The 110,413-nt window shown below is 67.4% G+C and carries 113 protein-coding genes and 1 pseudogene (1 of these 114 cut by a window edge); 62 read left to right on the top strand and 52 right to left on the bottom strand.

What is annotated here, in order from left to right; translation table 11 throughout:
- The 14 genes from MXC11_RS01515 to hemF form a co-directional block, all read right to left on the bottom strand.
- Positions 1–199 carry the 5' portion of a DUF4870 family protein gene (locus MXC11_RS01515; RefSeq protein ID WP_250004219.1) on the bottom strand. The gene continues 113 nt to the left of window position 1, outside the view, so 199 of the gene's 312 nt are visible here — the first part of the coding sequence; it begins with the start codon at positions 197–199; the stop codon falls past the left edge of the window.
- A gap of 4 nt (positions 200–203) precedes the next feature.
- A complete protein-coding gene (locus MXC11_RS01510; protein WP_250004218.1) occupies positions 204–599 on the bottom strand; it encodes a DUF3301 domain-containing protein in 396 nt (131 codons plus the stop codon).
- A gap of 59 nt (positions 600–658) precedes the next feature.
- Positions 659–1,141, bottom strand: coding sequence for an acyl-CoA thioesterase (locus MXC11_RS01505; RefSeq protein WP_250004217.1), 483 nt, complete (start codon positions 1,139–1,141; stop codon positions 659–661).
- Between the two features lie 97 nt (positions 1,142–1,238).
- On the bottom strand, positions 1,239–2,078 hold the full coding sequence (locus MXC11_RS01500; protein ID WP_250004216.1) for a F0F1 ATP synthase subunit gamma: 840 nt from the start codon (positions 2,076–2,078) through the stop codon (positions 1,239–1,241).
- Positions 2,075–3,610 (bottom strand): F0F1 ATP synthase subunit alpha, encoded by a 1,536-nt coding sequence (locus tag MXC11_RS01495; RefSeq protein ID WP_250004215.1) that lies wholly within the window; start codon positions 3,608–3,610, stop codon positions 2,075–2,077. The genes MXC11_RS01500 and MXC11_RS01495 overlap by 4 nt, the downstream gene beginning before the upstream one ends.
- Positions 3,591–4,340, bottom strand: coding sequence for a F0F1 ATP synthase subunit delta (locus tag MXC11_RS01490; RefSeq protein WP_250004214.1), 750 nt, complete (start codon positions 4,338–4,340; stop codon positions 3,591–3,593). Before MXC11_RS01490 ends, MXC11_RS01495 begins: the two co-directional genes overlap by 20 nt.
- A gap of 10 nt (positions 4,341–4,350) precedes the next feature.
- The gene (locus tag MXC11_RS01485; protein ID WP_250004213.1) at positions 4,351–4,599 is read right to left on the bottom strand and encodes a F0F1 ATP synthase subunit C; all 249 of its coding nucleotides are present in this window, start codon (positions 4,597–4,599) and stop codon (positions 4,351–4,353) included.
- A complete protein-coding gene (locus MXC11_RS01480; protein ID WP_250004212.1) occupies positions 4,592–5,290 on the bottom strand; it encodes a F0F1 ATP synthase subunit A in 699 nt (232 codons plus the stop codon). The genes MXC11_RS01485 and MXC11_RS01480 overlap by 8 nt, the downstream gene beginning before the upstream one ends.
- Positions 5,287–5,565 carry an N-ATPase subunit AtpR gene (locus tag MXC11_RS01475; RefSeq protein WP_250004211.1) on the bottom strand — a complete coding sequence of 93 codons (279 nt, stop codon included), beginning with the start codon at positions 5,563–5,565 and terminating at the stop codon, positions 5,287–5,289. The genes MXC11_RS01480 and MXC11_RS01475 overlap by 4 nt, the downstream gene beginning before the upstream one ends.
- The gene (locus tag MXC11_RS01470; RefSeq protein ID WP_250004210.1) at positions 5,562–5,846 is read right to left on the bottom strand and encodes an AtpZ/AtpI family protein; all 285 of its coding nucleotides are present in this window, start codon (positions 5,844–5,846) and stop codon (positions 5,562–5,564) included. The genes MXC11_RS01475 and MXC11_RS01470 overlap by 4 nt, the downstream gene beginning before the upstream one ends.
- A complete protein-coding gene (locus tag MXC11_RS01465; protein ID WP_250004209.1) occupies positions 5,843–6,283 on the bottom strand; it encodes a F0F1 ATP synthase subunit epsilon in 441 nt (146 codons plus the stop codon). Before MXC11_RS01465 ends, MXC11_RS01470 begins: the two co-directional genes overlap by 4 nt.
- Positions 6,276–7,685: a F0F1 ATP synthase subunit beta gene (gene atpD, locus MXC11_RS01460; RefSeq protein ID WP_250004346.1), complete on the bottom strand. Its 1,410-nt coding sequence runs from the start codon at positions 7,683–7,685 to the stop codon at positions 6,276–6,278. The genes MXC11_RS01465 and atpD overlap by 8 nt, the downstream gene beginning before the upstream one ends.
- A gap of 23 nt (positions 7,686–7,708) precedes the next feature.
- Complete coding sequence (gene aroE / locus MXC11_RS01455) at positions 7,709–8,536, bottom strand: shikimate dehydrogenase (protein WP_250004208.1); 828 nt, start codon at positions 8,534–8,536, stop codon at positions 7,709–7,711.
- Positions 8,533–9,453, bottom strand: a complete 921-nt coding sequence (gene hemF, locus MXC11_RS01450) for an oxygen-dependent coproporphyrinogen oxidase (protein WP_250004207.1) — start codon at positions 9,451–9,453, stop codon at positions 8,533–8,535. Before hemF ends, aroE begins: the two co-directional genes overlap by 4 nt.
- Before the next feature lie 138 nt (positions 9,454–9,591).
- Here hemF and MXC11_RS01445 point away from each other — a divergent pair, with 138 nt between their 5' ends.
- The gene (locus MXC11_RS01445) at positions 9,592–10,569 is read left to right on the top strand and encodes a quinone oxidoreductase family protein (protein WP_250004205.1); all 978 of its coding nucleotides are present in this window, start codon (positions 9,592–9,594) and stop codon (positions 10,567–10,569) included.
- 212 nt (positions 10,570–10,781) lie between these two features.
- On the opposite strand, the gene MXC11_RS01440 is transcribed toward MXC11_RS01445, so the two are convergent.
- Entirely contained in the window at positions 10,782–11,750 is a 969-nt protein-coding gene (locus MXC11_RS01440) for a CobW family GTP-binding protein (RefSeq protein WP_250004203.1), read from the bottom strand.
- 203 nt (positions 11,751–11,953) lie between these two features.
- A complete protein-coding gene (gene zigA, locus MXC11_RS01435) occupies positions 11,954–13,174 on the bottom strand; it encodes a zinc metallochaperone GTPase ZigA (RefSeq protein WP_250004201.1) in 1,221 nt (406 codons plus the stop codon).
- Positions 13,175–13,283: 109 nt separating this feature from the next.
- Here zigA and folE2 point away from each other — a divergent pair, with 109 nt between their 5' ends.
- The 6 genes from folE2 (at position 13,284) to MXC11_RS01405 (ending at position 17,643) form a co-directional block, all read left to right on the top strand.
- Positions 13,284–14,183: a GTP cyclohydrolase FolE2 gene (gene folE2 / locus MXC11_RS01430; RefSeq protein ID WP_250004199.1), complete on the top strand. Its 900-nt coding sequence runs from the start codon at positions 13,284–13,286 to the stop codon at positions 14,181–14,183.
- Positions 14,180–14,845 carry a metal ABC transporter ATP-binding protein gene (locus MXC11_RS01425; protein ID WP_250004197.1) on the top strand — a complete coding sequence of 222 codons (666 nt, stop codon included), beginning with the start codon at positions 14,180–14,182 and terminating at the stop codon, positions 14,843–14,845. The genes folE2 and MXC11_RS01425 overlap by 4 nt, the downstream gene beginning before the upstream one ends.
- On the top strand, positions 14,845–15,705 hold the full coding sequence (locus MXC11_RS01420; protein WP_250004195.1) for a metal ABC transporter permease: 861 nt from the start codon (positions 14,845–14,847) through the stop codon (positions 15,703–15,705). Before MXC11_RS01425 ends, MXC11_RS01420 begins: the two co-directional genes overlap by 1 nt.
- A 10-nt stretch (positions 15,706–15,715) precedes the next feature.
- On the top strand, positions 15,716–16,588 hold the full coding sequence (locus MXC11_RS01415) for a metal ABC transporter solute-binding protein, Zn/Mn family (protein WP_250004193.1): 873 nt from the start codon (positions 15,716–15,718) through the stop codon (positions 16,586–16,588).
- Between the two features lie 160 nt (positions 16,589–16,748).
- Complete coding sequence (gene yidD / locus MXC11_RS01410) at positions 16,749–16,994, top strand: membrane protein insertion efficiency factor YidD (protein WP_250004191.1); 246 nt, start codon at positions 16,749–16,751, stop codon at positions 16,992–16,994.
- A gap of 64 nt (positions 16,995–17,058) precedes the next feature.
- Positions 17,059–17,643 (top strand): 6-pyruvoyl trahydropterin synthase family protein, encoded by a 585-nt coding sequence (locus tag MXC11_RS01405; RefSeq protein ID WP_250004189.1) that lies wholly within the window; start codon positions 17,059–17,061, stop codon positions 17,641–17,643.
- Positions 17,644–17,646: 3 nt separating this feature from the next.
- On the opposite strand, the gene MXC11_RS01400 is transcribed toward MXC11_RS01405, so the two are convergent.
- The gene (locus MXC11_RS01400) at positions 17,647–18,360 is read right to left on the bottom strand and encodes a carbonic anhydrase (protein ID WP_250004187.1); all 714 of its coding nucleotides are present in this window, start codon (positions 18,358–18,360) and stop codon (positions 17,647–17,649) included.
- A 151-nt stretch (positions 18,361–18,511) separates the two neighbouring features.
- Here MXC11_RS01400 and MXC11_RS01395 point away from each other — a divergent pair, with 151 nt between their 5' ends.
- The 8 genes from MXC11_RS01395 (at position 18,512) to MXC11_RS01360 (ending at position 28,189) form a co-directional block, all read left to right on the top strand.
- Entirely contained in the window at positions 18,512–19,561 is a 1,050-nt protein-coding gene (locus MXC11_RS01395; protein WP_250004185.1) for an AI-2E family transporter, read from the top strand.
- 110 nt (positions 19,562–19,671) lie between these two features.
- Positions 19,672–20,580 carry a D-hexose-6-phosphate mutarotase gene (locus MXC11_RS01390; protein ID WP_250004183.1) on the top strand — a complete coding sequence of 303 codons (909 nt, stop codon included), beginning with the start codon at positions 19,672–19,674 and terminating at the stop codon, positions 20,578–20,580.
- 56 nt (positions 20,581–20,636) lie between these two features.
- Complete coding sequence (locus MXC11_RS01385) at positions 20,637–22,031, top strand: aspartate aminotransferase family protein (RefSeq protein ID WP_250004181.1); 1,395 nt, start codon at positions 20,637–20,639, stop codon at positions 22,029–22,031.
- A 117-nt stretch (positions 22,032–22,148) separates the two neighbouring features.
- Positions 22,149–23,540 (top strand): glutamine synthetase family protein, encoded by a 1,392-nt coding sequence (locus MXC11_RS01380; protein ID WP_250004179.1) that lies wholly within the window; start codon positions 22,149–22,151, stop codon positions 23,538–23,540.
- 71 nt (positions 23,541–23,611) lie between these two features.
- Complete coding sequence (locus tag MXC11_RS01375) at positions 23,612–24,019, top strand: hypothetical protein (RefSeq protein ID WP_250004177.1); 408 nt, start codon at positions 23,612–23,614, stop codon at positions 24,017–24,019.
- A gap of 108 nt (positions 24,020–24,127) precedes the next feature.
- Positions 24,128–25,960 (top strand): sulfatase-like hydrolase/transferase, encoded by a 1,833-nt coding sequence (locus MXC11_RS01370; protein ID WP_250004175.1) that lies wholly within the window; start codon positions 24,128–24,130, stop codon positions 25,958–25,960.
- Between the two features lie 105 nt (positions 25,961–26,065).
- Complete coding sequence (locus MXC11_RS01365; protein ID WP_250004173.1) at positions 26,066–26,836, top strand: FRG domain-containing protein; 771 nt, start codon at positions 26,066–26,068, stop codon at positions 26,834–26,836.
- Positions 26,837–26,953: 117 nt separating this feature from the next.
- Positions 26,954–28,189 (top strand): HD-GYP domain-containing protein, encoded by a 1,236-nt coding sequence (locus MXC11_RS01360; RefSeq protein ID WP_250004171.1) that lies wholly within the window; start codon positions 26,954–26,956, stop codon positions 28,187–28,189.
- Here the strand turns inward: MXC11_RS01360 and MXC11_RS01355 are convergent, their stop codons facing one another.
- The 4 genes and pseudogenes from MXC11_RS01355 to MXC11_RS01345 form a co-directional block, all read right to left on the bottom strand.
- Positions 28,190–29,509, bottom strand: coding sequence for a chemotaxis protein CheW (locus MXC11_RS01355; protein WP_250004169.1), 1,320 nt, complete (start codon positions 29,507–29,509; stop codon positions 28,190–28,192).
- 1 nt (position 29,510) lies between these two features.
- On the bottom strand, positions 29,511–30,269 hold the full coding sequence (locus MXC11_RS12230) for a methyl-accepting chemotaxis protein (RefSeq protein ID WP_462938089.1): 759 nt from the start codon (positions 30,267–30,269) through the stop codon (positions 29,511–29,513).
- Between the two features lie 9 nt (positions 30,270–30,278).
- Positions 30,279–30,650 (bottom strand): annotated as a pseudogene (locus tag MXC11_RS12225) (PAS domain-containing protein); the annotation flags it as partial.
- A 260-nt stretch (positions 30,651–30,910) separates the two neighbouring features.
- Positions 30,911–32,407 (bottom strand): acetyl-CoA hydrolase/transferase family protein, encoded by a 1,497-nt coding sequence (locus MXC11_RS01345; protein ID WP_250004167.1) that lies wholly within the window; start codon positions 32,405–32,407, stop codon positions 30,911–30,913.
- A 312-nt stretch (positions 32,408–32,719) separates the two neighbouring features.
- Here MXC11_RS01345 and MXC11_RS01340 point away from each other — a divergent pair, with 312 nt between their 5' ends.
- The 4 genes from MXC11_RS01340 to MXC11_RS01325 all read left to right on the top strand — a co-directional run bounded on the left by MXC11_RS01340 (position 32,720) and on the right by MXC11_RS01325 (position 34,443).
- Positions 32,720–33,040: an ArsR/SmtB family transcription factor gene (locus MXC11_RS01340; protein ID WP_250004157.1), complete on the top strand. Its 321-nt coding sequence runs from the start codon at positions 32,720–32,722 to the stop codon at positions 33,038–33,040.
- A complete protein-coding gene (locus MXC11_RS01335) occupies positions 33,037–33,471 on the top strand; it encodes a YeeE/YedE family protein (RefSeq protein ID WP_250004155.1) in 435 nt (144 codons plus the stop codon). Before MXC11_RS01340 ends, MXC11_RS01335 begins: the two co-directional genes overlap by 4 nt.
- 4 nt (positions 33,472–33,475) lie before the next feature.
- Positions 33,476–33,892, top strand: coding sequence for a YeeE/YedE family protein (locus tag MXC11_RS01330; RefSeq protein WP_250004153.1), 417 nt, complete (start codon positions 33,476–33,478; stop codon positions 33,890–33,892).
- A gap of 80 nt (positions 33,893–33,972) precedes the next feature.
- On the top strand, positions 33,973–34,443 hold the full coding sequence (locus MXC11_RS01325; protein WP_250004151.1) for a c-type cytochrome: 471 nt from the start codon (positions 33,973–33,975) through the stop codon (positions 34,441–34,443).
- Positions 34,444–34,523: 80 nt separating this feature from the next.
- On the opposite strand, the gene MXC11_RS01320 is transcribed toward MXC11_RS01325, so the two are convergent.
- The 8 genes from MXC11_RS01320 to MXC11_RS01285 form a co-directional block, all read right to left on the bottom strand.
- Positions 34,524–35,213 (bottom strand): cytochrome b/b6 domain-containing protein, encoded by a 690-nt coding sequence (locus MXC11_RS01320; protein WP_250004149.1) that lies wholly within the window; start codon positions 35,211–35,213, stop codon positions 34,524–34,526.
- 100 nt (positions 35,214–35,313) lie between these two features.
- Positions 35,314–37,881, bottom strand: coding sequence for a TRAP transporter permease (locus MXC11_RS01315; RefSeq protein ID WP_250004147.1), 2,568 nt, complete (start codon positions 37,879–37,881; stop codon positions 35,314–35,316).
- 102 nt (positions 37,882–37,983) lie between these two features.
- A complete protein-coding gene (locus tag MXC11_RS01310) occupies positions 37,984–38,958 on the bottom strand; it encodes a TAXI family TRAP transporter solute-binding subunit (RefSeq protein ID WP_250004145.1) in 975 nt (324 codons plus the stop codon).
- A gap of 96 nt (positions 38,959–39,054) precedes the next feature.
- Entirely contained in the window at positions 39,055–39,831 is a 777-nt protein-coding gene (locus MXC11_RS01305) for an N-acetylmuramoyl-L-alanine amidase (RefSeq protein ID WP_250004143.1), read from the bottom strand.
- Positions 39,832–39,876: 45 nt separating this feature from the next.
- A complete protein-coding gene (locus MXC11_RS01300; RefSeq protein WP_250004141.1) occupies positions 39,877–40,722 on the bottom strand; it encodes an endonuclease/exonuclease/phosphatase family protein in 846 nt (281 codons plus the stop codon).
- A gap of 12 nt (positions 40,723–40,734) precedes the next feature.
- A complete protein-coding gene (locus tag MXC11_RS01295) occupies positions 40,735–41,367 on the bottom strand; it encodes a thiol:disulfide interchange protein DsbA/DsbL (RefSeq protein ID WP_250004138.1) in 633 nt (210 codons plus the stop codon).
- 133 nt (positions 41,368–41,500) lie between these two features.
- On the bottom strand, positions 41,501–42,106 hold the full coding sequence (locus MXC11_RS01290) for a c-type cytochrome (protein ID WP_250004136.1): 606 nt from the start codon (positions 42,104–42,106) through the stop codon (positions 41,501–41,503).
- Between the two features lie 43 nt (positions 42,107–42,149).
- Positions 42,150–42,440, bottom strand: a complete 291-nt coding sequence (locus MXC11_RS01285) for a c-type cytochrome (RefSeq protein WP_250004135.1) — start codon at positions 42,438–42,440, stop codon at positions 42,150–42,152.
- Between the two features lie 220 nt (positions 42,441–42,660).
- Here MXC11_RS01285 and yihA point away from each other — a divergent pair, with 220 nt between their 5' ends.
- Positions 42,661–43,314, top strand: coding sequence for a ribosome biogenesis GTP-binding protein YihA/YsxC (gene yihA / locus MXC11_RS01280; RefSeq protein WP_250004132.1), 654 nt, complete (start codon positions 42,661–42,663; stop codon positions 43,312–43,314).
- 76 nt (positions 43,315–43,390) lie between these two features.
- Here yihA and polA read toward each other — a convergent pair whose 3' ends face one another.
- On the bottom strand, positions 43,391–46,177 hold the full coding sequence (gene polA, locus MXC11_RS01275; RefSeq protein ID WP_250004123.1) for a DNA polymerase I: 2,787 nt from the start codon (positions 46,175–46,177) through the stop codon (positions 43,391–43,393).
- A gap of 79 nt (positions 46,178–46,256) precedes the next feature.
- On the opposite strand from polA, the gene MXC11_RS01270 reads away from it, so the two are divergent.
- From MXC11_RS01270 to cydB, 27 genes are all read left to right on the top strand, one after another.
- Positions 46,257–46,544, top strand: coding sequence for a DUF2782 domain-containing protein (locus MXC11_RS01270; RefSeq protein WP_250004121.1), 288 nt, complete (start codon positions 46,257–46,259; stop codon positions 46,542–46,544).
- A 39-nt stretch (positions 46,545–46,583) separates the two neighbouring features.
- Positions 46,584–47,537 (top strand): homoserine kinase, encoded by a 954-nt coding sequence (locus MXC11_RS01265; protein WP_250004119.1) that lies wholly within the window; start codon positions 46,584–46,586, stop codon positions 47,535–47,537.
- 66 nt (positions 47,538–47,603) lie between these two features.
- On the top strand, positions 47,604–48,776 hold the full coding sequence (locus MXC11_RS01260; RefSeq protein ID WP_250004117.1) for a YbfB/YjiJ family MFS transporter: 1,173 nt from the start codon (positions 47,604–47,606) through the stop codon (positions 48,774–48,776).
- A 311-nt stretch (positions 48,777–49,087) separates the two neighbouring features.
- The gene (locus MXC11_RS01255) at positions 49,088–49,927 is read left to right on the top strand and encodes an IclR family transcriptional regulator (protein WP_250004115.1); all 840 of its coding nucleotides are present in this window, start codon (positions 49,088–49,090) and stop codon (positions 49,925–49,927) included.
- Between the two features lie 298 nt (positions 49,928–50,225).
- A complete protein-coding gene (locus tag MXC11_RS01250) occupies positions 50,226–51,179 on the top strand; it encodes an AraC family transcriptional regulator (RefSeq protein ID WP_250004113.1) in 954 nt (317 codons plus the stop codon).
- Positions 51,180–51,406: 227 nt separating this feature from the next.
- Positions 51,407–52,771 carry a benzoate 1,2-dioxygenase large subunit gene (benA, locus tag MXC11_RS01245; RefSeq protein ID WP_250004111.1) on the top strand — a complete coding sequence of 455 codons (1,365 nt, stop codon included), beginning with the start codon at positions 51,407–51,409 and terminating at the stop codon, positions 52,769–52,771.
- A complete protein-coding gene (benB, locus tag MXC11_RS01240; protein ID WP_250004109.1) occupies positions 52,768–53,256 on the top strand; it encodes a benzoate 1,2-dioxygenase small subunit in 489 nt (162 codons plus the stop codon). Before benA ends, benB begins: the two co-directional genes overlap by 4 nt.
- Positions 53,257–53,382: 126 nt before the next feature.
- A complete protein-coding gene (gene benC, locus MXC11_RS01235; protein WP_250004107.1) occupies positions 53,383–54,393 on the top strand; it encodes a benzoate 1,2-dioxygenase electron transfer component BenC in 1,011 nt (336 codons plus the stop codon).
- Positions 54,394–54,492: 99 nt separating this feature from the next.
- Positions 54,493–55,269, top strand: a complete 777-nt coding sequence (locus MXC11_RS01230) for a 1,6-dihydroxycyclohexa-2,4-diene-1-carboxylate dehydrogenase (protein WP_250004105.1) — start codon at positions 54,493–54,495, stop codon at positions 55,267–55,269.
- A 72-nt stretch (positions 55,270–55,341) separates the two neighbouring features.
- On the top strand, positions 55,342–56,661 hold the full coding sequence (locus tag MXC11_RS01225) for an MFS transporter (protein WP_250004103.1): 1,320 nt from the start codon (positions 55,342–55,344) through the stop codon (positions 56,659–56,661).
- A gap of 38 nt (positions 56,662–56,699) precedes the next feature.
- The gene (locus MXC11_RS01220) at positions 56,700–57,821 is read left to right on the top strand and encodes a muconate cycloisomerase family protein (protein WP_250004101.1); all 1,122 of its coding nucleotides are present in this window, start codon (positions 56,700–56,702) and stop codon (positions 57,819–57,821) included.
- A gap of 18 nt (positions 57,822–57,839) precedes the next feature.
- Positions 57,840–58,130 carry a muconolactone Delta-isomerase gene (catC, locus tag MXC11_RS01215; RefSeq protein ID WP_250004099.1) on the top strand — a complete coding sequence of 97 codons (291 nt, stop codon included), beginning with the start codon at positions 57,840–57,842 and terminating at the stop codon, positions 58,128–58,130.
- A gap of 35 nt (positions 58,131–58,165) precedes the next feature.
- Entirely contained in the window at positions 58,166–59,113 is a 948-nt protein-coding gene (gene catA, locus MXC11_RS01210; protein ID WP_250004097.1) for a catechol 1,2-dioxygenase, read from the top strand.
- A 416-nt stretch (positions 59,114–59,529) separates the two neighbouring features.
- The gene (locus MXC11_RS01205; RefSeq protein WP_250004095.1) at positions 59,530–60,723 is read left to right on the top strand and encodes an ABC transporter substrate-binding protein; all 1,194 of its coding nucleotides are present in this window, start codon (positions 59,530–59,532) and stop codon (positions 60,721–60,723) included.
- Between the two features lie 125 nt (positions 60,724–60,848).
- A complete protein-coding gene (locus MXC11_RS01200) occupies positions 60,849–61,709 on the top strand; it encodes a branched-chain amino acid ABC transporter permease (protein ID WP_250004093.1) in 861 nt (286 codons plus the stop codon).
- A gap of 21 nt (positions 61,710–61,730) precedes the next feature.
- On the top strand, positions 61,731–62,777 hold the full coding sequence (locus tag MXC11_RS01195; protein ID WP_250004091.1) for a branched-chain amino acid ABC transporter permease: 1,047 nt from the start codon (positions 61,731–61,733) through the stop codon (positions 62,775–62,777).
- Entirely contained in the window at positions 62,774–63,532 is a 759-nt protein-coding gene (locus MXC11_RS01190) for an ABC transporter ATP-binding protein (protein ID WP_250004089.1), read from the top strand. Before MXC11_RS01195 ends, MXC11_RS01190 begins: the two co-directional genes overlap by 4 nt.
- On the top strand, positions 63,532–64,275 hold the full coding sequence (locus MXC11_RS01185; protein WP_250004087.1) for an ABC transporter ATP-binding protein: 744 nt from the start codon (positions 63,532–63,534) through the stop codon (positions 64,273–64,275). Before MXC11_RS01190 ends, MXC11_RS01185 begins: the two co-directional genes overlap by 1 nt.
- Positions 64,276–64,323: 48 nt before the next feature.
- Entirely contained in the window at positions 64,324–65,298 is a 975-nt protein-coding gene (locus MXC11_RS12130) for a methyl-accepting chemotaxis protein (RefSeq protein ID WP_462938086.1), read from the top strand.
- A gap of 185 nt (positions 65,299–65,483) precedes the next feature.
- Positions 65,484–66,341: a CoA transferase subunit A gene (locus MXC11_RS01175; protein WP_250004085.1), complete on the top strand. Its 858-nt coding sequence runs from the start codon at positions 65,484–65,486 to the stop codon at positions 66,339–66,341.
- Complete coding sequence (locus MXC11_RS01170) at positions 66,338–67,120, top strand: CoA-transferase subunit beta (RefSeq protein ID WP_250004083.1); 783 nt, start codon at positions 66,338–66,340, stop codon at positions 67,118–67,120. The genes MXC11_RS01175 and MXC11_RS01170 overlap by 4 nt, the downstream gene beginning before the upstream one ends.
- On the top strand, positions 67,117–68,322 hold the full coding sequence (gene pcaF / locus MXC11_RS01165; RefSeq protein ID WP_250004081.1) for a 3-oxoadipyl-CoA thiolase: 1,206 nt from the start codon (positions 67,117–67,119) through the stop codon (positions 68,320–68,322). Before MXC11_RS01170 ends, pcaF (MXC11_RS01165) begins: the two co-directional genes overlap by 4 nt.
- A gap of 104 nt (positions 68,323–68,426) precedes the next feature.
- Positions 68,427–69,215: a 3-oxoadipate enol-lactonase gene (gene pcaD, locus MXC11_RS01160; protein WP_250004079.1), complete on the top strand. Its 789-nt coding sequence runs from the start codon at positions 68,427–68,429 to the stop codon at positions 69,213–69,215.
- 87 nt (positions 69,216–69,302) lie between these two features.
- Positions 69,303–70,169 (top strand): DMT family transporter, encoded by an 867-nt coding sequence (locus MXC11_RS01155; protein ID WP_250004077.1) that lies wholly within the window; start codon positions 69,303–69,305, stop codon positions 70,167–70,169.
- Between the two features lie 93 nt (positions 70,170–70,262).
- Positions 70,263–72,644: a penicillin acylase family protein gene (locus tag MXC11_RS01150; RefSeq protein ID WP_462938088.1), complete on the top strand. Its 2,382-nt coding sequence runs from the start codon at positions 70,263–70,265 to the stop codon at positions 72,642–72,644.
- A gap of 97 nt (positions 72,645–72,741) precedes the next feature.
- Positions 72,742–74,139: a cytochrome ubiquinol oxidase subunit I gene (locus MXC11_RS01145; protein ID WP_250004073.1), complete on the top strand. Its 1,398-nt coding sequence runs from the start codon at positions 72,742–72,744 to the stop codon at positions 74,137–74,139.
- Positions 74,140–74,149: 10 nt separating this feature from the next.
- Positions 74,150–75,154, top strand: a complete 1,005-nt coding sequence (cydB, locus tag MXC11_RS01140; protein WP_250004071.1) for a cytochrome d ubiquinol oxidase subunit II — start codon at positions 74,150–74,152, stop codon at positions 75,152–75,154.
- 97 nt (positions 75,155–75,251) lie between these two features.
- Here the strand turns inward: cydB and MXC11_RS01135 are convergent, their stop codons facing one another.
- The gene (locus MXC11_RS01135) at positions 75,252–76,169 is read right to left on the bottom strand and encodes a LysR family transcriptional regulator (protein ID WP_250004069.1); all 918 of its coding nucleotides are present in this window, start codon (positions 76,167–76,169) and stop codon (positions 75,252–75,254) included.
- A gap of 109 nt (positions 76,170–76,278) precedes the next feature.
- Here MXC11_RS01135 and MXC11_RS01130 point away from each other — a divergent pair, with 109 nt between their 5' ends.
- The 6 genes from MXC11_RS01130 (at position 76,279) to MXC11_RS01105 (ending at position 80,818) form a co-directional block, all read left to right on the top strand.
- Positions 76,279–76,587, top strand: a complete 309-nt coding sequence (locus tag MXC11_RS01130; protein WP_250004067.1) for a hypothetical protein — start codon at positions 76,279–76,281, stop codon at positions 76,585–76,587.
- 67 nt (positions 76,588–76,654) lie between these two features.
- A complete protein-coding gene (locus MXC11_RS01125) occupies positions 76,655–77,374 on the top strand; it encodes a pirin family protein (protein ID WP_250004339.1) in 720 nt (239 codons plus the stop codon).
- 27 nt (positions 77,375–77,401) lie between these two features.
- Entirely contained in the window at positions 77,402–78,001 is a 600-nt protein-coding gene (locus MXC11_RS01120; protein WP_250004065.1) for an FMN-dependent NADH-azoreductase, read from the top strand.
- A gap of 74 nt (positions 78,002–78,075) precedes the next feature.
- Entirely contained in the window at positions 78,076–79,035 is a 960-nt protein-coding gene (locus tag MXC11_RS01115) for a quinone oxidoreductase family protein (protein WP_250004063.1), read from the top strand.
- A gap of 62 nt (positions 79,036–79,097) precedes the next feature.
- On the top strand, positions 79,098–80,327 hold the full coding sequence (locus MXC11_RS01110; protein ID WP_250004061.1) for a nucleoside recognition domain-containing protein: 1,230 nt from the start codon (positions 79,098–79,100) through the stop codon (positions 80,325–80,327).
- A 149-nt stretch (positions 80,328–80,476) separates the two neighbouring features.
- The gene (locus MXC11_RS01105; protein WP_250004059.1) at positions 80,477–80,818 is read left to right on the top strand and encodes a PA4575 family protein; all 342 of its coding nucleotides are present in this window, start codon (positions 80,477–80,479) and stop codon (positions 80,816–80,818) included.
- Positions 80,819–80,824: 6 nt separating this feature from the next.
- On the opposite strand, the gene MXC11_RS01100 is transcribed toward MXC11_RS01105, so the two are convergent.
- Genes MXC11_RS01100 through MXC11_RS01085 form a run of 4 tightly spaced genes read right to left on the bottom strand, consistent with a single transcriptional unit; the run spans position 80,825 to position 83,347 of the window.
- On the bottom strand, positions 80,825–81,250 hold the full coding sequence (locus MXC11_RS01100) for a hypothetical protein (protein ID WP_250004057.1): 426 nt from the start codon (positions 81,248–81,250) through the stop codon (positions 80,825–80,827).
- Positions 81,251–81,286: 36 nt separating this feature from the next.
- On the bottom strand, positions 81,287–82,075 hold the full coding sequence (gene znuB, locus MXC11_RS01095; RefSeq protein WP_250004055.1) for a zinc ABC transporter permease subunit ZnuB: 789 nt from the start codon (positions 82,073–82,075) through the stop codon (positions 81,287–81,289).
- A gap of 2 nt (positions 82,076–82,077) precedes the next feature.
- Entirely contained in the window at positions 82,078–82,860 is a 783-nt protein-coding gene (gene znuC / locus MXC11_RS01090) for a zinc ABC transporter ATP-binding protein ZnuC (protein ID WP_250004053.1), read from the bottom strand.
- Positions 82,844–83,347: a Fur family transcriptional regulator gene (locus MXC11_RS01085; RefSeq protein WP_250004051.1), complete on the bottom strand. Its 504-nt coding sequence runs from the start codon at positions 83,345–83,347 to the stop codon at positions 82,844–82,846. Before MXC11_RS01085 ends, znuC begins: the two co-directional genes overlap by 17 nt.
- 63 nt (positions 83,348–83,410) lie before the next feature.
- On the opposite strand from MXC11_RS01085, the gene MXC11_RS01080 reads away from it, so the two are divergent.
- Entirely contained in the window at positions 83,411–84,493 is a 1,083-nt protein-coding gene (locus MXC11_RS01080) for a zinc ABC transporter substrate-binding protein (RefSeq protein WP_250004049.1), read from the top strand.
- 152 nt (positions 84,494–84,645) lie between these two features.
- Positions 84,646–85,068 carry a hypothetical protein gene (locus MXC11_RS01075; protein WP_250004047.1) on the top strand — a complete coding sequence of 141 codons (423 nt, stop codon included), beginning with the start codon at positions 84,646–84,648 and terminating at the stop codon, positions 85,066–85,068.
- A gap of 54 nt (positions 85,069–85,122) precedes the next feature.
- On the opposite strand, the gene MXC11_RS01070 is transcribed toward MXC11_RS01075, so the two are convergent.
- Positions 85,123–85,734 (bottom strand): DUF6436 domain-containing protein, encoded by a 612-nt coding sequence (locus MXC11_RS01070; protein ID WP_250004045.1) that lies wholly within the window; start codon positions 85,732–85,734, stop codon positions 85,123–85,125.
- A gap of 65 nt (positions 85,735–85,799) precedes the next feature.
- Between MXC11_RS01070 and bipL the strand changes: the two genes are divergently transcribed.
- Positions 85,800–86,744: a phospholipase BipL gene (gene bipL, locus MXC11_RS01065; RefSeq protein ID WP_250004043.1), complete on the top strand. Its 945-nt coding sequence runs from the start codon at positions 85,800–85,802 to the stop codon at positions 86,742–86,744.
- Between the two features lie 53 nt (positions 86,745–86,797).
- Here bipL and MXC11_RS01060 read toward each other — a convergent pair whose 3' ends face one another.
- The 4 genes from MXC11_RS01060 to MXC11_RS01045 form a co-directional block, all read right to left on the bottom strand.
- Complete coding sequence (locus MXC11_RS01060) at positions 86,798–87,130, bottom strand: cupin domain-containing protein (protein WP_250004042.1); 333 nt, start codon at positions 87,128–87,130, stop codon at positions 86,798–86,800.
- A gap of 4 nt (positions 87,131–87,134) precedes the next feature.
- On the bottom strand, positions 87,135–88,064 hold the full coding sequence (locus MXC11_RS01055) for a ZIP family metal transporter (protein WP_250004040.1): 930 nt from the start codon (positions 88,062–88,064) through the stop codon (positions 87,135–87,137).
- A 105-nt stretch (positions 88,065–88,169) separates the two neighbouring features.
- On the bottom strand, positions 88,170–90,026 hold the full coding sequence (locus MXC11_RS01050; protein WP_250004038.1) for an Lnb N-terminal periplasmic domain-containing protein: 1,857 nt from the start codon (positions 90,024–90,026) through the stop codon (positions 88,170–88,172).
- Positions 90,027–90,100: 74 nt separating this feature from the next.
- Positions 90,101–90,589 (bottom strand): DUF3015 domain-containing protein, encoded by a 489-nt coding sequence (locus MXC11_RS01045; RefSeq protein WP_250004037.1) that lies wholly within the window; start codon positions 90,587–90,589, stop codon positions 90,101–90,103.
- 209 nt (positions 90,590–90,798) lie between these two features.
- Between MXC11_RS01045 and MXC11_RS01040 the strand changes: the two genes are divergently transcribed.
- Both MXC11_RS01040 and MXC11_RS01035 read left to right on the top strand, forming a co-directional pair.
- On the top strand, positions 90,799–91,332 hold the full coding sequence (locus tag MXC11_RS01040; RefSeq protein ID WP_250004035.1) for an anti-virulence regulator CigR family protein: 534 nt from the start codon (positions 90,799–90,801) through the stop codon (positions 91,330–91,332).
- Positions 91,333–91,393: 61 nt separating this feature from the next.
- On the top strand, positions 91,394–92,344 hold the full coding sequence (locus MXC11_RS01035) for a class I SAM-dependent methyltransferase (RefSeq protein ID WP_250004033.1): 951 nt from the start codon (positions 91,394–91,396) through the stop codon (positions 92,342–92,344).
- Here MXC11_RS01035 and paaZ read toward each other — a convergent pair.
- The 12 genes from paaZ to paaF form a co-directional block, all read right to left on the bottom strand.
- Positions 92,319–94,355: a phenylacetic acid degradation bifunctional protein PaaZ gene (gene paaZ / locus MXC11_RS01030; RefSeq protein WP_250004031.1), complete on the bottom strand. Its 2,037-nt coding sequence runs from the start codon at positions 94,353–94,355 to the stop codon at positions 92,319–92,321. The two genes, MXC11_RS01035 and paaZ, sit on opposite strands and share 26 nt — an antisense overlap.
- 98 nt (positions 94,356–94,453) lie before the next feature.
- Positions 94,454–95,533, bottom strand: a complete 1,080-nt coding sequence (gene paaE / locus MXC11_RS01025) for a 1,2-phenylacetyl-CoA epoxidase subunit PaaE (protein ID WP_250004029.1) — start codon at positions 95,531–95,533, stop codon at positions 94,454–94,456.
- A gap of 42 nt (positions 95,534–95,575) precedes the next feature.
- Positions 95,576–96,172, bottom strand: coding sequence for a 1,2-phenylacetyl-CoA epoxidase subunit PaaD (gene paaD / locus MXC11_RS01020; RefSeq protein WP_250004027.1), 597 nt, complete (start codon positions 96,170–96,172; stop codon positions 95,576–95,578).
- A gap of 34 nt (positions 96,173–96,206) precedes the next feature.
- Entirely contained in the window at positions 96,207–96,971 is a 765-nt protein-coding gene (paaC, locus tag MXC11_RS01015) for a 1,2-phenylacetyl-CoA epoxidase subunit PaaC (RefSeq protein ID WP_250004025.1), read from the bottom strand.
- Positions 96,972–96,981: 10 nt separating this feature from the next.
- Positions 96,982–97,263, bottom strand: coding sequence for a 1,2-phenylacetyl-CoA epoxidase subunit PaaB (paaB, locus tag MXC11_RS01010; protein ID WP_250004023.1), 282 nt, complete (start codon positions 97,261–97,263; stop codon positions 96,982–96,984).
- Positions 97,264–97,289: 26 nt separating this feature from the next.
- Entirely contained in the window at positions 97,290–98,282 is a 993-nt protein-coding gene (paaA, locus tag MXC11_RS01005; protein WP_250004021.1) for a 1,2-phenylacetyl-CoA epoxidase subunit PaaA, read from the bottom strand.
- A gap of 204 nt (positions 98,283–98,486) precedes the next feature.
- The gene (gene paaK / locus MXC11_RS01000) at positions 98,487–99,803 is read right to left on the bottom strand and encodes a phenylacetate--CoA ligase PaaK (RefSeq protein ID WP_462938087.1); all 1,317 of its coding nucleotides are present in this window, start codon (positions 99,801–99,803) and stop codon (positions 98,487–98,489) included.
- Between the two features lie 80 nt (positions 99,804–99,883).
- On the bottom strand, positions 99,884–101,089 hold the full coding sequence (gene pcaF / locus MXC11_RS00995) for a 3-oxoadipyl-CoA thiolase (protein WP_250004017.1): 1,206 nt from the start codon (positions 101,087–101,089) through the stop codon (positions 99,884–99,886).
- Positions 101,086–101,544, bottom strand: a complete 459-nt coding sequence (paaI, locus tag MXC11_RS00990) for a hydroxyphenylacetyl-CoA thioesterase PaaI (RefSeq protein ID WP_250004014.1) — start codon at positions 101,542–101,544, stop codon at positions 101,086–101,088. The genes pcaF (MXC11_RS00995) and paaI overlap by 4 nt, the downstream gene beginning before the upstream one ends.
- Positions 101,537–103,054, bottom strand: a complete 1,518-nt coding sequence (gene paaH, locus MXC11_RS00985; RefSeq protein WP_250004013.1) for a 3-hydroxyacyl-CoA dehydrogenase PaaH — start codon at positions 103,052–103,054, stop codon at positions 101,537–101,539. The genes paaI and paaH overlap by 8 nt, the downstream gene beginning before the upstream one ends.
- Before the next feature lies 1 nt (position 103,055).
- Positions 103,056–103,847 (bottom strand): 2-(1,2-epoxy-1,2-dihydrophenyl)acetyl-CoA isomerase PaaG, encoded by a 792-nt coding sequence (gene paaG, locus MXC11_RS00980; protein ID WP_250004011.1) that lies wholly within the window; start codon positions 103,845–103,847, stop codon positions 103,056–103,058.
- Between the two features lie 120 nt (positions 103,848–103,967).
- Entirely contained in the window at positions 103,968–104,741 is a 774-nt protein-coding gene (gene paaF / locus MXC11_RS00975) for a 2,3-dehydroadipyl-CoA hydratase PaaF (RefSeq protein ID WP_250004009.1), read from the bottom strand.
- Between the two features lie 449 nt (positions 104,742–105,190).
- On the opposite strand from paaF, the gene paaN reads away from it, so the two are divergent.
- The 4 genes from paaN (at position 105,191) to MXC11_RS00955 (ending at position 110,177) form a co-directional block, all read left to right on the top strand.
- A complete protein-coding gene (gene paaN / locus MXC11_RS00970) occupies positions 105,191–106,873 on the top strand; it encodes a phenylacetic acid degradation protein PaaN (protein WP_250004007.1) in 1,683 nt (560 codons plus the stop codon).
- Between the two features lie 106 nt (positions 106,874–106,979).
- A complete protein-coding gene (gene paaY, locus MXC11_RS00965; protein ID WP_250004005.1) occupies positions 106,980–107,573 on the top strand; it encodes a phenylacetic acid degradation protein PaaY in 594 nt (197 codons plus the stop codon).
- Between the two features lie 47 nt (positions 107,574–107,620).
- Positions 107,621–108,544 (top strand): transcriptional regulator FeaR, encoded by a 924-nt coding sequence (gene feaR, locus MXC11_RS00960; RefSeq protein WP_250004003.1) that lies wholly within the window; start codon positions 107,621–107,623, stop codon positions 108,542–108,544.
- 142 nt (positions 108,545–108,686) lie between these two features.
- A complete protein-coding gene (locus tag MXC11_RS00955; RefSeq protein ID WP_090212443.1) occupies positions 108,687–110,177 on the top strand; it encodes an aldehyde dehydrogenase family protein in 1,491 nt (496 codons plus the stop codon).
- The last annotated feature ends 236 nt before the right edge of the window (positions 110,178–110,413 follow it).

Below are 110,413 nucleotides of genomic sequence, written 5' to 3'. Positions count from 1 at the left end.
GCGTCCCCAGCACGACCCACAACAGGCTCCACCAGAACCAGCGGATCTGCTGGCGCAGGTGCGAGCCGAGCAGCGGGCTGCTGCCATCCAGATTCAGGTAGGCGAGGATCACCCCGATCAGCGCCGTCACGCCGCCGGTGAAGTAGCTGCTCGCCTGCAGCAGGTAGATCAGCCAGACGATCTGCAGCGGGGTGAGCATGGCATCAGCCCTGGGGCGGCTGGCGCTGGCGCCAAGCGTCGAGCTGGATCACCCGGTCGAGCACCGGGTCTTCCGGGGCCTGATCGCGCATCGGGTGCGGGGCCAGTTCGATCAGCAGCGGCTGGCGCCCCATCAGCAGCAGGCGGCCGGGGTGGCGCTGCTCGCCGGTGACGGTGAACTCGAAGGTGAACTCGCGGACCAGACGGCGGCGTCCCTGCCGGTCGCGCTGCAGGCGCAGGCCGCGAAAGGCGACATTGTCATCCAGGAGCAGCACATCCTCGCGCAGGCAGGCCTGGCGCACCAGCGCCAGCGCCAGTTCCCGCCGGCCATGGGCATGCCATAACCAGGCACCGCATCCGAACAGCAGCAGGAAAACCGTCAGCTCACCCAGTGTCAGCATGCTGTGCTCCGTTCACGGCCGGGGATGGAGGGATGGCAGCAGACCCGCATGGCTGGCGCTCAGAGGGTGCCGCGAATCGACTGGTAGCGGGCTTCCAGTTCCTGACGGATCTGCCGGCGCTGCTGGGCCTGGGCAAAGCGGCGCTTTTCGTCAGGGGTCTGTGGCTCCAGAGGCGGCACGGCGGTCGGCTGCCCGTCCCCGTCCACGGCGACCATGGTGAAGAAGCAGCTGTTGGTGTGGCGCACGCTTCTGGAGCGGATGTCCTCGGTGATCACCTTGATGCCGACCTCCATCGAGGTGGTGCCGGTGTAGTTCACTGAGGCGAGGAAGGTCACCAGCTCGCCGACATGCACCGGCTGGCGGAAGGTCACCTGATCGACCGACAGGGTCACCACGTACTGGCCGGCATAGCGGCTGGCGCAGGCGTAGGCGACTTCATCGAGGTACTTGAGCAGGGTGCCGCCGTGGACATTCCCGGAAAAGTTGGCCTTGTCCGGCGTCATCAGGACTGTCATGGACAGTTGGGCGGTACCAGGCAGCATGCAAAGTTCCTGCATCAATGGGGATAAGTTCGCTACTTTAGTCGAATAGCCCGCTTTTTTGTGCAGGAAATTTCACCGCCCTGCCCGTCTGCTGCCGCTATGGCTTCAGGCGTGAAGCCGACAGCTCGATGATTTCTTCGGTGATTTCATCCTGACGCACCCGGCGAAACTCGGCGAGCAGCTCGTCGCGGCGCGCCTCGACATTGCTTTGCGCGGCGACCATCGCCTGCAGGCGCGCCTCGTTTTCCGCGCTGAACGACAGCACCAGCGCCTCACACAGCTCGGCATACAGGTACTCGCCGGCCAGCGCGCTGATCAGCTGCGTCGGCGGCAGGGTCAGGTGCGGCGCTTGGCGCGGGGGCGCTACGGCAAAGCGCGAATAGTCGAACGGCAGGAGCACCCGGGCGCACACTTCGCCACGTCCGGGCTGGGCATGCACCAGCAACACCCGCTGCAGCGTGCCCGCGCCGAGGCTGGCATACAGCGCCTCGCTCAGCCGGCTGGCCAGCATCGGCACCTCATCCAGGCGCACCGCCATCGGGGCGGTCCAGTCCAGCGCCAGACCGCGCTCGCGCGCGCCCAGCACGCCCCGCTCACCGAGCAGCCAGAGTGCGGCACCGGTGCCCAGTAGCTCTTGCGCCACATCCAGCACCCGCTCGTTGAACGGGCCGACAAAGCCCTGCTCGGCACACAGCGCCAGTACCAGCAGCGGCGCGCCCTCGCCCGCCGGCGTGTGGGCGGGCGGTGGCTCCGGGAGCAGTGCCAGCGCCTCGCCCAGTGCGGTATTGAGGGTCTGGGCGTAGGCGCGCACGCCGTCGAGCTGCTGGCGGGCCTCTTGCGAGCGCGCCGCGGCGATGCCGCGCATGGCGGCGACGATCATCCCCAGCTCACGGGTGGTCGCCAGATGCTGGCTGACCTCCCCCAGCCGGCCGCTCATGCGTGACTCCCGGCCAGCGCACGGCACAGCGCGGCCACCTGCTCGACCAGCACGGCCTGGGCCTGTGCATCCAGTTCGCCGCCTTGCTGCAGCGCCTGCAGCGGCGCGGCGGCGTGCAGGTCCAGCCAGGCCGGCAGGCGGGCACGCAGCCGCTCGAGCAGCGTGGGCGGATGTGGATCGAACACCCCGGCATTCAAGGCGGCCAGCAAGGCCACCTGATCGACCGGACGCAGGGCGGCGAAGCGCGGCTGACCGAGCAGCGCCCGGCTGCGCTCGCCGCGGGTGATCTGCTCGCGCACCCGCGCATCGCTCAGGCCGCCAAAGCGGGTGAACATCTCCAGCTCGAGAAACTGCGCGTATTCCAGACGCAGACGCCCGGCCACCGTGCGCAGCACCCGCGGCTGGGCCTTGCCGCCGACCCGGCTGACCGACAGGCCGACATCCACCGCCGGGCGCTGGCTGGCGGCGAACAGGTGGCTGTCGAGGACGATCTGCCCGTCGGTGATCGAAATCAGGTTGGTGGGGATGTAGGCGGAGAGATTGCCGGCTTCGGTCTGGGCGATCGGCAGCGCGGTCAGCGAGCCGCCGCCGAGCTCGTCGGAGAGCCGTGCGGCGCGCTCCAGCAGGCGGGCATGCAGGTAGAAGATGTCGCCGGGGTAGGCCTCGCGGCCTGGCGGCTCGTGGGTCAGCAGCGACAGCTGGCGATGGGTGGCGGCGTGTTTGCTGAGGTCATCGATCACCACCAGCGCATGCTGGCCGCGGTCGCGGAAGTATTCGGCGATGCTGAAGCCGGCGAACGGCGCCGCCCACTGCAGCCCTGCCGGTGCCGAGGCCTGGGCGACCACGAACACGCAGCGCTCGGCGGCGCCGTGGGCGCGCACCGCCTCGATGGCCTGCTGCACGGCGGTGGCGCGCTGGCCGACGGCGACATACACGCAGATCAGCTCGGAGTGCTTCTGGTTGACGATGACATCCAGCGCCAGTGCGGTCTTGCCGGTGGCGCGGTCACCGATGATCAGCTCGCGCTGACCGCGGCCGATGGCGAACAGCGCATCGACGATCAGCACGCCGGTTTCCACCGGCTCATGGACCGCAGCGCGCTCGATGATCGCCGGCGCCGGGCGCTCGATCGGCAGGCAGAGGTCGGTGTGGATCGGCTCGTCACCGTCCAGCGGGCGGCCCAGCGGGTCCACCACCCGGCCGAGCAAGGCCGGGCCGACCGGCACCTGCAGCACCTCGCCGGTGCCATACACCTCGCTGCCCGCCGCCAGGGTGCTCCCCTCATCGAGCAGCACCACGCTGATCTGCTCATGGTCCAGGCTGATGGCAAAACCCAGGCTACCGTCGGCAAAGCGCAGCAGCTCGTCGAGACGCACACCGGGCAGGCCGCTGACCCGGGCGATGCCGTCGGCGACCTGCAGTACCCGGCCGATCTCGCCGGCCTCGGCGCACAGCGGGGTGCGCGCCAGCGCGGCGCGGCTGCGGGTCAGCCAGTCGCTGGCGGGCCAGGCATCAGGTGTTGGCAAGGTCATGCTGACTCAGCTCCCGCTGCACGCGCGCCAGATCGGCGCGCAAACTGTTGCGCACCACCACACTGGAGCCTTCCAGCTCAAGGCCGGCGATCAGCCCCGGCTCGACCTCCAGGCGCAGCTGAGGTGCCTTGCCGAGCGCGGGGGCCAAGGCCGCCTGACAGTGCTGCACGTCTGCCGCACTGAGCGGCTGCGCGCTGCGCAGGATCAGCGAGTCGCACTCCAGGCACAGGGTCTGCCGGGCGGTCGGCGCGAGCTGCGCCAGCCCCTCGATCAGCCCGTCGAGAAAGGCGGTGTGGCGCAGGCTGTCTGGCAGGCGAGTCAGCAGGTGGGCGGCGATATCCAGCGCCAGTTCACCGGCTTGGCGTTCCAGCTGCAACTGCAGGCGCTGGCGCTGCTCGCTGAGCGCGAGCTCGGCCTCGGCGCGTTGCCGCTCGGCGGTGTGCTGCACCTCGGCGAGCAGCCGCGCGCGGGTTTCGGCGATCTCGTGCTGCAGGGCCTTGAGTGCGGTTTCGCGCTGGGCGAGCAGCGCCTCGCGATCGGCTTCAGCCTGCAGGCGTTCCTGCTCGGCTGCCGTCCGGGCGGCCGTCGCCTCATCAAGCAACTGCTCAGCCTGCTGCTGGCGCTCGGCGACGATGCGCGCCACCGGGCGGAACAAAAAGCGTGACAGCAGCCAGATCAGGATGACGACGTTGATCGTCTGCAGGCCGAGGGTCCACCAGTCGAAGGTCATGGCAGCGCACTCAGCGCACGAAGGGATTGGCGAACAGCAGCAGCACCGCGACCACCAGACAGTAGATGGCCATGGTTTCGATCATCGCGAGGCCAACGAACAGGGTGCGCGACAGGCTGCCGGCGGCTTCCGGCTGACGGGCGATGGCGTCCATCGCCGCAGCCACGGCCCGGCCCTCGGCCAGCGCCGGGCCAATCGCGCCGAAGCTCACCGCGATGGCCGCGGCGATGATGCTGACCACTTCGATCAGGTTATCCATGGGATGACTCCTTGCTTGAGGGGGGCGGGGTGTGGCCGTGAATCGCGGCGGCGACAAACACCATGGCCAGCACGCTAAAGATGTAGGCCTGGATCGCCCCGGTGAGCAGGTCCAGCGCCATGAACGGGATCGGCACCAGCAGGCCGGCCAGCGACAGGGCCAGGCCCACCACGAACACGCCGCTCATGATGTTGCCGAACAGGCGCACGATCAGCGAGAAAGTGCGGGTCAGCTGCTCGACGATGTTCAGCGGGATCATCACCCAGCTTGGTTCTGCGAAGGTGCGCAGGTAACCGCGCAGACCCTGACTGGCGATCCCGTAACCGATGCTGGCGACCAGTACGATCAGCGCCAGAGCGGTGTCGGTCTCCAGAGTGGCGGTCGGCGGCTCCAGCCCCGGCAGCAGCGAGGCCCAGTTGGCTGCGAGGATGAACAGGAACAGGCTGCCGAACAGCGGCCGGTAGCGCGCAGGCTCGGTCTGCAGGGTGCTGCGAATCTGCTCGTCTAGGGTGCCGACCAGCAGCTCCAGTGCCGCCTGGCGGCGTGAGGGGCGCAGGCGCAGGCGACGGGTCAGCAGGGCGCTGCCACCGGCCAGCAGCAGCATCAGCAGCCAGGTCGTCGCCACCGCATGGCTGATCGGCAGTGGGCCGAGGTGGAACAGGGTCTGACTGACCAGCGGTGAGGTCATCATGGGCGCATTCTCCGTACTTTCAGTTGCCTCGCCAGCAGCAGGCCGAGCGCGGCGGCGAGCAGCGCTGCCAGGCCGAAACGGCTCACTACGACCAGCGCCGCCACGCTTGAGGCCACCCGCACGAGCTGCAGGGCCAGTGCCGGCAGCAGGCGCCCGCTACTGAACAGGCGCAGGTTGAGCGCCAGCGAGGCGAAATGCACGGCACCGATCAGGCCGCCGGCCAGCAGGCCTACCCCTAGCTGGGCGAACAGGGGCAGCGCGATCCATACCGTCATTGACGCTGCACCCAGCGCCAGGCCGCCCACAGGCCGACGCCGACGCCGACGCACAGCAGCGCGGCGGAGAAGGTCACGCCGGTGTCCAGCCAGCGGTCCAGCTCGCGGCCGACGAACAGGCCCAGCAGCAGCGGCCCGACGATGACCCAGCCAAGCACGCCGACCTGCCCCAGACGCCGGCCGAGAGACGGCTCCGGGTCATCGCGGGCCTGTGTCTCGCGCGCCACGGCCCGCCGGGCGGCGTCATCCAGGTGGCGATCGGGCTGCTCATCCGGCTTCATGGCAGATCTCCTTCTGGGCTGAACGGTGTCTCGCCCTCGGTGCGCAGGTAGCGCACCAGCTGGCGCACCGCCTGGGTGTGCAGGCGCAGGTGCTCGACCCGCGCCTGACGCAGACGCTCTTCCTGCGCCTCGCGGGACTCGCGCACCCGTGCTTCCAGCTCGTCGAGGCGTGTACCGAGGATACCCTCGCGACAGGCCACGCGCAGCTGGCCCGCGGTGAGGCTCAGCACTCCGCCACGCACCGCGCAGAAACCCAGTTCGCCACCGGCGCGGCGCCAGCGCAGCACGCTGGGCTGCAGCACGGTGAGGTAGTCGACATGCCCGGGCAGCAGGCCGAAGGCGCCGCTGGCATCCTCGCCGCGCAGCGCCACCACGTCGCTCAATTCGACCAGAATGCGCTGCGGGGTGGTGATCAGTAGGCGCAGCGGCTCAGTCATGGGTGCCTGCCTGGCGCGCGGCCTGCTCGCGAGCGCGCGCCTCGTCGAGGGTGCCGACCATGTACAGCGAGCGCTCCTGCCAGTCATCGCACTCGCCGGCGAGGATCGCCTGACAGCCGGCCAGGGTATCGGCCAGCGCCACTGAGCGGCCGGGGATGCCGGTAAAGGCCTCGGTCACGATGAACGGCTGGGTCAGGAAGCGCTGCAGGCGCCGGGCGCGGCCGACGATGCGCCGATCCTCGACCCCCAGCTCCTCGATGCCAAGCAGGGCAATCACGTCCTGCAGGCTGCGGTAATGCTCGATCACCCGGCGCACCTCGGTCGCCACCGCCAGATGCACCTCGCCGACCACCTGCGCATCGAGCAGTGGTGAGGAGGAGGCAATCGGGTCAATCGCTGGGTACATGCCCTGCGCGGCCATCTGCCGCGAGAGCACCACCATGCTGTCGACGTGGGCGGCCAGCGCGGTCACCGCCGGATCGGTGAAGTCATCGGCCGGTACGTAGACCGCCTCGATGGCGGTCACCGCCACGCCGCCGACCGAGACGATGCGCTCCTGCAGCGCCGCCACTTCGTCGGCCAGAGTCGGCTGGTAGCCGACTCGCGACGGCAGGCGGCCTAGCAGGCCAGACACCTCGGCCCCGGCCTGGACAAAACGGAATACGTTGTCGATCAGCAGCAGCACGTTCTGCCGGCGCTCATCGCGAAAATATTCGGCGATGCTCAGGGCGCTGAACGGCACCCGCCAGCGCGCGCCGGGCGGCTCGTTCATCTGCCCATAGACCAGCACACTGTTTGCCAGGACCCCGGAGTCGCGCATCTCGTTGAGCATTTCGTGGCCTTCGCGGGAGCGCTCGCCGACCCCGGCGAACACCGAAATGCCGCGGTAGCGCTCGACCATCGCCTGGATCAGCTCCATCACCAGCACGGTCTTGCCGACCCCGGCGCCGCCGAACATCGCCGCCTTGCCACCCTGCACCAGCGGGGTGAGCAGGTCGATGACCTTGATCCCGGTGGAAAACAGCTCGCGCGTCACCCCCTGTGCGGCCAGGGGCGGGGCCGGGCGGTTGATCGGCCGGCACGGCACATCGGCGGGCAAGGCCGGGCCACGATCACGCGGCGCGCCGCTGACATCGACCAGACGCCCGAGCAGCGCTTCGCCGACCGGCACCTCCAGGGGGCCACCCAGGGCCTGCACCGCCACCCCGCGTGCCAGGCCTGCGGTGCTGGCCAGAGCAATGGCGCGCACCTGATGGGGGTCCAGATGCGCCTGGACCTCGGCGAGCAGGCGGCTGCCATCCTCGCACTGCACGCGCAAAGCCTCGCCGAGTGCCGGCAAGGCCTCGGGAAAGTACACATCGAGCACCGCGCCACGCACGGCGCTGACACGTCCTTCGGCAATCCCCGGCACGGGCGTCTCCTCTGTCAGCCCTCGGCCAGCTGGCGGCGCAGTTCGGCCAGCACCGGCGCGCTGTCCGGGCGCACCCCGCGCCAGAGGTAGAAGGCCTCGGCGGCCTGTTCGACCAGCATGCCCAGCCCGTCGAGGGTGCGGGCTGCGCCCTGCTCAGCCGCCCAGTGGTTAAAGGCGGTGGGCGTTTTGGCATACATCATGTCGTAGCAGATGGTGTGACCCGGCTGGATCAGGCTGGCGGCGATCGGTGGCCGCTCGCCCGCGAGGCTGGCCGAGGTGCCGTTGATGATCAGATCGACCGGGGCATCGATCCAGTCGAAGCCGCTGGCGGCCACCGGGCCCAGATCCGCGAACAACCGCGCCAGCGCCTCGGCCTTCTCCACGGTGCGGTTGGCGATCACCAGCTCGGCCGGCTGTTCGGCCAGCAGCGGCTCCAGCACGCCCCGCACGGCACCGCCGGCACCGAGCAGCAGGATACGCTGGCCACGCAGGGACAGGCCGGCATTGACGGTCAGATCACGCACCAGCCCGGCGCCGTCGGTGTTGTCGCCAAGCAGGCGGCCATCTGCCTGCTTCTTCAGGGTATTGACCGCCCCGGCGCGCCGCGCGCGCTCGGTCAGTGCATCGGCGAGGCGGAAGGCCTCTTCCTTGAACGGCACGGTGACGTTGGCGCCCAGGCCCTCGGCGAAGAAGGCGCGGGCGAAGGCGGGGAAATCGTCCAGCGGCGCCAGCAGGGCCTCATAGGTGAGCGCCTCGCCAGTCTGCGCGGCAAACAGGCGGTGGATCAGCGGCGACTTGCTGTGGGCGATGGGATTGCCGAACACGGCATAGCGGTCGGTCACAGGCCGGCCTCCCCGAGCCAGTCACGATCCTTGAGCACGTACTCGGTCAGATGCGCCTCGGGGCTGCCCGGCTCCGGCTGCCAGTCATAGCCCCAGCGCACCAGCGGCGGCAGCGACATAAGGATCGATTCGGTGCGCCCGCCCGACTGCAGACCGAACAGGGTGCCGCGGTCGAACACCAGGTTGAACTCGACGTAACGGCCACGGCGGAACGCCTGGAACTCACGCTCGCGCGCGCCAAACGGGGTGGCCTTGCGGCGCTGGATGATCGGCAGGTAGGCCTCGAGATAGGCATCGCCCACCGCACGCATGAAGGCGAAGCAGGTGTCGAAGTCCCACTCGTTCAGGTCATCGAAGAACAGCCCGCCGATGCCGCGCGGCTCGCCACGGTGCTTGAGGTGGAAGTAGCGGTCGCACCAGGCCTTGTAGCGCGGATAGACGTCGGCGCCGAACGGCTCGCAGGCCGCGCGGGCGATGCGGTGCCACTCGATGCAGTCTTCCTCGCTGGCGTAATAGGGAGTCAGATCGAAACCGCCGCCGAACCACCAGACCGGCTCCTCACCCTCTTTCTCGGCGCTGAAGAAGCGCACGTTGGCGTGGGAGGTGGGGATGTAGGGGTTTTCCGGGTGGATGACCAGCGACACGCCAAGCGCCTGGAAACTGCGCCCGGCCAGTTCCGGGCGGTGGGCGCTGGCCGATGGCGGCAGGGCATCGCCGAACACGTGGGAGAAGTTCACCCCGCCCTTCTCGATCAGCGCGCCGTTCTCGAGCACCCGGGTCCGCCCGCCACCGCCGCCCGGGCGATCCCAGGCATCCTCGCGAAAGCGTGTGCTGCCATCCTCGGCTTCCAGGGCGGCGCAGATGCGGTCTTGCAGGTCGAGCAGGTAGGCCTTCACGGCGGCGATACGGTCGGTCACGGTTCACCTCGGCAGCGGATCGGGCGCCCGTTGGGCGCGGCAAGGCGGCAAGCATAGCACTGCCCCGCGCCACCAAGGCTTGACGCGCTGCCGTGCGGGCGTTTGCATGGCGGGGCTATTTTTCCGGGAGAGCAAGGCATGGCCAAACGTATCCAGATCAGCCGCCACGGCGGCGCCGAGGTGCTCGAGTACGCCGATTTCACCCCGCCCGAACCCGGCCCGCGCGAGGTGCGGGTGCGCAACCGGGCGATCGGCCTGAACTTCATCGACACCTATTTTCGCAGCGGCCTCTACCCGCTGCCGGCCTTGCCCGGCGGGCTGGGCAGCGAGGCAGCCGGGGTGGTCGAGGCGATCGGCAGTGAAGTGCATGAGTTTTGCGTCGGGGATCGGGTGGCCTATGCCACCGGGCCGCAAGGCGCCTGTGCCGAGGTACATGTAGTCCCGGCGGATTGCCTGGTGACGCTGCCTGCGATGATCAGTTTCGAGGAAGCCGCCGCGGTGCTGCTCAAGGGCATGACCGTGCAGTACCTGCTGCGCCAGATCGGTCATCTGCAGGGCGGTGAGACGGTGCTGTTCCATGCCGCGGCCGGCGGGGTCGGCAGCCTGGCCTGCCAGTGGGCCCGGCACCTGGGACTGCGTTTGATCGGGGTGGTCGGCTCGCCAGAAAAGGCCGAACGCGCCCGCGAGCTGGGCGCCTGGGCGGTGATTGATCGCAGCCGCGAGGATGTGGTGGAGCGGGTGCTGGCGCTGACCGAGGGGCAGAAATGCCCGGTGGTCTACGATTCGGTCGGCCGCGACACCTGGGAGCAGTCGCTGGACTGCGTGGCGCAGCGCGGGCTCCTGGTCAGCTACGGCAATGCCTCGGGGCCGGTCAGCGGTGTCAACCTCGGCATCCTCGCCCAGAAGGGCTCGCTGTTCGTCACCCGCCCGACCCTGTTCGGCTATGCCGACACCCCCGAGCGTTTGCGGGCGATGGCCGCCGAGGTCTTCGCGCTGCTGGAGCGCAATGTGCTGCAGGTCGAGATCGGCCAGCGCTGGCCGCTGGCGGAAACCGCAGCGGCGCACCGTGCGCTGGAGGCGCGTCAAACCGTTGGGGCAACGGTGCTGCTGCCGTGAGGTCGTGAGGGAAGAGAGTGAAATTTTTCTCAAAAGGCTTTACATCTCATTTGAGAATCAATATCGTTAATTCAGCTGATCATCGCATCAGCGGTGATAGACAAGGGTCTGGCAGTCACCCCTTGGTTATCTCCTCATCAGGCTAATCACGGATTCGACCCGGCAGCGATGCCGGGTCTTTTTTTGTCTGAACTATTACTTTTGCTGATGGCTCAGGCCCTGCAGGCCGCCAGCGCGGACTGCAGAGCGTCCACGTCCTGTGGCTCGGCGAAGATCAGCTCAAGGCGCGAATCGCGGCGCCATTCGCTGGTGCGCCAGTCGAGGGGGGCGCCGTCCAGGGCGTTGGCGCTGTACCAGGCGCCGTCTTCGCCGTGGATCACCAGCTTGGCGCGCCGCCAGTCGAGGCTGGCCAGCCAATCGGTGAGGCGCTGACGGTCGAGGCACTGGCTTGGATGCCAGCGCCAGCCGATGCTCCAGCCGCCCTCGCCGGCCTGATGCTGGCAGATCGGCTGGGCCGGATCGCTCCACAGCGTGCCGAGCACGGCGCGCGACTCACTGGGCAGCGTCGCGGGCGCGCTGCTGGCCTGCGCCTGAGCGGCGATGCCCGGAAGTAGGCCCAGCGGCAACTGGCCCTGCTCGGTCCAGTGCAGCGGACGGGCCGGCAGCTGGGCGGCGAGCAGCGCCTTGGCCGTGCCATCAAGCGTGGCACTCTTGTTGAGCACCAGCAGACCCGCCTCGCCGAGCGCCGCCTGCTGGCTGGCCGGCAGCGGCTGGCCGCGGGCCAGCGCGGCGGCATCCAGCACCACCACGCTGGGCTGTACCGCCAGCACGTCCTGCCAAGGGTCAGCGCGCAGCTGCTGCAGCAGCTCGGCCGGATGCCCAAGGCCCGAGGGTTCGATGAACAGCCGATCCTGCCGGCCCTGACGCAGCAGGCGACTCAGCCCGACCTGAAAGGGTGCCCCGTTGACGCAGCACAGACAGCCACCCGCCACCTCGCCCAGCGCGATGCCATCCTCGTCGGTGCTTAGCAGCGCGGCATCCAGGCCGATCTGCCCGAATTCGTTGATCAGGATGGCCCAGCGCTCCGTAGTCGGGCGCTGCGCCAGCAGCTGCTGCAACAGGGTGGTCTTGCCAGCGCCGAGGGGGCCGGCGATCAGGTGGGTCGGGATTTGCGAAAGCATGGCCTGCCTGTGGATAAGTTGGTGAACAATCTGTGTGGCGGGTGTGTCCAGACGGTGGAAAATGCTCCGTGACCGTCCGGATACACAGCATGGATGCGGTCTGTTCGCCTGTCACCCCACTGCGCAGCGGGGTATCGCCCAGAGACCTATCCTGTGGATAAGTTTGTGATGATACCGGCCACCACCCGCCCGCGCGGCCCGGCTCAGGCGGCGTCCTCGCCCTCGAGGCTTTCGGTCCATACCTCGAAGGGGTCTTCCAGCTGCAGCCAGGCGGCCTCGCCCAGGGCCATTTCCGCCTCGCTGAGCAGGCAGGCTTCCAGCTCGGCCTGCAGGCGCGCGAAGTCGATGTGCTGGCCGATGAACACCAACTCCTGGCGGCGATCGCCGTGCTCGCCCTGCCACTTGGCCTCGATGGCGGCGCGGCTTTCGTCATCCGCCGGCCACTGCGCGCGCTGCACCGCGTGCCACCAGCGCCCGGCATAGCCGTAGCGCATCAGGCCACCGGCCTGCGACCAGCTGCCGGCCTCCTCCGGGCGGCTGGCCAGCCAGAAGTAGCCCTTGGAGCGCAGCAGGCGGCCGTTGTCCCATTCGCGGTGCAGGAAGTCATGGAAGCGCTGCGGATGCAGCGGCCGGCGCGCCCGCCAGGCGATGGAGGCGATGCCGTACTCCTCGGTTTCCGGCACATGCTCGCCGCGCAGCTCGGCCAGCCAGCCCGGCGCCTGGGCGGCGCGCTCGAAGTCGAAACGCCCGGTATTGAGGATCCGCTCTAGCGGAACCTGCCCCATCACCATCGGCAGCACCTCGGCCTGCGGATTGAGGCGGCGCAGGATGGCCAGCAGCTCCTCGCGCTCGGCGCTGGAGATCAGGTCGATCTTGCTGACCAGGATCACATCGGCAAACTCCACCTGATCGGTGAGCAGGTCGGTGATCGAGCGCTCATCGTCCTCGCCCAGGCTCTCACCGCGCTCGCTGAGCGCCTCGGCCTCGTGCAGATCACGCAGGAAGTTCACCCCGTCCACCACGGTGACCATGGTATCCAGGCGCGCCAGATCGGCGAGGCTCTGCCCGGTTTCGTCGCGGAAGGTGAAGGTTTCGGCCACCGGCAGCGGCTCGGAAATGCCGGTGGACTCGATCAGCAGGTAATCGAAGCGCCCCTCGCCGGCCAGGCGGGCCACCTCCTCCAGCAGATCCTCGCGCAGGGTGCAGCAGATGCAGCCGTTGCTCATCTCCACCAGTTTTTCCTCGCCGCGGGTCAGGCTGACGCCCTGCTGCACGGCGCTGCCATCGATGTTCAGCTCGCTCATGTCATTGACGATCACCGCCACCCGCAGGCCGGCGCGGTTTTTCAGCACATGGTTGAGCAGGGTGCTCTTGCCGGCCCCCAGAAAGCCGGACAGCACGGTGACGGGAAGACGATTGTCCATCGCGGGGAAAACCTCGAATCGGGCGATAACGGGAAGGATGGCTTGCCGTCTGTAGCGGCATTGTTGTTACAGTATAACACCTGACCTCTGCCCACCGAGACCCTGCCCGATGAATGCTCCGCTTCTGCCCGATATTGCCGCGCAAACCTCCACTGCCCTGCTGCCGCTGGCTCGGGTCGGCATGGCCGGCATCGCCCAGCCGCTGCGTCTGGAGGGGGAGCGGTTGATGGCGCGCATCAGCGCGGCGGTCAGCCTCGATGATCCCACGGCGCGCGGCATCCACATGTCGCGTCTGTACCTGGCGCTGGAGGCGCTGGAGCACGAAGAGCTGACTCCGGCGCTACTGGCGCGGCTGCTCGATGAGTTTCTCGCCAGCCACGCCGACCTCTCGGAAGGCGCCTATCTGGATATCCACAGCGAGCTGCTGCTCAAGCGTCCGGCGCTGGTCAGCCCGCTGGCCGGCTGGAAGGGCTACCCGCTGCAGATCTCGGCCCGCCGGGTGCGCGGTGGTGCGCTGCAGCTCGGGCTGCGCGTGGAAATCGGCTACTCCTCGACCTGCCCCTGCTCGGCCGCGCTGGCGCGCCAGCTGATCCAGCAGCGCTTTGCCGCCGACTTTGCTGACCGCGAACTGCAGCCCGAGGCGGTGCTCGACTGGCTGGGCAGCAGCGCCGGCATCCTCGCCACCCCCCATAGCCAGCGCAGCCGGGCGATCCTCGACGTGCAGCTCGATGCCACCTGCCATGAACTGCCGCTGCTCGCGCTGATCGACAGTGCCGAAGCGGCCCTCGGCACCGCCCTGCAGACCGCGGTCAAGCGCGCCGACGAGCAGGCCTTTGCCCTGGCCAACGGGCAGAACCTGATGTTCTGCGAGGATGCCGCGCGGCGTCTGCACCATGCACTGCGAGCGCTGCCGCTGCTGGACGCCTTCAGCGTGCGGGTCGAGCACGCCGAGAGCCTGCACGCCCACGACGCGGTGGCGGAAAGCCGCTGGAGCAAGGAGTCGGCATGATCCGCACCACGGGCCTGCAATGGGGTGTGGCGGGGCGGCCGCTGACCCCGCCGCTCGACCTGCACCTGGCGGCCGGCAGCCTGACCGCGGTGGTCGGTGCCAATGGCTGTGGCAAAAGCAGCCTGCTGCGGGTGCTTGCCGGGTTGCAGAAACCGCTGGCCGGGCGTGTGCAGCTCGCGGCCTCGGGCCTTGGCGCCATTGGCTATCTGCAGCAGCAGACGGCCATCGACCGCCAGTTCCCCGTCGAGCTGGCCGAACTGGTCGCCGCCGGCCTGTGGCGCGCACGCCTGCCGCGAGCCGCGCGACGGGCGCGGCTCGATGCGGTGCTGGCCGCCTGGGGCCTGAGCGAACTAGCCGGGCGGCCGCTGATCGCGCTGTCCGGCGGCGAGCTGCAGCGCGGCCTGCTGGCCCGTCTGGAACTGACCGAGGCGCCGCTGCTGCTGCTCGACGAGCCCGTCGCCGCCCTTGATGAAGCTGGCCAGCAGCTGCTCTGGCAACGGCTGGCCGACGCTCAGCGCCGTGGCTGCACGCAGCTGGTGGTCTGCCACGATCTGGCCGGCGCGCGCGAGCATCTGCCGGACTGCCTGGTGATCCACGCCGACGGCTGCCGCCACGGGCCGAGCCGCGCGCTGCTGACGGCGCCGCTGGCGCAGGTGGCCTGATGCTCGAGGTGCTCTGGCAACCCTTTGCCGAATTTGCCTTCCTGCGCCGCGCGCTGCTCGGCGGCGTGGTGCTGGCGCTGAGCATCGCCCCGCTCGGGGTGTTCCTGATGCTGCGGCGTATGAGCCTGATGGGCGACGCCATCGCCCACGGCGTGTTGCCCGGCGCGGCGCTGGCCTTCTGGCTGTTCGGCCTGAGCCTGCCGGCGCTGGCGGCGGGCGGGCTGGTCGCCGGCCTCGGCATGGCTGCGCTGGCGGCCTGGGTGACTCGGCGCACGGGCCTGCGCGAAGACGCCAGTCTGGCCGCCATCTACCCGATCTCGCTGGCCACCGGGGTGCTGCTGCTGGGCCTCGCTGGGCGGCGCATCGATCTGCTGCACCTGCTGTTTGGCTCGGCGCTGGCGGTGGATGCGGCGACCCTGCGCAGCATGCTGATCGTCTCCGTCGCTAGCCTGGCGCTGCTGGCGCTGATCTACCGCCCGCTGGTGCAGGACAGTCTGGATGCCGTGTTCCTGCGCAGCGTCAGCCGCCGCGGCGCGCCGGCCTACGGGCTGTTCCTCGCCCTAGTGGTGCTCAATCTGGTGTCCGGCCTGCACGCGATCGGCGCGCTGATGGTGATTGGCCTGCTGGTGCTGCCGGCCGCCGCGGCACGCTTCTGGAGCCGGCGTCTGCCGGTGCTGCTTGGACTGGCCGCAGGCCTGGGTGCGCTGTGCGTCTGGCTCGGCCTGCTGCTGTCCTTTTACGCCAACCTGCCGAGCGGGCCGTGCATCGTGCTGCTCGCTGGCATCGCTTACCTGCTGTCGGTCTGCCTCGGGCCTGTCCACGGCCTGCTGCGCCGCAGCTCACCCCCTCTGCCCTGCTAAGGAATGCGCCATGCGTCGCCTGTTTGCCCTGCTCGCCCTGTGCCTACCCCTGACTCTGTCCGCTGCCGAACGGCCGCAGGTGGTCACCACCTTCAGCATCCTTGCGGATCTGACCCGCGAGATCGGCGGCGATGACATCGAGCTGACCAATCTGGTCGGCGCCGATGCCGACGCCCATGTATTCGAGCCAAGCCCGCGCGATCTGCGCCAGATCCTCGCCGCCGACCTGCTGATCGCCAACGGGCTGGGCTTTGAGCCCTGGCTGGAGCGCCTGTGGGCCAGTGGCGAAGCGCGCGGTCGGCGCCTGGATGCCAGTGCCGGTGTGCCACCGCTGCAGGTCGAGGAAGACGGCCAGCGCATCGCCGATCCGCACGCCTGGCAGAGCCTCGGCAACGCCGAGCGCTATGCCCACAACATCGCCCGCGCCCTGAGCGAGATTGACCCGGACAACGCCGCCGACTACGCCGCCCGCCGCGATGCCTGGCTGGCGCAGCTGCACGCCCTGCGCGCCGAGATCGCCCCGCGCCTGGCCGCCCTGCCCGCCGAGCACCGCCGGGTGCTGACCAGCCACGATGCCTTCGGCTACTTCGCCCGCGAGTGGAACCTGCAGTTCCGCGCCGCCCAGGGCGTCAGCGACGCCGCCGAGCCGTCGGCGGCCGAGATCGCCGCGCTGATCCGCCAGCTGCGCGAGGAACAGGTGCGCGCCCTGCTCGTGGAGAACATCCGCGATCCGCGGCTGATCGAGCAGATCGCTGCCGAGGCCGGCGCGCGGGTCGGCAGCACCCTGTACTCCGACGCGCTGGCCGCCGGGGGACCGGCCAGCCGCTATCTGGGTATGTACCGGCAGAACGTCGAGCGGCTGCTTGAGGTGCTGGAGCCGTGAGGGCCGGGTTGCCACTGGCACACGCCACCGCCCATCCGGCCAGCGCCGGTGCCGAGGGGTTGCGGGTCGAGTCGCCGGGGCTGGCCTGTCATACTGGTGGGTGTACCCTCCTTTCCCGTTCACCGGAGGGCGACCGTCTGACGGTCGCCAGCTCACCACCATGAAACGCCTGCTGATCGCGCTGGTGCGCGTCTATCAATACGTCATCAGCCCGCTGCTCGGCCCGCGCTGCCGTTTCCAGCCGACCTGCTCGCAGTACGCCATCGAGGCGCTGCAGCGCCACGGCGCGCTGCGCGGCGGCTGGCTGACCCTGCGCCGGCTGGGCCGCTGCCACCCGTGGGGCGACTCGGGCTATGACCCGGTACCGCCCTGTGCCTGCCACACCCACCGTGAGCCGCCCCGATGAGCGCGTTGCCGATCCACCCTGACCGCGGCCCATGCCGGTTGCACTCGCCACACCAGGAGGCCCGATGCTGATCCGCAAACTGTTCCGCTTCGAGAACGCCCACATCGTGCGCGGCTGCACCAGCCGGCGCTGCGCCCGCTCCGTACACGGTCACTCCTACCGGGTCGAACTGCTGCTGGAGGCCCATGCCCTTGATCACGGGCAGATGGTCTACGACTTTGGTCTGCTCAAGGGCGGCGTGCGTGAGCTGATCGACGCCTTCGATCACGCGCTGAGCTTCTGGGATGGTGACGATCCCGAGTACATCGCCAGCTGCCAGCGCTTTTCCGAGCGCTGGATCGCCCTGCCGGTGTCGCCAAGCGCCGAGCAGCTGTCGCGGGTGATCTTCCGTCTGGTCGATGCGCTGCTGGCGCAGACCGAGATGGTCAACGGTGAGGCGGATGTGCGCCTGCACTCGGTGATCGTCCATGAGACCGAAACCGGCTATGCGCAGTGCTTTCGCGAGGATGCCTTCAGCCCACGCATGGGCGCCTTCGAGCTGGCAGAGATTCGCTTCTCCGAGGCGATCTGCGCCGAATGGTCGGACCCGCAGCTGTTCGAGCGCCTGCTGGCCGGCGAGCGCTGGCGCAACCCGCCGGCCCAGCGCTGAGGCTCAGGCGTCGAAGCGCGAGCGCGGGGTGGCCATCGGCACCACCTCGCCATCGAGCGGCAGGAAGCGGCCACTGGCCGCGTCATAGGCGATGATCGCGCTGGTCTCGATGTTGTACACCCAGCCGTGGATGAACAGCTGGCCGCTGGCCACCCGCGCCGCCACCGAGGGGTGGGTGAGCAGGTGGTTGAGCTGGGCTACCACGTTCTCCTCGGTGAGCAGCGCCAGATGCTCCTGGCCGCAGTCGCAGCCGGCGAAGTTCTGCTCGACCACGGTGCGCGCCACTTCGGCGTGGCGCAGCCAGCTTTTCACCGTCGGCATGCTTTCCAGCGACTGCGGGTTGAGCACCGCCTTCATCGCCCCGCAGTCGGAGTGGCCGCAGATGATGATGTGCCGCACGCCGAGCGCGGCGACCGCGTATTCGATCGCAGTGGACACGCCGCCGTTCATCTGCCCATAAGGCGGCACCACGTTGCCGACGTTGCGGGTGACGAACAGGTCGCCCGGCGAGCTCTGGGTGATCAGCTCGGGCACGATGCGCGAGTCGGCGCAGGTGATGAACATGGCGCGCGGGTTCTGCGCGGTGGCCAGCTTCTTGAACAGCTCCTCCTGCTCGGGGAAGACTTCACGGCGAAAACGCTTGAAGCCTTCGACGATGCTGCCCAGCGCTTCGTCGGCGCTGGAAAGGATGCTGGGGTCCTGCTGAATCTTCTGCACGATGGCCTCCGTGGGGCGGTGATGGGGCGCGGGCTTTTCGAACCCCGCGCTAAGGTGTTCAGATGCACTCAGTGCGCCACTATCGCCTCAATACGCGCTCGCGTCGATGGACTGCCGCCACCGTCATAGCCGCTCTGGGAGAACCACCCCGTTGACTGATCGAATTGAAGGGCTTGTCCCCAAGGCCTTGCTGCTCTTGCTGCTGCTACTCGCCGGCTTTTTCTTCCGGCATTTTCTGGTGCCTAGCCTTGCGGCCCTGATCATCGGGTTTGCGACCTGGCCGCTCTATGCCTACCTGAAAACGCGCCTGCAGGGCCGGGAAACTCTTTCCGCGACCCTGGCGATTCTCGCCGTGACGCTGACGCTGATCATCCCGCTGCTGATCGCCTTCGTGTTTGCCGTGGCGGAGGTTCGCCAGTGGGCGGAGTGGCTGATCGAGGCCAACCGCGAGGGCGCTGCCCTGCCGGACTGGCTGGGCAGCGCCCCGGGGATTGGCCCGTTTGTCGCGCCGTACTGGGAGAAGCACCTGGCCCATCCCGGCGCGCTGGGGGAGCTGGTCCGGCTTGCCAGCGGGGAGCAGCTTGGCAGCCTCTATCGCTGGCTGCGTGATTTGGGCGGGGCCACCTTCCACTCGCTCCTGATGCTGGTCTTCATGCTGATCACGCTGTTCTTCGTCTACAAGGACGGCAGCCAGATCGTCTGCCAGCTCGACCGGGCGGGCCATGCGCTGATGGGCGAGCGCTGGGGGCGTCTGTCGAGAATCGTCCCGGCGACGGTGAGTTCCACGGTCACCGGCATGCTGCTGGTGGCGATCGGCGAGGGGGTGGTGCTGGGGTTGGCGTACTGGGTGGTCAACCTGCCCTCGCCCGTGGCACTTGGCTTGTTGACGGGGTTCATGGCGCTGATCCCCGGGGGCGCGCCGCTGGCCTTCAGCATGGCGTCCGCCTATCTGGTGGCGACCGGTGAGGTGACGGCGGGCGTCGGGCTGTTTCTGTGGGGCTCGATCGAGCTGTTCATCGTCGACAAGACCATCCGTCCACGGCTGGTGGGCGGGCCGATTCGTCTACCGTTTCTGCCGACCTTTTTTGGCCTGATCGGCGGGGTGATGACCATGGGCCTCATCGGGCTGTTCATCGGCCCGGTGCTGATGGCGATGCTGGTGGCGATCTGGCGTGAATGGGTGAACAGCCTCCAGCCCTGAGGCGCTGGCCGTCGTCTATATCGCCCGGTGCTGACGGTGCAGCCGATCCGGCTGGCACCTGGGCGGCTTGGCTGTCGATAATGCCGGCCCTTTGACTGCGGAGCCCGAGCGTGACCACCGATTGCCTGATCAGCCGTGTTGATTTTGATGACCTGCCCTGCTGGCGCCTGCAGGTGCCCGGTGCCGAGCTGCTGGTCGCCGAGCAGGGTGCGCAGATTCTCCGCTATCAGCGTCACGGCGAGCCGCCGCTGATCTGGCTCAGCGAGCAGGCCCGCGGCGAGCGCGGCCAGTCGGTGCGCGGCGGGGTGCCGGTGTGCTGGCCGTGGTTCGGTGATCTGGCGCGCAATCCGGCGGCGCTGCTGGCCCAGTACCGCGGCGAGGCGGCGCCGTTTCATGGTCTGGTGCGCAACCTTCCGTGGCGGTGCAGCGAGCAGCGGATCGAGGCTGATGAAGTCTGCCTGCGCCTGAGCTGTCCACAACCAGAGGATGGCCTGCCCGGCTGGCCGCAGGCGGTCGAGGTGGCGCTGGAGATTCGCTTGGGCGCACGGCTGTCCATCGCCCTGCACAGCCACAATACCGGGACGCGGCCGGTGTGGATCAGCCAGGCGCTGCACAGCTACTTTGCCGTCAGTGACATCCGCCAGGTCGCGGTCGAGGTGCTCGACGGCTGCCGCTACATCGAGACCCTCGAGGGCTGGTGCGAGCGGCGCCAGTCTGGCGCGCTGACCTTCAGCGGTGAGACCGATCGCCTGTACCTGGACCTGCCGGCGCAGCTCAGCCTGCGTGACCCTGGCTGGCGCCGCCGCCTGCACCTGGCCAGCCAGCGCTCGCGCAGCGCTGTGGTGTGGAATCCGTGGATCGACAAGGCGCAGCGGCTGTCGCAATTTGCCGACGATGCCTGGCAGCGCATGCTCTGCATCGAAACCGCCAACGTCTGGGATGACTGCATTGAGCTTGCGGCTGGCGCGCATAGCTGCTTGGATCTGTGCCTGTGGAGCACCCCGCTGGACGAGGATTGACGCCGCCCGACAGCCGCCCTGAAGATGCTCGGCATCTCCCCGCCAGGTGCCCTGCCATGACCTCCAGTGGTATTGCCGAAGCCGCCGTGCAGCTGTTCGCGACCCGCGAGCGGCAGCGCTTTCTCGATCATCACCCACGCTGCGTGGCGCTCGCCGAGCGGGCCCGCCACGCGCTGTTCGGCGGCGTGCCGATGCACTGGATGAGCGACTGGTCGACCCCGGTGCCGCTGTTCGTCGAGCGCGCCGAAGGGGCGCGTTTCTTCGATGTCGATGGCCACGAATATGTCGATTTCTGCCTCGGCGATACCGGCAGCATGTTCGGCCACTCGCCGGCGCCCATCGCCCAGGCGCTGCGCGAGCAGGCCGGCAACGGCCTGACCAGCATGCTGCCCGGCGAGGATGCGGTGGTCTGCGGCGAGCTGCTCGCCGCGCGCTTCGGCCTGCCCTACTGGCAGGTGGCGACCACCGCCACCGATGCCAACCGCTTCGTGCTGCGCTGGGCACGGGCGATCACCGGGCGCAAGACGCTGCTGGTGTTCGATGGCTGCTACCACGGCACCGTCGATGACGCCATGGTGCGCTGGCGCGCGGGACGCACCGTACACCGCCCCGGCCTGCTTGGTCAGGCGCGCAATCTGGCCAAGACCAGCCGCGCGGTGCCCTTCAACGATCTGGCCGCCCTGGAGGCGGCGCTGGCGAGCGGCGATGTGGCGGCGCTGCTGTGCGAGCCGGTGATGACCAACATCGGCATGGTGCTGCCGGAGCCGGGCTTCATGGCTGCGGTGCGTGAGCTGACCCGTCGCTACGGCACCCTGCTGATCATCGACGAGACCCACACCCTCTCCACCGGCCCCGGCGGCTGCACGCAGGCCTGGGGGCTGGAACCGGACTTTCTCACCGTCGGCAAGGCGATTGCCGGCGGGGTGCCCTGTGCGGTGTACGGCTGCAGCGCGGCGATGGCCCAGGCCATGCAGCTGGCCCGCCAGCACGCTAGCGAGCTGAGCCACGGCCACGGGCACAGCGGCATGGGCACCACCCTGTCGGCCAATGCCCTGGCCATGCACTGCCTGCGCGCCAGCCTCGAGCAGCTGATGAGCCCGGACGCCTACGCGCACATGCTGGCGCTGGCCGCGCAGCTGGCCGCCGGGCTGCGCGCCCTGCTGGCCCGCCACGCCCTGCCCTGGTCGGTGACTGAGCTGGGTGCGCGCTGCGAATTCCAGTTCTGCGCCGTGCCGCCGCGTACCGGTGCCGAGGCCGAGGCGGCTTTCCACGACAGCCTGCAGATGACCCTGCACCTCTACCTGATCAATCGCGGCATCCTGATCACCCCGTTCCACAACATGACCCTGTGCTGCCCGGACACCCGCGAGGCCGATGTCGACCGGCTGATCGCCACCCTCGACGCCGCGCTGGTCGAACTGCTGGCGCTTCCCGGTGCGCGGGAGGCCTGAGCCGTGGCCCTGTATCCTTCCGGCATCGCACCCGGGCCGTGAGCTGATCGTCTGCTGGCCGGATCGCCACGCCGGAGCGTGGCAACCTTCAGGGTTCATGCCTACAGGATTCCCCCCATGCATTTTGCCGATCTCCAGGAAGCCGATGCCTTCCTCGCCGCCCATCCCGGGGTGCAGAGCTTCGAGCTGTTCATCATCGACCCCTGCGGCGTGCCGCGCGGCAAGCTGCTGCGCCGCGAGGAGCTGCGCGCCGTCTACCGCGAGGGGCGGCCGCTGCCGAGCAGCATCCTCGGCCTGACCATCCGTGGCGAGGATGTCGATGCCACCGGGCTGGTCTGGGACGTGGCCGACGCCGACTGCCGGGCCTTCCCGCTGCCCGGCAGCCTCCGCCTGCAGACCTGGCGGGCCACGCCGACCGCCCAGCTGCAGGTGTCCATGCACCCGCAGCTGGGCCTGCCGGCCAGCATCGCCGATCCGCGCCATGTGCTGGCCCGGCAGGTCGAGCGGCTCAAGGCTGACGGCTACCACCCGGTGATGGCCGCCGAGCTGGAGTTCTACCTGCTCGACCAGGCACGCGACGCCGAGGGCCGGCCACAGCCGGCCCGTCAGGCCAATGGCCTGCGTCCGCAGGCGCCGCAGGTCTACGGGGTGCTTGAGCTGGAGCAGCTGGCGCCGTTCCTCGACGACCTCTATGCCGCCTGCGCCGCGCAGGGCCTGCCGGCGCGCACGGCGATTTCCGAGTACGCGCCGGGGCAGGTGGAAATCACCCTCGAGCACCGCGCGGATGCCCTGCAGGCGATGGATGAGGCGGTACGCTACAAGCGGCTGGTGCGCGGCGTGGCCCAGCGGCATGGCTATCAGGCCTGCTTCATGGCCAAGCCGTTTGGCGAGCTGGCCGGCAGCGGCTTGCACATGCATGTCAGTCTGGCCGATGCGCAGGGTCACAACCTGTTCGCCAGCGAGGTGGATGAGCTGCTCGGCGCGCCGCCTTCGGGCGCTGCGGCGCGGCTGCGCCAGGCCATCGGTGGCCTGCTGGCCACCCTTGAGGAGGGGCTGGCGGTGTTCTGCCCCAACGCCAACTCGTTCCGCCGCTTTCAGGCCAACAGCTACGCGCCGCTGGCCAGAAGCTGGGGCGTGAACAACCGCACCGTGTCGTTGCGGGTACCGGGCGGGCCGGCGGCCAGCCGGCACATCGAGCACCGGATCTGCGGCGCGGATGCCAACCCGTATCTGGCCGCTGCGCTGCTGCTGGCTGGCCTGCATCGCGGCCTGCGCGAGGAGCTCGACCCCGGCGCACCGATCGAGGGCAACGGCTATGCCCAGGCCCGCGAGGTGCTGCCCACCGACTGGCTGAGCGCCTTGCGTGGCCTGCAGGCCTCAAGCTGGGCGCGCGAGGCGCTGGGCGAGGACTTCCAGCGCATCTACCTTGCGATCAAGCAGGAGGAGTATCGTCAGTTCATGGCCGAAGTCGGCGAGCAGGACTGGCGCTGGTACTTAGGCCACGCCTGAGGCGCAACCGCTCTGCAGCGGGCCGGGCAATCGATTAGGCTTTAAAGGTGATGGGTTCAGGGAGCGTGCTGATGTCGATGACCATGCTGCTACGCGGCAGCCCCCTGCTGCTGGTGGCGCTGCTGACCGGATGCCCGCAGGCGGGCGATCCGACGACGGTGCCGAGCGCCGATGGCCGTTATATCCGGGTGATTCAGGTGCCGGGCCTTGAGCGACGCACCTTCGAGGCCCATGTGGTGGCCGACGGCAAGCGGCGCTATGTGTCGGCGGATCTGCGTAGCGACCAGCTGACCCGCGCCGCCTTCCCGCTGATGCCGGCGACCACCCTGTACATGGGCCCCTGCGGCCCGGTGCTGTGGACGCCACCCAGCAACGTGCTGAATGCGCGTACCTGGCAGGCGGTGCGCAACGCCGGACATCCCGACTGCCCGATTCCGCTGGGCACCAGCCAGTGGAAGGTGCTGGCGGCCGAGGAGTGAGTCGGCGGCGGCATCGGCACCTAAGGTTGGCTTAAGGATCGGTTAAGGCGCGCTCCGCAGGATGACTCGGTTGTGGCGACAGATGCCCTTGTCCGAGGAAACCCACCGATGTCCATCACCGTCCGGCGCACCGACGCCCTCTACTGGCTGCTGTCCTGGCTGGCGGTCGCCATCCACCTGAGCCTGTTCATCTCCCCAGCGCCGCCCTCCTGGCTGCTGCTCTATCAGGGCGTGCTGACCGGCACCTACGCCCTGCTGTTCCTGGCGCCGGCCTGGCTGCTGAGTCGTCTGCTCGACCGATTCTCTACCCGCGCCGGGGTGCTGGCCTCGGTACTGCTGGTCGCGCTGCTGCAACTCTTGCTGCTGGGTGACCGGATGATCTGGCAGCTGTATGGCTTTCACTTCAACGGTTTTGTCTGGAACATCCTGACCACCGCCGGTGGCATCGAGGCGCTGGGCGCATCGGCCGCCACCGAGCGTGATGTGGCGGTGCTGGTGCTGGCGATGCTGGCCCTGCAGGGTGCCCTGCGCTGGCTGGCATCGCGGCTGGCGGCCTGGGGCATGCCGGCGCCGCGCTGGCTGTGGGTGGTGCCGCTGCTGCTGGTGGCGACCTTGGGCGAGCGCCTCAGTTACGGCCTGAGCCACTTCTACGGCTACAGCCCGCTGCTGGAAACCGCCCAGCGCATGCCCTTCTACCAGCCGCTGACCCTGCGCCGGGTGTTGGAACAGCGTTTCGGGCTGGAGCGCCCGCAGCGTCTGGAGATCGCTGGCACCCGTCTTGAGGGGCAGCTGCGCTATCCGCAGGCTCCGCTGCGCCTCGAGGCGCCGGACAAGCCACTGAACATCGTCTGGCTGGTCGCCGAGTCCTGGCGGGCCGACAGCCTGAATCCCCAGGTCATGCCACAGACCCACGCCTTTGCCGGACGTGCCCAGCACTTCGTCAACCACTTCTCCGGCGGCAACGGCACGCGGATTGGCATGTTCAGCCAGTTCTACGGCCTGCCGGCCAACCTGTGGTTCCCGGTGCTCGACGCTCGGGTCGGCAGCCCGCTGATCGAGGTGCTGCAGCGCCAGGCATACCAGCTGCGCCTGTTCACCAGCGCACGCTTCAGCTACCCGGAGTTCGACAAGACCCTGTTCGTCAATGTGCCGCCTGAGCAGCGCATCGAGGACAGCGAGGGCGTGACCTGGGCGCGTGATCGGCGCAATGTCGACCGGCTGCTGCAGTTCATCGAGCAGCGTGATCCGGCGCGCCCGTTCATGAGCTTCCTGTTCTTCGAATCGCCGCATGCCGACTACAACTTCCCGCCCGAATCGGTGATCGAGCCGGATTACCTGCGCGAATTCAGCTATGCGCGGATGGACTTGGCCCGCGATATCGAAGGCATCCGCAAGCGCTACCTGAATGCCGTGCACCATCTGGACAGCCAGCTGGCCCGGGTGACCGACTACCTGGAGCGCGAGGGGCTGCTGGAGAACACCCTGGTGGTGATCACCGGCGATCATGGCGAAGAGTTCATGGAACATGGCCGCTGGGGGCACAATTCGAGCTTCGTCGATGCCCAGCTGCGCGTGCCGCTGGTGCTCTGGGTACCGGGCCGCGCCGCCCATCAGGAGACGCTGCGCACCAGCCACGCCGATCTGCTGCCGACCCTGCTGCCGCTGCTGGGCGTGCGCAACCCGTCCCATGATTACGCAATCGGCCAGAGCCTGTTCGAGCCGAGCACGGATCGTCTGCTGCTGGCCGGCGACTGGGACCGTCTGGCGTTTCTCGGTGAGCAGAGCAAGCTGGTGCTGCCGTTCAGCAGCGGCAGCTTCTCGGCCCTGGAACTGACCCACGCCGATGATCGCACCCCACTGGATCGCGATACCTGGCTGGCGCTCAAGCTGCCGCGCGTCCAGGCGCAGATGGCGACCTTGCGCCGGTTCCTGGCGCATTGACCCCCAAGCCCGGCATCGCTGGCAGCCATGCCGGGCTTGGCGCATGATGAGGGCCTTAATCCGGCCGCACGATGGCCGTCATCACTGCACGGGTATACGGGAATAATGGTGGACAAGGGCGCGCAACCTCGCTGGAAAGCCGGAAAGGTCAGGGACGGCATCGAAGAGATCCATATCCGCAAGTGGAACTACTTCATCGATTACATCCAGGAAACCTTCTCCCCCGGCGGCGGCTGGGTGCACCGGGGTCATCGCAAGGATTACTACCGGCTGGAATCGACCATCGATCGCAAGATCGAGGACAAGCGCCGGACCGCTGAGCTGCGCCAGGCGCAGCTCAACCGTTTCAAGATGGCGATCCGCGGTAAGCGCGGCGCCAATCCGCCGCAGTACGATGAGCCGCTGGAGTGGTGGGCGCTGGGCCAGCATTTTGACCTGCTCACCCCGCTGCTGGACTGGACCCATTCGCCGTACACGGCGGCCTTCTTCGCCTTTGCCAATGCCGGCAAGGACGATACCCGCAAGCGGCTGATCGTCTCGCTGAACAAGCGCGAGGTGGAGCAGTGCCCGGCGCTGGCGCGCACCGTACGCTTCTATACGCCCAACTCCGACGAGAACGCCCGGGTGCTCGGCCAGAACGGCCTGTTCTCCTATTCCGAGTCGGGGGAGGAGCTGGAGAGCCTGATCGCCAGCGCCTTTGCCGGTAGCGGGCAGGCGGTGCTGCGCAAGATCTATCTGCCCAATGCCGAGCGGATTCATGTGCTGCAAGGTCTGGAGCAGATGAACATCAACCACCTGACGCTGTTCCCGGACCTCAGCGGCGCCTGCAACTATGCCAACATGCAGTTCGAGCTGGGCCATCATCTGCCGGACTGAGTCCGCTGCGTGGCCGCCAGGCTGCGCGGTGGCGGCAATCCGGCTAGTCTGAAAGTCGTCATCAGGCCAATCTGCTGCGCCGCGCTGGGTCCGGTGCAGCCCACCGGGAGTATCGCCATGAGCATCGACGCCGACCTGCGCCAGGTCATCTACGCCCTGTCCGACGCCCTTGATCTGGTGGGCGTCGATGATGTTGCCCACGGCAAGCGCGTCGGGGTGATGGCCGCCGAATGTGGCCGGGTGCTGGGATTGTCCGGGTACGAGGTGCTGTTTCTGTTCGATCTGGGGGTGCTGCATGACATCGGCGTCTCCAGCACCCGAGTGCATCAGCATCTGGTCGGCGAGTTCGACTGGGCCGGCTCCCAGGAGCATGCCGAGATCGGTTATCAGCTGCTGCGCGACTTCGCCCCGCTGGCGCGCATGGCGCTGCCGGTGCGCTATCACCACACCCGCTGGGAGGTGCTGCAGGCCGAGGGGGTGGCCGATGAGGTAGCGATTCCGGCCAACCTGATTCTTCTGGTCGATCGGGTGGATGCGCTGGCGGCGCCCTATTACGCCGCCGGTACCGTGCTGCAGCAGCGGGCGATGATTCAGAACGAGATTCGCCAGCGCAGTGGCAGCTACTTTGCCCCGCAGCTGGTCGAGGCCTTCCTGCAGGCCTCGGCCCATGAAGCCTTCTGGCTGATGCTTGAGCCACGGGCGCTGGCCAGCTACCTGCAGAACATGCTGGCCCAAGGGGCGCCGCTGCATGCCAGCAACGCCGAGCTGCGTCAGCTGGCGGAAATGTTCGCCCATATCGTCGATGCCAAGAGCCCGTTCACCTACACCCATTCACGGGGGGTGGCGCGGGTGGCGCGCCGGCTGGCCGAATACCTGAACGTGGACCCCGAGCAGTGCGAGCAGCTGGAGATCGCCGGGCTGCTGCATGATCTGGGCAAGCTGCGCATCCCCGATGACATTCTCGACAAGCCGGGGCGGCTGGATGAGTACGAGCGCCTGAGCATGAACACCCACAGCTTCGAGACCCGGCAGATCCTCGGTGGCATCCGCGGCTTCGAGGACATCACCCTCTGGGCCGCCGCGCACCACGAGGAGCCCGGCGGGCGCGGTTACCCGTTTGGTCTGGACGGGCGCGAACTGCCGCTGCCGGCGCGCATCCTGCGGGTGGCGGACATCTTCCAGGCGATGGTGCAGCACCGCCCGTACCGGCGCGGCCTGTCGCGCGAGGCGGTCAGTACCTTCATGGCCGAGCTGCAGGCCGAGGGGCGCATCGAGGCGCTGATCGGTGACACCCTGCAGGCCCATCTGGATGAGCTGATCTGCGAGGCGCAACGGGGTGAGGCGCCGGCCTGATCAGCTGGCGGTGAGGCCTGCGCCGTCGTCCAGCAGGGCCAGCGCGCCCAGCTCGAAGACCCGGTAGCTGCGGCGCTGCTCACCCTGGCCGCAGGTGATCATATGGAACGGCTGGCCACCCAGCTGCCCGCGGGTGTGGGTGTTGTGGCGGGTCGGCAGCAGTGCGGTGACCGCATCGACCAGCAGACCGGCCAGGTGCTCGCCGCGCTGCACCACCATCAGGCGCTGCTCCTCGGTACTTTCCGGCGTGGGCGCGGTGGGTGAGGCCGCCGTGGTACTGGCGGCGGCTGGCGTGCGCAGATCCAGCACCGGCACCATCCGTCCGCGCCACTCGAGCAGTCCGCTCAACCCCGTGCTGCCAGCCGGTGCCGGGAGCAGGGCGCTGGGCAGCGGGCAGACTTCCTTGATGCTGCGCATCGGCAAGGCCCACTCGTTACCAGCGCGGAACACCAGATAGGCTTCATCACCCGGGCGCGCAGCGCAGCGGGCCGGATCGTCAGTCGTTGTGGGCGTGGTGGCCTCACCAGAGCGCGGGGTTTGGGGCTCGTCGGGCAGGGCGGGCGCCGGGCTCATTCGCGCCATGCCGCTCAGGGCAAAGCGTGCAAAGAGCGCTGGTGTGTCCAGCAGGTACAGGCTGTCGAGCACCGGCAGGTCGCGCCCGCGCCAGCGGGCCATGCCCAGCAGGCCGGTATCCTGCCCGGGCAGTGCCTGCAGGGGCGGCATCCACAGCACTTCGCCGACCTCGGCTGCCGGAATGGCCAGACACAGCCCAGCCACCGCACACAGCGCCTGCGCCGGCAGGGTGCTGCCGGGGGGCATGAGTGTGGCGGGATCCAGGCTGGCCGGTAATTCTCCGGCCCAGGTGTGGGCGCGCTGCATCAGGCTCTGCGGATCGAGCAGGCTGAGCAGGGTGCGCTCATGATCCAGACGCGCCACGCTGTGGAAGAAACCCTCGGCATCCTGATCGTGATGGATGCGCTCGACCCACGCCTGCGGGATGCGTTGCACGTCCTGCAGCGCGTCGATAGCCAGCGCCAGGGCGCGGCCTTGATCACTGAGGATCAGTGCCTGCTCGGGCGCCCGCTCGCGGGCCGGCTCGCCCAGCCAGTGGCAGAGATCGACCAGTGGCAGCACCTGATTGCGGTGCATGAAGACCCCGAGCACCTCATCGTGACGGCGCGGCAAACGGCTGATGGCCTCCGGCCAGGCAATTACCTGACGCACATGGGTAATGTCGATGCCGACCGGCAGCGAGCCAAGGCGGACCCGCGCCAGCAGGGTGTTGCCGGCCGGGGCATCGAGGGGGAGCCGGACGGTCATCTCAGTGCTCCGCCGAGCGCTGCAGTTCGGCCAGCAGCGCCGCAACGTGGCGGGTGGCTTCGGCCTGCTCGGTGGTCGCCTGGTGGATCTGGGCGATCGAGTCGCTGGTGGTGTGGACCGAACTGCCGATCTGACTGAAGGCACGCTCGACCTGTTCGGACAGCTGCGAGCCCTCGCCGACCAGGAGGATGGTTTCGTTGATCAGCTTGACGATCTCGCGGGCGGCATGCGCGGATTTTTCCGCCAGCTTGCGCACTTCCTCGGCCACCACCGAAAAGCCCAGGCCGTACTCACCGGCGCGCGCCGCTTCGATGGCAGCATTGAAGGCCAACAGGTTGGTCTGGCTGGCGATCTCGGTGATGCTGTCGAGGATTTCATGCACGCCGCGCGAGGCCTTCTGGATTTCGAGGATCGCCTCGCGGGACTGGCCGAGCAGGCGGGTGCCGTTCTGGGCCTCGCGGCGGGTCTGGGCGGCGAGACTGCTCGATTGCTGGGCGCGGCTGGAGATGTGATCGATCGAGGTGCTCAGCTCCTCCAGCACCGCGGAAATGGCCGCCACCTTGTCGCTGATCTGCTGCTCGCGCTGCACCTGTTCGGTGATGTCCATGGCGAACTTGACCACCTTGTCTTCGCGGGTATAGCCCATGGTGCGCAGGAAGTTGCTGTTGGCGGCGATGATGTTGCCCTGCAGGTCGAACTCGATCACCGCCTGGGAGCGGGAGATGGCCTCGAGCTTGCTGGCCGCCTCGGCGCTCTGCAGGCGCCGCTCGGTGATGTCGGTGGCGAACTTGACGATCTTCTGCACCCGGCCCTCGCTGTCAAACACCGGGTTGTAGGACGCCTGGATCCAGATGTCCTGACCCTGACGGCCGATGCGGCGGAACTCGCCGGCGTTAAATTCGCCCTGGGCCAGGTGCTCCCAGAAGGTCAGGTATTCCGGCGAGCGGGTGTAGGCCGGGTCGCAGAACATGCGGTGGTGCTGGCCGATCACCTCCTCGGGGCGGTAGCCGAAGGTGTCGAGAAAATTCTGGTTGGCGTGCAGCACGCGACCGTTGAGGTCGAAGGTGATGATGGCCTGCACCCGGTCGAGAGCGGCCAGCAGGCCGGATTGTTCGGTCGCGACGCTGGTCAGTGGGGGCATGGCGGGGGAGCGGCTTTCGGCAATGCTGTGCATGGGGGCATCCTCAGGTGATACGCCGGATTGCTGGGCCGGTAATAGAGCGGGCGGCGCTGCGCCGATACGGTCGTGAGGTGCGGCAGCAGAGCCTGTTTCTACGGTGGAGTCTTGCTCGATTTGTACAATTTTCAAATTCTGTACAGGATTTTTGTGGCGATGTGATGAAAACGACTGCGCCGCCCGAAGGCGGCGCAGTGCGTTACAGCAGGGAAGCGCTCAGACGATCACTTCTTGCCCAGCATGTGGCCAGTCTGCTGCATGTTGATGTGCCAGGAGAAGGCCTCGCTGAGGATGTGCGGGGTCTGGCCGCCGACGGTGGCGCAGGCGCGGTCGAAGTAGTCCTGCATGGCCGGGCGGAAGTCCGGGTGCACGCAGTTGTCGATGATCACCTGGGCGCGCTCGCGCGGGGCCAGGCCGCGCAGGTCAGCCAGACCCTGCTCGGTGACGATGATGTCGACATCGTGCTCGTTGTGGTCGACGTGCGGGATCATCGGCACGGCGGAGGAGATGGCACCACCCTTGGCAATCGACTTGGTGACGAAGATGGCCAGGTGGGCGTTACGGGTGAAGTCACCCGAGCCGCCGAGGCCGTTCATCATGTGGGTGCCGTTGACGTGGGTCGAGTTGACGTTGCCGTACATGTCGAACTCAAGGGCAGTGTTGATGCCGATGATGCCGATGCGGCGGACGATCTCCGGGTGGTTGGAGATTTCCTGCGGGCGCAGCACCAGCTTGTCCTTGTACTTGTCGAGGTTGGCCATCACGTGGTGGCACATGCGCTCGGACAGGGTGAAGGAGCAGCCGGAGGCGGCGGCCAGCTTGCCGGCGTCGAACAGTTCGAAGGTGGAGTCCTGCAGCACCTCGGAGTACATGGTCATGCCGGTGAAGTTGGACTTCAGCAGGCCGCTCATCACGGCGTTGGCGATGGTGCCGACGCCGGCCTGCAGCGGCAGCAGGCTGGGGGTCAGGTTGCCGCACTCGACTTCCTTCTCCAGGAAGGCGATCAGGTGGTCGGCGATGGCCTGGGTCTCGTCGTCCGACGGCAGCACCGCGGAGTAGGAGTCTTCCTGGTCGGTGATGACGATGGCGGCGATCTTCGCCGGGTCGCAGGGAATGTACGGGGTGCCGATACGATCCTGGCCGTTGATCAGCGGGATCGGGCCGCGGCCCGGGCGCTTGGCCGGCAGGTAGATGTCGTGCAGGCCTTCCAGGGCGGCCGGGTGGGCCAGGTTCAGTTCGACGATGACCACGTCGGCTTCGGCGAAGCTGGCCGAGTTGCCCACGGAGGTGGTCGGCACGATGCCGCCGTTCTCGGTGATGGCGCAGGCTTCGATGATCGCCACGTCGACCTTCGGCAGGCTGCCGGCACGCAGCTGCTCGGCGGTGTCGGAGAGGTGCTGGTCGATGAACATCACTTCGCCGCTGTTGATCGCCTTGCGCAGGCCGGCGTCGGACTGGAACGGCATGCGGCGGGCCAGCAGGCCGGATTCGGCCATCAGCTTGTCCATGTCGTTGCCAAGGCTGGCACCGGTGATCAGGGTGATCTTCAGTTCTTCCTGACGGGCGCGCTCGGACAGCGCGATCGGCAGCTTCTTGGCTTCACCGGCGCGGGTGAAGCCGCTCATGCCAACGGTGTTGCCGTTCTTGACCAGCTTGGCCGCTTCTTCGGCGGTGGTGATCTTGTCGGTCAGGGACTGCAGACGGATACGATCAGAGTACATGAACGGTTCCTTTGTTTACGGCGTGGGGGCGGACACAAGACCCGCAGTCTAGGGATTCGTAAGTACCAAGCCTGTAAGACCAAAGGCTTGGGAAGCCGGCCGATTCTACATAGGGCGCAGGCGCAGGTGGAGAGGCTGGCGGGCTGGCGGCGTGACCGGCCATCTGCCGCAGAAGCGCAAGGCCGGTGGCTGCGGCAGGGGTGGTGGGCTGCAACCGCTCTGGCACGCGCCTTTGCGCCTGCCGGATGAACAGTTTATTGACTGATATATTATCGAGCTATAAATTGTCGAAGTTGCTTATCCGGAGGTGCCATGTCGGAGCTTTCCCTCGATTTGCCCCGTCTACAAGCCTCGGCCGAGCGGGCTGCCCAGTTGCTGCGGGTACTGGGCAATCCGGATCGCCTGCTGCTGCTCTGTCAGTTGGCGGGCGGCGAGCGCTCGGTCGGTGAGCTGCAGGCGACGCTGGGCATCCTGCAGCCAACCCTGTCCCAACAGCTGGCAGTGCTGCGCCGTGAGGCGCTGGTCAGCACGCGCCGCGATGGCAAGCAGATTCACTATCAGATCAGCGATCCCGAGGCGCTGGCCGTCATCGGTACCCTTTATCACCTGTTCTGTCCCAAGGAGGACACATGACCATCGACTGGGCCAATTTCACGCCCTGGAGTGCGCTGGCCGGAGGCCTGTTGATCGGGCTGGCCACGGGCATCTTCGTGCTGTTCAACGGCCGCATCGCCGGGATCAGCGGGCTCTTGGGCAGCCTGCTCAATCCCAAGGCCAGCGGCCGGCTCGACAGCCTGCTGTTCATCGTCGGCATCCTGCTGGCGCCGGCGCTGTGGCTGCTGTTTGCCGAGCTGCCGCAGGTCGAGATGCAGGTCGGCCCGCTCGGGCTGATCATCGCCGGGCTGCTGGTCGGTTTCGGCGCGCGGATGGGCGCCGGCTGCACCAGCGGCCACGGCATCTGCGGCCTGTCGCGGCTGTCACCGCGCTCGCTGTTCGCCACCCTGTCCTTCATGGCGACCGGCTTTGCCACCGTGTTCGTTGTGCGTCACCTGATCGGAGCCTGAGGCCATGAATCATCTGTCTGCGTTGGTGGCCGGCCTGTTGTTTGGCGTCGGCCTGCTGCTGGCCGGGATGGCCGATCCGGCCAAGGTGTTGGCCTTCCTGGATCTGGCCGGCAACTGGGATCCGTCGCTGGCCTTTGTGATGGGCGGCGGGATTGCTGCGGCCATCGTGCCGTTCACGCTGGCCAAGCGGCGCCAGCAGTCGCTGATCGGCTGCCCGATGCAATTGCCCACCAAGCGTGAGCCGGACCGCGCCCTGATCGTCGGCAGCCTGCTGTTTGGTATCGGCTGGGGGCTGGCCGGGATCTGCCCGGGGCCGGGGGTGGTGGTGCTGGCCAGCGGCAATCTGAGCATTGTGCCGTTTGTGCTGGCCATGCTGGCCGGCATGGGGCTGTATCGCTGGTATGAAAGTCGTCGCGCCTGAAACGGCGAGCGGCTAGTCTGGAGCGCGGTCGGCCTGTGCCGGCCGTTTGCTCGTTCATAGCAAGGAAGGAGAGATACCTGATGATCAAGAAACTGATGGCCTGCACCGCAGGTCTGCTGATGGCCGGTGCCGCCGGTATGGCAATGGCGCAGGTCAGCCCTGAAGACCAGATCAAGTACCGCAAGGCCGGCTACAGCTACATGGCCTGGAACATGGGCAAGCTCAAGGCGCAGGTCATCGACGGTAGCGTGGCCTATGACCAGCAGCAGGTCGTGGCCGCTGCCAACACCATCGCGGCGATCGCCAACTCCGGCATGGGCGCGCTCTACGGGCCGGGCACCGAGAAGTCGGTCGGCAACCAGAAGACCCGCGTCAAGCCGGAGTTCTTCAGCGATGCTGAAGGCGTCAAGGAAGTGGCCATTGCCTTCAACCAGGCGGCCAACAACCTGGCCAAGGTGGCCGCTGAGGGCGACAAGGACGCGATCGCCAAGGCCTTCGGCCAGGTCGGTCAGAGCTGCAAGGGCTGCCACGACAAGTACCGCATGGAGTGAGGGCGGCCGGCGGCGCAATCCGTGTCGCCAACCATCCCCACCGACAAAAAAGGGCGATCCTCTGGATCGCCCTTTTTGCTTTACCAGGCCGGGGTACTGGCCGGTGGAGGAGGGGGAGCCGGAATCCATTGACCGCTCGCCCCCCATAGCGCCGCCGCGCCGATCAGCAGGGCCAGCAGCAGGGCCGGCCAGCGCCCGCCGCGCGCCTCGGGGGTGTTCGCCGGCAGGTCATCGCGCCGCCCGTGCAGCATGGCGCCGACCAGCCGCTCACCGCGCAGGCGGTAGAACAGCAGGGCGGCCAGATGCAGGCCGATCAGGCCGATCACCAGCCACATCGCCTGACGGTGCAGGCCGGTCAGGCGGCTGCTGGTGTCGCTGTCTACCAGCCGCTGCAGCGGACCGGTGAAGGCGATGTCGTCATTGGCGACCAGCCCGCTCAGCACCTGAAAACTCAGCATGCCGAGCATGGCCAGCACCGACAGCCAGCCGAGCGGGTTGTGGCCGGCACCCTGCCACTGGCCGCGCAGGTAGGCGGGCAGAGTCACCGGCAGGTGCAGCAGGCCGCTGAAGCGGGCATAGGTGGAGCCCAGCACGCCCCAGGCGAGCCGAAAAGCCAGCAGGCCTGCAATCAGCACGCCGAGGCGGCCATGCCAGACCATCCAGTTGCCGCCCAGCCAGCCGGTCAGCAGCGCCGCGCTGACACTCAGCGCCAGCAGCCAGTGGAACAGGCGTGTGGGCAGATCCCAGACGCGAATCGAGCGAGTCGTCATTGCACAGTCCTTGCAAGGTTCAAACCCGGCACAGGGTAGCGGCTGAGCGGCCGCACCTGTAGCGACCCGTGGTCACAGGGTGTCACAGGCGCGGCGCGTTTCAGGCGGTGGCGGGGCGGGCTGGCGCGTTGCGCCGCCGTCCCTGCAGCAGCCAGACCAGCGCGAACACGGCCAGTGCCGGCAACCACATCAGTTCCTTGAGCCAGCGCTCGGTCGGGGCGCTGACGCTGAGGATCTGCTGATCGAACTCAAGGCCCAGCTCTGCCGCCGGGCTGCCAAAGCCGACCTGATCGATCAGCGTGCGCTCGCCCTCCTGCAGCAGCTCGATACCCAGCCGGGTCAGGCGTTCTTCACCGCTCTCGCCCTCCGGCACCGGCAGCAGCACGGTGAAGATCCGCGGATTACCCACTGCATCCTCGCCCTGGATCCGCAGGCGCAGGCTGCTGTCGGCCTCGACATCGCCCAGCGCGCGGGCCAGCTCGGCCGGTGCCACCTCGCGGTAGGGATCGTGCAGCAGGTCCATCCAGAACCCCGGGCGGAACAGGCTGAAGGCGACCAGCAGCAGCAGCAGGCTTTCGTACCAGCGATTTTTCATCCGCAAAAAGCCCTGGGTGCCGGCGGCAAAGATCAGCATCGCCAGGGTGGCGACGATAAAGATCAGCACCCCGTGGGCCGGGCTGACGTCGATCAGCAGCAGGTCAGTGTTGAAGATGAACAGGAACGGCAGGGCCGCGGTGCGCAGGCTGTAGAAGAACGCCACCAGCCCGGTCTTGATCGGACTGCCCTTGGACACAGCCGCGGCGGCAAACGAGGCCAGCCCGACCGGCGGGGTGACGTCGGCCATGATCCCGAAGTAGAAGACGAACAGGTGCACGGCGATCAGCGGCACGATCAGCCCATTCTGCTGACCGAGGGTGACGATCACCGGCGCCAGCAGGCTGGAGACCACGATGTAGTTGGCGGTGGTCGGCAGGCCCATGCCAAGGATCAGGCTGAAGACCGCGGTGAGCAGCAGCATCAGCAGCAGATTGCCCATCGACAGCAGCTCGACCAGATCGGCCAGCACCAGACCGACCCCGGTCTGCGAGACCGCACCGACAATCACCCCGGCGGTCGCGGTGGCGATGCCGATGCCGATCATGTTGCGCGCCCCGGCGATCAGCCCCTCGCGCAGGTCGATGCAGCCATCGACGAAGCGGCCGTGGGTCTTGCCGCCGTCACCGCGCAGCCAGCTGAGCAGCGGGCGCTGGGTGAGCAGGATGACCACCAGCATCATCGACCCCCAGAAGGCCGACAGCCCCGGTGACAGGCGCTCGATCATCAGGCACCAGACCAGCACCACCACCGGCAGCAGAAAATGCAGGCCGGACAGCAGCACGGCACGGGTTTCGGGCAGGGTCTGCAGGGCGTTGGCGTCCTCGGCGGCCAGTGGCGGGTGACTGGCGGCGACCTTGAGCAGCGCCAGATACACCGCGGCCAGCAACAGGCTGATGCCGGGCAGGGCGTATTCGCCGAGCGCCGGCTTGAGCCAGCCAAGGCCGTAGTAGACCGCCAGCGACAGGCCGCTGATCAGCGCCGCGCCAAAGGCCAGGCCGGTCAGGCGGCGCAGCCAGGGCTTGGGAGCCCGCCCCGGCAGCGGCTGCAGGCCGAGCTTGAGGGCTTCAAGATGCACGATGTAGAGCAGGGCGATGTAGGAGATCGCCGCCGGCAGGAAGGCGTGCTTGATGATCTCCACATACGGCAGGCCAACGTACTCGACCATCAGAAACGCCGCTGCGCCCATCACCGGCGGCATGATCTGCCCGTTGACCGAGGCAGCCACCTCGACCGCGCCGGCCTTCTCGGCGGAGAAGCCGCTGCGCTTCATCATCGGGATGGTGAAGGTGCCGGTGGTCACGGTGTTGGCGATTGAGGAGCCGCTGATCAGTCCGGTCATCCCCGAGGCGACAACGGCGGCCTTGGCCGGCCCGCCACGGTAGTGACCGAGCAGGCTGAAGGCCAGCTGGATGAAGTAGTGACCAGCGCCGGCGCGCTCGAGCAGCGCTCCAAACAGCACGAACAGGAACACGAAGCTGGTGGAGACCCCAAGGGCGATGCCGAACACCCCCTCGGTGGTGATCCACTGGTGGTTGGCCAGCGCGTTGAGGCTGACCCCACGGTGCGCCAGCAGGCCCGGCATCCACGGGCCGGCCACGCTGTAGATCAAAAACACCAGGGCGATCACCGCCAGCGCTGGACCCAGCGCGCGGCGCGCGGCCTCCAGCAGCAGCGGGATGCCAAGGCAGGCGGTCACCAGGTCCAGGCTGGTCAGGCTGCCGGGGCGCTGGGCCAGTTGCTCGTAGGCGATGAACAGGTAAGCGGCGGTGGCGCAAGCCAGCAGCCCCAGCCCCAGATCGCCCAGCGGCACCCGGTCGCGCGGCGAGCGGCGAAAGGCTGGATAGACCAGATAGGCCAGCAGCAGGGCGAAGGCCAGGTGAATGGCGCGGGTTTCGGTGTCGTTGAATACCCCGACGCCGAACACGAACGGCAGCGGCGAGGCGATCCACAGCTGGAACAGCGACCAGAGCAGCGCCAGGGCAGCAATCGCTTGGGCCGTGAGGCCGTGGGGCAGGCGACCGCCAACATCCCGGGCGATCAGTTCTTCGGCGCTGAAGTGTTTGTCATTCATGGCGATCGCCTTGTCGATTCTGTGAACGCAAAAAGGCGCCCGGGCGGTTGTCGCCGGCCCGGGCGCGCGGGGGAGCGCGGTGCGGCGCGACCCCGTGGCGGCTTACAGCCAGCCTTTTTCCTTGTAGAAGCGCGCCGCACCTTCATGCAGCGGTGCCGACAGGCCGACCTTGATCATGTCCTCGGCCTTGAGATCGGCAAACGCCGGGTGCAGACGCTTGAAGCGCTCCAGGTTGTCGAACACCGACTTGACCAGCTGGTAGACCACTTCCGGATCGGCCTTGGCGCTGGTGGACAGCACCGCCTTGCCGCCGATCGAGACGGTCGGCGTGTCGTTGCCCTTGTACAGGCCGCCGGGGATTTCGGCCTTGGTGTAGTAGCTCTTCTCGGCCAGCAGCTTGTCGATTTCGGCGCCGGTCACCGGCACCAGTACGGCATCGACGGTGGTGGTGGCTTCCTGGATCGCGCCGTTGGGATGGCCGACGAAGTAGGTCATCGCATCGATGTTGTTGTCACCCAGCGCGCTGGCCTGCTCGGCCGGCTTGAGCTCGGAGGCCAGGGCGAACACCGACTTGTCCCAGCCCTTGACGCGCATGATCTCATCGAGGGTGTCGCGCTGGCCGGAGCCGGGGTTGCCGATGTTGACGCGCTTGCCCTTGAGATCATCCAGGCTGGCGATCTTCGCATCGCGGCGCGCGAGCAGGGTGAACACCTCGCTCTGCAGGGAGAACACCGCGCGGATGTCCTCCATCGCGCCTTCGGCTTGGAACGGTGCCTCGCCCTGCATGGCCTTGTACTGGTGGTCGGACTGCATAATGCCGAAGTTGAACTCGCCACTGCGGATGCCGTTGACGTTGGCCACGCCGCCACCGCTGGCCGGGGCGTTGCACTTGATGCCGTGCTCGGCGCTGCCGCGGTTGAGGAAGCGGCAGATGGACTGGCCGGCGACGTAATAGACGCCGGTCTGCCCGCCGGTGCCGATGGTGACGAACTTGTCCTGTGCCTGGGCGGTGCCGGTGAGCGAGAGACCTGCCAGGGCGGCCGACAGGGCCAGGATCAGCGATTTGCCTTTCTGCATGGTGAACGTCCTTCTGCATGTCATGGAAGCGCGTCAGCACCCCGGCGGGATGCGAGCCCTTGCAGTGTAAGCCGGAAAAACTCCGGCCGGTTGTTTTCAGTCCAGCAGGGCCAGCAGCAGGGCGGCGCTGTGCAGGTCCGGGGTGCCGTCATGGCGCTGCGGGTGATAGCGCATCTGGAACGCCGCCAGCACGTTGCGGGTTGCCTCATCCCACTGGCCATGCTGGGGGACGGCAAAACCAAGCCGCTCAAGCTGGTGCTGGAACCAGCCGGCGCCCGGCAGCTGCGCGCCCAGCTGGGCGCGGTGCTGGCTGACGCGGGCCGCATCCGGCCAGTCGATCAGCCCGGCGCGGGCCAGTTGCTCCCAGGGGAAGCGCGGCCCCGGATCGACCTTGCGCTGCGGGGCGATGTCGCTGTGGCCGACGATGTTCACGGGTGCCACGCCATGGCGCTCGCGCAGGTCCTGCAGCAGGCGGATCAGGGTGTCGATCTGCGCCTGCGGGTAGGGGTGCCACTGGCGGCCCGCGGGGGTATCGGTGAAGCCTGGATTGACCAGCTCGATGCCGATCGAGCTGGCATTCAGCCAGGTCCGCCCGCGCCACTGGCTGTCGCCGGCATGCCAGGCCCGGCGGTTTTCATCGACCAGACGGTAGACCTTGCGCCCGTCGGCGGGGATCAGGTAGTGGGCGCTCACGCCGCCCCGGGTCAGGGCCTGCAGGGAGCGCGGCAGGTCGCTGGCGGTGTAGTGGATGACGATGAATTCGACACGGCTGTTCTGATCGCGGGCGCGCAGGGAGTCGTCGATGCGCAGGCCGGTGCCGCAGCCGGTCAGCAGCAGGGCGAGGAGGAGCAAGGAGGCAGTTCTGAGGGTCATGGCGGTCGTTCAGGGGCCGGGCACAGGGCGCAGCGGGGTGAGGGTTCAGGGGCTACAGAGTGGCAGGGGCGGCTGCAGGGCGCCGGGCAGGCGGATGTCCACCGCGACCGGCAGGTGATCGGAGACGGGCAGATCGATGACCTGCATGCGCTCCAGCGTCAGCTCCGGGCTGAGCAGGATGTGGTCGATGCAGCGCTGCGGTTGCCAGCTGGGGTAGGTGGCACAGGCCTGCGGAGCGATCAGGCCCAGATCCCGCAGCGGCGAGTGCTCGAGCAGCTCGGTAGCGTGGGTGTTCATGTCGCCCATCAGCACGCAGTGGCGGTGATCCTCTAGGCGCTCGCGGATATAGGCCAGCTGGCGGGCACGGGTGCGGGCGCCGAGGGCCAGGTGCATCACCACCACCAGCAGGGCGTCGTGACCCTGACCGAAGCGGGCGAAGATCGCCCCACGGCCGCGGGGTCCGGGCAGCGGATGATCCTCAAGCTGCTGTGGCTGCAGGCGACTGAGCAGGCCATTGCTGTGCTGGGCGAATGGCCCGAGGTTGCGGTTGAGCTGCTGGTACCACCAGGGAAAGCCGGCCAGCTGGGCGAGGTGCTCGACCTGATTGATATAGCCGGAGCGCAGGCTGCCGCCGTCCACTTCCTGCAGGGCCACCAGATCAAAATCGCCCAGCAGGGCGGCGATCTGCTGCAGATTGGCCGCCCGTTCGCGGTGCGGCAGCAGGTGCTGCCAGCTGCGGGTCAGGTAGTGGTGGTAGCGGCGGGTGCTGATGCCGACCTGGATGTTGAAGCTGAGCAGGCGCAGGTGCTCGCCGAGGCGTGCCTCGGCCTGGGGATTGTGACGCGCCTCATCCCGGCGGGCGGGGCGCGTCTTGAGCCAGTGCCTGAGCATGGCCTGTGCCGCTTAGCGGGCGGCACGCTCCTGCTCGATCAGGTGATCGGCGACCTTGAGGGCGCCCTGGGCACCGCCAGCGCTGCCCAGATCAAAGCGGTACTTGCCGTTGACGATCATCACCGGGACGCCGGTGATCTGGTAGGCCATGGCCAACTTGCGGGCCTTCTCCATCTGCCCCTTGATGGCAAAGGAGTTGAAGGTCTTGGTGAAGGCTTCGGTATCGATGCCCTGGGTGGCGAGGAAGGCGGTGATTTCCTCGAGGTTGGCGAGCTTCTTGCCCTCGCGATGCAGGGCATTGAAGATCGCGGCATGGACCTTTTCGTCGGCCTCCATGGCTTCCAGGGTCAGGAACAGCTGGCCGTGCAGGTTCCAGACGCCACCGAACAGGGCGGGAATGCGCACGAAGTTGACGTCTTCCGGCTGTTTGCCGGCCCACTCCAGCACATGGGGCTCAAACTGGTCGCAGTGCGGGCAGCCGTACCAGAACAGCTCGACCACCTCGATCTTGCCCGGTTGCGAGACAGGGACTGGGCTGCCGATCTGTACGTACTCACGGCCAGCCTGGAAGGTGTCACTGGCCTGTGCGGCGGCACCGAACAGGCCGATGCCGGCCACGACGGCGGAAAGGATCAGGTTACGCATGCAAGACTCCTGGGGATGCTATGGCCGCGCACGACGCGCCGGGGCCGCGAACAGGTGCTGATTCTAGGACAGCGGGGCATGAAAAAGGGCAGCCAAGGCTGCCCTTTTTGTATTGCAGGCTGCTGCGGTGAACTCAGTGCAGGCCTTGAATGTAGCTGGACAGCGCTTCGATATCTTTGTTGCTCAGCTTGGCGGCGATCGAGCGCATGATCATGCTATCGCCGTCGTTATTGCGGATACCTTCGCGGAAGTTGTTCAGCTGCAGGGCGGTGTACTGGGCATGCTGACCGCTCAGGCGCGGGAAGGCAGCCAGATCGTTGCCCTCACCGTTGGGCGAGTGGCAACCGGTGCAGGCCGGCATGCCGGTTTGCAGGTTGCCGCCACGGAACAGGGCCGCACCACGCTCGACCAGCGCCGGATCAGCCTGGCCGATGCTGCCTTTCTGGCTGGCATAGTAGGCGGCGATATCGGCCAGGTCCTGATCGTTCAGGTTGGTCAGGATGCCGGTCATCTCGACCACCTGACGCGCACCACTCTTGATGTCATGCAGTTGCTTGAGCAGGTAACGCTCACCCTGGCCAGCCAGTTTCGGGAAGTTAGGCACCATGCTGTTGCCATCCGGGCTATGACAGGCCGCGCACACGGCGGTCTTGGCTTGTCCTGCGGCGGCATCACCAGCAGCCTGTGCCAGACCAGTCACGCCCAGGGTCAACAGCAGACTCACGAGTAGTTTGTTCATCAGCTAATCCAACTACGGCTAAGTGGGAAGATGGTGGGCGGACTTACTTGCTCATCCACTCGATGACGGCCTTGTAGTCCTCGTCGGAGCAGTCCATGCACAGGCCACCGGCGGGCATGGCATTCAGGCCATTCTTCACGCTGGCCAGCAGGGCGTCAGTGCCCTTGGCCAGGCGCGGGGCCCAGGCAGCGGCATCACCTTTCTTGGGCGCGCCGGCGACGCCGGCGGCATGGCAGGCCAGGCAGGCCTTGTTGTACACCGCTTCGGGATCCTGAGCGGCCTGCACGGAAGCAGTCATGGCAACAAGCGATGCGGCAATCAGCAGCTTTTTCATGGTCGACCTCTTCATCATCAGGTGAGAACAGCCCAAGCTCTGCTGGCGGGTCCGTTCAGGCAACTCCGGCTCGAGTATCAAGCGCACACAAAATCCGTGGCATTATATACACGCGCCGTCAAAACGGAAACGGAACCACCGCCCGCGACACTGGGTCGCAGCTTCTCCAGTCATCGTCCGGCCGCGCCTGCAGCCGGCAGCCAACAGGCCCCGCCCCGCCATGTCTGTCAAGAACCCCATCCTTGGGCTGTGCCAGCAGTCCAGCTTTATCATGAGTGCCGCCCAGGTCGATCAGTGCCCGCCTGATGAAGGTTATGAAGTGGCCTTTGCCGGGCGCTCGAATGCCGGCAAATCCAGCGCGCTGAACACCCTGACCCACGCCCGTCTGGCGCGTACCTCGAAGACGCCGGGGCGCACCCAGCTGCTCAACTTCTTCCGTCTCGACGATCAGCGTCGGCTGGTCGATCTGCCCGGTTACGGCTACGCCAAGGTACCGATCCCGCTCAAGCAGCACTGGCAGCGTCACCTGGAAGCCTATCTGGGCAGCCGCCACAGTCTGGTCGGCGTGGTGCTGCTGATGGATGTGCGCCATCCGCTGACCGAGTTCGACCGCATGATGCTCGACTGGGCGCAGGCCAGCCAGCTGCCGATCCATGTGCTGCTGACCAAGGCCGACAAGCTGACCTACGGCGCGGCCAAGAATGCCCTGCTCAAGGTGCAGAAGGACATCCGCCAGGGCTGGGGTGAGGGTGTGGCCAGCGCGCAGCTGTTCTCCGCGCCCAAGCGTCAGGGCATCGAGGAGGCCCTGACGGTGCTGGCCGACTGGATGGGCCTGAGCGGGCCGGCCCCGGAGCCGGACAGCGCGCCGGCCTGACGCACCACCTTCGCCAGGCAGCGGATCTCGCGAGACCGGGCAGGCTGCAGCCCAGTCTCGCCCCGCGATCAGGCGCTCAGTGCGCCTCGTCCCAGTTGCTGCCCACGCCGGCTTCCACCAGCAGCGGCACGTCCAGTACGGCGGCACCGCTCATCAGCGGCAGCAGCCCGGCCTTGAGTGCCTCGACCTGATCCTCGCGCACCTCCAGCACCAGTTCGTCGTGCACCTGGAGGATCATCCGTGCATCCAGCCCGCTGCCCTCTAGCCAGGCGTCCACCGCGAGCATGGCGCGCTTGATGATGTCGGCGGCAGTGCCCTGCATCGGCGCGTTGATCGCGGTGCGCTCGGCGGCCTTGCGCAGCGCACCGTTGCGCGAGCGAATCTCCGGCAGATACAGGCGGCGACCGAACAGGGTCTCGACATAGCCCTGCTCGCTGGCTTGCTCGCGGGTGCGCTCCATATAAGCCAGCACGCCTGGATAGCGAGCGAAGTAGCGCTCGATGTACTCCTGCGCCTCCTTGCGCTCGACGCCCAGCTGCTTGGCGAGACCAAAGGCGCTCATGCCATAGATCAGACCGAAGTTGATCGCCTTGGCGCGACGGCGCTGCTCGGCGCTGACCTGCTCCAGCGCGACGCCGAACACCTCGGCGGCGGTGGCGCGGTGCACGTCGCGGTCGTGGCGGAAGGCATCCAAGAGACCCGCGTCCTGGGCCAGGTGGGCCATGATGCGCAGCTCGATCTGCGAGTAGTCGGCGGCCAGCAGCCGGTAGCCGGCCGGCGCGACGAAGGCCTGGCGGATGCGCCGGCCCTCGGCGCTGCGGATCGGGATGTTCTGCAGGTTGGGGTCCGAGGATGACAGCCGCCCGGTGGCGGTCACCGCCTGGTGGTAGCTGGTGTGGATGCGCCCGGTGCGCGGGTTGATCTGCTCGGGCAGCCGGTCGGTATAGGTACTCTTGAGCTTGCTGACGCTGCGGTAGTCGATCAGCACCTGCGGCAGCGCATGGCCCAGCTCGGCCAGCTCGACCAGCACGCTCTCGGCGGTGGAGGCCTGGCCCTTGGCGGTCTTCGACAGCACCGGCAGGCCGAGCTTGTCGTAGAGGATGGCGCCGAGCTGCTTGGGCGAGGCGAGGTTGAACTCCTCGCCGGCCAGCTCGAAGGCCTGGCGCTCGAGCTGCTGCATCTTCTCACCGAGCTCCACGCTCTGCTCGCCGAGCAGCCGGGCATCGACCAGCGCGCCGTGGCGCTCGATGCGCGCCAGCACCGGCACCAGCGGCATCTCAATCTCGCGGAGCACCTTGGCCAGCGTCGGCTCGGCTTCGAGTTTGCCCCACAGGGTCTGGTGCAGGCGCAGGGTGACGTCGGCGTCCTCGGCGGCGTAGGGGCCGGCCTGCTCGAGGGCGATCTGGTCGAAAGTCAGCTGCTTGGCGCCCTTGCCGGCGATGTCCTCGAACTTCACCGTCGACTGGCCGAGGTATTTGAGCACCAGGCTGTCCATGTCGTGGCGGGTGGCGGTGGAATCCAGCACGTAGGATTCGAGCATGGTGTCGAAGGCCACGCCGCGCACCTCGATACCGTAGCGGGCGAGGATGTTGATGTCGTACTTGGCATGCTGGCCGACCTTGGCCTTGCTCGGGTCTTCCAGCAGCGGCTTGAGTGCAGCGAGCACCGCGTCGCGATCGAGCTGCTCGGGCACGCCCATGTAGCGGTGCGTCAGCGGCACGTAGGCGGCCTCGAACGGCGTGAGTGCGAAGGAGATGCCGACCAGCTCGGCCTGCTGGGCGTCGAGGCCGGTGGTCTCGGTGTCGAAGGCGAACAGTTCGGCGGCTTCGAGCTTCGCCAGCCAGGCGTCGAACTGCGCCTGCTCCAGCACGGTCTCGTAGCGGGTCTCGATGGCCGCTGCCGCCGTCTCGTCCGTCGGCGCGCTCGCGTCAGGTGTATCGCCCGCAGCGGCATCCGGCGTCACGCTGGCGCTGGCCTTGCCGTCACGCAGCAGGTCGTTCAGCCAGCTCTTGAACTCCAGGGTGCGGTACAGCTCGATCAGCGCGGCGCGATCGATCTCGCCCGGATGCAGTTCGTCGAGGTGCACGTCGAGTGCCACGTCGGTCTTGATGGTGGCCAGCTGGTAAGACAGGTAGGCCATCTCGCGGTGTTCCTCGAGCTTGGCCGGCAGCGACTTGGCGCCGCGGATCGGCAGCGCCGGCACCTGCTCCAGATTGGCGTAGATCAGGTCGAGGCCGCCGCCCAGACCCTGCAGCAGACCCAGCGCGGTCTTCTCGCCGACTCCCGGCACGCCGGGGATGTTGTCGACCTTGTCGCCCATCAGCGCCAGGTAGTCGATGATCAGCTCCGGGCCGATGCCGAACTTGCCGATCACCCCGTCGCGATCCAGATAGGTCGGCGGGTTGGTCATGGTGTTGACTAGGGTGACGTGGCCGTTGACCAGCTGGGCCATGTCCTTGTCGCCGGTGGAGATCAGCACCGGGCGGTCGGCAGCAGCGCTGGAGCAGGCCAGGGTGCCAATCACGTCGTCGGCCTCGACGCCCTCGATGCACAGCAGCGGCAGTCCCAGCGCCTTCACGCAGGCGTGCAGCGGCTCGATCTGCACGCGCAGGTCATCGGGCATCGGCGGGCGGTGCGACTTGTAGTGCTCGAACAGCTCGTCGCGGAAGGTCGGCCCCTTGGCATCGAACACCACCGCGAACGGGCTGTCCGGATACTGCCGGCGCAGGCTCAGCAGCATGTTCAGCACGCCCTTCACCGCGCCGGTGGGCAGGCCGGCTGAGGTGTGCAGCGGCGGCAGGGCGTGGAAGGCGCGGTACAGGTAGGAGGAACCGTCCACCAGGACGAGAGGGGCTAGACTCATGGGGAAATCGACTCTTGGGCAATCCGACCGGAGTAAGATGACAGGGTCATACACTCAGCAAATAGACAAGGTTACCACCATGCGCGCACTCAACCGTCTGCTGCTCGCGGGCCTCTTGGCCAGCACCTCACTGGCGGCCATCGCCGAGGAAGATGTCACGCCGGCCGCCGAGCCGGAGGTCACCATCCGTCAGGAAGGCGACCGCACCGTGCAGGAATACCGGATCAACGGTTTCCTGTATGCCATCAAGGTCACCCCCAAGACCGGCAAGCCGTACTTTCTGGTCCGCGCCGATGGCGACAACAACTTCATCCGCGCCGATCACCCGGATCGGCTGATTCCGCAGTGGGAAATCTTCCGCTGGTAACCCGGGTGCTCGGCCACCCCCTGTGCTGGGAGCGATGCCATGTCGGTCTTTACCCCGCTGCAACACGCTGAACTGGCGGCGTTTGTCGCGCCGTATCAACTGGGCCGCCTGCTGGCCTTCGAGGGCATCGCGGCCGGGACGGAGAACAGCAATTTCTTCGTCAGCCTTGAGGCCGGCGAGTGCGTGCTGACCCTGATCGAGCGCCCGGAGCGTCAGGCGACGCTGGGCTTTGTGGTGGCGCTGCTTGACCGGCTGGATGCCGCGGGTCTCAAGGTGCCCCACGCCCTGCGCACCCGCGAGGGGCGGGCGATTGGTGAGCTGGCGGGGCTGCCGGCGCTGCTGCAGCCGCGTCTGCCCGGGCGGCATGTGCTGCAGCCGGGGGTGGCACATTGCCGGGCGATCGGTGACTGGCTGGGACGTCTGCACCAGCTCACCCGCGAGGCGGCGCTGGAGCAGCCGAATGATCGCGGCTTCGACTGGATCCTCGAGGTCGGCCCGCTGCAGGCGCTGTCACTGCCCGAGGCGGAACGTGCGCTGCTGGCCGAGACGCTGGCGGAACTGGCTGGCGAGCGTCAGCATCTGGAGAGCTTGCCGCAGGCCAACCTGCACGGCGATCTGTTCTGCGATAACGCGCTGTTCGAGGGCGCGGAGCTCAGTGGGGTGCTGGATTTCCACAATGCCTGCCTCGGGCCGATGCTGCTGGATCTGGCCATCGTCGCCAATGACTGGTGCAGCGAGCCTGATGGGCGTCTGGATGCGCCGCGTCTCTCGGCATTGCTCGGGGCCTACGGCGCGCACCGGCCATTCGTGGCCCGCGAGGCGCTGCTCTGGCCGCTGGTGCTGCGCGCGGCGGCGCTGCGCTTCTGGCTGTCGCGCCTGATCGCCGCGCAGGCCAACGCCGGGCAGGCGGTGCTGATCAAGGACCCCGGCGAGTTCCGCCAACGGCTGGAGCAGCGCCGCGTGGCGGTGCCGGGGCTGCCGTTCGCGCTCTGAGCCGGGGCTGTCCAGGCGAGGGGTTGTCGCCTATGGTGCGTGTACAACAAGAACGAGTACCTCATCATGGACCTGCGACAACAACGCCTGCGCGTGCTCTGCGCCGGCATCTTCAGTCTGCTGCTCACCCTGGGGCTGGCGCGCTTTGCCTATACGCCCCTGCTGCCGCTGATGCAGGCCCAGGTCGGGCTGGGCGTGGCGGCGGCCGGCTGGCTGGCGGCCATCAACTATACCGGCTATCTGGCTGGCGCCCTGCTGGCCTCGCTGATCAGTGACCCTGCGCTCAAGCTGCGACTCTATCGCCTCGGTCTGCTGGCTGCATTGCTGAGCACCTGGCTGATGGGGCTGACCACCGATGTCGGATGGTGGGCGCTGTCGCGCTTTGTCGCCGGGCTCGGCAGCGCGGCGGGCATGCTGCTGGGCACCGGGCTGATCCTCAACTGGCTGATCCGTCATGACCTGCGCGGCGAGCTGGGCATCCACTTTTCCGGCATCGGCCTGAGTATCGCCGGCTGTGCGCTGGTGGTCGGGCTCTGCAGTCTGTGGCTGGACTGGCGGATGCAGTGGTTCGTGCTGGGCGCGCTGGGCGTGCTGCTGCTGATTCCGGCGCTCCGCTGGATGCCGGCCCCAGCGACCGTCGGCAGCTCCGGCGGAGCGGCGCTGGCCGATCAGCCGCCGGGGCGGCTGTTCTTCACGCTGCTGCTGGTGGCGTACTTCTGCGCCGGCATCGGCTATGTGGTGAGCGCTACCTTTATTGTCGCGATTGTCGAGGCGCTGCCGGGGCTGGCAGGGCAAGGCACCTGGGTGTTTCTGGTCGTGGGCCTGGCGGCGGCGCCTGGCTGCATCTTCTGGGATCTGCTGGCCCGGCGCACCGGCACGCTCAATGCGCTGATCCTGGCTGCGCTGCTGCATATTGCCGGTATCCTGCTGCCGCTGTGGGGCGGATTGGGCGCGGCGCTGGCCGGGGCGGCGCTGTTCGGGCTGACCTTCGTCGGCATGGTCAGTCTGGTGCTGAGCATGGCCGGGCGCTTCTACCCCTCGCAGCCGGCGCGGATGATGGGGCGCATGACGCTGGCCTATGGCGTGGCCCAGATCATCGCCCCGGCGCTGACCGGCTGGCTGGCGCTGCGTCTGGGCAGCTACGACGCCGGGCTGTATCTGGCCGCTGCCGCAATGCTGCTGGCCAGTGGCTTGTTGCTGATCCTGCGGCGTCTGCCACCGGCGGCGCCGGCACGCTGAGCGAGAGAGGGCCAGAGCCGCTTTTGGCGGCTGGCTAGTACAGAAGGGAAGAGCACGCCGGGCCGGCTTGTGGACGGGGGCGTGTGCCGGCTGCAAGCAGCGCGACAGGCGCGTGATCGAGGGGGTGGCGATGGTCTGGCCATCGCGCCGCCGCTGCGGGGTACCTGACAAGACCTGGCAACGATCACGAGCGCGCGCACGGTACGCCCTGCGGCGCCAGGGGTCAATCCTGCGTGGCATGCGTTGCGATTATCGCCCCAAGGTTCGATAATCGCCGACCTTTGTTGTGCCCCGTTCGAGGAATACCCGTCATGAGCGACGCTCGCCCGACCCAGCCAACCCTGGCGCCGCCGCCCTACATCTCACCGGCCAAGCGCATCGAGGGTCTGAGTGGCGACCCCAACTTCATGACCTCGCTGGCGCGAGGTCTGGCGGTGATCAATGCCTTCCAGGAGCGCAAGCGTCACCTGACCATCGCCCAGATCAGCCACCGCACCGAGATTCCCCGCGCGGCGGTGCGGCGCTGCCTGTACACCCTGATGCGCCTGGGTTACGTCACCACCGATGGCCGCACCTACTCGCTGCTGCCCAAGGTGCTGACTCTCGGGCACGCCTACCTGTCCTCGACCCCGCTGGCCGTCTCGGCGCAGCCGTTCCTGGACCGGATCAGCGAGCAGCTGCACGAGGCCTGCAACCTGGCAAGCCTTGAGGGCGACGAGGTGCTGTACCTGGCGCGCTCGGCGATTCCCCAGCGGCTGATTTCGGTGGATCTGAGCGTGGGCAGCCGCCTGCCGGCCTACTGCACCTCGATGGGCCGCATCCTGCTGGCCGCCCTCGACGACGCCAGCCTGCGCGATTACCTGAACCACGCCGACCTGCAGCCCAAGACCAGCCGCACCCTGCACAGCGCCGAGGCGCTCTGGGAGTGCCTGCAGACCGTGCGCGCGCAAGGCTGGTGTGTGGTCGATCAGGAGCTGGAGCAGGGCCTGCGCTCGATCGCCGTACCGGTGCGCGATGCCGCCGGGCATGTGCTGGCAGCGATGAACGTCAGCACCCATGCCAGCCGGGTCAGTCGCCAGGATCTGGAAGTGCGCTTCCTGCCGGCCTTGCTGGCCGCCAGCCGTGAGCTGAGTCTGCAGCTGTTCCATTGACGCCCTTCGGGCGGCGAGGGGTGGAAAGTCAAGGCAGCTGGTGTGCTGGGTTGATAAAGCGTGCGATTGTCGGACATTGCTGTGCGGCATTCGCACAAATCGCCTATTCTAGAGTGACCAGCCTTCCATCGCGGGCGCTGGGGAGTGTTCTTGGCCAGGCTGGCTGTCACTGCATGGCACGCGGTCGCCGCTTCCTGAGGCGGCTTGCCGACTGAGCACATGCAGACGGAGTCGGTGCGAGCGACAGACAATGCTGCACCGGGGTTCTCGACCAGTACAACGAAGAGCGACGAGCGCTATGAACGGCCGCCTGTTGAACGACAAGAGTCAGATTTTCGCCCACGCCGATCCTCATGCCGTGTCCGAATACGTCAATGAGCATGTCGGCTCGCACTGCATTCGTCTGGCCCGGCACGCCCAACCGGCGGCCAGCCTCAATCACCGCACCTTCGGCAGCCTCGACCTGTGTCGGATCAGCTACGGCAGCAGTGTGCGGGTGACCTCCTCGGCGCTGGAAACCATCTACCACCTGCAGATCCTGCTCAAGGGTCACTGCCTGTGGCGCGGTCGCGGTCAGGAGCACTACTTCACCCCCGGCGAGCTGCTCCTGATCAACCCGGATGATCCGGTCGATCTGACCTACTCCGACGACTGCGAGAAGTTCATCCTCAAGCTACCGGCCAACCTGCTCGACAAGGCCTGCAGCGATAACCAGTGGCGTCGCCCGAGTACCGGCATTCGCTTCACGCCGCGTCACGAGCTGAGCCGGCTGGAAGGCTTCGGCAATCTGCTCGGGCTTGTCTGCGAGGAGGCCGAAAGCGATCACGGCCTGCCGGTGGTGCAGGAGCAGTACTCGCGGATCATCGCCAACAAGCTGCTGGCCCTGCTGGACAACAATGTCAGCCGCGAGCCGGCCAATGGCAGCTGCCCGTCTTTTGAGCGCATCGTCCAGTACATCGAGGACAACCTGCGCCAGGACATCAGCCTCGAGCAGCTGGCCGAGCTGGCGCGCATGAGTCCGCGCTCGCTGTATGCGCTGTTCGAGCGCAACGCCGGCACCACCCCCAAGAGCTACATCCGCCAGCGCAAGCTGCAGCACATCCGCGATCGCTTGAGCGATCCGGCGGCGGCGGTGCGCAATGTCACCGAAGTGGCGCTCGATTACGGCTTCCTGCACCTTGGACGCTTCTCGGAAAGCTACAAAAGTGCCTTCGGCGAGCTGCCCTCCGACACCCTGCGCCGGCGCGGCTGATACCGGCGCTGCCGTTGATCGGTAGCGCCGCGGCAGAAACTTCCCTGCGTGCAGGCATCCGCTGGCCTGCTGGGGAATTGTTGCAGTTATCCAGATGCTGCAAAAAGCGGATAAACCCAGTGCAGTAATCGGATAAACCTCGTGCAGAAAGTGGATATTGCCGGCTCTCGCCGGCACTTAGTCTTCCACCGGATGATGTTGGAACAATAACAACGGAGGCCGCGGCCGTGACCCTGGGACTCGATTACCTCGAAAGCCTGCTCGAAGAAAACAAAGAGAAGGGCATCTACCGCTGCAAGCGGGAGATGTTCACCGACCCCCGCCTGTTCGAACTCGAGATGAAGCACATCTTCGAGGGCAACTGGCTGTATCTGGCCCATGAAAGCCAGATCCCCAACGTGAACGACTACTACACCACCTACATGGGGCGCCAGCCGATCTTCATCGCGCGCAACAAGGACGGTGTACTGAACGCATTCATCAACGCCTGCAGCCACCGTGGCGCCATGCTCTGCCGTTACAAGACCGGCAACAAGGCCAGCTACACCTGCCCGTTCCACGGCTGGACCTTCAACAACAGCGGCAAGCTGCTCAAGGTGAAGGATCCGAAGGATGCCGGCTACCCCGACAGCTTCAACTGCGAAGGCTCGCACGACCTGAAAAAGGTTGCGCGTTTCGAGTCCTATCGTGGCTTCCTGTTCGGCAGCCTCAACCCGGACGTTGCGCCGCTGGAAGAGTTCCTCGGCGAGTCGAAGAAGATCATCGACATGGTCTGCGACCAGTCGCCGGAAGGTCTGGAAGTGCTGCGTGGCTCCTCCACCTACTACTACGAAGGCAACTGGAAGCTGCAGGCCGAAAACGGTGCTGACGGCTACCACGTGACCGCCGTGCACTGGAACTACGCCGCGACCCAGCAGCAGCGCAAGGCGCGTGATGCTGGCGAAGAAATGAAGACCATGAGCGCCGGCGGCTGGGGCAAGAAGGGTGGTGGTTTCTACTCCTTCGAGAACGGCCACCTGCTGCTGTGGACTCGCTGGGACAACCCGGAAGACCGTCCGCTGTCCGCCGATCGTGACCGCCTGGTCGCCGAGTTCGGTGAAGCCCGCGCTGACTGGATGATCGGCCACTCGCGCAACCTGTGCCTGTACCCGAACCTGTACCTGATGGACCAGTTCGGCTCGCAGCTGCGTATCGCTCGCCCGATCTCCGTGGACAAGACCGAAGTCACCATCTACTGCATCGCCCCCAAAGGCGAGAGCGCCGAGGCCCGCGCCCGCCGCATCCGTCAGTACGAAGACTTCTTCAACGTCTCCGGCATGGCCACTCCGGACGATCTGGAAGAGTTCCGCGCCTGCCAGCAGGGCTTCAACGGCCGTGCCATGGAGTGGAACGACATGTCGCGCGGTGCCAAGCACTGGATCGAGGGCGCTGATCAGGCGGCCGACGAGATCGAGCTCAAGCCGCTGCTGAGCGGTGTACGCACCGAGGACGAAGGCCTGTTCGTGCTGCAGCACCAGTACTGGCAGCAGGAAATGATCAAGGCCATCAAGAAAGAGCAAGAGCAGCTGATCCACGTGGAGGGCGCGCAATGAGCATGAGTTACGAAGCAATCCGCGACTTCCTCTACCGTGAAGCGCGCTACCTGGACGACAAGCAGTTCGACGAGTGGCTGGAGCTGTACGCGCCGAGCGCCACCTTCTGGATGCCGTGCTGGGATGACAACGACGAGCTGGTCGAGAACCCGCAGACCGAAATCTCCCTGATCTGGTACGGCAACCGTGGGGGTCTGGAAGACCGCGTGTTCCGCATCAAGACCGAGCGTTCGAGTGCCTCCATCCCGGACACCCGCACCTCCCACAACATCAACAACATCGAGGTTGTTGAGCAGGGCGAAGGCTTTGTGAAGGTGCGCTTCAACTGGCACACCCTGAGCTTCCGCTACAAAGTGACCGACCACTTCTTCGGTACCAGCTTCTACACCATCGATACCCGCGGTGCGAACCCGCTGATTACCGAGAAGAAGGTCGTCCTGAAGAACGATTACGTCCGTCAGGTCATCGACATCTATCACCTCTGATAGGCGCGACGGGCCGGCCCGTCCGGCCCTGACGCGAGCCGGAAAAGTGCGCCTGTGGCGCACTTTTTTCCTGCGTGCATGCACGGCTCCCGTGCGCAAGAAAAACATCGAATCGAGGCGCAGCACATGTCGCACAAGATCGCACTGAACTTCGAAGACGGGGTAACCCGCTTCATCGATGCCAATCCCGGTGAGACAGTGGCCGACGCCGCCTATCGCCAGGGCGTCAACATTCCCCTCGACTGCCGTGACGGTGCCTGCGGTGCCTGCAAGTGCTTTGCCGAATCCGGCCGTTACGATATGGGTGACAACTTCATCGAGGACGCGCTGAGCGAGGACGAACTGGAGCAGGGCTACGTGCTGACCTGCCAGATGCGTGCCGAAAGCGACTGCGTGGTTCGCGTACCGGCCTCCTCGGATGTCTGCAAGATCCAGCAGGCCAGCTACAACGCCAGCGTGCGGGAAGTGAAGTCGCTGTCAGACAGCACCATCAGCCTGACCATCGAAGGCGATGGGCTCAAGGCGCTGTCCTTCCTGCCGGGCCAGTATGTCAACCTGCAGGTGCCGGGCACCGAGCAGCACCGCGCCTACTCCTTCAGCTCCCTGCAAAACGATGGCGCGGTCAGCTTCCTGATCCGTAACGTGCCGGGCGGCCTGATGAGCAGCTTCCTCACCGGCCAGGCCAAGCCGGGTGATGCAATGACCCTCAACGGCCCGCTGGGCAGCTTCTACCTGCGCGACATCAAGCGCCCGCTGCTGATGCTGGCCGGTGGTACCGGTCTTGCGCCGTTCCTCGCCATGCTGGAGAAGATCGCTGCCGAGGGCAGCGAGTACCCGATCCATCTGATCTACGGCGTCACCAACGACAGCGACCTGGTCGAGATGGACAAGCTGGAAGCCTTCGCCGCACAGATCCCCAACTTCACCTTCGCCGCCTGCGTGGCCAGCCCCGAGAGCAGTTACCCGCTCAAGGGCTACGTGACCCAGCACATCGAGCCTGGCCAGCTCAACGACGGCGATGTGGACATCTACCTGTGCGGCCCGCCGCCGATGGTCGAGGCGGTCAGCCAGGATCTGCGCCAGCGCGGCGTGGAGCCGGTCAGCTTCCACTACGAAAAATTCGCCGCCAGCGCCTGACCGGGCCGGGCGCGATGCCCCGCCCCGCCGTGTGCTGCCGGTAATAGGGCAGTCCCCCTGAGCCCGCCCTGCGGGCTCCTTTTTAATGGATTCATTGCCATGAACAAGCGTTTCCAAGACAAGGTCGCGGTGATCACCGGTGCTGCACAGGGCATCGGCCGCGGCGTTGCCCTGCGCATGGCCGCCGAGGGCGGTCGTCTGGTACTGGTCGATCGCTCCGAGCTGGTGCACGAGCTGAGCGATGAGCTGGCCGGTGTGGCCGAAGTGCTGACCCTGACCGCCGATCTTGAGCAGAACGCCGATTGCCAGCGGGTGATGGCGGCGGCTGTCGAGCGCTTCGGGCGTCTGGACATTCTGGTCAACAACGTCGGTGGCACCATCTGGGCCAAGCCGTTCGAGCACTACCGCGAGAACGAGATCGAGGCTGAGGTGCGCCGCTCGCTGTTCCCCACCCTGTGGTGCTGCCACGCGGCGCTGCCCTACATGCTCGAGCAGGGCAAGGGCGCGATCGTCAACGTCTCCTCGATTGCCACCCGTGGCGTCAACCGTGTGCCTTATGGCGCGGCCAAGGGCGGCGTCAATGCGCTGACCGCCTGCCTGGCGCTGGAAACCGCCGAGCGCGGCATCCGCGTCAACGCCACTGCCCCGGGCGGTACCGAAGCACCGCCGCGCCGCATCCCGCGCAACAGCGCCGAGCAGAGCGAGCAGGAGAAGGCCTGGTACCAGCAGATCGTCGACCAGACCATCGACAGCAGCCTGATGAAGCGCTACGGCACCATCGAGGAGCAGGTCGGTGCTATCTGCTTCCTGGCCTCCGATGAAGCTTCCTACATCACCGGCACCATCCTGCCGGTGGGTGGTGGTGACCTGGGCTGATCGCCCGGTTACCCCCTCGCCCGGGCGGCTGCCTGTGGCCGCCTGGGTACATAACAACAAATGAGCCTTGCCATGCAAAAGACAGACGTTCACGAAATTATCGATAACGCCCGGTTCGGCGGTTATCACTGGCTGATCACCGCGCTGTGCGCGCTGCTGCTGATCTTCGACGGCTATGACCTGTTCATCTACGGCGCGGTGCTGCCGACGCTGATGAAAGAATGGAACATGACCCCGCTCGAAGCCGGTGCGCTGGGCAGCTATGCACTGTTTGGCATGATGTTTGGTGCGCTGATCTTCGGCACACTGGCAGACAAGATCGGTCGCAAGAAGGGTATTGCCATCTGCTTCGTGCTGTTCAGCGTGGCGACGGTAATCAACGGCTTTGCCAGCTCGCCGACCGAGTTCGGCATTTTCCGCTTCCTCGCCGGCCTTGGCTGTGGCGGCCTGATGCCTAACGTGGTGGCGCTGATGAACGAGTACGCGCCCAAGCGTCTGCGCAGCACCCTGGTTGCGGTGATGTTCAGCGGTTATTCGATCGGCGGCATGTGCTCGGCCGGTCTTGGCATCTGGGTGCTGCCCAACTTCGGCTGGCAGCCGATGTTCTTTGCCGCCGCCATCCCGCTGCTGCTGCTGCCGGTGATCATGTTCTATCTGCCGGAGTCGGTCGGCTTCCTGGTGCGCCACGGCAAGCATGACGAAGCGCGCAAGATCCTCAACAAGCTCGATGACCAGCGCAACCTGCAGGCGGGCAGCGAGCTGGTGATGACGGAAAGCAAGGTCAAGGGTGGCTCGATCGTCGAGCTGTTCCGTGGCGGCCGCGCACTGGGCACCCTGTCGATCTGGGTGGCCTTCTTCTGCTGCCTGCTGATGGTTTACGCCCTGAGCTCCTGGCTGCCCAAGCTGATGGCCAACGCCGGCTACAGCCTCGGCTCGAGCCTGTCGTTCCTGATGGCGCTGAACTTCGGTGCGGTATTCGGGGCGATCGGCGGCGGCTGGCTGGGTGATCGGATGAACCTGCCGCGTGTACTGGCGGTGTTCTTCGCGCTGGCGGCCATCTCGATCAGCATGCTGGGCATCCAGGGTCTGTCGCAGCCGGTGCTCTACCTGCTGATCGGCATCGCCGGTGCCACCACCATCGGCACGCAGATTCTGCTCTACGCCTGCGCCGCACAGTTCTACAGCCTGTCGATCCGCTCCACCGGCCTTGGCTGGGCATCCGGCATCGGCCGTAACGGTGCGATCGTCGGTCCGCTGCTTGGCGGTGCGCTCCTTGGCATCAACCTGCCGCTGCACCTCAACTTCATGGCGTTTGCCATCCCGGGTGTACTGGCGGCGCTGGCCATGCTGGTGTTTGCCATCAGCCGTTCCCGTAGTGAGGTTGCTGCCTGAGGCGGCAACCCCACGACACGTCACTTTCGGATATTGATATGAGCCACTCCCTGATCGAGCGCATCGAGACGATCATCGTCGACCTGCCGACCATCCGCCCTCACAAGCTGGCCATGCACACCATGCAGAGCCAGACGCTGGTGATCATCCGTGTGCGCTGCGCCGATGGCATTGAAGGCATCGGTGAGTCCACCACCATCGGCGGCCTTGCCTACGGCAACGAAAGCCCGGAAAGCATCAAGCAGAACATCGACAGCCATCTGGCACCGCTCTTGATCGGCCAGGATGCGGCCAATATCAATGCGTGCATGCTGCGCCTGGACAAGGCGGCCAAGGGCAACACCTTCGCCAAGTCCGGCCTGGAAAGCGCCCTGCTGGACGCCCAGGGCAAGCGCCTGGGCCTGCCGGTCAGCGAGCTGCTCGGTGGTCGGGTGCGTGACAGCCTCGAGGTGGCCTGGACCCTGGCCTCCGGTGATACCGCCAAGGACATCGCCGAAGCCGAGCACATGCTGGAAATCCGTCGTCACCGCATCTTCAAGCTGAAGATTGGTGCCGGTGAGGTGGCTCGCGACCTGCGCCACGTGGTGGCGATCAAGAAGGCGCTGGGCGATCAGGCCAGCGTTCGGGTTGACGTCAATCAGGCCTGGGAAGAGTCGGTGGCGATCCGCGCCTGCCAGGTACTGGGCGAGAACGGCATCGACCTGATCGAGCAGCCGATCTCCCGCATCAACCGCGCCGGCCAGATCCGCCTCAACCAGCGCAGCCCGGCACCGATCATGGCCGATGAGTCGATCGAGAGCGTCGAGGACGCCTTCAGCCTGGCCGCCGATGGCGCCGCCAGCATCTTCGCCCTGAAGATCGCCAAGAACGGCGGCCCGCGTGCTGTGCTGCGCACCGCGCAGATCGCCGAGGCGGCCGGTATCGCCCTCTATGGCGGCACCATGCTCGAGGGCTCGGTCGGGACCCTGGCGTCGGCCCATGCCTTCGTCACGCTCAACCGCCTGACCTGGGGCACCGAACTGTTCGGCCCGCTGCTGCTCACTGAAGAAATCGTCACCGAAGCGCCGGTCTACCGTGACTTCCAGCTGGAAGTGCCGCGCACCCCGGGTATCGGTCTGACCCTCGATGAAGAGCGCCTGGCGCGCTTCGCCCGCAAGTAACTGCAAGGAGAACTGCCGATGCTGTTCCACGTGAAGATGACCGTGAATCTTCCGCTCGACATGGACCCGGCCAAGGCCGACAAGCTCAAGGCCGACGAAAAGGCCCTGGCTCAGGGCCTGATGCAGGAAGGCAAGTGGCGCCACCTGTGGCGCATCGCCGGCCAGTACGCCAATTTCAGTGTGTTCGATGTGGAGAGCGTTCAGGAGCTGCATGACACCCTGATGCGCCTGCCGCTGTTCCCGTACATGGATATCGAGGTGGCACCGATCTGCCGTCACCCGTCGTCCATTCATGCCGATGATCGGTAATGTCCGCTCAAAATAACAACTGAAGGAAGCCTCTCATGACTGTCAAAGTTTCCAACACCACCGCGATCCAGGACCTGTTCAAGGAGGCAGCCGGCCTCAACAACGATCAGGGCAGCGCGCGCGTCAAGCAGCTGATGTTCCGCATCATCAACGATGTGGCGAAGATCGTCGAAGACCTGGAAGTGACCCAGGACGAGTTCTGGTTCGCCGTCGATTACCTCAACCGCATGGGCGGCCGCAACGAAGCCGGCCTGCTGGTCGCAGGTCTGGGCCTTGAGCACTTCCTCGACGTGCTGCAGGACGCCAAGGACGCCGAAGCCGGCCTGACCGGTGGCACCCCGCGCACCATCGAAGGCCCGCTGTACGTGGCCGGCGCGCCGATCTGCGAAGGCGAAGCGCGCATGGACGATGGCACCGAGCTGGACAAGGCCACCGTGATGTTCCTCGAAGGTCAGGTGATCGATCTGGACGGCAAGCCGGTCGCCGGCGCCACCGTTGACCTGTGGCACGCCAACACCGACGGCAACTACTCCTACTTCGACAAGAGCCAGTCCGAGTACAACCTGCGTCGTCGTATCGTCACCGACGCCGAAGGTCGCTACCGCGCCCGCTCCATCGTGCCGAGCGGCTACGGCTGCCACCCGGAAGGCCCGACTCAGGAGTGCCTGAACCTGCTGGGTCGTCATGGCCAGCGTCCGGCGCACATCCACTTCTTCATCTCCGCGCCGGGTCACCGTCACCTGACCACCCAGATCAACCTGGCCGGTGAGAAGTACCTGTGGGATGACTTCGCCTACGCCACCCGCGATGGCCTGGTCGGTGACATCAAGTTCATCGAAGACGCCGCCGCTGCCAAGGCCCGTGGTCTGGACGCCAGCCGCTTCGCGGAGCTGGAGTTCAACTTCCAGCTGCAGAAGGCCCCGAGCAACGAAGCCGAGCAGCGCAGCCACCGTCCGCGCGCGCTGCAGGTGCAAGGCGCCTGATCCGGCTGAGCAGCGGATGCTGATCCGCTGAATGGCTGTCGCACAACGCCCCGTCACGTCCTGTGACGGGGCGTTGTCGTTTCTGGCCGAGACCTACAGGGCGCTAATCTGTTCGATAATCGCCCTTTGTGCCGGCGGCATGTAGCCCGCTGGCGGCCGTCCGGGCGCGCTGGGCAGCTTGTGGCACGGCGCCGTTCGTCGCCTGAATAAAAGCCTCTGGCACGCGGCTTTGCTGCGAGATCATCAGGGCAGGGGAGTGGCTAGTACAGGCGTATTAAAGATGTATCCGCAAATTGCGCTTTATGGGTATTACTGTTCGATTATCGCCCATAACCGCCCTTTGCCGGATTGATGCTACGGTGACCTTGTTCCACGATGACCCGGCTTGTCGCTTTTGATCCGTTCCGGAGAGAACAATGAACAACAACAATAAGATCCTGCAAAACCGCACCAAACTGTTTTCGATGTCCGCGCTGGCTATGGCCCTGAGCGCGGGCCTCATGACTTCCGCCCAGGCGGCTGACCCGGTCAAGGTCGGTCTGTTGCTGCCCTACACCGGCACCTTCGCGGCGCTCGGTGAGGCCACCACCAACGGTCTGAAGATGGCCATCGAGCAGCAGGGTGGCACCCTGGGCGGGCGTCCGGTCGAGTATGTGGTGGTCGACAGCGAGGCCAACCCCGGCAAGGCCGTGCAGAACATGCAGAAGCTGGTCTCCGGCTCCAAGGTCGATGTGGTGGTCGGTCCGGTCCACTCCGGCGTCGGTATGGCTGCGGTCAAGGTCGCCCGCGAGACGGGTGTGCCGCTGATCATCCCCAACGCCGGCTTCAACGCCGCCACCGGCCCGCTGTGCGCGCCGAACATCTTCCGCACCTCCTTCACCTCCTGGCAGACCGCCTACCCGATGGGGAAAGTGGCGGCCGAGAAGGGCTACAAGAACATCGTCACCGTCTCCTGGCGCTACGGCTTTGGCACCGAGTCGGTGGATGGCTTCAAGGAAGGCTTCGAGCAGGCCGGCGGCAAGGTCACCAAGGAAATCTACCTGCCCTTCCCGGAAGTGGAGTTCCAGTCGCAGCTGACCGAGATCGCCTCCCTCAAGCCGGATGCGGTGTTCGTCTTCTTCGCTGGTGGTGGTGCGGCCAAGTTCGTTCAGGACTACGCCGCCGCCGGTCTCAAGGACAAGATCCCGCTGCTGGGTTCAGGCTTCCTCACCGAAGGCACCCTGCAGGCCCAGGGCGCCGCCGCCGAAGGTCTGCTGACCACCCTGCACTACGCCGACTCGCTGGACACGCCGGTCAACAACACCTTCCGCGCGGACTACCAGAAGCAGTTTGGCAAGGCCGCTGACATCTATGCGGTACAGGGCTACGACACCGGCCTGCTGCTGGCGCAATCCCTGCAGCAGGTTGCCGGCAACACCCAGGACCGCAAGGCCTGGCTGCAGGCGATGGAAGGGGCGCGCATCGACAGCCCCCGCGGCACCTGGACCTTCTCCAAGGCCCACAACCCCGTGCAGAACGTCTACCTGCGCGAGGTGCGCAACGGCGACAACGTGGTGGTCAACATCGCCAGCGAAAACCTGAGCGATCCGGCGCCCGGCTGCAAGCTGTAACGCCGCCCACGCTGCCTGAAGCGGGCCGCAAGGCCCCGTAGCACCTAGTGTCCTCCAGCCGTCGCCCCTGTCGGGCGCGGCGGGCTGGCGGCCGCCTTTCTGTCTTCGTTGTGTGGATAACTCCCATGGACCTTTCCAGCATTCTCATCCAGACCATGAACGGTCTGCAGTACGGGCTGCTGCTGTTCCTGATCGCCAGCGGCCTTACGCTGATCTTCGGCATCATGCACATCATCAACCTGGCGCATGGCGCGTTGTACATGGTGGGCGCCTACCTGGCCTACTGGCTGAGTGGCATGGTCGGCAACCTGTTCCTGGCCATCGCGCTGGCCATTCCGCTGGCCGTTGGCATCGGCATTCTCATCGAGCGCTTCCTGATGCAGGCGCTGTACAAGCGCGATCACCTCGACCAGGTACTGATGACCTTCGGCCTGATCCTGGTGTTCGACGCCCTGCAGAGCATCATCTGGGGCAATGACGTGCACAGCGTGGCGATTCCGGCGCTGCTGTCCGGCTCGATCGCCCTGACCGAGACGCTCGACTACCCGGTGTACCGACTGTTCGTCTCCGCTGTCTGCGGGGTGATCGCCCTGGTGATGTACCTGGTCCTGCAGCGCACGCGCCTTGGCATGATCATCCGCGGTGGCGCCAGCAACCGTGACATGGTGCAGGGCCTTGGCATCAACATCCGCCGCATCTACACCCTGGTGTTTGCCGCTGGCGCCGCACTGACCGCCTTTGCCGGCATGATCGCCGCGCCGATCTCCTCGGTATACCCGGGGATGGGCAACCAGGTGCTGATCATTGCCTTTGTGGTGGTGGTCATCGGGGGCCTCGGCTCGATCCGTGGTGCCTTCCTTGGTGCCCTGCTGGTCGGTCTGACTGCCACCTGGGGTGCGGTGCTGGTCCCTGACTTCGCCGGGATGGTGGTGTACGTCCTCATGGCAGCGGTGCTGCTGTTCAAGCCACGCGGCCTGTTCGCCTGATTACCTGCGGAGAATCCTCTCATGCGCATCCTGCCTGCTCCGATCCGCAACCTGCTGATCGTGCTGACCGTGCTGATCGCCCTGTTCCCGCTGTTTGGCGAGGCGCTGGTCGGCGACAAGTTTGATTTCTACCTGCAAAAACTCACCACCATCATGATCCTGTCCATCGTCGCCCTGAGCCTTGACCTGCTGGTCGGGATCACCGGGATGGTCAGCATCGCCCAGGCGGCCTTCTTCGGTCTGGCCGGCTACACCCTGGTGCTGGTGGCGCCCGAGTACGAAGCTGTCAGCATCTGGGTGGCCCTGCCGATCTGCCTTGGGGTCAGTGCCCTGGCGGCCCTGCTGATGGGGCTGCTGATCATCCGCACCTCGGGCATCTTCTTCATCATGGCGACTATCGCCTTCTCGCAGATGCTCTACTTCTTCTTCCATGACTCCTCGTTTACCGGTGGCTCCGACGGCGCCTACCTGTTCATGAAGCCGGATGTCAGCATCGCCGGGGTGCAACTGCTCGATCTGGAAAACCGCACCACGCTGTTCTATGTCGTGCTGGTCTCGCTGATCGCGGTATTCGCCCTGCTGCGCACCTTCCTGCGCGCACCCTTCGGCCAGCTGCTGCTGGGCATCAAGGAGAACGAGTCCCGCGTGCGCGCCATGGGCTACAACCCGCTGTACTACAAGCTGGTGGCCTTCGTGATTGCCGGCACGCTGGCCGGTTACGCCGGCATGCTGTCGGCGACCCAGTACGGCTTCGTCAGCCCCGACCAGGTAGGCTGGGAGCTGTCGGCCCATGTGCTGGTGATGGTGATCCTCGGCGGCATGGGCACGCTGTTTGGGGCGATCCTCGGCGCCTTTGCCTTCGAGGGCCTGCATGCCGGCTTCGCCGCCATCACCCCGCACTGGGAGCTGCTGATGGGCCTGGTGGTGATCGGCATGGTGCTGGTGCTGCCGCGCGGTATCGCCGGGCTGCTGCTCAAGCTCACCGAACGGCTGTCGGCAAAAAACGTCAATAACAAGAGCGCTGCCCCCCTGGCAGGCGCCGTACAGAAAGAGGCTGGCCAACCATGAGCGAGATCATTCTGGAAACCCGCGGTCTGACCAAGACCTTCGGTGGTCTGACGGCCGTCAATGCCGTGTCCCTGCAAGTCGGTCAGCGTGAAGTGCACGCGATCATCGGCCCCAACGGTGCCGGCAAGAGCACCATGGTCAACCTGTTGTCCGGGCACCTGCCGCCCTGCGAGGGGCAGATCATCTTCAAGGGCCGCGACATCACCGGCACCCCGCCGCAGCGCATCTCGCACCTGGGGATGGGGCGCAGCTTCCAGCGCACCAACATCTTCCCAAGCTTCACCTGCATGGAAAACTGCTGGCTGGCCGCCCAGTCGCGACTGAAAAACTCGTTCCGCTTCTTCCGGCGCAGCGAGCGCTACAGCCAGGTGCGCGAACTGGCTGAAATGGGCCTTGAGCTGTGCGGCCTGAGCGCCAAGCGCGACGTGATCGCCGGGACCATGAGCTATGGCGAGCAGCGTCAGCTGGAGATCGGCATGGTGCTGGCCACCGAACCGAGCTTCCTGCTGCTCGATGAGCCGATGGCCGGCATGGGCAAGGAGGAGTCGAGCCGCGTCGTGGAGCTGCTGGCCACCCTGTCCCGCGACTATTCGCTGGTGCTGGTCGAGCACGACATGGATGCGGTGTTCAGCATCGCCCACAAGCTCACCGTGATGGTCAACGGCCAGATGCTGGCCAGTGGCCCGCTTGATCAGGTGCGCAACGATCCGCTGGTCCAGGAAGCCTATCTGGGCGATGGCGAGGAGGAGTTCTGATGAGCGCAGCACTGGCACAGGCACCGCAGTCCGCCACCCCGATCATCGAGGCGGTCGGTCTGCACACCTACTACGGCAACAGCCACATCCTGCACGGGGTCGATCTGCGTATCGCCCCCGGCGAGACCCTGGCGCTGCTCGGGCGCAACGGCATGGGCAAGAGCACCACCATCCGCTCGATGCTGGGTTTTGTCACCCCGCGCCGCGGCGATGTGTATGTCTGTGGCGAGCGGGTCAACGGCCAGCCGCCCTACCAGACCATCCGCCGCGGCATCGGCTACGTCCCGGAAGGGCGGGGCATGTTCCCCAACCTGACCGTGCGCGAGAGTCTGGTCATGGCGGCCCGCCCCGGCCTCAACGGTCGCAAGGACTGGGATCTTGACCGGGTGCTGGCCACCTTCCCGCGTCTGGCCGAGCGCTTTGCTCACCTGACCGGCAACCTGTCCGGCGGCGAGCAGCAGATGGTCGCCATCGGTCGGGCGCTGATGACCAACCCGGAGCTGATCATCCTCGATGAGGCCACCGAAGGGCTGGCGCCGCTGATCCGCAAGGAAATCTGGGGGGTGATCCGCACCATCAAGGACACCGGCATCGCCACCCTGGTGGTGGACAAGAACGTCAGCGTGCTGCTCGATCTGACGGATCGCAGCATGATCATGGTCAAGGGACATGTGGTCTACGATGGCCCGAGCAGCGAGCTCAAGCAGCAGCCGCAGCTGCTGCAGGAGCATATCGGTCTGTAAGTGTGCGAAGACCGCCCACCAGGCGGTCTTCGACCCTTGGTCCGCCGGATGGCCAAGGTATTCTGTCCCGCCCACCGTGCGCCGGGGCGCTGTTCCGGCCGCTGGCGCACGACGACAGTCTGCTGGAGTCTGCCGATGATCGCTCTTCCCTCTCTTCTGGCTACCGTACTGATCGTGGCGGTGACTGGCCTGCAAGCCCTGCAGCTGGCCAGCCCACTCGCTTGGCTGGGCACGCTGGCCTCCCTGCTGGCGGCACTCTGGCTGCTGCGCTGTGCGCACCGTTCTACCGAGCCGGCCCTGGCCCAGATGGAAACCCCCTCTATTGATCTGCCGGCGGCGCATGAGCCGGCGGAAGCCGCCCATCACCAGCAGGCCACCAGCGACTTCGATCCACAGACCCTGCAACCGAGCCTGCAGGCGCTGGAGGCGGCCATCGGCCAGGTACAGAACGACATGGACTACGCCAGCCAGCTGGCCGCAGGCTTTGGTGAGCGGGTGGTGCAGAGCCTGCGCTCGATCGAGGAGGTGAGCAGCCGTGTCGGTGGCCTGTCCGGGCATATGGACAGCCTGCATGACGTATTCGACGCGCTGCGTGGCCAGTCGCAGAGCATTGCCGCGATCGTCTCCAGCATCCAGGAGATTGCCATGCAGACCAACCTGCTGGCCCTCAACGCGGCCATCGAGGCGGCGCGGGCCGGCGAGTATGGCCGGGGCTTTGCCGTGGTGGCCGGCGAGGTGCGCAGCCTCGCCCAGCGCGCCAACGAATCCAGCGTGCAGATCATGCAGATCGCCAGCAGTCTGGAAGGCGCCGCCGAAAGCGCCCGCGCCGGGATCGGCGAGCTGGGCGGCAGCGCCACCCAGGCCCTGCAACAAGCGCAGTTAGCACTGACGGCGATGGGCGAAATCCGCGAAGGCGCCCAGGCGCGCGTGGCCATCGTCAACCGGGTGATCCAGGGCATAGAGCAACAGAGCCGGATCAGCCGCGAGCTGGGGGCTCAGGTGGCCAGTCCTTTGCAGGGCTGATCGGGCGCGCCGCTACGCCGCGCGGATGACAACACCGCGAACAGTCAGCGGTTTTTGTTCGATTATCGAACCTATAATCGGTTATCGGATTGCCGCGCTGCGCGTAGCATCCTACTGTTGCGCGTGTCAGAGACACTCACCGGCGTCATGGCGCCGGTTTTCCCCACCGAGCAAGAGCACTAGCGATGGCCGAAATCCTCACCCTGCGCGAAGCGGTGCAACGCTTCGTCAACGACGGCAATACCGTCGCCCTCGAAGGCTTCACCCACCTGATCCCGACTGCTGCCGGTCACGAAATCATCCGTCAGGGCAAGAAAGAGCTGACCCTGGTGCGCATGACCCCCGACCTGATCTACGACCAGCTGATCGGCTCGGGCTGCGCCAAGAAGCTGATCTTCTCCTGGGGTGGCAACCCCGGTGTCGGCTCCCTGCACCGCCTGCGTGATTCTGTCGAGAAGCAGTGGCCGCACGCCCTGGAAATCGAAGAGCACAGCCACGCCGACCTGGCCAACGCCTACGTCGCCGGTGCTTCCGGCCTGCCGTTCGCCGTGCTGCGCGCCTACGCTGGCTCCGACCTGCCCAAGGTCAACCCGCTGATCAAGTCGGTCACCTGCCCGTTCACCGGTGAGCAGCTGGCCGCCGTACCGAGCGTGCGCCCGGATGTCACCGTGATCCATGCCCAGAAGGCCGATCGCAAGGGCAACGTGCTGGTGCAGGGCATCCTCGGGGTGCAGAAGGAAGCCGTGCTGGCCGCCAAGCGCGCCATCGTCACCGTCGAGGAAATCGTCGACGACCTCAACGCGCCGATGAACGCCTGCGTGCTGCCCACCTGGGCACTGTCGGCGGTCTGCCTGGTGCCGGGTGGTGCCCATCCATCCTACGCCCACGGCTACTACGAGCGCGATAACCGCTTCTACCAGGCCTGGGATCCGATCGCCCGCAACCGTGACACTTTCACTGCGTGGATCGACACCTACATTCGCGGCACCGCCGATTTCTCCGAGTATCAGGCCAAGCTGGCCGCTCAGCAGGAGGCCAAGTGATGAGCTACACCACCAACGAAATGATGACCGTGGCCGCGGCCCGTCGCCTGAAGAACGGCGCGGTGTGCTTCGTCGGTATCGGCCTGCCGTCCAAGGCCGCCAACCTGGCGCGCCTGACCTCGTCCCCGGACGTGGTGCTGATTTACGAATCCGGCCCGATCGGCGCCAAGCCGACCGTGCTGCCGCTGTCCATCGGTGACGGCGAGCTGGCCGAAACCGCCGACACCGTGGTGCCCACCGGCGAAATCTTCCGCTACTGGCTGCAGGGCGGGCGCATCGACGTCGGCTTCCTGGGCGCTGCGCAGGTCGACAAGTTCGGCAACATCAACACCACCGTGGTCGGCGACTACTTCTCGCCGAAAGTGCGCCTGCCCGGCGCCGGTGGCGCGCCGGAAATCGCCGGTAGCGCCAAAGAGGTGCTGATCATCCTCAAGCAGGGTCATCGCAGCTTTGTCGATAAGCTCGACTTCATCACCTCGGTCGGTCATGGCGAGGGCGGCGATCACCGTCAGCGTCTGGGCCTGCCGGGCAAGGGCCCGGTGGCGATCATCACTGACCTTTGCATCATGGAGCCGGAAGCGGGCAGCAACGAGTTCATCGTTACCGCCATCCACCCGGGCGTGACCCGCGAGCAGATCATCGAGAACACCGGCTGGGCGATCCGCTTTGCCGATGAGGTGAGCATCGTGCCGGAGCCGACCCAGGTCGAGCTGGAGGCCCTGCGTGCCCTGGAAGCGCGTACCGCCGCGGCCCACGGTCAGGTCGGGGGTGATGCATGAGCCGCGACGTCTTCATTTGCGACGCGATCCGCACACCGATCGGCCGCTTTGGCGGCGCACTGGCCGCTGTGCGGGCCGACGATCTGGCGGCGATTCCCCTCAAGGCGCTGCTGGAGCGCAACCCGCAGCTCGATCCTGCGGCGATCGATGAGGTGTTCCTGGGCTGTGCCAACCAGGCCGGTGAGGACAACCGCAACGTGGCGCGCATGGCGCTGCTGCTGGCCGGCATCCCCGACAGCGTGCCGGGTGTGACCGTCAACCGCCTGTGTGCCTCGGGCCTGGAAGCAGTGGGTAACGCCTTCCGCGCCATTGCGCTGGGTGAGATGGAGCTGGCGATTGCCGGTGGCGTCGAGCAGATGAGCCGCGCGCCCTACGTGATGGGCAAGGCGGAAAGCGCCTTTGGCCGCAGCCAGAAGATCGAAGACACCACCATGGGCTGGCGCTTCATCAACCCGGCGTTCAAGGCGCAGTTCGGCGTCGAGGCCATGCCGCAGACGGCGGACAACGTCGCTCAGGAATACGGCATCTCCCGTGAAGATCAGGACGCCTTCGCCCTGCGCAGCCAGCAGCGCGCCGGCCGTGCCCAGACCTCTGGCTACTTCGCCGAGGAAATCACCCCGGTGGTGATCAAGGGCCGCAAGGGTGACACCGTGATCGAGCAGGACGAGCACCCGCGTCCGGACACCACCCCGGAAGCGCTGGCCAAGCTCAAGCCGGTCAACGGCGAGGGCAACAGCGTCACCGCCGGCAATGCCTCGGGCATCAACGACGGTGCCGCGGCGATGATCCTCGCCAGCGCCGAGGCGGTCGCCAAGTACGGCCTGACCCCGCGCGCCAAGGTGATCGGCATGGCCTCGGCCGGTGTCGCGCCGCGGGTGATGGGCATCGGCCCGGTGCCGGCGGTGCGCAAGCTCTGCGCGCGCCTGAAGCTGTCGGTGGCGGACTTTGATGTCATCGAGCTCAACGAAGCCTTCGCCGCCCAGGGTCTGGCCTGCATGCGCGAGCTGGGCATCGCCGACGACGACGCCCGGGTCAACCCCAACGGCGGCGCCATCGCCCTCGGCCACCCGCTGGGCATGAGCGGCACCCGTCTGGTCCTGACCGCGCTGCATCAGCTGGAGAAATCCGGCGGCAAGCGTGGCCTGGCGACCATGTGCGTGGGCGTCGGTCAGGGTCTGGCGCTGGCCTTCGAGCGCGTGTAAGTGACCGGCAGGTGTCTGCCTGCCTGGTAAGCGATGCAGCGGCTGCCCCTGGCGGTCGCTGCATTCGCGTTGCTGTTTCCCGTTGATTCTCCAAGGAGTGCTGCATGCCGACCGTACAACTCGCCGATGGCGCCCTGAACTATCAGCTCGATGGCCCGGTCGATGCCCCGGTGCTGGTGCTGTCCAACTCGCTGGGCACTGACCTGCATATGTGGGACGCGCAGATCCCGGCCTTCACCCAGCATTTTCGCGTGCTGCGCTTTGACACCCGCGGCCATGGCGCCTCGCTGGCCACCGAGGGCTTCTACAGCATCGAGCAGCTTGGCCGTGACGTGCTGGCCCTGCTCGATGCGCTGAACATCGACAAGGCGGCGTTCTGCGGTCTGTCGATGGGCGGCCTGATCGGCCAGTGGCTGGGCATTCATGCCGGTGAGCGTCTGACCCGTCTGGTGCTGTGCAACACCGCGGCGAAGATCGCCAACGATCAGGTGTGGAACACCCGCATCGAGACCGTACTGGCCGGTGGCCAGCAGGCGATGCGTGACCTGCGCGATGCCTCGATCGCCCGCTGGTTCACCGCCGAGTTCGCCGCGGCGCACCCGGAGCAGGCCGAGCCGATCGTCGGCATGCTGGCCTCCACCTCGCCGCAGGGCTATGCCGCCAACTGCGCGGCGGTGCGCGATGCCGACTACCGCGAGCAGATCGGAGCCATCCGCGTGCCGACCCTGATCGTCTGCGGCAGCGCCGATGCGGTGACCACCCCGGACGATGGCCGCTTCATGCAGGCGCGCATCCAGGGCGCGGAGCTGGTCGAGTTCCATGCCGCGCACCTCTCCAACGTCGAAGCCGGTGCTGATTTCAGCAATGCCGTGCTGGCGTTTCTGACCCGCTGAGGTCAGACGGGGGCGGATGTGCCATGCTGGGCACACCGCCCCGACATCCCGACGTCCGGGCCTCCTGCCTGACGGAACCCCTGTACCATGACTGCCAACCCCCTCAAGGGCATCCTGCTCACCTGTCTGGTGGCGCTGATCTTCGCCTCGATGGACAGCCTGGCCAAGTTCCTGGCGCTGGCCCATGGCGTGGTGCTGGTCACCTGGGTGCGTTACTTCGCCCAGACCGCGCTGCTCGGTGCCTGGCTGCTGCCCCGTCAGGGGCTGGGCCTGCTGCGGGTCAACTGCCCGGGGCTGCAGGTACTGCGCGGCCTGAGCCAGCTGGGCATCAGCCTGTTCTTCTTCTCGGCGCTGCGCTTTTTGCCCCTGGGCGAGGCGACGGCGGTGCAGTTTCTCGCCCCGCTGCTGGTCACCCTGCTGGCCATGCCGATCCTTGGCGAGCGGGCCCGGCCGATCCAGTGGCTGGCGGTGGCCATCGGCTTTGTCGGTGTGCTGATCATCGTGCGGCCCGGCGGCGGGCTGCTGACGCCGGCCATGCTGCTGCCGCTGGGTTCGGCGACCTGTTATGCCCTGTACCAGCTGCTGACCCGGCGCATCGGCAACCGCGATTCGGCGCTGACCAGCAACCTGATTTCCGGGCTGATTGGCCTTGGCGGGATGAGCCTGTTGCTGCCATGGTTCTGGGCGGGCTGGCCGGCGCTGCCCGCGCTGCTGGCCATGCTGGCGCTCGGCGGCATCGGCGTGTTCGGCCATCTGCTGATGACCCGCGCCTTCCACTACAGCTCGCCGGTGGTGCTGGCGCCGTTCAGCTACCTGCAGATTCTGTTTGCCGCGCTGCTCGGGCTGCTGGTCTTTGCGCATCGCCCGGACGGCGGCGCGCTGCTGGGCATGGCGGTGATCATCTGTGCCGGGCTGCTCAGCGTCTGGGTGCAGGCGCGGGCCGTGCGGCGCTGAGGCGCGCGGCCCCGAGCACCGCGCAGGCTGCAGGCGTTGGGCAGGGCCGCTACCATGGGCGCCTCGTCACTGTGCTGGAAACCGTCCGTGAAGATTTCTGCTGTCCGCTCACTGGCCGCGTGGCGCCGGCCCTGGCGTCTTGCGCTGTATGCGCTGCTGGCCGTGCTGCTGCTCGGTGCGTTGCTGCTGGGCCTGTTCTGGCAGCGCAGCCTGCCGCAGCGCGAGGGCAGCCTGCCGCTGAGCGGCCTTCGCGCGCCGGTGGCGGTACGCTTCGATGCCGAGGGCGTACCGCATATCCAGGCCGAACACGAGACGGATCTGTACCGGGCGCTGGGCTTTGTGCACGCCCAGGACCGGCTGTTCCAGATGGAGCTGCTGCGCCGTCTGGCCCAGGGCGAGCTTGCCGAGATCCTCGGCGCCGAGCTGCTACCGGTCGATCGGCTGTTCCGCACTCTGCGCCTCGGCGAGCAGGCGAGTGCCGCGGCCGCCCGTGAGCCGCACGATACCCCGGCCTGGCGAGCGTTGCAGGCCTATCTGGATGGCATCAACCAGTTCCAGGCCAGCCGGCCGCTGCCGCCGGAATTTGCCGTGCTGGGCATCACGCCGCGGCCCTTTACCGCCACCGACACCTTCAGCGTGGTCGGCTACATGGCCTACAGCTTTGCCGCCGCGCTGCGCAGTGAGCCACTGCTCACCCATGTCCGCGACCGGCTGGGCAGCGAGTACCTGGCGATCTTCAGCGAGGCCCTGAACCGCGCGCCGGCCGCCTCCGGGCGGCTGCAGGAGGCGGACTGGTCGGCCCTCGAGGCGCTGGCGCAGCAGGTGGCGGCGCTGCCGGGACCGGCCTTCTCGCGCTTTGCCGGCAGCAACGCCTGGGCGCTGTCTGGCGCACGCACCGCCAGCGGTGCGCCGCAGCTAGCGGGAGACCCGCACATCGCCTTCAGCGTGCCGCAGGTCTGGTACAGCGCCCGCCTAGAGGCGCCGGGGCTGGATCTCTACGGCGAGCACCATGCGCTGGTACCGTTTGCCCTGCTCGGGCACAGCGCCGCCTTCGCCTGGAGCCTGACCATGCTGCAGAACGATGACATGGACCTGATCGCCGAGCAGGTCGATCCGCAGGATGCCCAGCGCATCTGGCACGACGGGCAGTGGGTGACGCTGAGCCAGCGCTGCGAATCGATTGCCGTGCGCGATGCCGCACCGGTCGAGCTGTGCCTGCGCCGCTCACCGAATGGCCCGCTGATCAACGAGGCACTCGGCGAGCAGGCCGGTCCCACGCCGCTGGCGCTGCGCTGGGTGCTGTATGAGGCGTACAACCCGATCCTTGACGCCTTCTACCAGCTCAACCGCGCCGACAGTCTGGCCAAGGCCCGCGCCGCGGTGGCCGGCATCGCCGCGCCGGGGCTGAACGTGGTGTGGGCGGGCGCCGGGGGCGATATTGCCTGGTGGAGCGCCGCGCGCTTGTTGCGCCATCCGCCGGGGGTGGATCCGGCGTTCATCCTGCAGGGCGGCAGCGCTGACGCGCAGGCGCCGCAGCCGCGCCCGTTCGCGGAGAATCCTCAGGAGGAAAACCCGCCGCGCGGCTATGTGCTGTCCGCCAACCAGCGCCCGGCCGGAGGCGGGCCGGGCTACTACAACCCGGTCGATCGCCAGCAGCGCCTGCAGGCGGCACTGGATGCGCGCCCTCACGGCTGGACGCCCGCCGACAGCCGCGCCCTGCAGCTGGACACCGCCAGCGCCTACCCCGCGCGCCTGCTGGCCCCGCTGGCGGCGGAGCTGCGTGCCGAGGTGGGCGAGGCGGAGCGCGCGCTGCTGGAGGAGCTGCTGGCCTGGTCCGGCGCGCACGAGCTGGACTCGCGCCCGGCGGTGCTGTTCAACCAGCTGCGCTACGAGCTGGCCCGCGCCGCGCTGGCCGATGAGCTGGGCGAGGGCTGGTTTGCCGCCCTGCTGCAGACCCGCGCCTTGGATGAGGCGCTACCCGCACTGGCCGCCCGCCACGATTCGCCCTGGTGGGATGATCGCGCCACGCCGGCCCGCGAGGACCGCGCGGCGATCCTCGCGCGCGCCTGGCAGGCGAGCCTTGCGCACCTGCGCGCGCTGTACGGTGCGCCGGACACCTGGCGCTGGGGCCGCGCCCATACCCTGACTTTCGGTCATCCGCTTGGGCGCCTCGCGCCGCTGGATCGGCTGCTCAACGTCGGCCCGCTGGAGGCGCCCGGCAGCCACGAGGTGCCCAACAACCTGTCTCAAGCCTTGGGGCCGGCACCCTGGCCGGTGCAGTACGGCCCCTCGGTGCGCCGGGTGATCGAGCTGGGCGCCGCGCCCACCGCCTGGCGGGCGGCGCCGCTCGGGCAGAGTGGGGTGCCGCTGGATCGCCACTATGCCGATCAGGCCCGTGCCTATCTGGCCGGCGAATACCGCGAGCGGCCCTGGGCGGCTCAGCCTGACGGGCGGGTGCTGTGGCTGCGGCCGTGAGCGGGGCGGATTGTCCCATGTGACAATCTGGCAGTTCTCACCCGTACCCGTGGCGACCATCCTGTGCCGCGACTCCACTCCCCGCGGGGATATTTCCATGTTCGGCTTCGATGCACTGGAACTGGCGCGTCTGCAGTTCGCTTTCACGGTGTCCTTTCACATCATCTTCCCGGCATTTTCGATCGGGCTGGCCAGCTATCTGGCGGTACTTAACGGCTTGCACCTGCGCACCGGCCAGCCGGTCTACCTGCGCCTGTTCAACTACTGGAAGACCATCTTCGCCGTGGCCTTTGGCATGGGCGTGGTCTCGGGCATCGTCATGTCCTACCAGTTCGGCACCAACTGGTCGGTGTTCTCCGACAAGGCCGGGCCGATCCTCGGGCCGCTGATGGGCTACGAGGTGCTGTCGGCCTTCTTTCTGGAAGCCGGCTTTCTGGGCGTGATGCTGTTTGGCCGCGAGAAGGTCGGTCCGCGCCTGCACTTCTTCGCCACCCTGATGGTGGCGGTCGGTACCCTCGGTTCGGCGTTCTGGATCCTCAGTGTCAACTCGTGGATGCAGACGCCCCAGGGATACGGGATCAATGAGCTGGGGCAGTTCATCCCCGAGAGCTGGTGGGCGATCATCTTCAACCCCTCGTTCCCGTACCGGCTGGTGCACATGGTGCTGGCCGCCTACCTGACCACCGCTCTGGTGGTCGGGGCGGTCGGTGCCTGGCACCTGCTGCGTGACCGCGCCGATCAGGCGGCGCGCACCATGTTCGGCATGGCGATGGGCATGCTGGTGGTGGTCGCGCCACTGCAGGTGCTGGCCGGGGACTTCCACGGCCTCAATACCCTGGAGTATCAGCCGGCCAAGGTGGCGGCGATGGAGGGGCATTACGAGACCCACGCCGGGGCACCGCTGATCCTCTTCGGCCTGCCTGATGATGAGGCTGAAATCACCCGCTATGCCGTGCAGATTCCCAAGCTCGGCTCGCTGATCCTCACCCATGACTGGGACGGCGAGGTGCAGGGCCTCAAGGCCTGGCCGCGTGAGGAGCGCCCGAAGGCGGCGCTGGTGTTCTGGTCGTTCCGGGTGATGGTGATGCTCGGCCTGCTGATGGCCGGCCTCGGGCTGTGGGCCGCCTGGCTGCGCTGGCGTGGGCGGCTGTATGGCTCGTCGGCGCTGCTGCGCGCGGCGCTGCTGATGGGGCCGAGTGGCTTTGTCGCGGTGCTGGCCGGCTGGATCACCACCGAGGTGGGCCGTCAGCCGTGGACCATTCAGGGGCTGCTGCTGACCGCCGACAGTGTGGCGCCGGTCGAGGCGACGGCCGTGGGCAGTTCCTTGCTGGCGTTCATCGTCATCTATTTCTCGATGTTCGGGGCCGGCACCTTCTACATCCTGCGTCTGATGAATACGCGCGTGCAGGGCATGGCGCCCTCGGTGGCGGGGCCGCTGCGTGCGGCGGGTATTCCGGCTCTGCATGACGGCAGCCAGCCGTCCGCGACCCGTTGAGGAGACTGAGATGACAATCGATCTGGCTCTGGTCTGGGCGGCGCTGATTGCCTTTGCCGTACTGGCCTATGTGGTACTCGACGGTTTTGATCTGGGGGTCGGCATGCTGTTCCCCTTCATGCGCGGCGATGAGGAGAAGTCGCTGGCGATGAACACGGTGGCCCCGGTCTGGGATGGCAACGAGACCTGGCTGGTGCTGGGCGGCGGCGGGCTGTTTGCGGTGTTTCCGCTGGCGTATGCGGTGATCATGCCGGCGTTGTATGTGCCGATCATCGTCATGCTGCTGGCCCTGGTGCTGCGCGGGGTGGCGTTCGAGTTCCGCTGGCGGACCCAGCGCGGGCGCTGGGTGTGGAACCTGTCGTTCTGTGCGGGCAGCCTGCTGGCGACGCTGGCGCAGGGGGTAGCGCTGGGTGCCTTGGTGCAGGGCATCGCGGTGGAAAATCGCGCCTATGCCGGCGGGCACTGGGACTGGCTGAGCGGCTTCTCGCTGCTGACTGGCGTGGCGCTGGTCTGCGGTTACAGCCTGCTGGGCGCCACCTGGCTGCTGATGAAGACGGAAGGGGCAGTGCGTGAGCGGGCGCGGCGCCTGGCGTGGCTGAGCGGTGCGCTGACCCTGCTGCTGATCGGGGTGGTCAGCCTGCTCACCCCGCTGCTCAATCCGCAGTACCTGGCGCGCTGGTTCAGCCTGCCCGGGGCGCTGTTCAGCATCTGGGTCCCGGCGCTGATGCTGGTGGCGGTGCTGGTGTTCGTGCAGGGGATGCGCCGTGGCCGTGATGCCTGGCCGTTCGGTGCGGCGCTGTCGGTGTTCGTGCTGAGCTTTGTCGGGTTGTGCATCAGCCTGTTCCCCTACATGGTGCCCCCGGCCCTGACCCTCTGGGAGACGGCCGGCCCGGACGACAGCCTGTGGTTCCTGCTGGCCGGTGCGCTGGTGCTGCTGCCGCTGATCCTAGCCTATACCGGCTACGCCTACTGGGTGTTCCGCGGCAAGATCGACCCGCAGGGCGGGTATCACTGATGGCGCGTACCTGGCGGCAACTGGGCTGGTTCGTGCTGTTCTGGGCTCTGGGTGTGGGCGCGCTGGCGCTGGTCGGCCTGCTGATCCGCAGCCTGATTCACTGAGGCGAAGGACTGGGCGGCGTGGCCGATGGCTCGGCCAGTCGCTCGGCCAGAAAGTCGATCAGCACCCGCACCCGGTGCGGCAGGAAGCGGTTGCCGGCCAGCAGGGCGTAGATGCCCAGCGGTGGCGGCTCGAAGGCCTGCAGCAGGGTCACCAGACGCCCATCGGCCAGATACGGGGCGATGATGAAATCCGGCTGCTGGCTGATGCCCATGCCCTGGGCGGCCGCCTCGGCCAGCGCGTCGCCATTGTTGGCCTGTAGCGCCAGCGGCAGCGCCAGGCTGCGCAGCTGGCCGTCCAGACTGAACTGCCAGGGCTGGTTGTTCAGGTACTGGGAATAGCCGAGGCAGGTATGTGCCTTGAGCTCCTGAGGATGCTGCGGGCAGCCGTGGCGGGCCAGGTAGTCGGGCGCCGCCACCACCTGCAACCGCACACTGCCTAGGCGCCGAACGATATCGCCGGGTTCCGGCTGCGCCATGATGCGGATCGACAGGGCGATGCCGGACTCGATCAGGTGCTGGCGCCGGTCGCTGAAATCCAGTGACAGCTGGATCTTCGGCCAGCAGCGGGCGAACTCCAGCAGCAGCGGCACCAGCCGGCGCAGGCCAAAGCTCAGCGGCAGGCTGATGCGCAGCGGCCCGCTCGGCTCCTGACGCGCCTCCATCACCCCCGACTCGGCCTCCTCGACCAGCGCGAGGATCGTCCGGCATTTTTCCAGATAGGTACTGCCAGCGGTCGTCAGGGTCAGGCGCCGGGTACTGCGCACCATCAGCTTGCTGCCCAGATGCGCCTCCAGTGCGGCGATCTGCCGGGTGACCACCGAGCGGGCCACGCCCAGCTGACTGGCCGCGGCGGCAAAGCTGCCCAGCTCCGCCACCCGCACGAACAGCGCCATCGCCTCAAGACGGTTCATTGTTGCCTCCAGCGTCAACAGAGTGTTGTTGATTGTCACCTATTTCAGCGTCAATGCCGCCGCTACAGTGCGCGGCGTCACCCACCATGCCCTTCACTGGAGCGATTTGATGAAAACCCTGCACACACTCTCGACCATCCTGCTGCTGAGCGCTTCCGCCCTGACCGCCACCAGTGCCCTGGCGGCCCCGTCCAGCGATGAGGCGACCTTCACCACCCATCGGGTGCAGTTCGAGGCCGGCCAGCCGACCGCTATCGAGGGCGCCCTGATGGTCAGTGGCGTGGAGCAGCCGCTGACCCTGCGCATCGAGCCGCAGGCGGATGAGCGGATCGACCCGGTGCAGGTGCAGATCGAGCAGCGCAACCTGTTTGCCACCGGCGGCCACCCGCGCCATGTGCTGGAAGCCATCAAGAACTGAGAGCTGTCCACGGGAGGGCGAGGCCGGCATGACCGGCCTCACCCCCGCTGAACTCAAGGAGATCGACATGCTGGAGATTCGCCCGGCCGCCGCGCGCGGCGTTGCCGACTTTGGCTGGCTGCAGTCGCAGCACAGCTTCTCGTTTGGCCGCTACTACGATCCGCAGCAGCTGGGCTTCTCGGATCTGTTGGTGATCAATGATGACCGGGTGCGCGGCGGCCACGGCTTTGATACCCACCCGCACCGCGACATGGAGATCTTCTCCTACGTGCTGGAGGGCGCGCTTGCGCACCGCGATTCGATGGGCACAGGCTCGGTGATCCACGCCGGGGATGTGCAGATGATGAGTGCCGGCAGCGGCATCCGGCACAGTGAATACAACGCCTCGGCCGATCAGCCGGTGCATTTTTTGCAGATCTGGATCGTCCCCGATCGTCAGGGCGTGACGCCGCGCTATCAGCAGCGCCACTTCAGCGCTGAAGAGAAGCGCGGCCAGCTGCACCTGATCATCTCGCCTGACGGGGCGGACGACTCGCTTGCGGTGTATCAGGATGCCCGGGTGTATGCCGGCCTGTTCGATGGTGCCGAGCGGCAGCGCATCACGCTGGCGCCTGATCGCTTTGCTTATATTCAGGTGGCGCGCGGCAGCCTGAGCGTCAACGGCCAGCGCCTGCAGGCCGGCGACGGTGCGCGCCTGCGCCGCGTGCGCGAGATCGAGTTTGCCGAGGGCGAGCAGGCCGAGGTGCTGCTATTCGACCTGCGCCCCCACGAACAACCCCGTTACTGACGCTTTTCACTCCCAGGAACCCCACCGATGAAGATTCTGCAGATCAATGCCAGCGCCCGCACCCAGGGCGCCAACTCCACCCGTCTGGCCGATGCGATCAGCGCCCGCCTCAAAGCCGCTCACCCGCAGGCGCAGCTGGAGCTGCGTGACCTGGCCCGCCAGCCGCACCCGATGCTCGATCAGGACGCGCTGGGCGCGCTGTTCACCCCGGCCGAGCAGCGTAGCGCCGAACAGACGGCGCGCGTGGCCCTTGATGACGCGCTGATCGCCCAGGTGCAGGCTGCCGATGTGCTGGTGCTCGGCGTGCCGATGTACAACTTCGGCGTGCCGGTGCAGCTCAAGTGCTGGCTGGATGCCATCGCCCGCGCCGGGGTGACCTTCCGCTACACCGAGAACGGCCCGCAGGGGCTGTTGACCGGCAAAAAGGTCTACGTCGCGCTGGCGCGTGGCGGTCAGTACCGCGACACCCCGGCTGACTCCCAGGTGCCGTACCTGAAGACCATGCTGGGCTTTTTGGGCATGCAGGATGTCGAGTTCATCTACGCCGAAGGGCTGGCGATGGGCGCCGAGGGCGTCGAGCAGGCCTTTGCTGCCGCTGAGGCGCACATCGCCGCGCTGATCGGCTGAGGACTCACCCCATGTAAACGGCCCTCCCGCTGAGGGGGCCGTTTGTTCATTTGCCGTGTTTCAGGAGTACGCCCATGCAGGCCTTGCAGTTTTCCACCACCGGCTCTCTGGATGCCTTGCAGCTCTGCGAGGTGGCCGCACCGCCGCTGGCCGCGGGTGAGGTGCGGGTCGAGGTGCGTGCCGCCGGTGTCAATCCCAGCGATGTGAAGAACGTGCTGGGGCGCTTTCCCTATACCCAGACCCCACGGATTCCCGGCCGGGATTTTGCTGGGGTGGTGATCGAGGGGCCGGACGAGTGGCTTGGCCAGGCGGTGTGGGGCGGCAGCGGCAAGGGCTTTGGCTTCACCCGCGATGGCTGCCATGCCGCGCAAGTCTGCCTGCCGATTGAGGCGCTGGCCCGTCTGCCGGCCGAGCTGGACTTTGCCCGCGCCGCGACCTGCGGAGTGCCCTACCTGACCGCCTGGGATGCCCTGAGCCGCACGGGGGTCGAGCAGGGCACGCGGCTGCTGATCATCGGTGCCGGCGCGGTGGCGCAGGCGGCGGCTGATCTGGCGCTGGCGCGCGGTGCGCAGGTGTGTGTGGCGGCGCGGCGTCGCGAGGCATTGGCGCCCTGGCAGGCGCGCACCCACACCCTGCTGCTGGGCGAGCCGACGGCACTGGCGGCGCAGGTACAGGAGGCCTTTGCCGGTGTGCTGCCTGAGGTGATCTTCGACACCACCGGCTTCTGGCTGGCGGCAGCGGTGCCGGCGCTGGCGACCTTCGGGCGTCTGGCGGTGATCGCCGCACCGGTCAGCGGGCAGGTCGAGGTGCCGGTGCTGGATCTGTACCGGCGCGGCGGTGTGCTGGTCGGGGTCAATTCGCTGCTCTATAGCCTTGAGGAATGCGCCCGCCATCTGCAGTCGATCGGGGCGCTGTTTGCCGCCGGGCAACTGCCGCTGCCGGCCCTGCCGCAGTGCTGGCCGCTCAGTCGCGGGGTCGAGGCGTACCGGGCGGTGGAGGCGGGTAGCGCCAAGATCGTGCTGATCCCCGACTGAGTCGATGGCCCCCTTCCGGCGGGCCGGCTATCATCGCCGGCCTGATCGGGAGGGGGATCGTCATGCTCAACGGCCTGTGGCTCGGATTCTTTGTGGTGGCGGCGCTGTCCGCCGCCGGGCGCTGGCTGATCGGCGATGATCCCGGCGTGTTCGCCGCCATGGTCGAGAGTCTGTTCGCCATGGCCAAGCTCTCGGTCGAGGTGATGGTGGTGCTGTTCGGCACCCTGACCCTCTGGCTGGGGTTTCTGCGCATTGCCGAGCGTGCCGGGCTGGTCGAGCGGCTGGCGGTGCTGCTCGGGCCGCTGTTTCGCCGCCTGATGCCGGAGGTGCCGCCCGGCCATCCGGCGCTGGGGCTGATCACCCTGAATTTCACCGCCAATGCGCTGGGGCTGGACAACGCCGCCACGCCGATCGGCCTCAAGGCCATGCACGCGCTGCAGAGCCTCAACCCGAGCCAGACCACGGCGAGCAATGCGCAGATCCTGTTTCTGGTGCTCAATGCCTCGTCGCTGACCCTGCTGCCGGTGTCGATCTTCATGTACCGGGTGCAGCAGGGCGCGCCAGACCCGACCCTGGTGTTTCTGCCGATCCTGCTGGCGACCAGCGCCTCGACTCTGGTCGGGCTGCTCAGCGTGGCGTTCATGCAGCGCCTGCGCCTGCACGATCCGGTGGTGCTGGCCTGGCTGGGCGGCACGGCGCTGCTGCTTGGCGGCTTCATGGCTCTGCTGGCGGGGCTGTCGGCCAGTGCGCTGGCGGCGTTGTCCTCGCTGCTCGGTAACCTGACCCTGTTCGGCCTGATCCTGGGCTTTGTGCTGTTCGGCGCGCTGCGCCGGGTGCCGGTCTACGAGGCGTTTGTCGAGGGCGCCCGCGAGGGCTTTGAGGTCGCCAAAAACCTGCTGCCCTATCTGGTGGCGATGCTCTGCGCGATTGGCGTGCTGCGCGCCTCGGGGGCGCTGGAGCTGGGCCTTGAGGGTATCCGCATGCTGGTCGAGTGGGCCGGCTGGGACAGCCGCTTTGTCGATGCGCTGCCCACCGCGCTGGTCAAGCCGTTCTCCGGCAGTGCCGCGCGGGCCATGCTGATCGAGACCATGCAGAGTCAGGGAGTGGACAGCTTCCCGGCGCTGGTGGCGGCGACCGTGCAGGGCAGCACCGAAACCACCTTCTACGTGCTGGCGGTGTACTTTGGCGCGGTGGGCATCCAGCGCGCCCGCCATGCGGTAGGCTGCGCGTTGCTGGCGGATCTTTCCGGGGTGCTGGCGGCGATTGCGGTGTGCTACTGGTTCTTTGCCTGACGCGCTGGATTGCCCCAGCAGGGTGCATGGCCGGCGACGAGCGTGCTTGACGTGTCACAAAACTGGGCTAGTTTTCTGTGACGGATGCCTCACAGTCACAGGGATGGCAGGCCGTGAAATGCTCTTCTGGCTGATCGAGGTATGCCGCCATGCTGCGTCCGCTCTGTATCCTGCGCCACGAACCCGCCACCGACACCCACACCCGCATCGAATGTCTGATCCGCCCGGTTTCTGGCAGCGGTTCGGACTGGGTATTTCTCTGCGCCATCTGCCTGGATGGCGAGCTGCCCGAGCGGGTGAGCGTGCAGGGACCGTTCCCGTGCTCGCTCAGCGCCCGCTTCATTCTCGAGCAGGTGGTCGATGGTCTGCTGGGGCAGGGCATGCGCATTGATGAGGGGATATCCCGCTGGTCGGCGCACTTGCTGCAGCAGAGTACGCCGCAGCCTGCAGCCCCCGCGCCGGTGCGCGAGCCGCTGTTCTGGTACGCCTGAGGCGCTTCAGGGTGCGGGAGATGCAGCGCCTGGCGCCGCTGCGGGTGCAAGCTCCGCAGGTGCGGCCTCTGGCGCCGGGCGCGTGCTACCCAGGTCATTGATCAGCGCTGGTGCCTGGGGCAGCAGGGCGCGGGCGCGGGCCAGCGCGGCGGTGGCGGCATTCAGATCGCCGGCCTCCAGAGCCTGCTGGCTGCGCTGCAGCCAGGCCTCGGCCAGACGCCGCTGGTAGGCCTCCAGCGTGTTGCCGGCCTGCAGGCGCTGCAGCTCGTCGAAGGCGGCACTGGCCGCTTCCAGATCACCAGCGGTCAGCTGGGCTTCCAGTTGCCAGAGGGCGGGCTGAGCCGGCGCGGCCTGCTCGGTCGGCGCGGGGCTCTGGCAGGCGCCGAGCAGCGGCAGGAGCAGCGCGCTGCTCAGACGAAGGGAAGAGGTCATCGGCAGTGCCTCGGGCTGTACAGAAAGTGAGCGATATTACACCGCCCGGCGGGGCAGCAGGAAGCTCAGCAGGCACAGCGCCGCGGCGCTGACCACGACCGACGGCCCGGCGGGCGTATCGTGCTGCCAGGACAACGCCAGCCCGCCACACACCGAAGCCAGTCCCACCAGGCTCGCGCCGATGGCCATCTGCTCCGGGGTGCGCGCATGGCGCTGGGCGCTGGCGGCCGGGATGATCAGCAGCGAGGTGATCAGCAGCACGCCGACGATCTTCATCGCCACCGCGATCACCACCGCGATCAGCAGCATCAGCGCCAGACGCAGCGCCTCGACCGGCAAGCCCTCGACCCGCGCCAGCTCCTCATGCACGGTAATCGCCAGCAGCGGCTGCCACAGCCAGGCCAGCAGGGCCAGCACCAGCAGGCTGCCGGCGACGATCCACAGCAGGTCGGTGCTGCCGACCGCCAGCAGGTCGCCGAACAGGTAGGCGAGCAGATCGACCCGCACCTCATCCAGCAGACTGACGGTGACCAGCCCCAGCGATAGTGCGCTGTGGGCGAGGATGCCGAGCAGGGTGTCGCTGGCCAGTGGCTGGCGGCGCTGCACGGTGACCAGCAATACCGCCAGCAGGACGCAGCCCAGCGCCACCGAAAGGGTCGGGCTGATGTCGAGCAGAAAACCCAGCGCCACGCCGAGCAGCGCCGCATGGGCCAGGGTGTCGCCGAAATAGGCCATGCGCCGCCAGACCACAAAGGAGCCCAGCGGGCCGGCGACCAGTGCCAGGGCGAGCCCGGCGAGCAGGGCATTGAGAAGGAAGTCGGGCATGATCAGTGCTTGCAGTCCGGGCCGTGGCGGTGGGGTGATGAGGTCGCGACCACGCTGCCGTGCAGGTCGTGGGCGTGGTCGTGATGGTGGTGATAGATGGCCAGGCTGCGGGCATCCTGGCCGAACAGCTGGCGGAATACCGGATCGTTGCTGACCTGCTCGGGATGGCCCGAACAGCAGATATGGTGGTTGAGGCAGATCACCCGGTCGGTGGCGCCCATCACCAGGTGCAGGTCGTGGGAGACCATCAGCACGCCGCAGCCATAGCGCTGGCGCAGGGTGCCGATCAGCCGGTACAGCTCGGTCTGACCGCTGACATCCACACCCTGCACCGGCTCATCCAGCACCAAAAGCTCCGGCTGGCGCAGCAGGGCGCGGGCCAGCAGCACGCGCTGCAGCTCGCCGCCGGAAATCTTCTGCAGCGGGCTGTCGATCACCTGGGCGGCGCCGACTTCCTCGAGCGCGGCCTCGACCTGGGCGCGGCGCACACCCGGCACCAGGCAGAGAAAACGCAGCACGCTCAACGGCAGGGTCGGCTCGACGTGCAGCTTCTGCGGCATGTAGCCGATGCGCAGCCGTTCGCGCCGCCAGACTTGCCCGCGCTGCGGGGCGAGCAGGCCCAGCACCACGCGCACCAGGGTGGTCTTGCCGGCACCGTTGGGGCCGATCAGGGTGACGATCTCGCCGCGCTGCAGGGTCAGCTCGACCTCCTGCAGGATGTCGTTGCCGTCAAAGCTCACTCCGACGCCCTGCAGGCGCAGCAGCGGCTCAGGCGTGGCCGGCATGGGCGGCTCCCGACTGGCAGCGGCTGCACAGACCGACCACCTCGACCATCTGCCCCTCGACGGCAAAGCCGAGCGCATCGGCGGCGTTGCGAATGGCCTCGCTGATCGCCGGCTGGCACAGCTCGATGGCGGTCTTGCACTGCCGACAGAGCAGGAAGTGCCCCTGGTGGGATTCGCCCGGATGGCTGCAGCCGGTGAAGGCATTCAGCGAGGCCAGACGATGGATCAGGCCATGCTCCAGCAGAAAATCGAGGGCACGGTAGACGGTCGGCGGCGCGGCGCGGCGGCCATCCTCGGCATTCAGCACGCCGAGGATGTCGTAGGCGCCCAGCGGCTGATGACTCTGCCAGACCAGTTCCAGCACGCGCCGGCGCAGCGCAGTCAGGCGTGCGCCCTGACGGGTGCAGATGGCCTCGGCGGCGGCCAGCGCGCTGGCCACGCAGTGGCTGTGGTCGTGGGGATGGCAGGCCAGCGGTGTCGACGACATGACGGCACTCCGGAAGAAAGGGACGTTATTATATAGACCTTTCCCGCCCTGAGAGCTTGCGCCATGTTCCGTTCGATCCCGTTGCTGTCGGCCGCAGCGCTGCCCGCTCTAGTCGCCCTGCCGGCCCAGGCCGATGTCTCGCTGCTGACCAGTATCAAGCCGCTGCAGCTGATCGCCGCCGCGGTGCAAGAGGGCGCGGGCAGCCCCGAGGTACTGCTGCCGCCCGGTGCCTCGCCGCACCACTATGCGCTGCGCCCCTCGGACATCCGCCGGGTGCGCGAGGCGCAGCTGTTCTACTGGATCGGCGAGGATCTGGAGACCTTCCTGCCCCGCGTGCTGGAAGGCCGCACGCAGCCGGCGGTGGCGCTCCAGCACCTGCCGGGCCTGCACCTGCGCCACTTCGGCGAGGCGCATGCCGCGCACGCGGCCGAACAGGACGCCCATGCCGGCCATGATGATCATGCGGATCACGATGAACACGCAGGCCACAAGGCGCACGACGCTCATCAGGACCATGATGATCACGCCGATCACGCCGATCACGCCGATCACGCCGATCACGCGGAGCACCCGGCAAAGGCGGGCGAGGCGGACGAGGATCACCATGACCACGCCCACCGCCCCGGCGCCCTGGATGCCCACCTCTGGCTGCTGCCGGCCAATGCGCGGGTGATTGCCGCGCGCATGGCCGCCGATCTGGCCGCCGCCGATCCGGACAACGCCGCCCGTTATCAGGCCAATCTGGCCGCCTTCGAGGCGCGTCTTGCGGCGCTGGACGAGCGGCTCAAGGCGCGCCTGGCCACGCTGCGGGACAAGCCGTTCTTCGTCTTCCACGAGGCTTATGACTACTTCGAGGAGGCTTACGGCCTGCGCCACACCGCCGCCTTTGCCATCAGCAGCGAAGCCCAGCCTGGCGCGCGCCACGTGGCGGCGATGCGCAGTCGTCTGGAGCAGGCCGGTGCCAGCTGCGTGTTCACCGAGCCGCCACAGCGCCCGCGTCTGGCCGAGACCCTGGGCGCCGGGCTGGATGTGCGCTTTGCCGAACTCGATGCCCTGGGCCACGGCCTGCCCCTCAAGGCCGATGCCTATGAGCGGCTGCTCGAGGGCCTGGCCACGATCATGGCCGAGTGCCTGGAAGCCCTCTGAGGCGGCCAGCCGTGCCTGCCGTGCGGCCGTACCCTGTGATCGGTCGCACGCTTTGTGGCGGCCTGCCGGCCAAGTTGTGGCACGGTCGAAACCGTCGTCATCCATACCTTGCCTAGACTCTGCGCCCTCTCTGGACCGTACGGGCACTCTGGATGATCTACGGCAACAACCCTTCCCCTCGCCTGCCGGGCCGGCTGGTGCGTTTTGTGGGGCGCCTGCTGGCCTTGCTCGGGCGCACGCTGGCCCACGGCTGGCGCTGCTGGACCGGCGATCCGCGTCTGTTGCGCCCCCTGCGCGCAGGCCTGCGCTGGGCGGTGGGGCTGCCGCTGCTGTGCTTGTTGGGCTGGGCCTTGCTCGATTACCACGACCTACGCCTGTACCTCTTGCGCAGCCCGGCCGCTCATCTGGAGCAGCAGCTGCGGCTGTGCATTGCGGGCGGCTATTTCAGCGGTGTGTTCTGGCACACCCTGCGGGCAGCCGGCTACCTGCGTCGGCTGCGCCACGGCCTGCGCGCCTGGCCCCGCCGCTGGCAGGAACGTCGCCGCGAGCGGCGTCTGCGCGTGCTGGTGCGCTGAAGACGATAGCCGCGGGTACTCGCCCGGCTCAGCCTGCTCGCGTACCGCCGTCCCTTACTCCGTCGCCCAGGGGCAGTAGCAGCCCACCGCCAGGGTGCCGGTGGCCAGTACCGGGCGGCCGGCGATCAGCGCATCGAGAATCGGCTCGATGAAGCTGTTGTCCGAGGTACACACCGCGCCCTCGCTGTAAGGGCCGAGATAGGCCAGATTGCCGGCACGATCCCAGATCGCCACCGCCGGGCTGGCCGGCATCTGCTCGGCGCCCGGCAGCTCGCGCAGCGGTTGCAGCGCGGCGAGGCTTTCTGGCAGACGGCCGCGGCTGCCGGGCTTCTGCCAGACGTGGAAGCTGACCCCCTGCTCGGCAAAGCGCGCGATCAGCTCGCTCAGGTGCTGCTGATTGCCGACATTGCACGGGCAGGGCGGGTCCCACAGATGCACCACGCGGATATTGCCGGGCCCAGCCAGCTCGGCCGGCAGGCGCAGCGCCGCCGCATCGAACAGCACCGTGGTTTCACCGAACGGGCGGATGTAGCGCGACTGATACCAGGCGTACAGGCCGCCGAGGGCGACAAACCAGCACAGGGCCAGCACGGCAATCAACAGATTCTTGCGACGGGAGGAGGGCATGGCGTAAGGGGCCGGACGGTGGGGGCTCAAGCTTGCCATGTTGCGCTGCGCCACTGAAGATCAGCGCAGGCGACCGATCCGCACACCTGAGCGCGAGGTGCTCCATGTCCGCTGTCTTCCAGCCCGCCCTGCTGCGCGCGCACCTGCCGGCCTTCTTCGAGGGTCAGGCGCCGGCCAGCCGCGCGTTCAGCGCCCAGTACGCGGCATACCGCCAGCTCTATGGCCTTCCGCCGGTCGATGGGCTCCAGAGCCGTCTGGGCTGGGTCAGCGCCGGTGGGCGGCGGCTGGCGCTGCAGGGCTGGTGGCGGGCGAGTGCCCGCGCCACGCTCTTGGTGCTGCATGGCTATTACGATCACATGGGGCTCTATCGTCATGTGATCGACTGGGCGCTGGCGCAGGATCTGGCGGTGCTGGCCTGCGATCTGCCCGGTCACGGCCTCTCGGAGGGCGCACCGGCCAGCATTGAGGACTTTGCCGAGTACCAGCAGGCCCTCAAGGCACTGCTGGCGAGCGCGCAGCAACTGGGATTGCCTGAGCCCTGGCATATGCTGGGGCAGAGCACCGGCGGGGCGATCCTGCTGGATTACCTGCTGCATAAGGCGCCGCGGCCGGCGCTCGGTCAGCGCATCCTGCTGGCGCCGTTGGTGCGTCCGCAGGACTGGCGCCGCGCCCGGCTCACCTATCACCTGCTGCGCCCCTTTGTGCAGCAGATCCCGCGGCGCTACAGCGAAAACTCCGCCGACCGGGCCTTTCTCGACTTCGTGCAGCGCGACCCGCTGCAGGCGCGCATCCTGCCGACTGCCTGGGTCGGGGCGCTGGCGCGCTGGATCGGACGGATCGAGGCCGCCCGGCCCACCGATCAGCCGCTGCTGATCCTGCAGGGGGACGCGGACCGCACCGTGGACTGGCGCCACAACCTGGGCGTGCTGAGCGAGAAGTTCCCGGCGGCCGAGACCCTCCTGCTGCCCGGCGCGCGGCATCACCTGGTCAACGAGGCCCCCGAGCAGCGGCAGCGGTTGTTCGAGTTGCTGGCGGCGCGGCTGGGCTGACTGGGGCGGGCGACCTTCACCTGAGGGTGCGTGTGTCAGCCGGCGTCAGGTGCTCAGGCCGAGGGCTCAAAATGGATTGCCAGCCACACGCTGGGCTGGTCGGTCGCCGTGGCCTCGACCCGGTGGCGCAGCCCGGCGGGGATCAGCAGGTAATCACCGACCGCCAGCGGGCGCGGGGCGGCTTCGCCGTCCAGTTGCAGCACGGCGTGGCCGCTGAGCAGCAGCACCCACTCGTCCCAGTCCTGCTCATACCAGAAGCCCGGCGGGCTGGCCTGGCCGTGGGAGACGATGCGCTCCACCCGGCAGCCCGGGCGGCGCAACAGATCATCGAAGCACTCGCCCTCGCGGGCATCCGGTAGCGGCTGGAACAGGTTGTGCGGCGGCATCGGTTCAGCCCAGCGCCGTGTCGAGGAACATCATTAGCACGAAGCCGCCCATCAGCCCGAGGGTTGCCGGGGTCTGATGACCGTTGCGGTGAGTTTCCGGGATCACTTCATGGGAGACCACGAAGATCATCGCCCCGGCCGCCAGCCCGAGGCCGACCGGGTAGGCCAGCGCAAAGCCGCTGGACAGGCCAATACCGACCAGCGCGCCGATCGGCTCCATCAGCCCGGACAGCGCCGCAACCAGCACCGACAGGCTGCAAGACAGCCCGGCGCTGCGCATCGCCAGCACCACCGCCAGCCCCTCGGGGATGTCCTGAATGGCGATGGCCAGGGTCAGCGGCAGCCCGACGCCCAGATCGCCTTGGGCAAAGCCCACGCCGATCGCCATGCCCTCCGGCAGGTTGTGCAGGGCGATCGCCAGCACGAACAGCCAGATCCGTCCGAGGCGCTCGCAGTCCGGGCCGCAGGGGCCGGTGCTGGCATGTTCGTGGGGGGTGAAGTAGTCGAGTCCGAGCATCAGGAGGGCGCCCATGCAGACCCCGATGGCCACCACCAGCGCGGCCAGCCGGCCGCTGCCGAGCATCCCTTCGGCGGCCTCAAGGCCCGGCAGGATCAGCGAGAAGGAGCTGGCCGCCAGCATCATCCCGGCGGCAAAGCCGAGCATGGCATCCTGACGGCGCTGTGAGACCCGGCCCATGCCGACCGCCAGCAGGGCGCCCAGGGTGGTGGTGAGAAAACCGGCAGAGCCACCGATCAGCGCATGGCGCACGTTGTCGCCGGCCCCATTGCCCAGCGCACTGACGATGCCCGCCAGCAGCAGGCCGAGGGTGCAGAGACCGGCGACCAGCAGACCACTGGCGATGAAGGGATGAAGGCGGACCTGCACGCGCCAGGCATCGCGCAGCTCGGCCGCCAGAGTCTGGGAAGGGGTCATGGCAGCGATTCCAAGGAGGAGAAAAAGGTACGTTTATTAGAGCCGATAGAAGCAGGCATCGCCAGGCATCACCCTGATAGATTGGGTTGATTGCCGGCGAATGCCTCAATACAGATACCAGCGCAGCTCCACCCCGGCTTCGAGGGTTTCCCCGTGGCGCCGGCTGTGCTGGTAGCGGGCGTTAACGCGCAGGGCCTGACGTGCATCAATCTCGAGTTGCTGGGTCAGTTGCCATTGCTGGCGCAGTTCGCCATTCGTGAACTGCTCGCCGCGGCCCTCAAGCAGCAGTGTGCCGAGCGGATTACGCCACAAGAGGCCGGCATTCAGGCCAGCTGCCGGGCTCAGGACGCTGGCGTGATCACGGTTGTGTTCAAGGCGCACGGTCGCCAGGGTGAACGCCTGCAGGGAGGAAGCCAGCGGCCAGGTCATCCCGGCGCCACCCCCCAGTTGGCTGACCAGCGTTTCGTCGCCTGCATGCCCCGGCACGCGCTCCAGCCCGGCGGCGACCTGCCACGACCAGGGTTGCAGCAGCCGGGTGCGCGGCGTCAGCGAGCGGATATCGATCAGATCCAGCTGCTGCACTTGCCAGTGCCCGCCCTGGTATTGACGAAGGCGCAGATGCCCCAGCTCGATCTGCGCCCCCAGCGGGAACCCTGGCAGATGATCGGCCAGATCGTGATAGGCCATGCGCAGGCCATAGTCAGCGAACGCGCGGCCTTCATGGCTGCCCACGGCCAGTTGCAGGGTGCGTGATTCGTGGCCCTGCTCGGCCGCGGTGGGGCGCTGCAGAACCAGCGGTGGCGGGGGATTTTCATGGATGGCCTGCAGCAGCCGGAAGCTGCGCGCCGCCAGCTCCGGATCACGCGCCTGCCCGGCTGCGCGATAGCGCAGCAGACGATAGGTCGCTTCCTGGATCACGGCGCGCCGCGCCGCCGGCAGTGCGTGCCAGGCCGCTTCATGCAGGCTGGCATCGCCGTCGGCCAGTCGCCGTACCCAGCGCTGCTCGTCGGCGGCCAGATCGCCACTGCGCGCCTGCAGTTCGCGCTCGCGCGAGGGGCGATAGTCGGTACGCACGATCAGCCCAGCGTCCATGACCGCCCGCACCGTGTCGGCGGGAATCGCGGTGAGCGGGAAGCGGTCGGTGAGCTCAAGGCCGGGCCGGGCAACCTCCAGCAGCTCCAGCAGGCGGTAGGAGCAGTTTTCATCGAAGAAGTAGTAATCGAAGCGGGTATCGCGCAGTTCCCAGACGTGCTCGACCAGTCGCCGGGTTTCTTCACGGCTCAGATCCAGGTGGTATTCCCAGAGGTCGCGGTTTTCCAGCCGGCTGTATTCACCGATCTTTTCGCGATAGGGCAGCAGGGCAAACTGGCCCGGGTAGCCGCCGAACAGGCCCTTCCAGGCGTACATCAGGCTGTTGTCCTGCGCATCGGTGGTGGCGCCGAAATTCAGGGCGTAACTCAGCAGGGCGGTGCCGTTGGCTTCGGTGCCGGGGGGGTCGATGCGCAGCAGGGTGTGGCCGAACATCGAGGACGGGCTGTTGAGGTAGGCCGCCGGGAAGACCAGTACGCTGCGATCAGGGTCGATATCCGCCAGCCAGCGCTGATATTCAGGGCACTCGATGACCGGTAGATCAATCAGAGGCAGCTGCTGGCGCAACCAGCGGGTGCGCGAAGGGTAGCGGCACTGGGCATGTCGATCGCCAGATGTGGCCGGCTGATACAGCGCTGTGAGGGTGGCGCGCAGCTCGGCGGCCGGGTCCTCGGCACCCTCGGTGGCGAGGAAGAAATCCGGATCATCGACATGGCTGCGCCAGCGGCCGGTGTAGGTGCGCTGGTAGTGGCCGAGATTGAGCCAGTGCGGGTCGTCTGCCAGGGTCTGCAGGCGTTCGGGGGACAGGTTGGGAGCGGCATGAGCCAGGCCAAGGCCCGAACAGAGCATCAGCAGAAGCAGGCGAAGGAGCATCGGGAAGCCAGTTGCGCGGGGGGAAGATGGCGTGGCAGGAGCCGGGGGCGGCAGAGGCTACCCCCGGACAGGCATCAGGCCTTGTCGGCGTAGCGCGCCAGACGGGCATCCTGCTTGAGGATCACCAGCGTCGCGGCATGTACTTGCTCGGCGGTGACGTTGGCGGAGTTGAAGATCTGGTTGAAGTGCTGGTGAGTCACGGCCGCAAAGTGCTCACGATCCTGCGGCTGCACGCCGAGGATGACGGCGTAGGTGGTCAGGGCTTCACCCTCACCGCGGGCCATGTCCTCGGACAGCTCGTCCATGATGCTGCCCAGCACCAGCATCGGCTTGCCGTTGTAGCTCAGGGTGCCGTTGGTGTTGCAGCCGTTGGTGCCGGAGGTCATGCCGAAGGTGGCATTGCCGGAGGTACCGTTGGTGGTCAGGGCCACCAGGTGAGAGGGCAGGCCGCGCTGGCCTTCAAACAGCATGTTGCCCCAGCCACAACCCGGGCCACCCGGCGCTTCGGCAAAGGCATTGAAGGAGGCAGCAGCCAGTAGGGAACCCAGCAGAATCCGTTTCATGATCGTTCTCTTCTTCGTGAACTGATAAGCCCGCCAGGCCTGACGGGCAAGTGTCAGCTTTTTGCAATTACCCTGGCCTGTCAAGGAAACGTCAGCAAAACCGCTCTATTTCCAGTCATTCGCGGAATTTTCCCAGCTTGGCTATACCGTTCAAGAACGGTGACCCCGTGCTGTGGTCCACCGTAACCCATCCTTGAGGAGTACCGATCATGCCGATTTCCCGTTCCCTGTCGCTGTGGTTGTCCGCCTGCGTCCTGCTTGGCGGTGCTGCAGCCGTGCAGGCCGCGCCGCCCGAAGGCAAGGGTCCCCATGCCGACACGCATCCGCGCCAGCAGGACGGGCGCAATCTGCACAAACCGCCCCGCGAGGAACGCCTGCAGCGTCAGGATCAGGCGGGCAAGGGCTGGGTGCCCGGTCACCATGAGGCCGAGGGCCGTGCCCCGAACCGGCTGCGCGAGGCCAATGCGGCGCAGCGTGCCGATCATGCCCGTATCCGCCAGATGATCGAGGCGCACCGCCAGCACTGGGGATCGCAGCCGGCACTGCCGCCGGGCATTCGCAAGAACCTGCAGCGCGGCAAGCCGCTGCCGCCGGGCATCGGCAAGTGGGTTGGCGGCGATCTGGGCCGTGAGTTGCCGCAATACCGTGGTTATGAGTGGGTGCGCGCCGGCACCGACCTGCTGCTGGTCTCGACCAGTGGGGTGATCGATCAGGTGCTGCGCGACGCCTTCTTGCGCCGCTGACGGGCTGCAGCCGGGTGCGGCCGCTGGTCTAGAATGCCGGCCCGCCCCGCTGGAGTCGCCCATGGATCACCAAGCCCTTGTCACCCTGCAGCAGCACCTGCTGCAGACTCTGCCCCAGGCCCCGAACGAGGCCCGCCGCCTGCTGCATGGCCGCGGCCGGCTGTGGCCGGGCCTTGAGCAGCTGACCGTCGACTGGCTGCAGGGCGTGCTGCTGGTCACCCTGTTCCGCGATCCGGGCGAGGAGTGGCTGGCGGCGCTGCGCACCACCCTGCAGCGCCTGACGGCCAGCCCGGTCTGGGCGCAGTGCGGTGCCCGCCAGCTGCTCCTGCAGCACCGCTACCGCGCCGACTGCGCCAATGAATGGCTGTACGGCCCGCCGGTCGAGCGCTGGCAGGTGGAGGAGGAGGGCTTGCGTTATCAGCTGGAGCTCGGTCGTACCCAGAACAGCGGCCTGTTCCTCGACATGCGTCTTGGCCGGCGCTGGGTGCGCGAGCAGGCCGAGGGTGCCCGGGTGCTCAACCTGTTTGCCTACACCTGCGCCTTTTCGGTGGCGGCGTTGGCGGGTGGGGCGCAGCAGGTGGTCAATCTGGACATGTCCAGCGCGGCGCTGGCGCGCGGGCGTGAGAATCACCAGCTCAACGATCAGGAGCTGGGCCGGGTGCGCTTTCTCGCCCACGACCTGCTCAAGTCGTGGAGCAAGGTGGCCCGGCACGGTCCGTATGAGCTGATCATCATTGATCCGCCGACCTTCCAGCGCGGCAGCTTTGTGCTGGAGAAGGATTACCGCAAGGTGCTGCGCCGGCTGCCGGCACTGCTCACCGAGCGGGGCCGGGTGCTGGCTTGCGTCAACGACCCGGCGATCGGTAGCGATTTCCTGATTGCGGAGATGGCCCGCGAGGCCCCCGAGCTGCGGTTTGTCGAGCGGCTGGCCAACCCCGAGGAGTTCGCCGACGCCGATCCGCAGGGGGGCCTCAAGGCCCTGGTGTTCAGCCGCGCTTGGCCACCAGCGTGAGGATGTCGTAACTGGCGACCAGCGCGCCATCCTGGTTGGTGACTTCCACGTCCCAGGCCACCACGCCCTGCGGGGTGCCGAGCACCGACTGCTTGCCCTGGTCGATCTTGCGCTTGCAGGTCAGGCGCGCCTGGATGGTGTCGCCGATGCCCACCGGGCTGACAAAGCGCAGGGTGTCGAGGCCGTAGTTGGCCAGCACCGGGCCGACGCCCGGGGAGACGAACAGCCCGGCTGCTGCCGACAGCACGAAGTAGCCGTGGGCGATGCGCTTGCCGAACTGCGATTCCTTGGCGGCGATCTCGTCGAAGTGCATGTAGAAATGATCGCCCGACAGGCAGCCGAAGTTGACCAGATCAGCCTCGGTGACGGTGCGCCGGTGGGTCAGCAGCGACTCGCCGATCTGCAGCTCCTCGAAGTGGCGACGGAACGGGTGTACCTCGGTCTCGATGACCTGGGCGCCGCGCACGTACTCGCCGGTGATGGCGCTGAGCATGGTCGGTGAGCCCTGCACCGCGGTGCGCTGCAGGTAGTGCTTGACCGCGCGCAGGCCACCCAGCTCCTCGCCGCCGCCGGCGCGGCCCGGGCCGCCGTGCTTGAGCATCGGCAGCGGCGAGCCGTGGCCGGTGGATTCCTTGGCGGCTTCGCCGTTCAGCACATGCACGCGGCCATGCCAGGCCGCCATCGCCGGAACCGCGCGCGCCGCCACCTGAGGGTCGCGGGTCACCAGGGTCGAGACCAGGCTGCCTTTGCCGCGCGCGGCCAGGGCCAGCGCCTCGTCGAGATCGCCATAGCCCATCAGGGTGCTGACCGGACCGAAGGCCTCGATATCGTGGGCACCGCCGTCGGCGTGCGGGTCGCGGCTCTTGAGCAGCACCGGCGCACAGAAGGCGCCTTCGGCAGTGTTATCGCCGACGAATTGCGCCTCGCCGCGCAGCAGCAGTTCGCTGCTGGCCAGCAGGGCTTCGATGCGCGCGGCGACGTCGGCCTGCTGATCGCGGGAGGCCAGCGGGCCCATCTTCACGCCTTCCTTGCTCGGATCGCCGATCACCACCTTGGCCAGGCGCGCGGCCAGGCGTTCGGCCACCGCGTCGATGCGGTTCTGCGGGACGATGACCCGGCGGATCGCGGTGCATTTCTGCCCGGCCTTGACGGTCATCTCGCGGGCGACTTCCTTGACGAACAGCTCAAATTCCTCGTCATCCGGGGTCACGTCCGGGGCGAGGATCGCGCAGTTCAGCGAGTCGGCCTCGGCGGTGAAGGGGATCGAGTGGCGGATCAGATTCGGGGTGACGCGCAGCTTGGCGGCGGTGTCGGCGGAGCCGGTGAAGGTCACCACATCCTGCCCTTCCAGGCGGTCAAGCAGATCGCCGGTGCTGCCGATCACCAGTTGCAGGGCGCCTTCTGGCAGCAGGCCGGATTGCTGCATCAGGCGCACGCAGGCTTCGGTGACATAGCTGGTCGCGGTGGCCGGCTTGATGAGGCACGGCATGCCGGCGAGGAAGGTCGGCGCGAACTTCTCCAGCATCCCCCAGATCGGGAAGTTGAAGGCGTTGATGTGCACCGCCAGCCCGCCGCGCGGCACCAGAATATGGGTGCCGGCAAAGTGGTTCTGCTTGCCCAGCGGGATCGCCGGGCCTTCGTGGACCAGGTTGCCGGAGGGCAGTTCGCGGGTGCCAAAGCCTGCGTAGGCGAACAGGGTGCCGGCACCGCCCTCGATGTCGATCCAGCTGTCCAGACGGGTCGCGCCGCTGTGGTGGCTGATCGCGTAGAGCTGCTCCTTGTGCTCCATCAGGTACTTGCCGAGCGCTTTGAGGATCTGCGCGCGGCGCTGAAAGTCGAGGGCCAGCAGGCTGCTGACGCCGCGGCGGCGGGCGAACTCGCAGGCCTCGGCAAAATCGGGGCGCTCGGCATGGGTGTGGGCGACGATGTGGCCGTCGTTGGCGCTGTGCAGCGCCTGGGCGGCCTGTTCACCGATCCAGCGACCGGCGATGAAACTTTGCAGGGTGGTCATCAGGGGTTCTCCTGAAGCAAGGCGGGGGCGGAGCCTGCAGCGTGCAGGCCGACGCGCCGCTCTGCAGGCAGGCGGCGCGCTCCGGGATGGGGGCGGGGTCAGATCTGGTCGAAGTCGAGCACGACCTTGTCGCTGACCGGGAAGGCCTGGCAGGACAGCACGAAGCCGGCGGCGACTTCGTAATCTTCCAGGGCGAAGTTGGCGTCCATCTCCACCTCGCCTTCCACCACCTTGCACTTGCAGGTCGAGCACACGCCGGCCTTGCAGGAGTAGGGCAGTTCAAGGCCGTGGCTGTTGCCGGCATCCAGCAGGTTCTGGCTGTTGCGGGCCAGCTCGAAGCTCACCGCGCGGCCATCGCTGATCACCGTGACCTGGGTCTGGCTCTGGTCGGCCTGCGCGGCGGCGGCGCGTGCCTCGCGGCGCTCGCTGGCGACGTTGCCGGCGTTGAACAGCTCGAAGTGGATGCGCTCGGCCGGCATCTGGTGCGCCTTGAGGGTGTCGCGCACGGTCTCGGTCATTTCCAGCGGGCCGCAGATGAAGGCGGCATCTAGGTTCGGTACATCCAGCCAGCGCGAGAACAGCGCCTCGCACTTGGCGCTGTCGATGCGGCCGTTGTAGAGGTCGATGTCCTGCTGCTCGCGGCTGAACACGAAGATCAGGTTGAGGCGCTCGAGGTACTGGTTCTTCAGGTCCTCAAGCTGCTCGCGGAAGATGGTGCTTTGGGTGGCGCGGTTGCCGTAGATCAGCGTGAAGCGGCTGTGCGGCTCGGTTTCCAGGGTGGTCCTGAGGATCGACATGATCGGCGTGATGCCACTGCCGGCGGCCACGCCCAGGTAGTTGCCCGCGCGCGCGGGGTCGAGCGCTACCGAGAAGTGCCCGGCCGGCGGCATCACCTCCAGACGATCACCCGCGGCCAGCTGCTGGTTGGCGAAGCTGGAGAACAGGCCGCCGGGAATGTGCTTGATCGCCACGCGCAGGTCATTGTCGCTGACCGCGGTGCAGATCGAGTAGCTGCGGCGCACTTCCTCGCCGTCAATAAAGGTGCGCATCACCAGGTGCTGGCCCTGGGCATAGCGGAAGCTGTCCTGCAGATCAGCCGGCACCGCGAAGGATACCGAGACGGTATCGCGGGTTTCCGGGCGGACTTCGCGGACGGTCAGCGTATGGAACTTGCTCATTTTATTATTCTCCAGGCTCGGCCAGCGCGACGGGCGAGCCGTTCAGATGCACTTGAAATAGTCGAAGGGCTCAAGACAGCTGCGGCAGCGGTACAGGGCCTTGCAGGCGGTGGAGCCAAATTCGCTGACCACCTCGGTCTCCTGGCTGCCGCAGTGCGGGCAGCTCACCGTGACGGGCTCGCCCAGCAGGCTGCGCTTGCTGCTGGAGCCGACCGGCGGGGCGATGCCGTAGGCACGCAGCCGCTCGCGACCGCGTTCGCTGATCCAGTCGGTGGTCCAGGCGGGGGCCAGCTGGCGCTCGATGCGCGGGGTGCGAAACCCGGCCTGTTCCAGCGCCTTGGTGATTTCGTTTTCGATCAGTTCGGTGGCCGGGCAGCCGGAGTAGGTGGGGGTGACGACCACCCGCAGGTGGCCGTCCTCCCAACTCAGGTCCCGGACGATGCCAAGGTCAGTGACACTGACCACCGGCACCTCCGGGTCCATCACCTGCTCCAGCACCTGCCAGGCCCGCGGCAGATCCTCGGCGCTGGCCTCGCGGGCTCCGCCGTCCGAGGCGATCAGCCCACCCGTCGGCGCGGACTGACCGTCACTGCAGGGGCCACCGCCAAACAGGGCGTCGACTTGCGATGAAATGCTCATGGCAACCTCCTTGGCTGGGGCAGGCGCAGCGGCCTTACCAGGTGGCGTCCGGGTAGGCGCGCTGCAGGAACTGCATCTCGGCCAGCAGGATGCCCAGGTGCTCGGTGTGCAGGCCGCGCTTGCCACTCAGGTAGAAGTAGCTGGCCGGGGCCGGCACGCTCAGGGTCGCGCTGTTGAACACCTGGGCGACCGTGCTGCGCCAGGCCGCGGCAACTGCCTCGGCATCGGCAGCGAGGCCGGCGTCAGCCAAGCGCTGCTCCAGCGCGTCGGCTTCCTGCAGCTCGTGGGTGAAGCGCCACAGCTCATCGACAGCGGCGGCCAGACGGCGGTGACTCTCCTCGGTGCCATCCCCCAGACGCTCCATCCACTCGCTGGAGCGGCGCAGGTGGTAGGTGACTTCCTTGAGGCCCTTGGCGGCAATCCCGGCTATGCGTGCATCGCTGGAGTGGCTCAGGGCGCTCAGGGTGTGGAAGTGCCAGGCATCGAACAGAAACTGCTTGAGGGTCGTGACCGCATAGTCGCCATTGGGCTGCTCGACCAGCAACAGGTTGCGGAACGCGCGCTCGTCACGGCGGAAAGCCAGCTGGTCGGCATCGCGGCCATCGTTCAGCAGCTCGGCGGCGTATTCGTACCAGTTGCGGGCCTGACCGACCAGGTCGAGGCCGACGTTCATCAGCGCCATTTCCTCTTCCAGCGCCGGCGCCTTGCCGCACCACTCGCACAGACGCTGGCCATTGATCATGGCGTTGTCGGCCAGACGCAGCAGGTACTCGATCAGATCATTCTTGTGCTCGCTCATGACCTGCTCCTTACATGTGGCCGACTTCGTCGGGCAGTTCGTAGAAGCTGGCATGGCGATAGACCTTGTCCTGGGACGGGTCGAAGAACGGTTCTTTCTCATCGCCTGCGGTGGCGGTGATCTGCGCCGAGGGCACGACCCAGATGCTCACGCCTTCATTGCGGCGGGTATACAGGTCGCGGGCGTTCTCCAGGGCCATTTGCGCGTCGGCTGCGTGCACGCTGCCGACATGCTTGTGGTTGAGGCCGTGCTTGGAACGGACGAAGACTTCGAAAAGGGTCCACTGGGACATGGCGGTCACTCCCGATCAGGTGCCGGTCAGGCGGCTTGTTGTTTTTGTTGACGCTTGGCCGCATGGGCCACGGCGGCTTCACGCACCCATGCACCATCTTCGATGGCCTTGCGGCGGGTGGCGATGCGCTCGTGGTTGCAAGGGCCGTTGCCTTTAAGGACGTCGTAGAACTCCTGCCAGTTGATCTGGCCGAAGTCGTAGTGGCCGCGCTCCTCGTTCCACTTGAGGTCCGGGTCCGGGGCGGTGCAGCCGAGGAACTCCAGTTGTGGCACGGTCTGGTCGATGAAGCGCTGACGCAGCTCGTCGTTGCTCATGCGCTTGATCTTCCAGGCCATCGACTGGGCACTGTTCGGCGAATCGGCGTCGCTTGGGCCGAACATCATCAGCGCCGGCCACCACAGGCGGTTGATGGCGTCCTGGACCATGTCCTTCTGCGCCTGGGTGCCGTGGCGCATCATGGTCAGGAGGATTTCGTAGCCCTGACGCTGGTGGAAGCTCTCTTCCTTGCAGATACGGATCATCGCCCGCGAGTAGGGGCCGTAGCTGGTGCGCTGCAGGATCACCTGGTTGACGATCGCTGCCCCATCGACCAGCCAGCCGACGGCGCCCATGTCCGCCCAGTTCAGCGTCGGGTAGTTGAAGATGCTCGAATATTTGGCCTTGCCGCTGTGCAGCTTGGCGATTTCCTCGTCACGGTCGGCGCCGAGGGTTTCCATGGCGCTGTACAGGTACATGCCGTGGCCGGCCTCGTCCTGGATCTTGGCCATCAGCTGCAGCTTGCGCTTGAGGGTCGGCGCGCGGGTGACCCAGTTGCCTTCCGGCAGCATGCCGACGATTTCCGAGTGGGCGTGCTGGGAGATCTGGCGGATCAGGGTCTGGCGGTAGGCGTCCGGCATCCAGTTCTTCGGCTCGATCTTGATCTCGGCATCGATGCGTTCCTGGAAGGCGCGCTCCTCTGTGGACATCTCCTCGAGGGTCTTGACGCGCTTGACTCCGGTTTCCACGAGTTGTGCGTACATTTTTTGTTCTCCGGCCGGTTGCAGACAGGGCATCGCCTTGCAGGCGTCCGGTATTTTTATATGATACAGAAATTACACGCAAGAAAATATTTTCAGTGTCGCTTTAAGGGTCGGCGGCCAATGCGTGGGCGATCTGTGCGCGCAGGCAGGCCGAAAGGCGCCCATAAAAAAGCCCCGCCGAAGCGGGGCTTGCCGAGGGCCGAATCAGGCCGACTTGCGCTTATCCACCACCCGCGCAGCCTTGCCTTCCGAGCGTTTCAGAGCAAAGCAGGGGCAGATGTTGATGCGGGTGCTGATTCCCACGTTGCTCTTGATGTGGTGGGCCAGCTCGCGGCTCACCGCCTGGCGCTCGATATCGCTGAGGCCCTCGAACTCCGGCTTGAGCTCGACCAGCACATCCATGCTGTCCAGGTTGCCGTTGCGATACACATGCAGCTCATATTGGGCGGAAAGTTGTTTGACTTTCAGCACCTGCTCCTCGATCTGGGTCGGAAACACGTTGACGCCACGGATGATCAGCATGTCGTCGCTGCGCCCGGTGATCTTGTCGATGCGCCGCATCGGCCGGGCGGTGCCCGGCAGCAGGCGGGTCAGGTCGCGGGTGCGGTAGCGGATCATCGGCAGCGCCTCCTTGGACAGCGAGGTGAACACCAGCTCGCCCATCTCGCCATCCGGCAGCACTTCACCGGTATTGGGGTCGATGATCTCCGGGTAGAAGTGATCTTCCCAGATGGTCGGGCCATCCTTGCTCTCGGCGCACTCCATCGCCACGCCCGGGCCCATCACCTCGGACAGGCCGTAGATGTCCAGCGCCTGAATACCCAGCCGGCTCTCCAGCTCACCGCGCAACTGGCCGGTCCAGGGCTCTGCACCGAAGATGCCCATGCGCAGCTTGAGGCTGTGCGGATCGATGCCCTGGCGCTCCAGCTCGTCGGCAATGTTCAGCATGTAGGAGGGGGTGACCATGATGATGTCCGGCTGGAAATCCTTGATCAGCTGGACCTGCTTCTCGGTCTGCCCGCCCGACATCGGGATCACCGTGCAGCCAAGGCGCTCGGCACCGTAGTGCGCGCCGAGGCCGCCGGTGAACAGGCCATAACCGTAGGCGACGTGGATGCGATCGCCCGGACGACCGCCGCCGGCACGGATCGAGCGCGCCACCAGGTTGGCCCAGGTGTCGATGTCATTGGCGGTGTAGCCGACTACGGTGGGCTGGCCGGTGGTGCCGCTGGAGGCATGGATGCGCGAGACCTGCTCCATCGGCACGGCGAACATGCCGAACGGGTAGTTCTCGCGCAGGTCGCTCTTGGTGGTGAAGGGGAACTTGGCCAGATCGGCGTGGGTTTTCAGATCCTGCGGATGGATGCCGAGATCGTCGAATTTCTTCCGGTACACCGGCACATTGTCGTAGGCATGCTGTAGGGTCCAGCGCAGACGCTCGAGCTGATGGGCGCGCAGGGCGTCGATGCTGGCGGTTTCCATCGGGTCTAGCTGGGCCTTGTTGGAATTGAACGAATGCATGGCGTTCATGATGGCGTCTCTCTTTATTCTTGTCGGGCCAGGGGCGGTCTGCGCCGCCCATTCGTGCAAAGCGGGGTTTTTTACAGGCGTTCGATGATCATGGCGATACCCTGACCGACGCCGATGCACATGGTGCACAGCGCGTAACGGCCCTGGCGCTCTTCCAGTTCGTTGAGGGCGGTGGTGACCAGGCGCGCGCCGCTCATGCCCAGCGGGTGGCCGAGGGCGATGGCGCCGCCGTTGGGATTCACCCGCGCATCGTCATCGGCGATACCCAGCTCGCGCAGCACCGCGAGGCCCTGGGCGGCGAATGCCTCGTTGAGTTCGATCACGTCCATGTCGGCCAGCGTGAGGCCGGCCAGCTCCAGCACCTTGCGGGTCGCCGGCACCGGGCCGATGCCCATGATGCGCGGCTCGACCCCGGCGCTGGCCATCGCCACAACGCGGCCACGGGCCTTGAGGCCGAAACGCTCCGCGGCTTGCGGGCTGGCCAGCAGCAGGGCACAGGCACCGTCGTTGACCCCCGAGGCGTTGCCGGCGGTGACGCTGCCGCCGTCGCGGAACGGCGTGCCGAGCTTGGCCAGCTGCTCGAGGGTAGTGTCCGGGCGCGGGTGCTCGTCCTGCTCGACGACCTTGGCCGAGCCCTTGCGCTGGGCAATCTCCACCGGGACGATCTCGCGCGCGAAGCGGCCGCGGGCCATCGCCGCGCCGGTCTTCTGCTGGCTGCGCAGGGCGAAGGCATCCTGATCAGCGCGCGAGACATTGAACTGCTCGGCGACGTTCTCGGCGGTTTCCGGCATCGAGTCGATGCCGAACTCCTTCTTCATGATCGCGTTGACGAAGCGCCAGCCGATGGTGGTGTCGAAGATCTCCGCCTGACGAGAGAAGGCGCTGTCGGCCTTGCTCATCACGAAGGGCGCGCGCGACATGGATTCGACGCCGCCGGCGATCATCAGCTGGGCCTCGCCGCAGCGCAGGGCGCGGGCGGCGGCGCCGATGGCATCCATCCCCGAGCCGCACAGGCGGTTGACGGTGGTGCCCGGCACGTTGAGCGGCAGGCCGGCGAGCAGCGAGGACATGCGCGCGACGTTGCGGTTGTCCTCACCAGCCTGGTTGGCGCAGCCGAAGATCACATCATCAATGGCCGTCCAATCGACCTGCGGATTGCGCGCCATCAGTGCGCGCAGCGGCACCGCGCCAAGATCGTCGGCCCGCACGGCGGACAGCGCGCCGGCGTAGCGGCCGATCGGGGTGCGGATCGCGTCAATAATCAGAGCCTGAGTCATGCGGGGGTCTCCTGCTGGCGGACGGTGCCGCGCACCTTGTAGGACTTGCCGTGGAACACGGCGATCAGCTGGCCGTGCTGGTTCTCGATGCGCACGTCGTAGTTGCCGGTGCGACCGCTGCGGCTGACCTCGCTGGCGCGTGCGGTGAGCAGATCACCCACGCGGCCGGGGGCGATGTAGTCGATGCTGCAGCCCAGCGCCACGCAGACGTCGTCGTAGCTGTTACAGGCGTAGGCGAAGGCCGAGTCGGCGAGGGTGAACAGGTAGCCGCCGTGGCAGCTGGCGTGTCCCTGGATCATGAACTCGCCAACCGTCATCTGCAGATCCGCCTGACCCGGCGCCACGCGCAGGATCTCAATACCCAGGTGGCGCACCGCCAGATCGCGCTCGTGCATGGCAGCCGCGCAGGCTTCGGCCAGTTGCTGGGGCGTCAGTTCGCTGTGCAGATCAGCCATGGAAACGCCCTCCGGTGCAGTGCAGGCGGCGCAGCAGCAGGGACGGGCGGTAGCGGTCCTCGCCGTAGCTGCGCTGCAGGTTGTCGAGGGCGCTCAGCACGCTGCCGACACCGATGGCGTCGGCCCAGGCCAGCGGGCCCTTCGGGTAGTTGACCCCGGCGCACATGGCCAGGTCGATGTCGGCGGCGGTGCCGACGCCCTGCAGCACGGCGTCGGCGGCCTCGTTGGCGAGCATCGCCACGGTGCGCAGCACCACCAGCGCCGGGCTGTCGGTGACTTCGGTGACGGTGATGCCGGCGGCCTGCAAGAGACCGGCGACCGCCTCGCGGGCCGCGCTGTCGCAGTCGGCGGCAAACGCCACGGCCAGGCGGGTGGCTTTCGCGTAGTCCAGCGCCAAATCGAACAGCGCCAGGTTACGCAGGCCATCAATGCGGGTGCGCTCGGCGGCCATGCGCCCGTCGCTCGGCGCCAGCACCGCCTCGCCGACGCGCAGCAGGCCGGCGCCATCGCGGCGGACGATCTCGATGCCGGCGGCTTCGAGGCGCTCGACCAGTGCCGAGGCCGCGCCGAGGTCGCCTTCCACCACCACGCATTCGGGTTTGGCAGCAGCCGGCAGGCTCTGCGGCGCCGGGCGCTCGGCGCCTTCGGCGTAGTCGTAGAAGCCGCGGCCACTCTTGCGGCCAAAGCGGCCGGCGTCGACCAGTTCCTTCTGGATCAGGGAGGGCTGGAAGCGGAAGTCGCCGTAGTAGGCGTCGAATACCGAGCAGGTCACCGCGTAGTTGACGTCGTGGCCGATCAGGTCGGTCAGCTCGAAGGCGCCCATGCGAAAACCGCCGGCGTCGCGCAGCAGCGCATCGAGGCTGGCGCAGTCGCTGGCGCCTTCCTGCAAGAGGCGCAGGCTCTCGGCGTAGAACGGCCGGGCCACGCGGTTGACGATGAAGCCCGGGGTCGATTTGGTGTGCACCGGCTTTTTGCCCCACGCCTTGGCGGTGGCGTACAGGCAGTCGAGCACCGCCGGGTCACTGGCCAGACCCGCGACGATCTCGACCAGCGCCATCACCGGCGCCGGGTTGAAGAAGTGCAGGCCGGCGACCCGCTCAGGGCGCTTGAGCGTGGCGGCCAGCGAGGTGATCGACAGCGAGGAGGTGTTGCTGGCGAGGATGCAGTCGTCGCCGCAGATGGCTTCGAGCTTCGCAAACAGCTCGCGCTTGATGGCGAGGTTCTCGACGATCGCCTCGACCACCAGGGCGCTGCCGGCCAGATCTTCCAGACGCTCGGCCGGGGTCAGGCGGGCGATCACGGCATCGCGCGCAGCGGCGTCCAGCTTGCCGGCCTCGACGCGCTTGCCGAGCTGTTTGGCGATGCCGGCGATGGCCTGGGCGGCGGCGCCTTCGCGGGTGTCGAACAGGGCCACTGGGTGGCCGGCCTGCGCGGCGACCTGAGCAATGCCGGCGCCCATCGCGCCGGCGCCAATCACCGCAATGGCGGCGTCTTTATGCAGTGCGCTCATTTCAGCGGCCCTTGAAAGCAGGAGTGCGTTTTTCCATGAAGGCGGCGACGCCCTCGCGATAGTCCTCGCTGCGCCCGGCCAGGCGCTGCAGGTCGCGCTCAAGATCGAGCTGCGCGTCGAAGCTGTTGCTGGCGCTGGCATTCAGGGCGCGCTTGATCAGCGCCAGGCCGTAGGTCGGCTGGGCGGCGAGGTGGCGGGCCAGCTTGAGGGCTTCGTCCTGCAGGGCCGCGTCATCGACGCAGCGCCAGATCATCCCCCACTGCTCGGCCTGCTCGGCGCTGAGCTTGTCGCCGAGCAGGGCGAGGGCCTTGGCGCGGGCCATGCCGACTGCGCGCGGCAGGGTCCAGGTGCCGCCGGAGTCCGGCACCAGACCGATCTTGCAGAACGCTTGAATGAAGCTGGCCGAACGGGCGGCCAGCACGATGTCGCAGGCCAGCGCGATGTTGGCGCCGGCGCCGGCGGCCACGCCGTTGACCGCGCAGATAACCGGCATCGGCAGATCGCGCAGGGTGCGGATCAGTGGGTTGTAGTTCTTCTCGATCGACTCGCCCAGATCCGGTGCCACGGCATCGGCGGCGACGTTGCGATCACCCAGATCTTGCCCTGCGCAGAAGCCGCGGCCGCTGCCGGTGATCAGCAGGCAGCGCACCTCGGGGTTCTGGCGCACCTGCTTGAGGGCCTCGCGCACTTCTTGATGCATCGGCGCGTTGAAGCTGTTGAGCTGCGCCGGGCGGTTGAGGGTCAGGGTGGCGACGCCCTGCTCGAGGGTAAAGAGGATGTGTTCGAAGCTCATGCAGGCGTTCTCTTATTAATAGAGGGGCGCAGGGCACCCCCGGAAGGCTCTTGGGCAACAGATAGGGCGGTGGAGCGGTGGCCTCAGCGGCCCTTGCTGTTCATGCAGTACCAGGACCGCTCAGCGGCCCTTGTAGGCCGGCTTACGCTTTTCCTGGAAGGCGCGGATGCCCTCGTTGCGATCCTCGGTGCCGGCCAGCAGGGTGAAGGCGTGGCGCTCGAAGCGCAGGCCGCTGGCGAGGTCGGTGTCCTCGGCCTTGAGCAGCGCTTCCTTGGCCAGGCGCACCGCCAGCGGCGCCTTCTCGGCGATCTTGCGGGCGATGGCCACGGCGCGCTCGACGGTCAGCTCCGGCTGGGTGATCTCGCTGATGAGGCCGGCGTCGAGGGCGCGACGGGCGCTGATCGGCTCGCCGGTGAGGACCATCTGCATGGCCAGCGACTTGCCGACCGCGCGCAGCAGACGCTGGGTGCCGCCGGCACCGGGCATGATGGCGAGGTTGATTTCCGGCTGGCCGAACTGGGCGTCCTCGCCGGCGATCAGGATGTCGGCGTGCATGGCCAGCTCGCAGCCGCCGCCGAGGGCGAAGCCGTTGACCGCGGCGATCAGCGGCTTGGAGAAGCGGGTGATGCGCTGCCAGTGGGCCAGACGCGGGTCTTCGAGGATGCCGACCAGATCGCGCTCGGCCATCTCCTTGATATCGGCGCCGGCGGCGAAGGCGCGGCGGCTGCCGGTGATCACCACGGCGCGGGTGTCAGCGCAGGCTTCGGCAGCATCCAGCTCAGCGGCCAGTTCGCCGAGCAGCTGGGTGTTGAGGGCATTCAGCGCTTCGGGGCGCTGCAGGGTGATCAGGCGCACGCCTTTTTCCGGCGGCAGAACGCAAAGGGTCTGGGGCATGACAGCACCTTCCTTGCAGGTATTCCGGCCTTGTCGCCGGACGGCTTCTTGGAATTGTTATGGCGGTGCGCAGCGGCAGGCGGTGTGGATGCAGGGCATCAAGCACCGCGGGTTACGCGCTCCGATGGGCCCGAGTATACTCATAACGTGATACACGGCAACTGAGATAAATGTATTTTCCGTGTCTATTTTAAAGACCATTCGACGAATGGCGAGGGTATGCCGGGTGGTGGGGTTCTGTCGGTTGTGCTGGAGATAGCCCGCGCCACTGAGCGGTTTACCGTCAATGCCGGGCCGGCTGCAGGCAGTCGGTGGTGCCCTGAGGGCGGCGGGTGGATTTATCGCCGGGGCGCGGGTATTTTGAAGTGATACAAGAAAAACAGGCCGCACTAAGCTGATGTCTTGCTTGCGCAAGGTCGCGGCGGCCCCCCATTGCGAGGATTGCCTGCGTGAGTGCTGCCCCATCTGCCATCGACCTGTTTACCCGTCACCAGCCGCTGCTTGAGCGCGCTGTTCAGGCCATCGCTAGCCGCGAGCACTGGACCCCCTACCCGGAAAACCTGCGCCCCTACGGTGAGGAGGCGCTGGCCGCCGGACCGCTCAACTTCGCCGTGCTGCGGGATCGCCATTTCGAGCTGCACTGCCCGGTGGCCGCGACCCGCGTCGGTGGCGAGCGCTCGCCCTACGGCTTTGAGCTCGGCATCAGCTATGACCAGCCGGATACCGATGCGCTGCTGAATCATCTGCAGGCGCAGCTGCCGGCCTGGCGCGCTGCCGGGCCCAAGGCGTGGATCGGCGTGTGTCTGGAGATCCTCCAGCGCCTCAATGCGCAGAGCGCGGACATCGCCCATGCCGCAGTGCACACCACCGGCCAAGGTTTGCCGATGGCCTTCCAGGCCGCCGGCCCGCACGCCCAGGACCGCGGTCTGGAAGCAGTGGCGCATGCCTGGAAGCTGCTCTGCGAAGTGCCCGAGGCGGCACGCTGGACCAAGCCGCAGGGCAAGCTCGACCCGCTGGTGGTCGACAAGCGCTTCCACATCGTCCCGCGCGGCATCGCCCTGGTGATCGCCTGCGTGACCTTCCCGACCTGGAACACCTATCCGGGCCTGTTCGCCAGCCTAGCCACCGGCAACCCGGTGCTGGTCAAGCCGCACCCCGGCGCCATCCTGCCGGTGGCGATGACCGTGCGCGTGGCCCAGCAGGTGCTCGCCGAAGCCGGCTTCGATCCGGCGCTGGTCAGCCTGGTGCCGGACACGGTGGAGGCGCCGGTGGCTAAAGCGCTGGCCCTCGACCCGCGGGTCAAGGTGATCGACTTCACCGGCTCCAGCGCCTTCGGCAACTGGCTGGAGGACAACGCCCGCCAGGCCCAGGTGTTCACCGAGAAGGCCGGCCTGAACAGCGTGGTGATCGACAGCGTGACCGATCTGAAGGCGGTGGCGCGCAACCTGGCGTTCAGCCTCAGCCTGTACTCCGGGCAGATGTGCACCGCGCCGCAGGCCATCTACGTGCCGCGCGGTGGCATCCGCACCCCGGAAGGTGTGCTTGGCTTCGATGAGGTCGCGCAGACCCTGGCCACGGCGGTGAGCAAGTTCCTGTCCGACAACGAGCGCGCCTGCACGGTGCTCGGCTGCATCCAGTCCGAGGCCACCCTGGCGCGCATCGATGCCTGCCGCGCACTGGGCGAGGTGCTGCTGGACAGCGAGGCGCGCGTGCATCCCGAGTACCCCGAGGCGCGCGTGCGTACCCCGCTGCTGCTCAAGGTCGACGCCGGCCAGCGCGAGGCCTACGCCGAGGAGCGCTTCGGCCCGATCGGCTTCGTCATCGCCACCGACGACACCGCCCACAGCCTGCAGCTGGTGCGCGAGACTCTCAGCGAGAAGGGCGCGCTGACCCTGGCGGTATACTCGACCGACGCGCAAGTGCTGGAGCAGGCCGAGGAACTGGCGCAGGATGTCGGCGTGGCGCTGTCGGTCAATCTGGACAACGGCCTGTTCGTCAACCAGTCGGCGGCGTTCAGCGACTTCCACGGTACCGGCGCCAACCCGGCGGCCAATGCCGCGCTGACCGACGCCGCCTTCGTCGCCCGGCGTTTCGTGGTGGTGCAGAGCCGCCGCCACGTGGCCGCTGAATAAGCGCACCTGCCCGCAGGGGCGAATTCAGCCGCGACCGTCTGCGCTCAAGAGCGTCGCGAAGGAATTTGCTCCTGCCAGGTACACAACAACAAGAAGAGGAATACCCATGCCCTGCTACCGTTATGCCGGAGTTACTCCGGTAGTCGATCCGACCGCCTATGTGCATCCCACCGCGGTGCTGATCGGCGACGTGATCGTCGGCCCCGGCTGCTACGTCGGCCCGCTGGCCAGCCTTCGCGGCGACTTCGGACGCATCGTCCTCGAAGAGGGGGCCAACCTGCAGGACACCTGCGTGATCCACGGCTTCCCGGAGAGCGTCACCCGCATCGCCCGCAACGGCCACGTCGGCCACGGCGCGGTGCTGCACGGCTGCCAGATCGGCGAGGACGCCATGGTCGGGATGAACGCGGTGGTGATGGACGAGGCGCAGATCGCGCCGCGCTCCATCGTCGCCGCCTGCGCCTTCGTCAAGGCCGGCTTCGCCTGCGAGGAGCAGTCGCTGGTGATGGGCGCGCCGGCGCGGGTCAGCCGCCCGCTCAGCGACAAGGAAGTGGCCTGGAAGCAGGCCGGTACCCGCGAGTACCAGGTGCTCGCCGAGCGCTGCCTGACCCAGCTGGAGGAGTGCGCGCCGCTCGCCGAGCCGGAAGCCGAGCGGCCGCGTCTGCCGCTCTCCGAGGTCAAGCCCAAGGGTGTGTCCTGAGCGGCGCTGCCGGGCTGCGCCAGGCTGAACATGCCGGGAGGTGGCGAATGAACAGCAGGCACATGGCGCGGGACCAGGCGCTCGACGGCTGGCTGCAGCGCGTCAACGAACTGTGCGGGCGTTTCTGCGCCAAGGCGCTGGGCGACGCGTTCGCCGGGCGCATCGAGCAGTACCAGAGCGGCGCGCTGCAGATGTCGTTCAACGACATCGCCCACGCGCGGCTGTACCGCACCGAGCGCGAGCTGGCCGCCGGCGAGGACAAGGGCTACTTCGCGGTGTTCCAGCTCGAAGGCCGCGCGCAGATGGCCCAGGACACCCAGCGCATCGTCCTCGCTCCCGGCGACATCACCCTGATCGATGCGGCGCGGCCCAGCGAGTTCGAGTACGGCGAGAGTTCGCGCCAGCTCAGCCTGATCCTGCCGCGCGAGGTGGTCGAGCGCAGCCTGCGCTTCTCCGGTGTGCGCAGCTGCGCGCGGATCGCCGCGCACACCCCGGTGGCGGTGCTGGCCAACAGTCTGGTGCGCGAGTCGGCGCGCCAGGAGGGGCTGAGCCTGGCGGAGAGCGAGGCGACCCTGGATGCCCTGCTCAGCCTGCTGCGCCCGGCGCTGGCCGGCGTCGACAGCGACGACGATCCGCACGAGCGGCTGTTCCGCCGCGCGGTGATGCTGATCGACCGGCGCCTCTGCGAGCCTGAGCTGAGCCCGGAGCTGATCGCCCGCGAGATCGGCGTGTCGCTGCGCGGCCTGTACCGGATGTTCGCCCGCCGCCAGCTGGTGGTGGCGCAGTACATCCGCAACCGCCGCCTGGATTTCTGCGCCGAGGCGCTGCGCCACGCCGGCAGCGAGCTGAAGCTGTCGGCGCTCGGCTACGCCTGGGGTTTCTCCGACTCCAGCTACTTCTCCACCGCCTTCAAGGCGCGCTTCGGCGTGTCGCCCGGCGAGTACCGCAAGCGCTACCGGCCGGAGGCCTGAGCCGCTTGGCAGTCTGAGCAAGCGGCCTGGCACGCAGGCACAAGCACGCGCTCCGGCGCCTGCGCACAATGCCCGGCGAATCTCCGCGCGCAGGCCCGAGGCGGTGCGCGGCTCCCCGATCCAGCGCCCGCGAGGTATTCCCATGAGTGTCGTCAACGTCCTGCCGCAGGTCGCGGCCTTTCTTCAGCGCCGCCACGGCTGCTTCATCGATGGCCAGTGGCTGATCGACGACAGCCCGCGCAGCCCGGTGCTCGACCCGGCCAGCGGCGAGCGCATCGCCGAGGTCGCCGAGGCCGACGAGGCGCTGCTCGACCGCGCCGTGCAGTCGGCCCATGCCGCGTTCAGGAACGGCGTGTGGTCGGGCCTGCGCCCGGCCGACCGCGAGCGCATCCTGCTGCGCTTCGCCGCGCTGGTCGAGGAACACGGCGAGGAGCTGGCGCAACTGGAAACCCTCAACCAGGGCAAGTCGATCAACACCTCGCGGATGCTCGACGTCGGCGCCAGCGTCGAGTTCATGCGCTACATGGCCGGCTGGGCGACCAAGATCGAGGGCCAGAGCCTCGACGTGTCGATCCCCATCCCGCAGGGCGCGCGCTACACCGCCTTCGCCCGCCGCGAGCCGGTCGGCGTGGTGGCCGGGATCATCCCGTGGAACTTCCCGCTGATGATCGCCCTGTGGAAGGCCATGCCGGCGCTGGCCTGCGGCTGCACCGTGGTGCTCAAGCCGGCCAGCGAAACCCCGCTGTCGGCCCTGCGTCTGGTCGAGCTGGCCCATGAAGCCGGGGTGCCGGCCGGCGCGCTCAACCTGGTCACCGGCCGCGGCAGCCGCATCGGCAACGCCCTGGCCGGCCACCCGCTGGTGAGCAAGGTGTCGTTCACCGGCTCCACCGAGGTCGGCCGCGGCGTCGGCATCGCCGCCATGCAGAACATGACCCGCTTCGCCCTCGAACTGGGCGGCAAGAACCCGATGATCGTGCTGGCCGACGCCGACCTCGACAAGGCCGTGCAGGGCGCGCTGCTCGGCGGCCTGCTCAACCAGGGCCAGGTGTGCGCCGCCGCCTCGCGCTTCTACGTGCACCGCTCGCGCTACGCCGAGTTCGTCGCCCGGCTGGGCGAGGCGGTGGCCGCGCTGAAGGTCGGGCCGGGCATGGATGCGAGCGCGGCGATCAACCCGCTGGTGTCGCGCCGCCAGCAGCAGAGCGTGCTGGAGCACATCGCCCGGGCCCGCGCCGAGGGCGCCCGCGTGGTGGCCGGCGGCACGCCGCTGGAGGGCGCCGGCTTCTACGTGCAGCCCACCGTGCTGGCCGACGTGCGCCAGGAGATGGGCATCGCCCGCGACGAGGTGTTCGGCCCGGTGCTTTCGGTGCTGGCCTTCGACAGCGACGAGGAGGCCATCGCCCTGGCCAACGACAGCGAATACGGCCTGGCCGCCAGCCTGTGGACCAACGACCTGACCAAGGCGATGAACCTGGTGCCGCGCATCGAGGCCGGCACCGTGTGGGTCAACGCCCATGTGCTGCTCGACCCCAACATGCCGTTCGGCGGGGTCAAGCAGTCCGGCGTCGGCCGCGAGTTCGGCCGCGCGGTGATCGAGGCCTATACCGAGATCAAGTCGGTGTGCATCGCCCACTGACGTATCGGGCGGCGGCGACGACCGCTGAGCGGGAAGACGGGCGGGGCAGCGATGCCCCGCCCGTTTTTGTTTAGAGCCGCTCACACAAAGCTTAGCTTGAGCTATCGGGTATTCATGTCACGATGGCCGAATTAAGCACCGCAATGAAATCAACGTTGGCTGAACCGCCCCGGGAACTCCGGAGGCTCTCTGGTTTGAGTCATGCCGCCAGGGCTGACTCGTCGAGTTGTCGATAA

Source organism: Pseudomonas eutrophicaquae (assembly GCF_023544715.1).
Classification (GTDB): Bacteria; Pseudomonadota; Gammaproteobacteria; order Pseudomonadales; family Pseudomonadaceae; genus Geopseudomonas.
Note: the sequence above shows the minus strand (reverse complement) of the source record. Positions and strands in the feature narration are given on the sequence as shown.

Coding starts and splice junctions, on each gene's coding strand:
- MXC11_RS01300 (WP_250004141.1), bottom strand. CDS start 40,722: ATGCTCAGGCACTGGCTCAAGACGCGCCCCGCCCGCCGGGATGAGGCG.
- MXC11_RS01200 (WP_250004093.1), top strand. CDS start 60,849: ATGGACCTTTCCAGCATTCTCATCCAGACCATGAACGGTCTGCAGTAC.
- MXC11_RS01130 (WP_250004067.1), top strand. CDS start 76,279: ATGAAAACCCTGCACACACTCTCGACCATCCTGCTGCTGAGCGCTTCC.
- MXC11_RS01125 (WP_250004339.1), top strand. CDS start 76,655: ATGCTGGAGATTCGCCCGGCCGCCGCGCGCGGCGTTGCCGACTTTGGC.
- paaG (WP_250004011.1), bottom strand. CDS start 103,847: ATGAGCTTCGAACACATCCTCTTTACCCTCGAGCAGGGCGTCGCCACC.
- zigA (WP_250004201.1), bottom strand. CDS start 13,174: ATGGACAATCGTCTTCCCGTCACCGTGCTGTCCGGCTTTCTGGGGGCC.
- MXC11_RS01480 (WP_250004212.1), bottom strand. CDS start 5,290: ATGATGACCTCACCGCTGGTCAGTCAGACCCTGTTCCACCTCGGCCCA.
- MXC11_RS01345 (WP_250004167.1), bottom strand. CDS start 32,407: ATGTACTCTGATCGTATCCGTCTGCAGTCCCTGACCGACAAGATCACC.
- MXC11_RS01260 (WP_250004117.1), top strand. CDS start 47,604: ATGGACCTGCGACAACAACGCCTGCGCGTGCTCTGCGCCGGCATCTTC.
- bipL (WP_250004043.1), top strand. CDS start 85,800: ATGTCCGCTGTCTTCCAGCCCGCCCTGCTGCGCGCGCACCTGCCGGCC.
- yihA (WP_250004132.1), top strand. CDS start 42,661: ATGTCTGTCAAGAACCCCATCCTTGGGCTGTGCCAGCAGTCCAGCTTT.
- MXC11_RS01405 (WP_250004189.1), top strand. CDS start 17,059: ATGCTGATCCGCAAACTGTTCCGCTTCGAGAACGCCCACATCGTGCGC.
- MXC11_RS01230 (WP_250004105.1), top strand. CDS start 54,493: ATGAACAAGCGTTTCCAAGACAAGGTCGCGGTGATCACCGGTGCTGCA.
- MXC11_RS01415 (WP_250004193.1), top strand. CDS start 15,716: ATGCGTCGCCTGTTTGCCCTGCTCGCCCTGTGCCTACCCCTGACTCTG.
- MXC11_RS01505 (WP_250004217.1), bottom strand. CDS start 1,141: ATGCTGCCTGGTACCGCCCAACTGTCCATGACAGTCCTGATGACGCCG.
- paaF (WP_250004009.1), bottom strand. CDS start 104,741: ATGCCCCAGACCCTTTGCGTTCTGCCGCCGGAAAAAGGCGTGCGCCTG.
- MXC11_RS01035 (WP_250004033.1), top strand. CDS start 91,394: ATGGATCACCAAGCCCTTGTCACCCTGCAGCAGCACCTGCTGCAGACT.
- znuC (WP_250004053.1), bottom strand. CDS start 82,860: ATGCCGGCCACGCCTGAGCCGCTGCTGCGCCTGCAGGGCGTCGGAGTG.
- MXC11_RS01365 (WP_250004173.1), top strand. CDS start 26,066: ATGGTGGACAAGGGCGCGCAACCTCGCTGGAAAGCCGGAAAGGTCAGG.
- paaB (WP_250004023.1), bottom strand. CDS start 97,263: ATGTCCCAGTGGACCCTTTTCGAAGTCTTCGTCCGTTCCAAGCACGGC.
- MXC11_RS01305 (WP_250004143.1), bottom strand. CDS start 39,831: ATGACCCTCAGAACTGCCTCCTTGCTCCTCCTCGCCCTGCTGCTGACC.
- MXC11_RS01205 (WP_250004095.1), top strand. CDS start 59,530: ATGAACAACAACAATAAGATCCTGCAAAACCGCACCAAACTGTTTTCG.
- MXC11_RS01050 (WP_250004038.1), bottom strand. CDS start 90,026: ATGCTCCTTCGCCTGCTTCTGCTGATGCTCTGTTCGGGCCTTGGCCTG.
- MXC11_RS01285 (WP_250004135.1), bottom strand. CDS start 42,440: ATGAAAAAGCTGCTGATTGCCGCATCGCTTGTTGCCATGACTGCTTCC.
- MXC11_RS01500 (WP_250004216.1), bottom strand. CDS start 2,078: ATGAGCGGCCGGCTGGGGGAGGTCAGCCAGCATCTGGCGACCACCCGT.
- pcaF (WP_250004017.1), bottom strand. CDS start 101,089: ATGACTCAGGCTCTGATTATTGACGCGATCCGCACCCCGATCGGCCGC.
- MXC11_RS01100 (WP_250004057.1), bottom strand. CDS start 81,250: ATGACCTCTTCCCTTCGTCTGAGCAGCGCGCTGCTCCTGCCGCTGCTC.
- MXC11_RS01465 (WP_250004209.1), bottom strand. CDS start 6,283: ATGACTGAGCCGCTGCGCCTACTGATCACCACCCCGCAGCGCATTCTG.
- MXC11_RS01440 (WP_250004203.1), bottom strand. CDS start 11,750: ATGCTTTCGCAAATCCCGACCCACCTGATCGCCGGCCCCCTCGGCGCT.
- paaD (WP_250004027.1), bottom strand. CDS start 96,172: ATGAGCATTTCATCGCAAGTCGACGCCCTGTTTGGCGGTGGCCCCTGC.
- MXC11_RS01330 (WP_250004153.1), top strand. CDS start 33,476: ATGAATCATCTGTCTGCGTTGGTGGCCGGCCTGTTGTTTGGCGTCGGC.
- MXC11_RS01085 (WP_250004051.1), bottom strand. CDS start 83,347: ATGTCGTCGACACCGCTGGCCTGCCATCCCCACGACCACAGCCACTGC.
- MXC11_RS01295 (WP_250004138.1), bottom strand. CDS start 41,367: ATGCGTAACCTGATCCTTTCCGCCGTCGTGGCCGGCATCGGCCTGTTC.
- MXC11_RS01155 (WP_250004077.1), top strand. CDS start 69,303: ATGACTGCCAACCCCCTCAAGGGCATCCTGCTCACCTGTCTGGTGGCG.
- MXC11_RS01310 (WP_250004145.1), bottom strand. CDS start 38,958: ATGCAGAAAGGCAAATCGCTGATCCTGGCCCTGTCGGCCGCCCTGGCA.
- MXC11_RS01060 (WP_250004042.1), bottom strand. CDS start 87,130: ATGCCGCCGCACAACCTGTTCCAGCCGCTACCGGATGCCCGCGAGGGC.
- MXC11_RS01080 (WP_250004049.1), top strand. CDS start 83,411: ATGTTCCGTTCGATCCCGTTGCTGTCGGCCGCAGCGCTGCCCGCTCTA.
- MXC11_RS01370 (WP_250004175.1), top strand. CDS start 24,128: ATGTCCATCACCGTCCGGCGCACCGACGCCCTCTACTGGCTGCTGTCC.
- yidD (WP_250004191.1), top strand. CDS start 16,749: ATGAAACGCCTGCTGATCGCGCTGGTGCGCGTCTATCAATACGTCATC.
- znuB (WP_250004055.1), bottom strand. CDS start 82,075: ATGCCCGACTTCCTTCTCAATGCCCTGCTCGCCGGGCTCGCCCTGGCA.
- MXC11_RS01190 (WP_250004089.1), top strand. CDS start 62,774: ATGAGCGAGATCATTCTGGAAACCCGCGGTCTGACCAAGACCTTCGGT.
- MXC11_RS01340 (WP_250004157.1), top strand. CDS start 32,720: ATGTCGGAGCTTTCCCTCGATTTGCCCCGTCTACAAGCCTCGGCCGAG.
- folE2 (WP_250004199.1), top strand. CDS start 13,284: ATGAATGCTCCGCTTCTGCCCGATATTGCCGCGCAAACCTCCACTGCC.
- MXC11_RS01510 (WP_250004218.1), bottom strand. CDS start 599: ATGCTGACACTGGGTGAGCTGACGGTTTTCCTGCTGCTGTTCGGATGC.
- MXC11_RS01115 (WP_250004063.1), top strand. CDS start 78,076: ATGCAGGCCTTGCAGTTTTCCACCACCGGCTCTCTGGATGCCTTGCAG.
- MXC11_RS01145 (WP_250004073.1), top strand. CDS start 72,742: ATGTTCGGCTTCGATGCACTGGAACTGGCGCGTCTGCAGTTCGCTTTC.
- paaY (WP_250004005.1), top strand. CDS start 106,980: ATGCCCTGCTACCGTTATGCCGGAGTTACTCCGGTAGTCGATCCGACC.
- MXC11_RS01040 (WP_250004035.1), top strand. CDS start 90,799: ATGCCGATTTCCCGTTCCCTGTCGCTGTGGTTGTCCGCCTGCGTCCTG.
- MXC11_RS01425 (WP_250004197.1), top strand. CDS start 14,180: ATGATCCGCACCACGGGCCTGCAATGGGGTGTGGCGGGGCGGCCGCTG.
- MXC11_RS01075 (WP_250004047.1), top strand. CDS start 84,646: ATGATCTACGGCAACAACCCTTCCCCTCGCCTGCCGGGCCGGCTGGTG.
- MXC11_RS01120 (WP_250004065.1), top strand. CDS start 77,402: ATGAAGATTCTGCAGATCAATGCCAGCGCCCGCACCCAGGGCGCCAAC.
- MXC11_RS01315 (WP_250004147.1), bottom strand. CDS start 37,881: ATGAATGACAAACACTTCAGCGCCGAAGAACTGATCGCCCGGGATGTT.
- MXC11_RS01375 (WP_250004177.1), top strand. CDS start 23,612: ATGTCGATGACCATGCTGCTACGCGGCAGCCCCCTGCTGCTGGTGGCG.
- MXC11_RS01220 (WP_250004101.1), top strand. CDS start 56,700: ATGAGCCACTCCCTGATCGAGCGCATCGAGACGATCATCGTCGACCTG.
- MXC11_RS01335 (WP_250004155.1), top strand. CDS start 33,037: ATGACCATCGACTGGGCCAATTTCACGCCCTGGAGTGCGCTGGCCGGA.
- MXC11_RS01325 (WP_250004151.1), top strand. CDS start 33,973: ATGATCAAGAAACTGATGGCCTGCACCGCAGGTCTGCTGATGGCCGGT.
- MXC11_RS01385 (WP_250004181.1), top strand. CDS start 20,637: ATGACCTCCAGTGGTATTGCCGAAGCCGCCGTGCAGCTGTTCGCGACC.
- catA (WP_250004097.1), top strand. CDS start 58,166: ATGACTGTCAAAGTTTCCAACACCACCGCGATCCAGGACCTGTTCAAG.
- MXC11_RS01270 (WP_250004121.1), top strand. CDS start 46,257: ATGCGCGCACTCAACCGTCTGCTGCTCGCGGGCCTCTTGGCCAGCACC.
- MXC11_RS01495 (WP_250004215.1), bottom strand. CDS start 3,610: ATGACCTTGCCAACACCTGATGCCTGGCCCGCCAGCGACTGGCTGACC.
- paaH (WP_250004013.1), bottom strand. CDS start 103,054: ATGAGCGCACTGCATAAAGACGCCGCCATTGCGGTGATTGGCGCCGGC.
- MXC11_RS01470 (WP_250004210.1), bottom strand. CDS start 5,846: ATGAAGCCGGATGAGCAGCCCGATCGCCACCTGGATGACGCCGCCCGG.
- MXC11_RS01490 (WP_250004214.1), bottom strand. CDS start 4,340: ATGACCTTCGACTGGTGGACCCTCGGCCTGCAGACGATCAACGTCGTC.
- MXC11_RS12130 (WP_462938086.1), top strand. CDS start 64,324: ATGGCCAAGGTATTCTGTCCCGCCCACCGTGCGCCGGGGCGCTGTTCC.
- paaA (WP_250004021.1), bottom strand. CDS start 98,282: ATGTACGCACAACTCGTGGAAACCGGAGTCAAGCGCGTCAAGACCCTC.
- MXC11_RS01320 (WP_250004149.1), bottom strand. CDS start 35,213: ATGACGACTCGCTCGATTCGCGTCTGGGATCTGCCCACACGCCTGTTC.
- catC (WP_250004099.1), top strand. CDS start 57,840: ATGCTGTTCCACGTGAAGATGACCGTGAATCTTCCGCTCGACATGGAC.
- MXC11_RS01255 (WP_250004115.1), top strand. CDS start 49,088: ATGAGCGACGCTCGCCCGACCCAGCCAACCCTGGCGCCGCCGCCCTAC.
- paaI (WP_250004014.1), bottom strand. CDS start 101,544: ATGGCTGATCTGCACAGCGAACTGACGCCCCAGCAACTGGCCGAAGCC.
- pcaF (WP_250004081.1), top strand. CDS start 67,117: ATGAGCCGCGACGTCTTCATTTGCGACGCGATCCGCACACCGATCGGC.
- MXC11_RS01185 (WP_250004087.1), top strand. CDS start 63,532: ATGAGCGCAGCACTGGCACAGGCACCGCAGTCCGCCACCCCGATCATC.
- pcaD (WP_250004079.1), top strand. CDS start 68,427: ATGCCGACCGTACAACTCGCCGATGGCGCCCTGAACTATCAGCTCGAT.
- MXC11_RS01360 (WP_250004171.1), top strand. CDS start 26,954: ATGAGCATCGACGCCGACCTGCGCCAGGTCATCTACGCCCTGTCCGAC.
- MXC11_RS01445 (WP_250004205.1), top strand. CDS start 9,592: ATGGCCAAACGTATCCAGATCAGCCGCCACGGCGGCGCCGAGGTGCTC.
- benB (WP_250004109.1), top strand. CDS start 52,768: ATGAGCATGAGTTACGAAGCAATCCGCGACTTCCTCTACCGTGAAGCG.
- MXC11_RS01380 (WP_250004179.1), top strand. CDS start 22,149: ATGCATTTTGCCGATCTCCAGGAAGCCGATGCCTTCCTCGCCGCCCAT.
- MXC11_RS01110 (WP_250004061.1), top strand. CDS start 79,098: ATGCTCAACGGCCTGTGGCTCGGATTCTTTGTGGTGGCGGCGCTGTCC.
- cydB (WP_250004071.1), top strand. CDS start 74,150: ATGACAATCGATCTGGCTCTGGTCTGGGCGGCGCTGATTGCCTTTGCC.
- MXC11_RS01225 (WP_250004103.1), top strand. CDS start 55,342: ATGCAAAAGACAGACGTTCACGAAATTATCGATAACGCCCGGTTCGGC.
- MXC11_RS00955 (WP_090212443.1), top strand. CDS start 108,687: ATGAGTGTCGTCAACGTCCTGCCGCAGGTCGCGGCCTTTCTTCAGCGC.
- paaE (WP_250004029.1), bottom strand. CDS start 95,533: ATGAGCAAGTTCCATACGCTGACCGTCCGCGAAGTCCGCCCGGAAACC.
- paaZ (WP_250004031.1), bottom strand. CDS start 94,355: ATGACCACCCTGCAAAGTTTCATCGCCGGTCGCTGGATCGGTGAACAG.
- MXC11_RS01070 (WP_250004045.1), bottom strand. CDS start 85,734: ATGGCAAGCTTGAGCCCCCACCGTCCGGCCCCTTACGCCATGCCCTCC.
- MXC11_RS01265 (WP_250004119.1), top strand. CDS start 46,584: ATGTCGGTCTTTACCCCGCTGCAACACGCTGAACTGGCGGCGTTTGTC.
- paaC (WP_250004025.1), bottom strand. CDS start 96,971: ATGAGCGAGCACAAGAATGATCTGATCGAGTACCTGCTGCGTCTGGCC.
- paaK (WP_462938087.1), bottom strand. CDS start 99,803: ATGCATTCGTTCAATTCCAACAAGGCCCAGCTAGACCCGATGGAAACC.
- MXC11_RS01485 (WP_250004213.1), bottom strand. CDS start 4,599: ATGGATAACCTGATCGAAGTGGTCAGCATCATCGCCGCGGCCATCGCG.
- MXC11_RS01045 (WP_250004037.1), bottom strand. CDS start 90,589: ATGAAACGGATTCTGCTGGGTTCCCTACTGGCTGCTGCCTCCTTCAAT.
- MXC11_RS01290 (WP_250004136.1), bottom strand. CDS start 42,106: ATGAACAAACTACTCGTGAGTCTGCTGTTGACCCTGGGCGTGACTGGT.
- MXC11_RS01250 (WP_250004113.1), top strand. CDS start 50,226: ATGAACGGCCGCCTGTTGAACGACAAGAGTCAGATTTTCGCCCACGCC.
- MXC11_RS01475 (WP_250004211.1), bottom strand. CDS start 5,565: ATGACGGTATGGATCGCGCTGCCCCTGTTCGCCCAGCTAGGGGTAGGC.
- feaR (WP_250004003.1), top strand. CDS start 107,621: ATGAACAGCAGGCACATGGCGCGGGACCAGGCGCTCGACGGCTGGCTG.
- benC (WP_250004107.1), top strand. CDS start 53,383: ATGTCGCACAAGATCGCACTGAACTTCGAAGACGGGGTAACCCGCTTC.
- MXC11_RS01135 (WP_250004069.1), bottom strand. CDS start 76,169: ATGAACCGTCTTGAGGCGATGGCGCTGTTCGTGCGGGTGGCGGAGCTG.
- MXC11_RS01105 (WP_250004059.1), top strand. CDS start 80,477: ATGCTGCGTCCGCTCTGTATCCTGCGCCACGAACCCGCCACCGACACC.
- MXC11_RS01175 (WP_250004085.1), top strand. CDS start 65,484: ATGGCCGAAATCCTCACCCTGCGCGAAGCGGTGCAACGCTTCGTCAAC.
- MXC11_RS01420 (WP_250004195.1), top strand. CDS start 14,845: ATGCTCGAGGTGCTCTGGCAACCCTTTGCCGAATTTGCCTTCCTGCGC.
- polA (WP_250004123.1), bottom strand. CDS start 46,177: ATGAGTCTAGCCCCTCTCGTCCTGGTGGACGGTTCCTCCTACCTGTAC.
- MXC11_RS01195 (WP_250004091.1), top strand. CDS start 61,731: ATGCGCATCCTGCCTGCTCCGATCCGCAACCTGCTGATCGTGCTGACC.
- MXC11_RS01355 (WP_250004169.1), bottom strand. CDS start 29,509: ATGACCGTCCGGCTCCCCCTCGATGCCCCGGCCGGCAACACCCTGCTG.
- MXC11_RS01055 (WP_250004040.1), bottom strand. CDS start 88,064: ATGACCCCTTCCCAGACTCTGGCGGCCGAGCTGCGCGATGCCTGGCGC.